Source organism: SAR202 cluster bacterium, assembly GCA_016872355.1.
In the GTDB taxonomy this organism is placed as follows: Bacteria; Chloroflexota; Dehalococcoidia; order Lucifugimonadales; family VGZY01; genus VGZY01.
In genome coordinates this window covers 1-83,054 of the sequence record VGZY01000006.1, presented here as the reverse complement: position 1 = coordinate 83,054, position 83,054 = coordinate 1, and the positions used below count along the sequence as shown (strand labels likewise).

The following is an 83,054-nucleotide window of genomic DNA, read 5'->3' as shown; positions in this document are numbered from 1 at the left end:
CAGCACAGGGGACTGAGCACGAACAATCGCTATCAGTATTTCACTTGGTACTTTTACCTTGTACCACGCTGATCACACATTTTCTGCAAATATGCCCGAAATGACAGTGGGCCTGGCCGTTAGATGCTCGCCTTCGCCAGATCCTTCGCGTTCATGGCCACCTTGTCGAAGGCCTTCTCGTACTGGGCTATAAGCGGATCGGCAGGCTTGGTCATGATAGGGAGGTGGACCGTGTTGTACGGCAGCTCCATGTCCTCGGTCACTGGCAGCGTGCCCTTGCCGTACTTGGGCCTGTCCTTCTCCGGCGTACCAAGGACCTCCCACAGGATGTCGCCGGTGCCGTGCTCATTTCCGGCGAACACGGGGTGCATGTGCAGCGCGCGGACCAGGTTGGTGTGCGGGATGCGCGTGTCCTTGCGGGCGGGTGAGGATACCTTGGCACCCTCGGCTTGAAGCGCCTTGATGAGCTTTTCACGCGTGATTCCGCCGAGCTTCTTCGGGTCGAAAACGATGTTCCCGCGGTCATAGGGAGACTCCACATAGTCAGGGACAGGCGGGGCAGAGAAGCCGTTTATCTCGGAGATGGCGCGGCCCAGCTTGCGCCCGTTCTCGCGCCGGACTTCGAACCTTTCGCTCCAGTACTTCATCTGGACGACGCCAATCGCGGCGGTGATCGTCGCGATCCTGTACTTCTCGCCGAAGCTGAACCCCGACACGCCCTGCCACTTGGGGTAGTCGAACTCGCGCAGGCGCTCGTAGTGCCCCAGGCTCGCGGCCCTCATATAGACCTCGTCGTCGTTCGTCATGAAAACGCCGCCCTCGCCGGCGGAGGTGAGCTTGCCGTCCTGCAGGCTGATTGCGCCCGCGTCGCCGATGGTGCCGCACATGCGGCCGCGATGCGTGGTGCCCTGCGATACGCAGTTGTCCTCGACAACCTTGAGATTGTGCTTCCTGGCGATGGCCATTATGGCGTCCATGTCCGCCGGCATGCCGTGCCAGTGCACGACCATGATCGCTTTCGTGCGCGGCGTTATCTTGCGCTCAACGTCCTTCGGGTCGAGCGTCAGGCCATTGGGCTCGATGTCGGCAAATACAGGCACGGCATCGCAGCCGATGATAGGCAGGCAGTTGAAAGGATGCACGGCGGATTGCACGATGACCTCGTCGCCCGGGAGGACGCCGACGCCGAAGAGGGCCGCCCTGAGAGCGGCTGTGCCGCTGGAGTGGGCGAGCGCGTGCTTGACGCCCCACCGCTTCATGATCGCCTGCTCAAGCTTTACTATCGGCCCTTCGGGGTCGGGGTGCGAACTGGAGAGCTTGTCCTCGCGAATCAGCTTCGAGACGACCTCAACCTCCTCTTCGCCATAGATGGGCCACTGGGAGAAGTCCTTGTGGTCGAGTGTGATCGCCAGCTTGCCGCCCAGAATTGCTAGCTGTTCTGCCATGTGTATACCTTCGATTGCTCAAGCGCGTACATGATACACCGAAATTGCCCCGCCGCCGCATCTGTTAATCGGGGACTGCCCGTCAGACCGGACGGCCCCGCCCCTGTCGGCGCGTTGCCTTAAATGGAATCCCCCGCGCTGGAAGGTCCTCGGACCATCCCCTGACCCCTTCCTGCTTTTGGCGGAAGGGGAAGAAGAAAGAATGTGGGACTGCGTCCCACGCCCTCCCAAAGGGCTTCGCCCTCTGGACTCCCGAAGACCCTGGGGCTCCGCCTCAGACCCCGGCAAGGGTCTTCGCCCTCTGGACTCCCGCAGACTTTGGGGCTCCGCCCCGGATCCCTGTTCGGAGCTGCGCCTTCTGACCCGAAATCGTTAGGACTCTGAACGCGGTCGGAGAAGTCCGACGTTTCTGCGTTTTCAGGCCCGAAGGGCCGAAATGGTTAAGCCCAGGGTGCAGCACCGAAGGCTTTGCTGAGGTGCGGAGCCCTGGGAACTGAATCGATAAGCTCTCAAGCCCTGAAAGGGCGTGATGCGCCTCAAGGTACGTAACCGCCGTCCTAAGCCTATGGAATTTGACGCGGGTTCATTGCAACTTCCGCGAACGTGAACGAATGCAGCTTGGCGTTGCCGTAAATGCCGAACTTAAGGGCTATCCTGCCCGCCTTGACTCCTGCGAGCGTCGCCTCTGACTCCCACTGGACCGGCATGCGTATGCCATCCCTGGCCAGGGGCCTGCATTCGTTTCTCGTATAGCCGGGGATGGGCTCCATCGTCGCCGTGTCGAGCACCTCAACGTCGACCCAGCTACGGTTTGGAATGGCCTCGCTCACATTCAGGATGAGCCGGGTGTTGGCCGGGCTCACCACTTCTATGGGCTGCGTGACCGCCCAGCCAGGCATCTCCCCGTCGAATGACCGCAGGCAGGTGATGCGGTCAAGAGTCAGCGTCGCAAGGCCGGTCTGGTTAAGGCGCCTGTCTCCGGGAAGGGTCTGTGCATAGAAGTGCGTCTGGTCGCCGGCAAAGCCGGGGTAGCTATCATCGCTGCGGCCGTAGTAGATGTATATCGTGTCGTCCTTCATGACGGGCTGGTCGGCCGGTACCATGAACCCGCTGTCCCATTCCCCATGCTTTCCGCGCGCGACGACCTTCTGGTCCGCCAGGATGCGGGTGTAGTTCTCGCCGTCTCGGGAGACGGCCAGGCGTAGGTCGGAACAGTACGTGCCGTACTTTCCGCCGAAGCGATTGTTCGAGTACCAACCGTGCTCGTAGAACATGACGTAGTAGCCTCGATACGGGAACGCCATGAGGAAGTGGTTTTCCATCTCAGCACCGTCCTCCGGGTTCATGGCGGGGTTGGTGCGGGCGGAGGTCCAGTTGAGTGCGTCCGGGCTGAACGCAAGCGACTTCGTCCTCACCCACTCCTTGCCGGGCAGCTCAGGCTTCTGGGTCTTGCCGACGGACATCCACCACGCCTGGTAGCGGCGGTTGGGGTCGGTGGCCTGGTCGTCGCGGACGAGCGCGCAGGGGCTGGCGTACTTCTGCTTCAGGCCGAGGCTCTGAGGAGAGAGCATCCTGTTCATATCCAGAAACGTGTTGAAGTCCCAGTGAATGCCGTCCGCCGAGTACCCCATCCGGGAGGGGCCTTCGGCCTCGCCCTCGATGGAGGTCTTCACGAGGGCCTTGTACCTCTTGGCTGGATCGGGCTCGCCGTAGTCCTTCATGATCGAGCCCAGGCCGCCGAAGAGGATGTTGTTGTTCTTGTTGCCGCCCCACTCGTGGAGGCCCATGTTGGGCTTCTCCCTGTGGACCCCGTCCTCGCTGAGCGCGTATCCGGCGCGGTGCGGGCCGCCGGCGGACTTGCCGCCGTACCAGAACTTGAATATCTTCTCATCCTTGTCGTAGATCGCCGACCGCATCGCCCACGGAGAGGCGCGCATGGAGTCCCACTCGTGGAGGTCGCCGAGGGGGATGACGGGGTTGAGCGGATGCTTCTTGGCCTCGCACATCGCCTGAACGACGCCTTTCGTCGCTGCGATCTCCTGCATATCCAGGAACAGTACGTGCGTCCCTGGCGTTGTGTTCAGCGACAATTTCGTCTTGACTACCATCACTCCCTCCGATTCCTATGCTATGACGCCGGCCGGAAAAACATTGACCGTGTCCCCATTCCTGGCCTGCCACTCGCCGACCCGCGCGGCCATGGCGCGGATTCGGGGCTTCTGGGCCGGGTCGTCGAACTTGTTGTCCAGCTCGTGTGGGTCGGTGTTCAGGTCGTAAAGCTCCGGCTGGTCGTCCGCCGACAGATTGAGCTTCCAGTTATCGCCCGTAACTATGCTGCGCCATGGGGCCGCCGAGACGCGGCTGACGACGTCCGGCGGGAACTCCGCAGACGACTGTCCTGAGCGGTCTTTGAAATTGTCGCTCCACTGCACCACCACGTCGTTGTCCGCCAGGGTCTTCTTGCCTTTCATAACGGGTACGAGGCTCTTGCCATGCAAGTTCGCGGGCGCATCCTCACCCATCAATTCAAGCAGCGTTGGCACAAGGTCGATGTTCGACACGCGCCCGGGCACCTTGCCATTGCCTATCCACGGCGCGCGAATAATGTACGGCACCTTCACCGCCTCCTCGTACAGCACCGTCTTCGTGAGGAGGCAATGGTCTCCCTGCATGTCGCCGTGGTCGCTCGTGTAGACGACGATCGTGTTGTCCGCCTGGCCCGTCTCGTCAAGCGCGCGCATAATGCGCCCGACCTGGCGGTCGACCAGCGTCACAAGGCCAAAATAGCGCGCCCGAATCTCCCTCCAGCCGGCCTCGGTCGTAAGATCCTGCCCGCTGTGACCCTTCTCCCTCCAGTGCGCCGCCATCATGCGGTTTCTGATTGAGGCGTCGGCGGGCGGCGGCCTGAGGAACGCAGGGCCGGTGTTAAGGTTATCGCGAGGGTACATGTCGTTGAGCGGCCCGTTGAAAGGCGCGTGAGGCTCGAGAAAGCTTGTGTAAAGGATGAACGGGCGGTCACCGGTTTCCTTGAGGAAACGCACCGCCTCGTTGCCCAGGAAAGCGGCCTTGGTGTACTGCTCCGGCATCGTGGAAGATGTCTTCCTTGAGAATATCTTCTTCTCGCTGCCGCTCTTCTTTTCCTTCGGGGTGAAGCCGTGCGCGACCAGGAACTTGTGGTAGTCGCTGACCTCATTGGCATCGTGCTCGTGAGTGTCGAACTCGCCGTAGCCGTCCTCCATCGAGCGCCAGTCGGTAAACCCGCGCTTGGGCGTTCGTTCGTCGCCAAGCTGCCATTTGCCGTGGTAGCCCTTCGTGTACCCGGCCCACGCAAGCTCGCCCATGGTCTTGATGCCGGCATCCAGGACGGTCTCGTTGGAGGTGCATCCATTGGTGTGCGGATAGAGTCCAGTCATGATGGATGATCGTGATGGCGTGCAGACCGGCTGCGTGACGTAGCCGTGCTCGAAGACTAAACTGCCGGAAGCTAGGGCATCGAGGTTGGGCGTCCGGATGACTTTGTTGCCGTAGCAGGCCATCGTGTCAGGGCGCTGCTGGTCGGTCATAATGAACAGGAGGTTCGGTCTGCGCTTCGCCATCGTCGATCAGAGCCCTTCGGGGTGGACCTTGGCGTCGTCCCCTGTGCGCTCCTGCCACCTGTGCAGGCGCTGGGCCATGTCCTTGACCCTGCCGTCGTATTTCGGGTCGTTGAACTTGTTGTCCATTTCGTGCGGGTCAGTGTTCAGGTCGTAGAGCTCGCACTGGTCGCCGTCCGCGAGGTTGAGCTTCCAGTTATCTGCGGTGACGTACGACCGCCATGGGAGGGCGGACAGCGCCTTCGCTCGCTCCAGAGAGACCTTGTCCGCCGGTAGCCCCTTGAGCTTTTCGCTTCCGCGGTTCCATTGCACGACGACGTCGTTTTCCGCCAGAGTCTTTCTGCCCTGCATCACGGGCACAAGCGAATTGCCCTGGATGTTGTCAGGTATCTCCTCGGCCATCAAGTCCAGCAGCGTGGGAACGAAATCGACGTTCGAGACCCTGCCCGGGACCATGCGGCCATTCCCGAGCCACGGCACGCGGATGATGTACGGCACCTTGACAGACGCCTCATAGAGCACTGTCTTCACGAGAATGGAGTGATCGCCCAGCATGTCCCCGTGGTCGCTGGTGTGGACAATGATTGTGTTATCTGCCTGCCCGGACTCCTCGAGAGCGCGCACGATTCTCCCGATTTGTAGGTCAACGAGCGTAACGAGGCCCCAATACCGGGCGCGCAGGTCAAGCCAGTCTGCTTCCGACCTGAGAGGCTTCCCGCGATACCCATTCTCCTGGTAATACCACGCCAGCATTCTGTTCCGCATCGAAGCATTTGCTGGGGGCGGCTTCAGGAATGTGGGTCCGGTCTGAAGGTTGTTCCGAGGATACATGTCGTTTAGTGGGCCGTTGTATGGCGGACGCGGCTCAAGGAAGCTGGTGTAGAGGATAAACGGCTGGTTGCCGCTCTCCCTGATGAATCGCACGGCCTCATTTCCGAGAAAAGCGGCCTTCGTGAACTCTTCCGGCACCGATGACGCGATTTCTCGTCCCGGTCCCATACCCTCATCGTCGGACTCCAGGCGGCCCTCGATTCGGCCGTTGTCCATAAGGAACTGGGCGTAGTGGCTGATCTCGTTGGGGTCGTGCTCAAAGGTCTTGTGCTTGTGGTAGCCGTCCTCAATCGCGCGGTAGTCCGTGAAGCCGCGCTTGGGTGTCCGCTCGTCCCCGAGCTGCCGCTTGCCGTGGTACCCCTTGCGATAGCTATCGGACGTAAGCTCTCCCATCGTTTTGACCCGGGGAGAGAGGACGGTGTTGTTCGACGTACAGCCGTTGGTGTGCGGGTACAGGCCGGTCATGATGGTGGAGCGCGACGGGACGCAGACCGGTTGGCTCACGTAACCGTGCTGGAAGACGAAGCTGTCCCGGGCCAGCGCGTTGACGTTCGGCGTCTGGATGATGTCGTTGCCATAGCAGGCCATCGTATCCGGCCGCTGCTGGTCGGTGATGATGAAGAGAAGATTTGGCCTGCGCTTGGGCACTCTCGTCTCCTGGTCTCCCTCGTGATCAAAACCATGTAGTGGAACAGCATGCTGTGCCACTACATGGTCTTGGCTCTAGCTCTTTATCTCCACGCGCCTGCTGCCGGTGTGGGCGGACAGGTACGCCGAGTAGACGGCGGCCACCACGTCGCGGCCGAGCATGCTTCCGGACTCCGGCTCGCGGCCGGTCGCAACCGATTCAACGAAGTCCTGCATCTCGTGCGGGAATCCATTCATCCAGTCCTCGTCCGGGTTGGTGAACTGCCATCCTGCGGTCGTTTCCACCTTCTCGCGGATGTACTCGCGGGAGAACGCCTCGGCGTCCGGCGAGTAGGCTACGACGGCGTTGTTGGGGTTAATGTTGACATTGATTGTCGTGCGGCCGGCGTATATAGCCAGGACGTTCTGCACACCGCCGACAACGGTGTCCGCAGCGGTGATCTGCGCCACCGTGCCGTCGTCGAAACCCAGCACCATCGTGCCCCAGTCCTCGCAGTCAGTCCAGCCTGTGCGGATGACGTGCGCGGTCTCAGCGGCGAAGGCGTCGCTATGCGTCAGATTGGCGACCGTGCCGACGACCCACGACGGCCTGACCGGCTTGCCGGTGCGGCGCATGCCCTCTTTGTGTTTAAGATAGATCGCGCCGCCGAGCGGGTGCACGCCCTTCATATAAAGACTGCCGCCGCCGGAGGTCTTCCACTGCATGCCGTATGCGGAGTGGGTGCCGTGGTGCGACTCTTCGCCGACCATGCGGAGGATGGGCGTCTCGGCGGAAGCTAGCAGCCGGTTGGCCTTCTGTATACCGGGCGCGTAGACCCAGTTCTCGCCATAAAGGATGCGCTTGCCGGACTTCCTCTCGGCGGCAACCAGCTTGTCCGCGCTGGAGAGCGCCTCGTCCAGGCAGCGCTGCCAGCCCTTCTCGTCCTTGCCGGGGGTGAATGAGCCGCTGAAGGGCTTTTCGATTACGACGTGCTTGCCGGCGCCCAGGGCCTTAAGGCCCATCTCCTCGTGGAGATGGTTAGGTATGCAGGCGTCCACCAGGTCTACGGCCGGGTCCTTCAGCAGCTCCTCAAGACTGCCGTAAGTCTTCTTAAAGCCGTGCTTCTTGGCAAACTCTGCCGATGCCTCGGCACGGCGGCTGTACACCCCTACGAGTCGCACATCCACGCCGTGCACGCGCTTGTAGTTCTCAACGTGAAACCGAGCGGCAAAACCGCTGCCGATGATCGCCGCGCCAACGGTGGCAACCGAGTTCCTTGCGGCCATCGACTCCTCCACGGTCCGGTCATGAAATTTACAACGGAAGGATACCACTTGTTTCGGAGCTTTAGAAGTGAGGTTACATTCTGTTAAGATAACCCAGAAAGGCTATCCTGAATGGGCGGTGATTCTGCGATGCTTGACCGAATTACGGTTGACCCCAAGGTCTCTAATGGGCGGCCGACGATTCGCGGAATGCGGATCACGGTCGATTTCGTGCTCAAGCTCATCGGCAACGGATATTCCGCTGAGGACATTGTCCGGGAGTACCCCGAACTAGAGAAAGAGGATGTCCTCCAGGCGGCGCGGTATGGCGCGTGGCTGGCCAGGGAAATGAGCCGCGGAGTCGCATGAGGCTCCTTGCGGACATGCATATCTCGCCCAGAACGGTGGAATTCGTCCGTTCTCTCGGCCATGACATAGTGCGGGTGGATTCAATTATGCCCAACAATTCCTCTCCCTCAGACTCACCTCGTCCGTCGTCGAAGAAGTAAACATCCTGCTCGGCGGCGTCTTGCCGTCAATCGAGGACGCAATAGACGCAGGAGCGATCATTTCGATCGAAGACAACCGTATCCGTACCCGGATGTTGCCGGTTTCCTGACATCCACTCCCTATTCTACCCAGACCCTTTTCGAATATAGCGTAGGGCGGCTTGCCTGGCCGATCGAATTTCACCGAGGTACCGAATGCCCGCAAAGACACGCGTCTCCATGCCACAGATGGCCACTCTAAAGGCCACGAAGATCGCTCCCCCGCCCGGCTGGGCGCTACTGGAGCGCGAGCTTATCCGCACGATGGAAGAGGCCGCGCCGATGATGGTGGACAAGTACACCGAGCGGCCCGGTAACTGGCTCTATGCCGACGACGTGGATGACCACTACGAGATGTGCTACAACTGGGGGCTCTTCTACGCGCTTGGCGGCAGCTCGCGCATTCTGGACCTCGCCCTGCAGGAATGGAACGCCACGACGCGGTTCTGCGACGACAGCCACCTCAACCGCAAGAAGCACTACAACTACTACCACGGCAAGTCCTACGGCGAGATGCGGCCGCAGATACACAACGAGTACTACAACTACGCCAAACCGCTGGGCTGCGAATGGCACCACATGGGCGAAGGCAATATGGCCTTCTATGACTTCGGCGTAGCGGACCCAACTATCTCAGAGAACGTTCGGAGGGCGAAGCGCTTCGCCGCGATGTTCACGGGGGATGACCCTCAGGCGCCTAACTACGACAAAAAGCACGGGGTGCTCCGCTCAATCTTCTGCAGCAGCCAGGGGCCGTATCTAAAGGCATCCGAGCAATGGGTGGAGGAATGGCTAATCGAGCGCGCCGTCGGTGGAGGCCAATACAAGCAGGGCATATACAAATACGCCAGCCTCGATCCCATCATGCCGAACCTGGAGCTTGAATGGTTTGAAACTCCCGAGCGTCGGGCAGAAGTGATGAAGCTGATAGACCACATACTCCTGAACGGAGACAGCTCCAACAACCTTGCCGCGACTGCGCTGGTCACTAACGCGTACCTGTACACAGGCGACGACAAGTACAAGCAGTGGGTACTGGACTACACGCAGATGTGGATCGACCGCACACGCCAGAACAACGGCATCCTCCCCGACAACCTCGGCCTCACCGGCAAAATCGGCGAGCACCGGAACGGCCAGTTCTGGGGCGGCATCTATGGCTGGAGCCACTACCAGGGCGCCAGCAACATGCTCCACTCCGCCACTATCGCCGCTGAGTGCGCCTTGCTCCTGTCAGGCTACTACGGCTACACGGAGATACTGCGCTCCCTCGTGAAGACGCTCTTCAACAACGGCCACAAGGACAAGGATGGCCAGCACGTCATTTATACCGTCTACGGCTCGAAGGGCTGGCAGAACTACTACTTCTCAAACGAGCTGTACCCCATGCGATTCCAGGAGGTCGCGCACCTGTATCACGCGACAATGTCCAAAGAAGACTACGACTTCTGCAAGGCCGTCCGCGCAGGCGACGTCCGAATAGATTGGAACAGCCAGCCGCCAGAGCACGAGAAGGGCGGCGGTCAGTGCGAGAGAGCGCGGTTCCAGTACTACGATGGACTGAACCCCACGTGGCCGGAGAAGATGCTTGCTTCCGATCTGGAGATGGCTTTGAAGGCGACGAACTACATCCGCAACGACAATTCCGATGTGGATACGCAGATCGCGAAGAACGACAGTTCTCAGAACCCGGTCTTCACCAAGGGCCTCACCATGGTCACGACCGGAACCCCACAGGCCATATATAACGGCGGACTGCTGCGGGCCACGGTGCGCTACCACGACCAGGACCGCCAGCGCCCGGGACTGCCGGAGGACGTGGCCGCGCTGGTTGACAAGCTGGGCCCGGACGTTGTGGGCCTTCAGCTTGTCAACACGAGCCCGACCGCGTCGCGCAGCGTTATCGTGCAGGCCGGAGCTTTCTGTGAGCACCGTTTTACAAACCTTCGGCATGGCGAGGGCGTTTCAGATAGTGTAAGCGTCGTGCCGGTGGACTCGAAGTACTTCTCCGTCCAGCTTCCGCCCTCCACAGCAATACGGGTGGAGGCCGGCCTGAAGCGACACAGCGCAAAGCCATCGTACGCGTTCCCGTGGCATGGTGATGCGATTCCGTCGCCATTCCAGTAGCTGTCTTATTTGACGCGTGCGCTACGGAATAATACACTCGAAGAGAACCGACGGCGGGCCGTAAACGTAGTGTTCATTAGATGGCGGCGGGATGCCGCCAGCTAACATCCAGGTGATTCTCGTATGCAAAGAACTTTAGCCATATTGATTGTCGTCTTGTTGGCCGCCTTATCGCTTTCGGCGACGGCCTGCGAGAAGAACGGTGCAACGCCGGCCGGCGCGGTTGACCTCGAGGCCGCCCAGAAGGCGTACGAGCAAGGGCTCCTCCTGCGCCAGCAGGGACGCCTCGAGCAGGCGCTCGACAAATTGTCAGGCGCGATCAAATTCAACCCCGAATTTGCCGACGCTTATAAGGAGCGCGGCAACGTCTTTATGGATGTCGGCGCGGGCGCGATGGCGATGCCGGACTACGAAAAAGCGATCAGCCTCGACCCCAACAACGCAGAGTACTATTCCCAGCGCGCAAAGGCCTTTATGATGGCCGGGGTGCCAGCTATGGCCCTCCTGGACTTTGATCAGGCTATCCGACTGGCGCCGACCAACCCGGCCGGTTACCTGAATCGCGGTACTGCCTATGACAGCATTGGCGACTACGCCGCGGCGGTCGAGGACTTCGGCGAGGCCCTCCGCCTCAACCCGAAGTCGGCGGAGACCTACTACAACCGGGGCAGCATGTACCTGAAGCTCGACCAGTTCCCACAGGCGCTTGGCCACTTCAACGAAGCGATCAAGCTTGCGCCGGATATGGCTAACGCGTACGTTAGCCGCGCCATGGCATACGCGGCCACAGGCCGCAACACCCAGGCGGACAGGGACGCCCAGACAGCAATCCAGCTTGGCCTTCAGCCGGATTTTGTTAACGCCCGCATAGAAGCCGTGAAGGCAAGGGTCAAGGAGATTTCCGAGCAACTCGCCGGCAGCGGCGGTTAGTAATCGGCGTTATGTGGTGATATATTAAGGGCCTCTGGTGTTCCCAGAGGCCCTTCACTTTGCCCGGCCGCTTTCGAGAGTCCCCATGCAGCCATCTCTCTATACGCCAAGTCTAGTCTACGGATACGTGCACGGCGCAGGGCTCATAGCTGATGTCGCAGCACCCGACCGGCCCGGCCCTCATCCCGTAGAGTCATCTCCGTTCACGGCGGAAAATGGGTCTCCGGCAGCCGCCTGGACGGCAGCGCCATTGACGTGGAGCAATGGGCTTCCCTCGGCTTCTTCGCCATGCGCATCGATTACCGCCTCGCGACCGGCTCCCCTGCCCCGGCATGCTATCAGGACCTCATGTGCGCCTTGCGATGGGCGCACGCCCACGCAGCAGTCTACGCGCTCGATACCTCCCGCATATTCCTTATCGGGCACGAGGCCGGCGGCCACCTCGTTTCCCTGGTGGCAACACTCGGTAACGGCGATTTCGAGAAGACCGGGGGATGGGAGTCGCTTCCCGACTCGTTCGCCGGCGCGGCCAGTATCTCCGGGGCCTACGAGCTCAGGTCCCTGCCGTGGGCCGCGGGCTGGATGCCGGCGGGTCGGCGCTGGGAGATTTCGCTCGACTACGCCTCCCCTGTGCGGCACGTCTCAGCGGCTACCAGGCCGCTGTTCATGATACACTCTGACGACGATCCCGTAGTCCCCATCCAGCAGGCGATGGAGATGGAAGACGCCTTGAACCGCGTCAAGGCGCCGTTCGCTTACGCCCTGCACCAGGGACGCAACCACATGACCCTTTCCGACGATGTGATCGACCTCGCTCGCCAGTTCGTCACGCAAATGGGCGAGCGGGTCGGCTCCCCTACCAGACCTGCCAAGAAGCCAGGACCGAAGAAGAAGGCCAGAGCAACAGCCTGAGAGGTGCTTACGATCAAGAACAAATCGGCGAAGTACAGGGTCGCCATCATCGGCGGCGGCCGCATGGGCACGCACCACGCGCGGGCGTACGACCTGCATCCGCTGTGCGAGGTAGTGGCCGTGGCCGACACCGACCAGGAGAACCTTGACATCTTCACTCGGCGATTCGAATGCGCCGGCTACAGCACGTATGACGAAATGTTCCGGAAGGAAAAGCTGGATATCGTCGGCCCCGTGTTGCCTGTGAAGGCCAACGCCGACGCAGTGGTCGCTTCGGCCAGGGCCGGCGTCAAGGCAGTCTTCTGCGATAAGCCGATGACCGCCCGCCTCTCCGACGCGGACCGCATGGTGGCCGAGTGTGAGAAGAACGGCGTTATCTTCGGTGCGGGCGTTATTCCCAGAAACTACCCCGAATACCAGAAGGCCAAGGACCTTGTGAACGCCGGCGAGATCGGCAATGTCCAGAGCATCAACATCTACGACCCCAACGGCCAGGGTGGGTGCCACAACCTCAACCTCGCGCTCATGTTCAACAACGACATCGATCCCGAGTGGTGCACCGGCTGGGTGGGCGGCGACCCGATGAGCGACGGAGACGGAGACGGCGACCTGAAGGGCATCGGCGGCTTCGTCAAATTCAAGAACGGCGTGGAGCTCTTCAGCCATCGCCGCGAGAGCGTAAAGTCCAAGGCCGGCGAGCAGGGCCAGGGCATCGAGGTAATCGGCACGAAGGGCGTGATCTGGAGCGATTCCAAGGGTCTGCACATTGCCAAAGCTCAGGCCGACTACAAACCGGGCACTCTGGCGGACCTGAAGTACCAGCCCGGTGTCTTTGAGGACCATAGAAACCTGAAGGGCCGGTCGTACGACGAAGAGGGCTGGGCGAACTGCACCCCCGGTATGCTGGCGAGCGTGGCCGCGCTCGTTGAGGCTGTCGATACCGGCAAGCCAGTCCGGATGAGCACTGGCCAGAGCCTGCGCAAGGCCCTGGAGATCTGCATCGGCATGCGCGAGTCGCATCGGAGGGGCCACGCGCCGGTAAAATTCCCGCTGGAGGACCGCAGCCTGGTCATGTTCCCTGTGACGGCCCGTTGGGAGTTCAAGAAGTATGTTTACGGGCGCGAAGAGTACATGAAGGACATCATGTCCCGGAAGATAGACGCCCCGGCAAAATAGCACACGGACAGGAGTCAAATGGCGACGAAATCGAGCCCCAAATACCGAGTGGCCCTGATTGGCGCCGGCCACATGGGCATCCAGCACGCCCGCGCCTACGCCATGCACCCCAGGTGCGAGGTTGTTGCAATTGCGGACACGGACCCCGAGAACCTCGCTGTGGCGACAAGATGGTTCAAGTGCGCCGGGTACTCGTCGTACGACGAGCTATTCAAGAAGGATAAAATAGACATCGCCCTCCCCATTCTGCCCGTGCGGGCGAATGCGGGCGCAGTCGTCGCAGCCGCGAAGGCGGGCGTGAAGGCCGTCTTCTGCGAGAAGCCTTTCGCAGGCACTCTAGAGGACGCCGACCGCATGGTCGCCGAGTGCAAGTCCCGCGGTATCCCATTGGCCGGTGGCATAGTCCCGCGCAACTACCCCGAATACTGGAAGGCCAAGCAGTTGATCGAGGCTGGAGAGATAGGAGAGGTCCAGAGCATTACCATCCCCGAGCCGAACGGACAGGGCGGCTGCCACGGCCTGGCAATGGCCCGCCATTTCGCCCTCGATTCGGATGTCGAATGGGTGACGGGCTGGGCGTCCGGCGACCCGATGAGCGACCACGAGGATACATGGAACGGCAAGCCCGGCTTTGGCGGCCTGGGCGGCTATATCCGGTTCAAGAACGGCCTTGAAGCATTCTCACTAGGGAAGCACAGCCCGCGCCACGCCGGCGTGACCGGCGCCATCGAGGTAATCGGCAGCAAGGGCGTCTTCTACAACGATATCAAGGGGCTCCACCTCCAGAAGCTGGAAGGCGGCGTGCTGAAGGAAGTGCCGGACCTGTTTACCGACTTCCGGCAGAAGGACAACAATAACTTTGACCAGGACGGTTGGCGCGTGCCTTCCCCGGGCACGCAGCACAGCGTGAATACACTGATCGACCATCTCGACACGGGCTCGCCGCTAAACCTGAGCACCGGTGAAAGCCTGCGCAATGCGTACGAGCTTGCGATAGCGCTACGCGAGTCCGCGCGCCGCGGCAATGCACCCGTGAGGCTGTCTCTGCAGGACCGCAGCCTCAAGATGTACCCGGAGTTCGGCCGCTGGAACTACAAGAAGGAAGTCTATGGCCATGACAAGTACATGGAAGGCATCGCGGCGATGAAGAAGGGTGGTTAGGCCCTTCGCTACGACGCACTAGCCTTGGATGGACCGTGTCTCTTACCGGCAACACCTTCGCGGCCGCGCGCCCCTGGTGTCATTTCTATTGGCAACGGTATTAGCCAATCGCGACCTGCCCTGTAGGCGCCCTTGATCCTCCTCGCGGCACAAAGCTGGCGGACACGGCCTTCCGTTACATTCAGTATCTCGGCTGCGTGGGCGACCGTCGTGTTCTCAAGGCGGGGGCTGGTGTTCGCGCCAACCTGGAACGACACCGTCTCGTACTGGCCGATGTCTCCAACGCCTTCAATCATGAATCCCAACGATTCACCTGAGTCGGTGACGTACTCCATAACGCGCTCGTCCGCAGTACTGGCGTAAGCGCCATCTTTGTCACTCCATCGCACTTCCAGGGTGTCCAGCTCAGGGTGATACCAGACACGAACGTCCTTCTTTTCCATCCACCACCTCGTTATTATCTTGCCCGATACGTAGAGAAGACGGTAACGATGTAAGCTACCTCCGGCAGTCGCTTCACAACCACTCGGAGAAGTTTTCCGCTGGAATCGACCCTGCCGTAGTATCGGACCACATTCGGCCTCGGATCTGGCAAAACCAGGTCTGGCTTGCCCAGGACGTCCCCAACAAGATCTATATACGTAACGTCCTGAGGATGACTGTTCCTTAGATGTGCCTCGGCCTCGTCGGTCATCAGTATTTTCAAACCCGCAAAGTCGACATACTGTCGCATGGTCAACCGACGCTCCACCAGCACTTATTATAACGCACACAATAGAATAAGGCGACCCCTACCAGTCCCACGTGCCCCAGGTGCCGGGCAACGGCAGGAAGCCGCCGTCCACTACGATCGTTTGACCGTTCACGTACTCCCCCAGGCGAGAGGTAAGGAAGACCGCCGCGCCCGCGATGTCCTCAGGCACGCCGCCGCGCCGCGACGGGAGGCGCTGCACGGAGTAGTCGGCATAACCCGGCCCGCCGCGCATGTGCTCAAGCTCCGGCGGAAGGACGCGGGAGTCGATATACCCCGGCGCAATGCAGTTGACCGAGATGTTGTACCCTGACATGTCCACGGCCATGGACTGCACCATGTGGGTCAGGGCGGACTTGCAAACGCCGTAGACAAGGCTGTGGGGCCACGCGCGCAGCCCCATGACGCTGCCGATGCAGATAATTCTCCCGCCCTTGCCGCTCTTGACCATCTCCCTCGCCGCGCGCTGCGACGCAATGAAGTAGCCCTTTAACTGCACGTCCAGCTCCGTGTCCCAGTCCTCTTCCGTGATGGCAAGGAAGTGCTGCTTCTTACTCTTCGCCGCATTGTTGATCATGATGTCGATCCGGCCATGTTTCTCCAGGAATTCGTCGATCATCCGGTTGATCTCCGCGCCTTTGCCCACGTTCGCCAGGTGCCAGCTGGCCATCCTGCCCATTCCCTCAATAGTCCTTATGGTCTCGGCGGCATTGTCATCGAATTCAACGTCGTTGATGCCGATATCCGCGCCTTCCGCCGCAAGCGCGTAGGCCATTGCCCGGCCGATGCCGCGGCGGGAGCCAGTAATGAGTGCTTTCTTACCTTCGAGTAGCATTGCTGACAACTCCTGTAAAATTGGTCGGCCTACAGCATACATCGGAAGCTCGGGCTGTTACCATCGGTGCAAAAGTGGTATAACATCGCCATTCAGCCAAGGGAGCTCAACATGGCCCGCACGCCGCCGCCGGACTACGGGATTATCTACAACTGGGACGGGACGCCTCACGGTTACTCCGAGTACCCTCAAACGGCGCAGCAGCTTGTAGATCTAATCTATGCACCCATAAAGGACACGCAGGTGGGCGCCATGACCTGGTGCGTTGGCGCGGAGGAGGCGCGGTGGCCATCGAAGCAACTGCCCCTGTATGGGAGCGGCGAAGGACGGCGTTACGATGACGTGGAGCACACTCGCCGGGTAGAGGGTCTCTGGGGAATGTACGATCGCGGCGAAAACCCGTACGGCGCAATCGTGAGGGGCGGCCGCGAGCTTGGCATGCACGTCTACGCAGCCGTGCGCATGAACGACAACCACTTCTGGTCGGATAAGACCCGCACGGCGCCACCGCTTACGCCGGAGACCATCACCAGCGTCTCGCGCCACGCCCTGACCAGCGTCCGAAAGGGCCATCCCGAATGGCTGCTGGGGGCCGACCAGGCGCCGCGGTGGGCATCGACTTCCTGGAACCTCGCCATCCCGGAAGTCCGGCAAATGCGCCTCACCTACATAGAGGAGACCTGCCGACTCGCCGATTGGGATGGCATCGAGATCGACTGGCAGCGCCACGCGTTTCACCTGCCAGAGCACGACGCGTACCGCCTTATGTATACGCTCACGGACCTTCAGCGCGGAGTACGGTCGCTAACGGACAGGATCGCACAGGAACGCGGCAGGCCCTTCTATGTGCTTGTCCGCGTGGGAGCGACCCTGGAGACCTGCCACAAGATTGGCTACGACCTGGAAACGTGAATACGAGACGGGCTATGCGACATTATTGCCACGAACGCCAACTCCGGAACGGACCCCGGGGTGGACGTCGAAGGCTATCGACGCCTGATCGGCGACGCCCCAATCAAGCTCTACCCCGGTTTTGACAGCCACGGGGAGGGTGGGACAGGCCGGCTCGTCCCGGCGAAGAAGTGGAGAGAGGCATGGTTCAGGGGACTCGCCTACGGGTACTATCGTCGCGGTGCTGACGGCATCCACATCTTCAACTGGCACGGGACCGTTTCGTCCCACAGGCCGCTGCTCACGACGATTGGCTCACCGAAAACGCTGGAGGGCGTGGACAAGGTCTACTCCTCGCTCAAGCGCCTAGAGCGCCCGAAGTCGGAGCCGCGCTACGGGGCGGAGAGGGACGACCGCCTGGCCGGAGAGGTGCCGGTGAAGCTATACCGCACACTGACGGGCACTGGCCCCACGTTCCATCTTGCCGTGCACGACGACCGACCGCCAGGCTCGGTTGCCTTTGAGCTCCACGTTGAGCTGGACCACTTCAGCCCGGCCGACCGCGTCCGCGTGGTGCTGGATGGGCGCGATCTACCGGAGCCACAAATCACAAACACGGCCGCTGTAGACGCCGGCAACCCTTCGGACGTGACCGAGAGCAGCTGGCTTGTCTGGAAGCTGGAGCCTGCAATGGCCGCGAAGGGCGTGCACGCGCTCGAGATTGTACTGATCGAAAGAGATGAGCGTATCAAATCCCAAATTGCCGTCCTGAATGTGGAGATTTGGGCCAAACATGCTTAGATGGTAATAATGAAAATCTCGGTCTCAATTTGAATAACTTGCCGGAGACGCTCGTCCATCCCAACCCTCCCACACAACTAAGAGGCCTGTCGCAACGCTTTGAAGACCTTTCCGAGCGACATCTTCTGACCGTACATCAAAAGGCCCGCCCTGAAGACCCGCGCGGATAACCACAGCAGCACCATTCCGCCGGCGATGGTCACGGCCAGGCTGACCAGCACCTCCCACACAGGTATGTCAGCGGCGCCCATTCGAAGCATCATAGTCATGGGGGCCGTCACAGGGAAGAAGGAGAGCGCCCGGGCGAGCGGGCCAAAAGGGTCACCAGAGATCGCAGGGAAGAACCATAGTGGAGAAACGGCAGGAATAGTGATGAGCACAGACATCTGGGAGCTCTCCTTGTAGGAGGTTGTCGCCGCCCCAATCCCTGCCATCACTACCGCCATCACAAAGTAGCCGGCGATAAAGAACGCCACGAGCCAAATGAGAATTGCGGGGTCGATCTGAACCTGCGTAAGGTCCGGCAGATTGCTCAGGACACGCGGACCAAGGAAGGCCATCGATGCCCCCCACGCTACAACCTGCACCAGGCCAAGGATGCCATTGCCCGCCACCTTGCCTGCCATCATCCACAGTGGGGAAACGGACGTCACCAGAATCTCCATCATCCGGTTCTGTTTCTCGTCCGACACACTCTCCATCGAGAAGTTCCCGCCGGTGAACATCGCGAACATGAGCAGTATCGTGAAGATGTAAGAGACAGAGATAAAACCTGTCTCTCTTCCAGACTCGTTGACGTTCCCGTCGTCGCCGATCTGTCGGGCGTCGTAGAGCGCGGGCTGGAGGAAGCGCGTCTCCAGCGGCGGCGGCAGCGCGCCTTCAATGAGGCTGCTCCGAAGTAGCCGCTCTATGCGCGGGCCGAGTGACTCGCTGGCAAAGCCGGCGGAGATTCCGGCGCTCATGTGGACCCACTCTATTCCTCCTGAAAGAAGATAGTCGTCCGCCACGACGAAGAGGTAAGTTATCTCCTTTTGCACCATGGCGGCTACTCCGGAGTCTCTGGACTCGAAAAGACGTACCTTCTCGGCGGCGGCCTGGGCCGGGCGCACGACGCCCGCCAGGTCAACCAGCCCTACGTCCGCGGCGACCTGCCCCCCCTGCGGACTGCCATCGTCCTGGAGCAACTCTTTCACTATTGGGGTCAGCATGACTGCCAGGAGGAGCGCGACCGGAACGAACAGAGTCGAAATGCGATACCACACCCTCCGGGAGTTTCGGCGGACCTCTTCAATACAGATTGTTGTGAACTCATGCAACCTGTTTGCCATGGCTGCCCTACCCTGCCTCTTTGAGTGCTCTGGTGAAACGCCTCAGGGTCATTCGCTGCCCGTACATCAGGATGCCGGCACGGAAAATCCGCGCCGCCAGCCAGAGCAGACCGATGCTTGAGACGACCATTATCGCTAGACTTGCGCCCAATTCGAGCACGGAAGGCGGCTCAGCGGCCAGCCTCAGCATTGCAGTCATGGGCGCAGTCATAGGGAAGAAGGACAGCGCTCTGGCCAGCACCCCGTTCGGCTCGCTTACGATGGGCGCCAGGAACCACATGGGGGCAACCATCGGAAGAATGACAATCGTGGACATCTGGTTGGCTTCCTTGACGCCGGTCGTCGCCGCGCCCATGGCCGCGAGGAGTATGCCGCTGATGAAGTACCCGGCGACATAAAATGCCAGCACCCATGCGGCGGTCCCGGCGTCTATCGGCACGGTCGGCGAACCGGGGATGAGCTCGAATACCCGGGGTAGAATGGCGAGGATGGAGCCTACCCAGACGGCCATCATGAAGAGGCCGGAGAGTCCGATTGCCAGGACTTTGCCTGCCATGATGGTGAACGGCCGTGCCGATGTCAGGAGGACCTCGACCATGCGGTTCTCTTTCTCCTCAGCAACGCTCTGGAGCAGGCTGCTCCCGCCCGCGATGATCGAGAATATCAGCAGCATCCCGCCGATGAAGGACGTAAAGAACTTCGCCAGGTCGTCCGCACCATCCGCCGGAATGGGACTGCCGTTCTCGTCTACTCGTACCATACTGAACGCCGCGGGAGAGAGAGCCCTTCCCAGCACCTCCCGGGACAGGGACTGTGCCGCCAGCGACGACCGCAGTACCGCTTCCACTGTCGCGCCTGTTGCAGCGTCCGGGCCTGGGTCGAAACCGGCAAGCAAGCTGCCGCCTTTCCTGACCCACTCTACGCGGCCGGACGAGACGTAGTCTTCCGGAACAACGAACAAGTCGCGAATCTCCCCTTTGACGAGACGATCGATCCCTTCCGCCCGCGATGAAAGGTACACATATCCCGCAGGGCCTTCGCCCGCGAGCGGCACTTCCGGGGCAAGGCTAACGATGGCCGCCGGCCTTGGCTGTTCCGCAGCGCCTTCGCGTTCGGTGAACGCCTTCACTGCCGGAACGATTGCCAGTAGCGCCAGTAGCAGAACCGGGACGGACAGGAGGATCAGGACGTACGAGGTCCTCCGGACGGTCCTCCTGATTTCCTCTATGAAGATCACTGTCATCTCACCTCGAGGCGCGGGCACGGCTCACCTCCTCGATGAAGATCTCATTCAGTGTGGGCAGCGCAACCTCGTAACGGTCCACGGGCAGGCCTGCGTCCAGGTAGGCCCTTAACACGTGCTCAGGTTTCAGTGATTCGCCCAGGACGTACTCCATAAAGCCGTTCCGACGCTCGGCTCGAGAAACCCCGGGTATGGACTCGAGGACGCTGGGCGCGGAGACGCGGACATTCCTCTTCCCACGAGCCCTCTTTATCTCCATCAGGTCCCCGTAGAGAAGCCGTTTGCCGTCGGAAATGAGGAACACACGTTGGCAAAGCTCTTCAACGTCCGCCATCTGGTGGGTGCTGAAAATGACGGCCGCCCCACGGGCCTTCTGTTCGCCGATTATCTCTTTCATAAGCTTCACATTCAGTGGGTCCAGGCCTGAGAACGGCTCGTCGAGGACTATGAGATCCGGCTCGTGAATGAGAGCGCCGGCGAACTGTACAAGCTGGTTCATGCCTCGTGAAAGGGCGTTCACCTTTTTGTCGCGGTGCTCATACAGTCCCACTCGTTGGAGCATCTCCGCAGCACGGGCGGCCGCCTTTGACGGCTCCATTCGCTTGAGTCTACCCAGGAACGAGAGGATCTCAGTGACCTTTGATCGCTGGTAAAGACCGCGCTCCTCCGGCAAATAACCCACCCGTGAGAGCGCGTCACGCAGTGGCATATCGCCAAGGAGGCTCACGGTGCCTGAGTCGGGCTTGATGATGTCCAGCGCCATTCTGATAGATGTGGTCTTGCCGGAGCCGTTCGGCCCCAGCAGTCCGAATACCTCTCCCCGCGAGACTTCCATTGACACGCCGTCCACCACGCGTCTCTTGCCGTAGGTCTTGCTGACGTTCTCCAACTGCAATGCTGAGGTCACATCCCGCTCCTGAGCGAACGTTTGTCTTTTTCAACCCCTCGACGATTACCCCGTCTTCTATTTTCCTCCTGTCCACATACGAAATGATAGCCATACGTAAAACGGATTCGTGGATTGCGGGCGAACGCCCACAGGAATATGATTCTGGAGCCGGACGCTCCCAACACCTGCCGGCGAAAGGTCAGCCATGTTTAACAAGGTCCTTGTACCCCTGGACGGCTCCGAACTGGCGGAGGCCATTTTGCCATATGTGGAGCGGTTCGCGGCGTCCCTTGGAAGCAGGGTTATGTTGCTCACTGTGATAGACCCGGATGACGCCGCGCCGGCGGCGGGAAGGCAGGGAGAAACAGGCAACGGGGGAATCGGCGCGGCCCTTTCAACCGCGGCGAAGGAGCGGCTGACGGCGTTGACGAAGCGCCTGGTTGATCACGGGGTGAGCGCTGCCTTTTCCATATCGACCGGCATCGCGGCCGAGGAGATCGTGCGCGTGGCTGAGGCGGAGAGGTGCGACATAATCGCGATGGCTACTCACGGGCGAAATATGCTCGGCCGGGGTGTGCTGGGCTCCGTGACGGACAAAGTGCTCCACTCCGCCAGTGTCCCCGTTCTCACCATTAACCCGAGGGAGAGCGACTCGGCTCAGAACCTCAGGCGGGCCGAGATTTCAAAAGTCATTGTGCCGCTGGACGGTTCGGAGCTTGCAGAGCGCGCACTCCCATTTGGTGAGGAGATTGCGGGGCGTATGTCCCTGGAGCTAGAGCTCGTCAGGATCGTTCGGATCGGGGCCTCCCCATATATGGGCACGGTCTATTCGCCGCCGGTGTATTTTGACGAAGTGCTGCAGGGGGAGGCAAAGGCGTACCTGGCTGAGGTCGCAAAACGGGTGGCGGAAAGAGGGCTCAAGGTGAACTGGAAGGTGTTCCTGGGACATCCCTCAGGCACACTGGTCGATTATGCGCGGGAGACCCGGGACGAGATTATCGTCATGACCACGGACGGACGTTCCGGACTGACCAAGTGGATACTGGGCAGCGTTGCGGAGAGCGTCGTCAGGCACACAGGTGATGCCGTACTGATCGTCCCGTCGTAGGCCCGCTGGTTACCACCAGTACGTTTCGTCCAGTTGTTCGTCTCCGCGCGCCGCCGCGTCCCACGGGCGCGCGGGGAGGTACTTCCACGCTCCGTCGGAAAACATGACGACGATGTTTCCCTCATCCATTTTTTCTGCCAGGCGCATAGCCACGTGAACTGTCGCGCCCGCTGAGACGCCTGCGAGGATTCCTTCGGACTGGATGATTCTATGGGTGGCCCGGATGGCGCTCGCGCTGTCCAGGAGGAACCTGCCGGAGAGCATGTCCATGTCCAGCAGCGAGGGCATATACCCCTCAGAGATGTTCCTAAGACCTTGTAGCCGCTCGCCCATTTGCGGCTCAACGCCAATGATCCTGACTTGTGGAAACTTCTCGCGCAGCCGCCGGCCCACTCCCATAATTGTCCCGCTGGTGCCGATCCCCGCGACGAATACGTCTATGCGGTCCAGCGCCTCGGCTATCTCTTTGCCCGTGCACTCGTAGTGAGTCTGGATGTTCACCTGGTCCACAAACTGGCCAAGGTAGTAGCATCCGGCCCTGGCGCCCATTTCCCTCGCCTGCTCAATTGCGCCCTTCATGCCGCCCCGCGACTCGCACCAGACGACCTCCGCGCCGTACGCGTTCAGTATGTCGCCGATGTTCGGGGCGGCGTCCTTCGGGACCACGACGCTTGCCGAATAGCCCATCTGCTTGCCGATCATCGCCAGCGCGATTGCGGTGTTCCCGCTGCTCGCCTCTACGATGGTCATACCGGGCCGGAGGTCGCCACGGTGCTCGGCCGCCCGGATCATCCCCAGGACGACCCTGTCCTTGATGCTCCCGGACGGGTTCTGTCCTTCAAGCTTGGCGTAAACGCTGACTCCCCGCCTGGGAGAAAGGCGCTTGAGCCTGACGAGCGGCGTGTTGCCGATCATTTGGAGTAGTTCAACCGGGGGCATTGGACTCCGCATTTCTTTCACATGGATTCGCTTTCAGCCCGCGATAATGGTCTCATGGAGAGCATTTTCAGGCTGACGATGGAGCAGGAAATTACACTGGCCGCCAGAATGGCGCTGGCGCTGTCGTTGGGCATTGCGATCGGATGGGAGCGCGAGGGCGCCCGGAAGCCGGCGGGGCTGCGGACCCAGACGCTTGTGTGCATGGGAGCAGCTCTTTTTACGATCGTCTCCATATTCGGCTTCGCCGCCGGGTGGGACAACGCCCGCGTCGCCGCCCAGATCGTTACCGGCATCGGCTTTCTTGGGGCCGGGACCATTCTTCGCGAAGGGGCCAATGTCAAAGGCCTGACAACGGCTGCAACCATTTGGACCGCCGCGGCCATCGGCATGGCATCCGGGGCCGGGCTGTATCTCATCGCGATTGTGTCTACCGCCCTTACCTTATTTGTCCTGCGTTTCATGCCCACCGGCGGCAAATGAGACCAGTAGAACGCGGGGCGCCGCTGCGACGACGCCACGCCTCGTTTACCTTACCGGTGCATCAGGTGACCGCGGACGTTCGCATCGGTGTCTGACGTTCCGCTGGTGCTGCCGCTCACTTTTTTGCCGTCCGGCTTGGGACGCAGGATTATCTTGCAGGCCTCGCCTCCGTCCAGCAGGCCGGCGGCCTTGTTGACATCCTCAAGGCCCATCTGGTGCGTAATAAGCGGCCGCAGGTCTACCACACCGCTCTCCAGCAGCCACCGCGTCCGGTACCAGGTGTCAAAGATGCGCCGGCCATTCAGGGCCAGCACTGTAAGGTTTTTGAAGATCATGCTCTCCGCAACGTCGATCTTCACGGGCGCTGAGGGTATGCCGAACAGCGTCACGCGACCTCCGTTGCGGACCGCCTTGAAGGCGTCGTCGATGGCCAGGGGCGCGCCGCTCATCTCCAGAACGATGTCGACCCCGAACCCTTCGTTGGCCTGGACGAGCCACTTCCAGGTCTCCATCTTCGTGGGGTTGTTTCGTGGATTGAAGGTCTTGGCGCCCAGGGTCTTTGCCAGGCCGAGCCTGTAGTCGTTAATGTCCGTAGCCAGAACGTTGGAAGCGCCAGAGGCCTTTGCGATGCTGATCGAGAAGAGTCCGACGGGGCCGCAGCCGAGCACTGCAACGCTCTGACCGGCCAGATCGTGCGCAAGCGTGGAGAAGACGGCGTTCCCGAACGGCTCCTGGAGCGTGGCGATCTCCGGCGGAAGCTTGCTCCGGTCGTTCTGCCAGACCACCTTCTCCGGGATGGAGATGTACTCGGCGAACGCGCCGTCCCGGTCGATGCCGAGGATCTTCGTCTGCGGGCACATGTGGGCCTGGCCGGTCCGGCACTGGAAGCACATGCCGCATGTTACGTGGCTCTCGGCGGAGACGTAATCGCCAACCTTGGCGTGCTCCACCGACTCACCTACTTCAACGACAGTGCCCGCGAACTCGTGTCCCACCGTCAGCGGCGGCTTGATTCGCTGCGCCGCCCATTCGTCCCACTTCCAGAGGTGGAGGTCCGTGCCGCAAACGCTGGCCGCCTCTACTTGAACAAGGACATCGTGCGAGCCGACCTTCGGAATCGGCACCCTCTCGACAACGAACCCCTTTTCGCGTCCAATCTTGCGGACAGCCGTCATCATCTCAGTCATTTCAGTCTCCCGTTAGGCGCGTGGCAGCGGCCCATCTTACAGGTACAACATTGTAGCAGGCACAACGCGAAAAGAGGTACGTAATTACACGCCCTCAAGGTCGCCCAGAAACGCCTCCGACCACGCCTGCGCAGTGAAAGCATTGATGTTCTGCATGAGCGCGTCCCGCCGGCGCACGCGGGCCGACTTCGGCATGCGCAGGGCGCGGTAGATTGCTGCGGCGGTGCCCTCAATGTCATACGGGTTGACGATGAGGGCGTCCTGCATCATCTCCGCCGCGCCGCAGAATTTGGAGAGGACGAGCACGCCGGGGTCGTCAAGCTGCGCCGCCACGAACTCCTTGGCCACCAGGTTCATACCGTACCTCAGCGGCGTTATCAGGCACACGTCCGCCTCCCGGTAAAAGCCCACCAGCTCGTCTTGCGGAAACGACCTGTAAAGGTACCGGATGGGGATCCATTCGCCTTCAGAATAGCGGCCGTTGATGCGCCCAACGAGCTCGTCCACCCGCTGTCGCTCTTCCACATACTCCGGCACCCGGCTGCGCGAAGGGGCCGATATCTGCACGAGGCTTATCTCTCCCCTGAGCGCCGGATAGTGCTCCAGCAAGTGCTCGAACGTCTGCAGTCGCTGAACAATCCCCTTTGTATAGTCCAGCCTGTCGACACCGAGCACGATGTGGTGCCTTCTGCCTTCTCGCTTAAGGAATGAGCCCAGCTCGGTCGCCGTCGAACCGAACGCGGGGTCCGCGAATGGCGCCGGATCGATACCGATGGGATAAACGCGGATGTTGAGCGAGCGCTCGCCGTAGATGAACGAGTCGCCTATCACGGCGCCGGGGAGCTCGGCCGAGAGGGCGTCGTACAAATTGCGGGCGTACTGCCGGGTGTGGAGCCCGAAGAGATCGAAGTCCATGATCATTTCAAGGATGCGCGGCGCCCAGGGCAGAACGGCGAATAGCTCCGCCGGCGGGAATGGCGTATGCAGGAAGAAGCCAGTCTTCCCTGTCCAGCCCAGCTTGCGCAATTCGGAACCCAGCGCCAGGAGATGATAGTCATGGACCCAGACCACATCGTCCTTGTCCAGCATGCCCGCCACAGCCTCGGCGTAGTGCCGGTTCGCCCTGAGGTAGGCCCGGTAGGCTTCGTGGCTGACGGCCATTTTGCCCGGGAAGCTGTGCAGCAGGGGCCAGAGCGTGCGGTTGCAGAAGTTGTTGTAGAACTGGTTAATCTCTCCGCGAGACAGATCGAGGGCGGCGAGGGTGACCCCTCCCGCATCGGAAATCGCTGGGCGTATGGAGGCGACTTTCTCGGACACCTCGCCGCTCCAGCCGACCCACAGCGCCTTCCTGTGCGCCAGCGCGGAGCTGAGGGCGCTCACCAGGCCGCCCACCGGCAGACTCTGGGCGTCGCCGCTATCCGAAGGCTGCTGCAAGGACGGCAGCCGATTGGAGACTATCACAAGGCGTCCAGCAGCGGTCATCTTAACACTCCATCGACGGGCAGGCCGCTTCAGACCCGCCTTGTGCTTCCCCTCCCACCCCTTATTGAAGCTTATACTACACGCCGAGCAACGTCACCCCCTTGTCGGCACTTCACGGCTTCTTCACAGGAATCGCGTACCTGCTTATGCGACGTTCACAGCCGTTTGAGTTAATGGTATTGTTCGCCCGGCCCCAAGCAAGTTGGACAGGGGTACACCTATGGACAAGCTGGACCTGATGAAGCTCCACGAGTACGAATACGTGCAGTCTCGAACGCCGGTGATCGTGGAACCGGAGCAGGCCGTGTACCTGGCAATCGACGGCTCCGGCGCGCCCGGAGGCCCCGGTTTCCAGGAAAGGATCGGTGCGTTATATGGCATGGCATATACCATCAAATTCTCCCGAAAAAAGGCCGGCGGACAGGACTACAAAATCAGCGCCCTCGAAGCCCTGTACTGGACCCACGACGAGGCCAGCGGGGAGCTCCCCGCAGACGACTGGAAGTGGAAGCTCATGATCCGCACGCCGGACTTCATCAAGGCTGGCGACCTGGCGGGGGCCGCCGTGGCGCTCAAGGAGAAGGGCAAGTCGCCGGCAGTTGACGATGTCAAACTGGAGGCGCTGTCAGAGGGCCGCGCGGTCCAGATGCTCCATGTCGGCCCTTATGACATGGAGGCAAGGACCGTGGCAGAGATAATGAATTTCGCTGAACGGCAGGGCCTTGAGATTGCGGGGACCCACCACGAGATTTACTTCTCCGACCCGGGCCGCGTGGCGCCGGAGAAGCTGCGCACCATCGTGCGTTACGCGGTGCGCTCTTCCTGATCCGCCAGGTTCAGCGCTGTCCAACCCGTGTGATAAGATAGGGTACGTTTCGCGCCTTTCGCATCATGCTCCAGGAGTGTGTCGTGAAAATAGCTGTTCCTCGAGAGATCGCACCCGGTGAGAGAAGGGTCGCCCTCGTACCACAGTCCATTGGAAAACTAAAGACAGCCGGTAACGACGTGCTGGTTGAGGCCGGCGCTGGCGCGGAATCGCTAATCCCGGACAAGGCGTTTGCCGATGCCGGCGCGGTCATCGTGCCCAACGCCGCGGAGATATACAAGAGCGCAGACCTAGTTGTGAAAGTCCAGCGCCCGATGGTCAACAAGCACCTGAACGCGCATGAGCTTGACATGATGCGCGAAGGGACGGCGCTCATTGCATTTATTTACCCCGCGACGAACCTGGACCTTGTCCAAAAGCTCGCTGCCCGCAAGGTCACCAGCTTCAGCATGGACACTATCCCAAGGACGGCGCGCGCGCAGAGCATGGACGCACTGTCTTCCATGGCGTCTATCGCAGGTTACCGCGCGGCGCTCATCGCTGCAGAGTCGCTTGCCAAATTCTTCCCGATGATGGTCACCGCCGCCGGCACCATCGCCCCGGCCAAGGGCCTTGTTCTGGGCGCGGGGGTAGCCGGGCTACAGGCGATCGCCACCGCACGCAGGCTCGGAGCGGTCGTTTCGGCCTGCGATGTCCGCCCCGCCGTGAAGGAGCAGGTGGAGAGCCTTGGCGCCACCTTCCTTCAAGTACAGCTCACGGAGCAGACCGAGACCGCCGGAGGCTACGCCAAGGAGCTTTCGAAGGAGTCACAGGACAAGGCCCGCCAGCTCATCGCCAACGCGGTGAAGGAGATGGACTTCGTTATAACTACGGCAGCGATACCGGGCCGCAAGGCGCCCATCCTGATCGATGCCGACATGGTGCGGGATATGAAGCCGGGAGCGGTCATCGTAGATATCGCCGTTGAGACGGGCGGCAACTGCGCGCTGACGAAGGCGGGCGAGACCGTTGTCGTGGACAACGTGTCCGTCGTTGGACCGCTGAACCTTGCCAGCTCCCTCTCGACCCATGCAAGCCAGATGTACGCCCGCAATATCTCCAACCTGCTCGCACTGTTCGTCAAGAAGGGGCTGATGGAGCTCAACCTCGCGGACGATATCATCAAGGGCTGCTGCATTACGCACGCCGGGGCCATCGCCCACGAGCCGACGGCCGCGCTTTTGAAGCCATCGGCGAAGTCCTGATCCAACGGCAAACTAGGTCACTCTGGAGGCGCCAAAGCCGATGATAGACTCCGGGCTACTCGATCAAATCTACATCTTCGTTCTCGCGATTTTCGTTGGGTACGTCCTCATTACCAAGGTGCCGCCTACCCTGCACACCCCTCTGATGTCCGGCGCAAACGCTGTCTCGGGCATCGTTATCCTCGGCGCGCTCATTGTTGCCGGCCGTGAGGGCGGCGTAACGGCGACGGTATTGGGATTCCTCGCAGTGGTCCTGGCAATGATCAACGTGGTCGGCGGCTTCGTGGTTACCGACCGCATGTTGCAGATGTTTAGAAAGGAACCTCGTAACAAGCGGTCATGAACACCTCCTCATTCGACATAGCATTCGCAATAAAAGTCGCCTATCTCGTATCGGCCGTCCTGTTCATCATCGGCCTGAAGCTGCTGGGCTCGGCGGCCACCGCGCGCAACGGCAACCGCGTCTCCGCCGCGGGCATGCTCCTGGCAATCGTCGTCACACTGCTGGACCGCCAGATTGTCACCTTCCCGGTGATTATCGCCGGACTGGTGGTAGGCACGGCGCTCGGAGCGGTAATGGCCCGGATGGTCAAGATGACTGCGATGCCGCAGTTCGTTGCCGCATTTAACGGCTTCGGCGGCGCGGCCTCCGCGCTCGTGGCCATCGACGAGTTTATGAAGCTGGCGGAGTCGCCCGCAGACATACCCATCGACATCGAGATCTCGATAGTCCTCGGCGTCATCATCGGCTGGATCACGCTCTCCGGAAGCCTCATCGCCTTCGGCAAGCTTCAGGAGGTTATCTCCACAAAGCCGGTCCAATTCCCGTTCCAGAAGGTCGTGAGCGGCGTAGTGGCTATCGCCATTCTGGCCATGGCCGTCGTGGCGCTCATTATGGACAATGTGCCGCTGTTCATAGGGCTGTCGATCGCGTGCCTGCTCCTCGGCGTGCTCCTTGTGATCCCGATCGGCGGCGCGGACATGCCCGTTGTGATCTCCCTGTTGAACTCTTACTCCGGACTGGCGGCGGCGGCGGCCGGCTTTGCCCTGAATAACGTCCTCCTTATCGTGGCGGGCTCCCTGGTAGGCGCGTCCGGCATCATCCTCACCCAGGTGATGACGAAGGCGATGAACCGTTCGCTGCTCAATGTGCTCTTCGGAGCGTTTGGCGCGGCGGCGACGGGCGGAAAGGGCGCGCAGGCGGCGGGAGGCCCCAAGGCCTACCGGGAGGCGACTCCGGAGGACGCGGCTATCGCTCTGGCTTATGCCCAGAGGGCGGTCTTCGTGCCCGGTTACGGCCTCGCAGTTGCGCGCGCTCAGCACCAGATCAAAGAGCTGGCGACGATGATGGAGAACCGCGGTGTGGACGTGAAGTACGCCATACACCCGGTTGCCGGCCGCATGCCTGGACATATGAACGTTCTCCTGGCCGAAGCGGACGTGCCGTACGACAAGCTGTACGACCTGGACCAGATCAACGACAAGTTCGAGGATACTGACATAGTGCTGGTGGTCGGCGCGAACGACGTTGTGAACCCGGCCGCACGCGATAACCCTGGCAGCCCGATCTACGGCATGCCGGTGCTGAACGTTGACAAGGCCAAGCAGGTAATCGTGATGAAGCGCAGCATGAATCCGGGCTTTGCAGGCCTCGATAACGATCTATTCTACAAGCCCAACTCCGTCATGCTCTTCGGCGACGCCCAGGCATCGCTGGTGAAGCTGATCACCGAGATGAAGGCCCTCTCCTGATCCTCGATGTGCAAAGGCGCCCCGGGCTGTCCGGGGCGCCACCTCTGCCTCATTCGTCACTAGCTCCTTGTCACGTATGAGACAGCTACGAAACTAGACTTCCCGAAGGCATCTGTCGGACAATAGTATGACTAGTCGAACATTGCATTACGCGCGCGGGCGCTGCATAAGATATCCATTTCCAGGTGCCGACTTATGACATCAAGATTTTCGCCCATAATTGCGTTGGCCCTTACAATACTCGCGTTTGCTGCCGTGGCGTGCGGTCCCCGGTCGTCCCCCCTGCTCTCTCAAAACGAGATACCTCCGACGAGGACGCCTGTCACGACGGAGGGCTCCCCGACGCCGATCCTGCCCCACAACCCGCGGGACAACTTTGACCAGGGCAAGCAGTACATAAAGCTCGCGGAGTGGAAAGAGAACTCCGTCAAGTTCAGCAACGCCCTTGCCGGTTACGTCCTTCGGCACGGGTTCACCTACCCGGTGGACGTGGTTGTGTCTACCCCGGAGGAGTACGAGGCCGGGCTACTGAACGGCACGGTGGACATTGTGACGGAGTTCCCGAGGGATACCGAGAAGGAGTGGTACGACGCGCAGCTTGCAGCCGGAACGATCAAGGATATCGGCACACTGTTCGAGGACCGGCCTGAAAAGCGCATCGTCATCCAGACTGCCCTCGCGACCCGCGCGCCGGAGGTTGTGGCGTTCCTGCAGAAGTTCGTCCCCGGCGACGAGTCCCACACGCGGCTCTCCGATCTGATCCGCGCGGGCCGCGCCGGCTTCAGCCCCGAGGCCGCCGCGCAGGTCTACTTCAAGGAGAACCCTGGGAAAGTAGCCACATGGGCGTCCCAGGCGGAGGCTGACCTCGTCTCGGCGGCGATCACCGCAGGCCGCATCGCCTACAAGCCCACCCGCTGCTACTCCGGCCAGCAGGGGTTCTGCTAGCGCCCCGGCCCTACTGCACTATCGGCTGGGCCAGTATCCAGAGGCTGGCGGCCGTATATAGCACTATCAGCGCCAGCATGGGGTACTGGCTCTTCATTGCGCTCTGGCGCGACGCAAACCGTTTCAGCGATATGACGTGTGCGATGAAGACGGACAGAATGTGGCCCAGAACGATCGCCCCGATTGAGACGAACCAGACGATTTTGGCTGTTAGGAAGCCGCGCTTGATGCGATAGTCAGCCGTCCCAAACAGGTTCCACCCCTGCCCGAACGGGTCGGATGCCAGCGGGATGACGGCCTGCCCCTCGAACAGCAGCAGCGAAAAGAAGTGGGCCATGTTGTACGCCAGGGCGATGGGTATGAGCGAGAAGACGAATATCCTGACGAACTCGGACACCGGCGCGGAGTCGCCTGACGCCGCCTTCATAGCTTGCGAAAAGAGCACGTAGAGCGCGGCGAAGAGCAGAGGGATTGCGATGAGGCCGAAGGTGTTGATCGCCGGTCTGGAGCTTGAGCCGAGCCAGGAGAACGCCGGGTAGACGAGGTTCTGAAAGTCCAGCCAGATGCCGGTCTCCGACAGGCCGTCGTAGGTAACGGTCGCCAGCGCGAGCAGGACAAAAGCCGCCGCGCCGGCCGTCACGCTCTTGTAGTGCACCAGGCCCACCGCGTAGGGGCGCAGATTGAGTTGCCGGTCGGATGCGCGCGCCCGGTCGAAGCACTCGAAGCAGTCCACGCACCCCTCATGGTCGATATTGCACTCCTGCGAGCACTTCCCGCAGTAGCGCGGGTCGGTGTTTCTGACCTCGGTTGGCGCGAACCGCGCGAAGTAGCCGAACAGCACGGTGAACGCCTCGCCATGCGTGAGCCACCGGCGCTTCCCGAACGCTACCATGCCGCCCCAGGTTATTGCGGAGTACGCAAGTATCAGCACGCCCAGCTTGAAGGGCAGCGCGGAGCTCGTGTAGACGTTCTCCAGCCAGGCGAACGCGAAGAAGAGCGCGAACGCCGGCCATACGTCCAACCACTCCGGGTAGTCGAAGAGCCCCTCGTCGCTCTCCCCGTCCGGGTCCAGGAGCACGGATACCCATTCGTACACGATTTTCCATGGGTTTACGAGCCACCAAAGATTACCGACCAGCGCTGAGACGTAGCCCATCCCCACCCACCAAATGATCCACACCCAGGTGGGCGCGAAATTGTCCAGTGGCCTGCCCGATCCGAAGAGCGCCGTCGCCAGCGTGAGCGCAAATAGCCCCACGGCGATTATGCGGACGATATTCAGCGTCACTGTGCTGGATATCAACGCACCGATAACCGGAGCCCGGAGCAGGTTGTACCTGGGGTAGTTGAACTTCCCCGGCGTGGCGTTAACGAAGAGGCCGATTACGACGAACGACGCCGCAACCGCGGCCGCTGCGCCAACCATGAAGTAGTTGAGCGGAATGGGCAGGTCGTACCTGTCGCCAAAGCCGTGGGCGCTCGCGGCGGATACCATTAGCGCCAGCGCCGCGCCTGAGAGTGCGGCTGCGAATATCAGACTGGTGCGAACACTTTGGCGGGCCATAGCGTGCCTCTTTAGCTAATCGAGTGTCTTGATGTAGTTGACGACATGCCAGATCTCCTCGTCCGTCAACTGGTCGCCGAATCCGACCATCGCAGTGCCTGGCATCCCGTCGTGTATGAATCGGAAGACGTCCCTTTCCGGGTGAAGCGGCACGTGCACGGTAAGGTCCAGGGGCGGAGGATTCAGCAGCGCGGCCTGTGGGCCGTCTCCCCGTCCGGACTCGCCGTGGCAAATCAGGCAATTGCGCGTGTATATTGCGCGCCCGGCCGCGATGGACTCCGCCGAAGGCGCAATGGGGTTCTTCTCCGGCAACGCCTCAGGAGATGCTGCAAACTGCGTGTTGAAGAGCATCACCGCGCCCACCATGAACGAGGCGATGCCCGGCCCCATGACGGCGACTCCGGTCTTTGAGTACCAGCCGCCGAGGGGTAGGCCAACGACAAGGAACAGGACGCCCAGCCCGATCAGCTCCAGTCCGAACAGGGCCACGCCGGTCTCCGGGTCCGGCGTTATCTCGGCGCTGCCTCCGGCGGTTGACCCCGCCGAAATCTCGAATCCGTATGCCGTGCGGGCGTCGAATGCGCCTGGCCGGACTACCTCGACCTCGACCTGCCACGCGCCGGCGATGCTGATAATTCGCCCGTCCAGCACGTATTCTCCGCCGCCGGCGTTGCGGGCCTGCGCGAACTCTTCACCCAGGTCCGCGCCCGGATATGCCACCCGCACGTTGACAAGAGACGCGTTGTCCACCGGGTTGCCCAGCGTGTCGGCAAGCCGCACAGCAACGGTGTTCCTGCCCACCCTGCCCGGCCCGACCTCAATGTCTATCGCCGTGCCTTCCACGGTCTCCCGGTATTTTAGGCTGCCGGGGCCGCCGAGCCCCTCCCGGGACGCGACCTGCCGGGCTGGCTCCAGGCTCGTCAGAAAACCCACGGAGATGAGGACGACGACGCCTATGGCCGCCTCTGCCATTACGGCCCGGCGTAGAAGGCCCGGTGCGCCGTCGTCCCGTTTGAGCCGGGGCCGCACCCAGAGCAGGTTCAGCGCCCCAAGCGCCAGCATTCCTGCCACGAGGGCCACTTTGGCTACGAGGGTGAGACCGTATGGGGCCTGGAGCGCCGGGATGACCGTCACCTGAGCCCACGCGCTGTAAAGACCGGTGATGATCAGCGTCCCGGTCGCCAGGACAGCAATCGCGGAGAAGCGCGGCATCATCGCCGACACAGCCGCCCGGCGGTTCTGGCCCTGCATGTCCCGCAATATGGCGTGTGCGGCAAGCGCGAAGTGAAAGAGACCGCCGACCCACAGCGCCGAAGCGACAAGGTGTATGTAGTCCGTTGCGATCGCGGGGCCGGAGATGCCGGCGGTCGCGGCCGCGTGGCTCGTGCGGCTTATCGTCATGAGCACGCCGGCGCCCAGGAGCAGCACAGCCAGCCGGCCAAGTCCTTCACGGTCCGCAGAGGCAGCCTTCGAGGTGGTCGGCGACCGCATCACAAAAGGCAGCCGGCCGGTTGCGGCCAGCGCAACCGCTATTCCGCAAACGAAGACGACGCGGAGAAGCCAGTTGTTACCCCACTCGGTTCCTGCCGCGAACGAGAAAGCAGGGCCGAACAGGGCGGCGAGGGGCGATACGTCCCGTGCGTTGCCGGCCTGTACGAGGAGCTGCGCAACGGAGGACACCAGCAACAAGAAGACACCGGCCCAGACCAGCGCAGTTGTGCGGTCCAGCAATAACCGCCCTAGCCGCCGCATCCGCTGCGGCGACTTAGTGCCCAGCAGTGCCGGCGCTGTGACGAGCGCGGAGAATCCGGCGCCTCCGACTATCGCCATAATGCCCAGGAGCACGCCCCAGCGTAAGAAAGGCTCTGCGGGCGATTGAATCAGGGGCTCATCCGGCGCCGCGACCGGCTGCTCCGCGACTAGCTCCCCGACGGAAAAGACGTATGACCCGCGAACGCTGTGGCCGTCCACGGTCGAGAGGTTGCGCCACGCGACCGTATATGTACCGTTGGCCAGCGGCCTGAGCGTCACTGACATGGCAGTCGCGTCCGAGGGGTCCACCGTCGTGTCGCCGTTGTCTACTCGGCCTCCCAGCGCGTTCAGCACCTCGATGCGGCTGTAGTCGCGGTCCAGAGGCTCGGTGAACCATATCGTGACACGCGCCGGGGGCTGGTCCAGGGCTGACTCCGCCACCGGGGCAGATCGCACGAAGCCCGCATGGGCGGCGGCGCCGCCAGCCGCAATCGGCGCGAAGGCCCACGCCGCCGCCATGAGGGCGAGAATGAAAACTACTATTCTTTGTCTTCCGATTGCCAACAGATAACCTCGGAAGTGGGATGGCCTACCGTTTCAGACCGAACGCCACAGCGCCGACGATGATGCCGATGGCGCCCATAACGATCCCGATGATCGCCATAGTGTTCGCGGAGTTTGCCGCGTCCTTCGCCTCGATCGCCGCGTCCTGGGCCGAGGCTACGTCGCCCTGGACGCCGCGCACAACGCTCTCCACCTCGCGCACCTCGGTTAGGTTCACAGGGAACTGCAGATCGGCGGACGACTGCATGTCATTGAACCCGCCGCCCTCACCCCTCGAGGCGAAGGTCTCGTTGATCTCGACGCGGTCCGCGCCCTCGCCAATGTGGCCGAAGAAGCGCATTCGGTACACCCCGGACGCCGTGGGCATGAGGTCCGCGGTGTAGTGGCCGGGGTCTTTGTAGATGGTCCGCAGGTCGAAGACCCTGTGCGTGCCGCTCGGGACATGGATGAGCTCAACCTTGATGGTCTGCTCAACGCCGGTGACGTTCGTGGGCGGGTCAACCGAGATGTCCCGGACGCGCAGGTCGATTCCGTTCTTGATACCTTCGTAGGCTGGCTCCACAATGAATCCAACGGTCAGGCGGTACTTGCCGATGTCCTTGCTGGCATGGGCGGACGCTATCCCCGCCCCCAGGACGGTCAAGCCCGCCGATGCGATAAGGACACCGAGAGCTACCACCAACATGGGAAGCTTCTTCATAGTCTTGTTCTCCTTGTTTCAGCTTTTGGGTTTTGGATTGCTTTTCCGCGACTTTGACGAGAGGGACGCGCGGATAGCGAGAGCGAAAATGGCTACGAACCCTACGAGCATTCCCAGGGTGACCAGTCCCGCTAGTGGGCTCGCATTCTTGACCTTCACGGAGTACTCAGCTGATCCCTGCCCGGCCGGCCCGGCAACTGCGACGGTAAATCGCCACTCGCCCTCGCGGTCTACCGCCGTTGCCACGTCGTAGTAAGACGGGTCGCGGATGTCGTGCTCCGCCCTGAGCGGCCCGATCTCGACCGCTGTCGCGTCCGGCCCGGCGCCGGTAATGGTGATATCGGCGTCTGTGACTATGGACCGTGTCGCACTGTCTGTAACGGTCATCGTCAGGTGCAGGTTGCCCACAGACGGGTCGGCCGGGATGGTGCCAAGGGCCACCTCGTAGGGACCTGCGGCCTTGCGCTCGAAATCGACGACTCGGCCGTTCGCAAGCACCACCGCCGGGACGGCGACGGCGGCGACCAGGGCGACTGCAAGTGTCGCAGCTACGCCCAATCGGGTTCGCATTGGTTTGACTCTCTCGGGACTCAAATAGATGGGACGGGGCGCCGGATGATGAGGACTCAGGCGCGCGGCGGATCGTCCGGAGGACTCAGATAGACTGGGACGAGGTTGAGACTGCCGTTGCCCGGCAGCGTGAATATGGAGGCGGGGTCGAACAGAAGGAACGACGCCAGGCCCAGGTCCTCAGTTATGGAAACGATGCTTCCAAGGGCGCCCGACTCGTAACTGTACAGGGTAGTGGCCGACTGAGGTTGCTGCTCATGACCGCCGTCGCCGTGAGAATGGTCATGGGAGTGGGCAAGATCGGCGTAGTGAACGTGGTAGGTCGTGTGGCCCAAGTGGATGTGGCCGAGCTGGCGCTCGGCGAAATGGTGGTCCACCAGCGGCCCGATCGATGGGAACATGACCGAGACCACGAGTGCCCAGACAAGTAGGGGCAGTGCGAATCGATTCATCTGGTATATTATATCCACATCCGGACGATAGTTCAAAGGAAGCGGGCTTGCAAACCCTTCGTCACACCTACCTCAACCGCGCCATCCGCGCACTCGCGGCGGCGGCAGCCCTGGTCCTGGCGGCATTTGCAGTGGGCCGCCCTGCCGCAGCAAACGGCGGCCCCGTCATTGCGCAGGACCGCGTGGGCGCGTACGCCGTCACCGTCTCCGTCAACCCGCCGGACCCGCGGCCGGGGGTTGTGCGCGTCACCATTCTGGTTGAAGCGTACGTCTCCGAAAACGGCCCGGAGACGGCCCGGCTGGTGGCCGTACCGACGACCATGAGACTCACCGCCGTCAGCCCTTCACGGTCATCACCAGACATCGGTCCCATGGTGGTTACGTCCCTCGCGGCCGATGCCAGCCACTACAACGTTAGCCTTACCCTCCCCCGGCACGGCGACTGGCGAATTCGCGCCGCGTTCGAGGGCCCGCTTGGGCCTGGCACTGTTGAGGCGCTCCTTCCAATCGTCCGTGAAGACCGAGACGTTTTCCCCTGGGTTATCGGAGCGGCCGCGATTGCAGCGCTGGTGCTGACAACAGCCAGTCTGGTGGTGCTGAGACGGAGACGGAAATGGGGGAATACCGGCGCTGCGAAGCAAACAGCGCGTTAACCCCTGGCCGCCGGCCCCATCGCCAGGCCAAGGTTCACGAAGTAGTCGTGGAGGGGGAAACCCGGAGGCGTGTTCACCGGCGGAACGGGCGCGGAAACACCGCGCCCGAGGAGCTTCGCGACGGCGTCTACCATACCCGGCGCTTTCTGGACAGGCGAACCGGTGAGGTACACGGGCAGGTCCCAGGCGGGCTGGCCTTCGTGCAGGCGACCGTCATCAGACTCTATCACGCTCTCAATCACTTCCAGGACATGATTGACTATGCTCTGGCCGTCCATCTCGGCCTCGGCGCCCCAGAAGTGGGAAACGCAGGTTACCGGGGTCCAGTCCCTCACAACGATCACTTCCATGCCGTCCGCCGCCGTCCACGCGCAAACAGCGCTCGACTGCCCCGTCGCCCTGGCCATTGCGAACGCCCGAAGCTCTACTGCGCTCAACCGAAAACCGGCGCCCCGTACGGTCGCCGTCAGAGATGCTAGCGAGCGCGAGGTTGTGGAGACAACAGCCCAATGGTTTTCCTCAAGGGAAGATGCCTGCTTCTTCCATGCAATGCGTGAGGTCTCGGGCGAAATGCCTAGCGTTCGCCGCGCGATCTGCGGTATGACCACGGCAGGATTCATGCCGTTCGCCTTCGGTAGAGTGATATGGTTCACTTTCGACTGGTATCCCGGCGCGGCAGCGACGAGCGTGGTGCCCTTGCCTTTTGCCATCGGCGCGAGCTTCGCCAGGGCGGAGGCAACGCCATTTGTGTCGCTTGCGAGCGATCCCTTGAACATGCTGCCGGGGCAATCAGCCTGCCCGAAGTCGACTACCGCGCCGTTGCGGTAGACCAGCATCTTGACGGCCCCGCGCTCTATGGTTAGCGCCGCCACCGCCTTGCCGGTCGCGCCGGGAGCTGCCGTCGGCGGGCGTGGCGCCCTCGCCGGCGCCTCGGCCTTGGTCGCAGCCGGGACCTCGAGCTGCGGCGGGGAGGCAGGCGGGACAGGAGCTTCGATCACGGGCGCAATAGCCGTCGCCGGTCTCTCAACCGGGACCGCTGTAGCCGGGGCGCCCGCCTCCGCCACTGGATGGGCAGCGACGGTCCGGGTCTCAACTGCAGGCTCCACAACCGGCCGCCGTGGCGGCGTCGCCGACTCTACGTAGAGCGCTGCGGTCGTTGGCAGCGGCAAGTCTTGTTGGGGCTGTTGACGGGCCTGCGTGGGCTGGGCCGGATCTACAGCTGCAATCGCTGGGGCAGTATGCGACTGGTGTGCCGGCAGCGGGACCGCGGCGTCAATTGCCCTTGGCGCCTCCACCGACGCGGGGGCCTGCGCATCCCGCATCGCCGCAAGCCGCTCAAAAGCCGCCGCCCACGAATGGTCCGAGTCCGGACCGTCGTTCCTGGGGCGGCCCGAGACCCCGGGTGCGCGCTTGACGGTCGCCTCGGTCTGCGCGATATCCTCGTCGGCGCGCCGGCTGGTCTGGAACACCTCCATGAAGTGGGCCGGGACGTGACTCCTCACCTCTTCCTCACTGGTCAGCATCGAGCCGCACACGAGGCATCGGAAGGCCGGCCCCGTAGTCAGAAGCAGCGCCTCGCAGATGCCCAGATCAAGCAGCGTTTCCGGAGTCCTGGTCACACGCGCCCTGATCTGCCTCACAACGAGGTCGCTGACCCCTATGCTCCTCCCTATCTTGGTGACGGTCCACCCTTTCAAGAGCCCGTAAAGGACGTAGCGCTGCTCCTTCGCGGACATGAACTGCTGCGGGCTGCGGTAGCCGCGGGATGGAATACCGTCGCTGAATTGCTCGTCGAGGGTGGGCTGGGGCATAGCTCTCCATTGGGCAAACGCGGCTTCATTGGGCCGCACGGCTGTGATTATATTTGCGAACCGTGCATGTCGCAAGGAACGGCGGCGGTGTTCAGACCGTCGGTTTGAAAAACGACCTGCGGCAGCTTTATAATACTGCGTCTACCCGATATAGCTTCGCGGACGCGGCCCCGGCCACTGCCTTCGGCACGGCGTGCGCACGTCCCATCAGTCTCATGCCCAGGTGGCGGAACGGCAGACGCGGCGGACTTAAAATCCGCTTCCCGTAAGGGAGTGGGGGTTCGAGTCCCTTCCTGGGCACCATCTTTCTTGTCTAGCCTCTATGGCCAATTGACCGCGCTCACCCCATCCTCAACAGTGGAATCAGGCCGCATTGCCACTTTTGACAAGATGGAGGGTGTCATGGAATACGTTGAGAAGAGCATCGAGGTCGATGTCCCCGTTCGCACGGCGTATAACCAGTGGACTCAGTTCGAATCATTCCCCCAGTTCATGGACGGCGTAGAGGAAGTTCGGCAGATCGACGACAAGAACCTCTTTTGGCGGGCCAAGGTTATGGGTGTCGAGAAGGGCTGGAACGCGGAGATCGTGGAGCAGGTGCCGGACAAGCGCATAGCCTGGCACAGCACCAGCGGTACCGATAACGCCGGCATCGTCACCTTCGACACACTCTCGCCCACATCCACAAAGCTGACGCTCCGGTTGGGGTATGAGCCCGAAGGCGCGATGGAGAACCTTGGGAAGGCGCTCGGCTCGCTCGAGAGGGCGATTGAAGGCGATTTGAAGCGCTTCAAGAAGTTCATCGAGGGCCGCCGGGTGGAGACAGGCGCGTGGCGCGAGGAGATCCATTGATCATTGCCGCCAAACGGCAGTAATACGAATGATCTGAGGCCCCGGCGCGCCGGGGCCTCCTCTTTCCGTGGCGGCCACCATGCAGGTCGATGGCCCTTGGTGTAAACTATTCTGGGCGAGCGTCCACTTGTAGCCCATAATGGACTTCTCCACAGGAGTAGAAAGGTGCCATCCTTCGATATCGTTTCCCGCACAGACCTGGCCGAGGTCGATAACGCCATCAACGGCATGGTCCGGGAGATGCGGCAGCGCTTTGACTTCAAGGGCAGCAAGTGCTCGATTGAGCGCAAAGAAGATACCCTGACCATTCTCGCAGACGACGAGATGAAGCTCCGCCAGATGCACGAGCTCATCAAGACCTACTTCACCCGCCGGAACGTTCCCACGGGCGCGCTGGAGTACAAGACTCCGGAAAAGGCGTCCGGCGATAGCCTGCGCCAGACCGTCGAGATCCGGCAGGGAATCGACGCCGAGCTCGGCAAGAAGATCACGAAGGCTGTCAAGGAAAGCAAGCTCAAAGTTACCGCGAAGATCGAGGGCAACGAGGTCCGGGTGGCCGGCGCGAAGAAGGACGACCTCCAGGCCGCGATTGCCCTGGTGAAGGGTTTAAAGCTGGAGAAGCCGCTCCAGTACATTAACTTCCGTGACTAGCTCTGCCGCCCTACCCTGCGCTTCATCCGACCGGACCCCAAACATATGCCCGCCAGGATAAATATCGCCGGACGGCTCCGCCCTCAATCGGAGCTGTCCGACGCCCAGCGCGCCAGAGGACTGAAAATACTTCTCTGGGAGGGCGTGACTTCCTCTGCGTCCGGGGGCTTCACAAGCGGAGCGTTTCTCACTTCGTTTGCCCTCCTCCTTGGCGCCGCCAAATTCCACATCGGCCTTATTGCGGCAATACCCGCCGCAATGCAGCTCGTGCAGATAGGCGCCATCATCGTGGTAGAGCGGCTGCAGATGAGAAAGATCATCGTGTGGCCGGCGTACCTTCTCTCCTACTCCACCTGGGCTGTCATAGCCTTCCTGCCCCTGCTCTTCGCCATTCCCAGCAACTACGCCGTGTACACACTGCTTGCGGTGCTGGTCGCCCGGGGTGTCCTCGACGCAGTAGTCACCTGCGGTTGGAACAGCTGGTTCCGCGCCATCGTCCCATTGGACATAGCCGGGCGTTTTCTTTCGAAGCGCTTCGTGTGGAACACCATCGGCGTGGTGCTGGCGGGTTTCGCGGCGGCGGCGTACGTGAACCGGCTGGAGCACTGGTTTAGCGGCAAGGCCATAGTATGGGGCTACAGCGCGGCAATCGTCTTCGCGGCGGTGATGCTCGGCTGGCTGGCCGTCTATTTCATGTACCACATCCCGGAGCCCAGGATGCCGGACCCCGGGCCAAAGCGGCTCAGCCCGGGGTCGATCCTTACCGCTCCGTTCAGGATAGCCAACGCCCGCTGGCTCATGGGATTCCTGTTCCTCTGGGCCATCACGTCAACTATGGCGGTGCCGTTCTTTGCAGTGTACATGCTAACCAGGCTGGAGATGCCGGCCTCAACGGTGCTGGCGCTCACGGTGGCGACACAAATTGCGCTGGTGCTTTCGCTCGGCATCTGGGGTCAGATTTGCGACCAGTTCGGCCCCAAGGTCGCCCTATCGATGGCCTTCTCCATGCTGATGGTCGCCATTGTGGGCTGGGTGTTTACGACGAGGCCAGGGTCCTATTTCCTCACGGCGCCGGTGCTTGTGGGGCTGCACATTCTGCTGGGGATGGCGTCTGCCGGCATGAACGTCTCCTCCACCACCATCCGCATGAAGACGGCGCCCGAGCTCCAGACGACCTCATACATGATGGGGACCTCGCTTTCCTATCACGTTGGCGCGGCGATAGGTCCGGTGATAGGAGGCGCGCTCGCAACTCTATTCACCGGAAAGCAGATACTGCTGGAATTCCGGTGGCACGAGCCCGACAGTGTATTTAACATGCCCGTGCTCTATGTTCAGGACTTCGACTTCCTGTTCATCATCGCCTTCGTCACCGGCCTTGCGGCGTTGAGGGTGTTGCGGCAGGTCACCGACGGCAAAGAGAGCGCCCGGTCTGCCGTCCTCGAGTCACTCGCATCAAAGACCGCCGCAAGCTACAGGCCGCTCGCCGGCAAACCGGTTATCGGGGTCGCTTCGCGGCTGCATCCCGGCGCAGTGAGGCGCATGGTGCCGATCCCGGGGCTCGACACGGCCGCTGGAATTCTGGCGTACCTGTCCGGCCAGGCGATTTCGCTGATTGTGGGAATCCGGGACCGGCTGCGCCGCAAGCGATAGGCGGGAATAAGGTTACGCCACCCCGGCGGCCCGCAGCGCCGTGCCGATCTCCTTCAGCTGGTCGATGCGCAGCAGGCCGTAGTTGTAGAACATGCAGCCCGACGCGCCCGCATCGACGGCTGCCTGCACGCCTGCCCTGGTGGTCACTGAGTCTTTGCCGTCGCTCGTCTTGAGCCAGGAGTACACCTTCGCCCCCGGCGCCATCTTCCGGGCGCTGTCCCGTACCTTCGCCTTGCCCTCTTCGCCCGCGGGAATCGCTCCCGGGAATATGATATCCAGGTGCTTGTTGACAGAGGGGTCAAGGTCGTCCCTGAGAGACGCTGCCGGGTCCGCCAGGCTGCCGGTCTGGACCTTGACGCCGTGGCTGTGGATGATGTCCGCCACCTGAACAAAGAGGTCGGACGTGGTCTTCTTGCAGACATCCATGTATCGGCGCAGCTGGCCGTCGAAAGCGGCGCTAACCCATTCCGGCGTTACGGGCAGCTCGTCCTCCGCCGTTGCAACCCTCGCCAGCCGGACCCGCAGCCACTCGGCAACATCGCGCTTGAGGCCATCCCCGTCCATTCCGGCCTCGTTCGCCTTCGCGACGGCAGCGGGGTTGAAATCCAGGCTCAGTACGAACTGGCACTGCGCAGTGAACTCCGCGCGTCGCTTGCTGGGCGCCTGGAAGCCGCGTCGGTCAAGCGACTCGATGTTCAGCGCCTTCGGCTTGAACCGTTCGAGTATCTCCTTGGTCACGGTAAACCAGTACTCCTGCACGTCTTGAGATGAGACGCTCATTGAGCCGATGTATGTCGTGCCGAGAGCGTCGTGCCGGGCAAACTGGGGATACTTTTCCGAGAGGTAGTCGTTGAAGTTGTAGACGGTCCACGAAGCGAACTGGAGGCCGCGCCTGTCCATCGCCTCAAGAATGCTCTCGAAGTACAAGGGCCTGTCCACGATGTGGCTGACGCGGGGCCGGATCCTGGTTTTTGAGTACTTCGATAGGTCCGGCGTGAAGTATATCGCGCCGTTCTCGCCGTTGTATATGGGACGCTTCGGATTGTGTGGAAGGAAGTACGCGGACCTGTGGTACGCAGGGGTGAGCATCACCTCGTTGCACCCCGTCAGGTCCGCGATGCGCCCAAGGGAGACGTCCAGCCCCTCGTCAACAAGGTCCCAGGGATAGGTAAACAACGACTTGGTGAACTGGCTGCTGGTCAAGGTCCCCTCCATGGCGGGCGGCGCGCCCCCTGATTTCGCTCGGAAGAGTATCCGAAGGTGGGGCGGGAGTCAAGAAAGCGAATGGTCACGACTGGGAGCGTACATGGTACTATAGTGGCAGCTTTCACGGGTGCGCTTTGCCAGCCATGGAGATACGGTTCCTGTACTTCGAAGATTGCTCTTCGCATGAGGAAGGGCTGGCGCGCCTGAAGCAGGCGATGTCGCAGGAAAGCATTGAGGCGCGCATTGCCGTTGTGAAGGTGGAGACCGACGAGCAGGCGCGGCAGCTTGGCTTTACGGGCTCGCCGACGATATTGATCGACGGCAAGGACATCGATCCCCCCGGTCCGGACTCCTATCCAGCGCTGACGTGCAGGGCGTACACAATGGAGGACGGCCGCATCTCTCCCTTGCCCTCAATGGCTATGCTGAAGAGGGCCTTGCGCGCCGCCCGAGGCGATCAGTCCACGTAACTAAACACGGAGGTAGCCCGAGATGACGCTGACCACCGGCAAGACCGCAATCCCGTTCACGTTGCCGGGCGTGGACGGCAAGAAGCACTCCCTGGCGGACTACGGCAAGCAAGAGGCCGTGGTCCTGGCATTCACGTGCAACCACTGTCCGTACGCGCAGGCGTGGGAGGGGCGGCTCATCCAGGCGCAGGCCGACTACGCGAAGAAAGGCGTCCAGGTGCTGGCGATCAGCTCCAACGACCCGGTGGCGTTCCCAGCGGACGACTTCGACCACATGAAGCAGCGCGCGAAGGAGAAGGGGTACAACTATCCGTACCTCTTCGATGAGTCCCAGGCAGTGGCAAAGGCCTACGGCGCCGCGCGCACGCCGGAGATATTCGTGTTCGATAAAATGGGCGTGCTGCGCTACCACGGCGTGGTGGACGACAACCATGAAAACCCGGGCGCAGTGCAGCACCTCTACCTGCGCGATGCCCTGGACGCAGTCCTGGCCGGCCGCGCGCCCGCGGTCGCGGATACGCCGCCCAAGGGCTGCACCATCAAGTGGAAGAAGTAAGGGGACTGCAGTTAGCAGTTAGCAGTTAGCAGTTGGCGGTGAGCAGTGCGCTAAGGCAAGTAGCCGAACAGCCAACAGCCACCTAACCCCTGCCCCTTCCCTGAGAGGGAATGGGTTCCGAGGCCGAGCCTAAGGCTCGGCAGGTTCTATTCGGGCTATGGGCCCGATGGGAGTCTAAGGGCGTAGCCCTCAGCGGGGTACGGGGCGAAGCCCCGCTGCATATCCCCCTTCCCTCTTAGGGAAGGGGGCCAGGGGGTTAGGTGGATTGAGAGGGCGAAGCCCCTGGGGCGGAGCCCCATAGTCTTCGGGAGTCCAGAAAGCGAAGGCCATCGCCGGGGCCTGAGGCGAAGCCTCAGTGTCCAGGGAGTCCAGAGGGCGAAGCCCTTTGGGAGGGCGTGGGACGCAGTCCCACATTCTTTTTTCTTTCCCCTTCCGCCGAAGGCAGGAAGGGGCCATGGGATGGTCCGAAGCCTTCCCAACGCTCTGCGCCGGAAATGACCACGCACAGCACTTACCCAGAACGTCCAACTTAATCCAAGGAGTATCACCATGGCAGGAAGACGCACCGCGACAGCCGTATGGGAGGGGGACCTCCTCTCCGGCAAGGGCACAACCAGCACAGTCACCAGCAAGGCCATTTCTGACGTCGGCATCACCTGGAAGGCCAGGACGACCGAAGAGGCTGGCGCTCAGACCAGCCCGGAGGAGCTTATGGCAGCGGCCCACGCGAGCTGCTTCTCCATGGCGCTCTCCGCTGGCCTGGCAAAGGACGGCACCCCGGCGAAGAAGCTCGATGTCGAGTCCACTGTCACCTTCGACAAGGTCGGCGAAAAGTGGACAGTCGTCTCCAGCGCACTCAAGGTGCGAGGGACGGTGCCGGGCATCGACGCCGCGAAGTTCAAGGCGGCGGCCGAGGGCGCGAAGGACAACTGCCCCGTCTCCCGCGCCCTCCAGGGCAACGTCAAAATGTCGGTCGAAGCAACACTCGTCAAGTAGCGTACAGTGCGCCGGCGCGCGGGCGGCCGGAGATTCAGCCGCCCGCGTGCCGGTCGCTCGCACCGTAGCCTATCTCAGCCAATGACCACACCTTCCGCCACGGGGCCGAATCCCGTACTCTGGTCGCCTTCCGCGCAATCCGTGGTGCGCGCCGCCATCACCCGCTACATGCGATGGCTGGCCGCCGGGGGCCGCTACACGCCATCCTCATACGACGATCTCTGGCGCTGGTCCGTGACCGATGTCGAAGCCTTCTGGGCGTCCGTCTGGGACTACTTCGGCGTCGTCACGCACTCGCCATACACAAGCGTGCTGCGGTCACGCCAGATGCCCGGCGCAAAGTGGTTCCCGGGCGCGACGCTCAACTACGCCGAGCACGCTCTGCGGCGTCAGGATGACACGACCGCCGTCGTGTTCCGGTCGGAGGGCGGCGCTCAGTCGGAGCTTACCTACCGCGAGCTGCGCGCCCAGGTCGCAGCGGCCGCGGCCGGCCTGCGACGGTTGGGCGTCGGCAAGGGCGACCGCGTTGTCGCCTACATGCCCAACATCCCGGAGACCCTCATCGCCTTCCTCGCCACGGCCAGCATCGGCGCGATATGGTCGGCGTGCTCGCCGGAGTTCGGCATCCGGAGCGTCGTCGACCGCTTCCGCCAGATCGAGCCGAAGGTGCTCATCGCCGTGGACGGCTACCGGTACCGCGGCAAGGCTCACGACCGGTCGGCGGAGCTCGCCGAGATACGGCGGGAGCTGCCGTCACTCCGCGCCATGGTGATCGTCCCTTACCTTTCCGGCTCAGCGGACCTCGCACACGCCGACGGGACGATGCGCTTGGAGCAGCTTCTCGAAGCCACGGGTGAGCTGGCCTTCGAGCCGATCGAATTCGACCATCCCCTGTGGGTTCTCTACTCCTCCGGCACCACAGGCCTTCCAAAGCCTATTGTCCACGGCCACGGCGGCATCCTGCTTGAGCACCTGAAGGCGATATCGCTCCACATGGACATCGGCGAGGGCGACCGCTTCTTCTGGTTCACGACGACGGGATGGATGATGTGGAACTACCTCATCGGCGGCCTGCTCGTGGGCGCGACGGTGGTGATGTATGACGGCGACCCGGCCTACCCGGACATGAGCGCGCTCTGGAAGATGGCGGCGGAGACCGGCGTCACGTACTTCGGGACCAGCGCGCCGTTCATCCACGCCTGCATGAAGGCGGGCATCGAGCCAGGGCGCGACTTCGACCTCTCCCGCATCCGAGGCGTCGGCTCCACGGGCGCGCCGCTGTCGCCGGAGGGGTTCCGGTGGGTCTACGAGAAGGTGAACCGCAACCTGCTCCTCGGCTCGTTCAGCGGCGGCACGGACCTGTGCACGGGCTTTGTGGGGCCGTGCCCGCTGCTGCCGGTGCGCGCCGGGGAGATACAGTGCCGCTGCCTGGGCGCGAAGGTGGAGGCGTACTCGCCGGACGGAATGCCGCTGGTAAGCGAGGTGGGCGAGCTGGTGATCACAGCGCCGATGCCATCCATGCCGGTGCGCTTCTGGAACGACCCCGGAGACCGGCGCTACCGCGAGAGCTACTTCGATGCGTTCCCCGGCGTATGGCGGCACGGCGACTGGATTCGCATCACGGAGCGCGGCGCGTGCGTCATCTCCGGCCGGTCGGACTCCACGCTCAAACGAGGGGGCGTGCGCATGGGCACGAGCGACTTCTACCGCGCGGTGGAGGACGTGCCGGAGGTGGTGGACAGCCTGGTGATCGACACTGGCCGCGACGGCGAGGAGGGTAAGCTGCTGCTCTTCCTGGTGCTGCGCCCGGGCGCGGAGCTGGAAGAGCCCCTCCGCAAGCGAGTGCGCGAAAAGCTCCGCCGCGAGCTTTCCCCAAGACACGTCCCCGACGAGATTTACGCCATCCCCGAAGTGCCCCGCACGATCAACGGCAAGAAACTGGAAGTCCCAGTCAAGCGCATCCTCTGCGGCATGCCGCCGGACCAGGCCGCCAGCAAAGACGCCATGGCGAACCCTGCGGCGATGGCGTTCTTTGAGGGGATGGCGGCCACTGTAGGGAAGCCTTGAGACTGGACGTTGTCTGAGCCGGGCGGCCAAAGAGTTGGTGGAATTTGAGTGGGAGCCGGCGCGTGATTATGGGGCCGCATCCTCCGGTGGTCAGATCTATCACGAAACGCTCGAACTGGATGCAGTCTCGACGGTAGGAGACTCGGTGGAGGTCTGTTTAACTATGACCTCTGACAGGCTTTGTTTGGTCAATTCAAAAGGGGCCGCTGAATCCCGTGGTCGCTCAAGGCCACGCGCATCTACTGACTTCTTGTATCGGTCCGAGGCCAAAAACAGCAGGCGATTGCCCTCAAGTCTCGCGACATACAAGTTGGATGCGCTAGACCACATGATATCACCGAATTCTTCAGGGTAACCCGTTCTGACCGGCCCGCCCTTCAGGAAGAGCACATACTCTTGACCCGTCTCGAGCGGCACGAATTCAGAAGGCGGGTCGCCACCCATGAATGCAACATCGTCTCTTCGCACCCCGGTCGTTGCCGCCTCGTAGAAGAACTCACCTGCCGTAGCATCGCCCTTGAATGACTCCAGCACTTCCATTCTGCGATACAACATCTGCACCCAACTATGCGCTACGTTGTCCACTTGAGAGATATTCGGCTTGATGAACTCCGTAGAATCGATGAATCTCGCAAGTACTATGCTGTCTGACTCGGCAACAAGGTGTTCCGCAGAGTACACATCTTCATAAGTCCCCATCGACTGGTTCCCACCGAAGCCAATGGCAACCAGGATTACTGACCCTACCAGGACGCCCAACAGTGCCGCGATGGCAGTCCATTTTAATGTGGCAATCATGTTCCTGCTCCTTGCAGATACTTAGTCGCATGTAACAGGGTAACTGGAATTCACATATCGGTCATTCACACCGCATTCATCATCTTCCTGGGGTGAATAATACGTTTCCCCGTCGTTGGATTCGTTCATCACAGCCGGCTCTTCATTGCTGTGGCCCAGCCCTATGAAGTGACCTAATTCGTGCGAAGCGACACCCTCCCGTTTCTGGTAGCTGGCGTAGGGAGGATCGGGGTAAGGCGCAAGGTAATAAGTGTCTAGTCTTGAATACGTTGTTGAACGCTTGAAGAAGAACGAAGTACATGTCACGCTGTTGTATCCAGACCATCCTGAGTTTCCCGCATCCTCCTGGCCAAGATAGTGACTGGACTGAGAAGTGTCATTACTGAACAGAACCGAAGTAGGAGTACCATTCCAATCATGAATCGCGTCGTTTCACGCAGTAGCATAAGCGCCCGAAGGCGGATACGCGTAATGACTTCGCCATGGCAACGTCAAAGTTGTGTTCTGGGTATACTGCCAAACGCATGGCAGATCGTGGTCGTTGTACGCACTAACTGAAGTAGTTGACAACACCGCCGCCACGAATACAACGGTTACCACGATGTGGTTCATTGCTTTTTTGCCGTGTCGCTTCCCAAAGACATCTGAATGCCGTATTTTCATTTGCTGATCTCCTTGAACAACCGTCGGCGGTTCCGCGGTCATAATTATCAGTCGGCTTCGCCGATAACGAATCACGGTATCTCTACACCAACAATCAATTCCTCAGGAAATTGTCGGCTCGTTTTGTAACTTACATTCTCAGTTGCGGTGCGTCAATTAGGACAAAGCCCCAATCCCGTCCCATTCGGCGTGATGATCGGTTGAGGTCGCCTTGCAGTGTAAATAAAACGCCGGTTAGTGGCGTAAACATACTAGGGGCCATGCTGGCGCAACGCACCGGTTCACCCGCACCACCACATCAACCAGAATGGCAATTTACTCTTAGTCCTGCCGAAGGTATAGCTAATGGAGACATGTTCGTACTGCAAAGGACGGTTGGTGAAGTTTGGTCGCTCCCGCAAGGGAGCGCAGATTTACAGATGCAAGTCATGTAGGCGCAGGTCCCTCGCAGACTTCGGTGTAGGTGCCCTGAGGCACCCGGCGCAGGTGTACGAAGCGGCCCTGTCCATGAGCTTGGCGGGACTATCCTCAGTCCAAATCGCCAGGAGGCTTCGCGCGGGAACGGCAATTGCCCCTGCCAGGTCCACAATCGGCCGCTGGATCGAATCGCATCGCGACTCCACTCAGGAAGGAAGGAAGGAAGGAAGGAAAAAGGTGACTGACACCTGGCGACATTCAGCGGCCTCTCCCACTGCGTAGCGATCCTCTCCCCTTGCCTTATCCCCTCGGCAGCGCGTACCCTTTAGCACGGTTACCCCACCCCGCTCCACAGAGGCCTTCATGAACACGCCACGCCTGGTCTACTACAACGACGCTCACCACTTCCACTGCAAGCGGCTGGAGCCGCCCGCGAGCGTCCACCTGCTCCACTGGCCGGTGGACGAAGTGGCCGGCACCGGCGTTGGCGCACTCTCCTTCGGACTGGGCTACGGCGACGTCTATTTCCACCAGAGCAAGATAGGGCGCGTCGTGGGACAGGACAAGGCGGAGTGGGAGGACTTCATCGACTGGCGCATCCTGCGCATGGTGCAATAGGCCAAGAAGCGCGGCACAGACCAGCTCCGCGAGGTGGTGAACAGGGGAAAGCAGGTGGGAATGCCGGTCCTCCCCAGTTTCAAGATGCAGGATGTGGCGCTGCTGAAGGCCGAGCGCTGCGGCAGGCTGAAGTGGGACCACGGGATGGAGGTGCTCATCGGCGGCAAGGGCAAGGCGTCGATGGGCTACGACTACGCGCTCCCGGAGGTCCGCGCCTACAAGCTGGCGCTCATACGCGAGGTGCTGGAAGAGTACAGGCCGGACGGCATCGAGCTCGACTTCGTCTTCACCAACACCGGCTTTTTCAAGGAAGGGATGGAGGACAAGAACATCCGGATTATGAACGCGTTCGTCGCAGAGATAAGGAAGACCGCGGAAGAGGTCGGGAAGGCCCAGGGCCGGCAGTTCAAGATCATGGCCCGCACCCACCACGCCCGCGAGGCGAACTTCGAGCACTCTATCGACATCGAGACGTGGCTCAGGGAGAAGAGCATCGACTACATCGTCGGCGAAATCGAGGGCGTGTGCATGGAGCCGTACACCCCCGGACTCGAGTGGATCTCCAGGGCGGCGAACGACGCCGGCGGCGCGGCCTACATCCGCCCGCCACGCCGCGTGTACGACGAGCGCACCAACTACCCTGCCATCGAGATGGTGCACGCCCTCAGCCAGACGCTGCGCTACCAGGGCTTCGCGGGGATGTACCTCGGCTACCTGCCGTGGCCGCTTGCGGACGAGGAGTACAGGGTGCTGCGAGAGGCGGCTTACCCGGAGATCTTCGCGAGGCGCGACAATATCTACTTCCTTGCCCCGCGCGAGGGCGAGATGGGCAAGCCGTCCACAACGCCTTACCGCAAGCTGCCGCAAACGCTGGATGAGGGCGAGACCTTCTCCGCCGAGATCTTCATTGCGGACGACGTGGGCAAGGCGAAAGAGGACGAGGAGATGCGCGAGCCCGTGCTCACCCTCCGCTTCGAGAGCTTCTGCATCGAGGACGACTTCACGGTGCGCGTGAACGGCATGGACCTGCCGCGAAAGCAGGCGGAGATTACCCACTACCGCGGCCTTAAGTTCAAGTCGTACTTCCCCGGCCCCATACAGGCGCCGCTGGGCTTCGAGGCCCACTGGCTCAAGTACCGCCTGCCGGTCGAGCTGGTCAGGCAGGGCAAGAACTCCGTGGAGGTCACGATCACGAAGAAATCTAAGATCGCGACCTTCCGGCGCGGGATCAACGGCGTTGAAATCCCGATGTTCTACAGGGACTTCGAGCGGCCGCTCGGGCTGGGCGTGGAGCGCATCCAGGCGCAGGGGTGAGCCGCCCTACCCTCCCTTTTTGTCGGTGTCTCGCACGATGATCAGCGGGTGCGTGCGCAGCGTGGTGCGGTACCGCACCGCGGGCGCATAGCCCCGCAGCGCCATGCCGACGACTGCGTGGGCCGCCTGGCCGGCCAGGTCCAGGACCTTGGTCACAACGGTCACTCTCTCCATCCGCATCAGCAGCGGGTCCATCAGCTCGAACGCTATTTTCTTGCGCTTCCCGGCGATACCGCTGCCGACCTCGATGGAGTAAGTGTTGTCCGCCCCCGGCCGCACCGCGCGCTCACCCATGAAAAGGGTGAAGACCTTCGGCTCGGCCTTCACCGTATCCAGTACGTACTTACTCAGCTCCAGGAGTACGGGGTAGAGTGTCCTTTGTACGGGCTCGTCGTTCTGGAACCGTACGTCCAGCACGCCCGTCTTCAAGCGCTCCAGCTTCTTCGCCGGTCCGTCCTTCGCCTTCCAGACTACTACCGCGCGCTCCATCCTGGCGATAATCGCCCTCGCTTCCGCCACGCACTCCCCCGCCCCCACCCCAGCCCCCACCAACCTTTTAGACAATAGGTCAAGATCGTGGGTGGACTGCGTGAGGGAGAAGCGCACGGGGAGGCCGCCGTATTCATTCAAGACGTCGGTGGCGTCTTTAACGTCTTCCGCAAGCCGTTTCGCGACTGTGATTGGGATGAGGTAGTTAGGGTCATACGTAAGCGGAGTGGAGCGGAGCACATTGACCGCCGGGTGACCGGCGGACGCTGGCGGGACCGGCCTCGGAGCGGGCGCTGGAGCAACGGGCTTCCGAGCGGGAGCAGGCTGCGCAGCCGGCAGTCTAACTTGAGTCGTTTCCGAGAACGCCTCAGGCGTGCAAACAGCGCAGATGCCCGGGTCGGCCAGAAAGTGCTCCTCACAAAGGGGGGAAGCCCCGCATCTAAGGCATCTGCCGCCCGCCTGTGCATCCACGGCGGCCCCGCACCTCTTGCAGCCGGGAGCCGGATTGGGCGCTGGCGGCTGGACCGCGCGAATCTCTATGGTAGCTGTGTCGGACTTCTTGTCCGATTTGGATGGAGGAGCTGGAACTACGCTGGTTTTCCCTGTGACAACGGAGGCACCACAGGATGGGCAGAACCTGTCTGTGGGCCGGACTTCGCCGGCGCATTTTCGGCAGATCATAGTGAGGTTTTGGCAACACCGTCCTTCGGACATCGTGAAGCGCGGGATTGATTAAAAGGCACTGCACGACCATAGTTTCAAACGGGACACAGAATACAAGGGCAGGAAGATGCTGCCTATCGTGACAACATAGGAAAATGCTTATTCGCGGTGGTACAATCCGGCGTGGTCCCGAATTACCGCATGCAGGAATCCGATCAATGCTCGACCTCATTATCCGTAACGGGCTCGTCGTAGACGGCACAGGCAGCCCGGGGTTCCACGCCGCCGTTCTTGTCCATGGCGACAGCATAACCGTGCACCGGGGCGACTCCTCCGCCTTTGAGGCAGCCCGCTCAATCGATGCTGCCGGGATGGTCGTCGCGCCGGGGTTCATCGACATGCACTCCCACGGCGGGCTCACGATACTGGGCTCTCCACGGCAGGAGGCGTCCGTCCACCAGGGCATCACCACCGAGGTGTACGGCGTGGACGGCATCTCGCACGCGCCCTTCAAAACGGCACAGGAGCTCTCCCGCTACATGTGGCAGGACTCTGGCATCAACGGATATCCGCCGCTGCCGGCGAAGTGGCTCAGCCAGGCGGAGCTTCTTGACCAGTACGACGGCAAGGTATCGTTGAACGCTGCGTACCTGGCCGGCAACTCACCCCTTCGAATCTGGGGCGTGGGGTGGGCGAATACACCTGCGACGCCGGCGCAGATAGAGAACATGAAGTCCGCCCTGCGAGAGGCGATGGAAGACGGGGCATGGGGCCTCTCCACCGGCCTGGACTACCCGCCCGGGGCGTACGGCGACACGGCCGAACTGGCGGCGCTGGCAGAGGTATCGGCAAAGCTTGGAGGCTTCTACCACACGCACACGCGGAAAAGCCTGGGCGTGAAGGGCGTGATGGGACCATCCGAGGAGGCCATCGAGATCGGCAGGCGGTCGGGGAGCGCCGTGCATCTTACCCATTACCGGCAGGCGCAGCAGGGCAAGGGCAGCCATCACCAGTGGATAGACCTGGTGGAGAACGGCCGGAACGAAGGGCTGGACGTGACATTCGACGTCTACCCCTACGAGTACTCGCAGGGGATGGTCGCCCAGTGGTTCCCCTTCTGGATGCGGGAGCGAGGCCCGGAGGGGATTCTGGAGGCGATCAAGGACGGCAAGGTGCGGGACCGCCTCAAACGAGAGATCGACGAGGCCGACTTCCGGGACAAGTGGGTGACCGGATTCAACAAGCCACACAACAAGCATTACGAGGGTATGCAGCACCTCGAGATTGCCCGGATTCGCGGAGAGCACCCGGTGGACACGCTCTGCAACCTGCTCATCGAAGAGGACCTGTTCCTCACCGCCGTGGGGCGCGGCACGAACCCCCACACTCTGGCGGCGTTCGTCGCGCACCCGTACGGGATGATCGCGAGCGACGCGATACACTTCGGGGAGTTCCCGAGCCCTCGCACGTTCGGCACGTTTGCGATCGTGCTCTCGGAGTACGTCCGGGAGGAGCGGCAACTCACGCTTGAGCAGGCAGTCAGGAAGATGTCGTCGTTCCCGGCGCAGCGCCTGGGCCTTCCGGACAGGGGCATACTGCGGAACGGCTTCAAGGCGGACATTGTCGTATTCAACCCGAAGACTGTGAAGGCCAACACCACCCGTGAGAAGCCGAGGCAGCTCGCGACGGGCGTCGAATACGTGCTCGTCAACGGCAAGGTGGTCGTGGACAGAGGCGTCCACTCGGGTGCCACGCCAGGGCGAGCCCTGAGGCGCGGCAAGCGCGATTGACGTCGGTCCCCCCGATGAGACGCCCCGCTGGGGCGTCTCATCGGTTGCGGAGACCCGTCACATCTGCACGCCGCAGGACGGCCTTTCTCGGGCCGGCAATGCGGCGATGGTTACCCCCGAGACGCCCCAGCGGGGCATCTCTACGGGGGAGAAATCAACCGCCACGCGCACGTAAAGACTATGACACTTGACAGAATGCTCAGATCCAGGAGGCGTGATCGTGGCTTCGATTCCAATGAGCAAACGGCTAACGCGGGACAACCTCCACGGCGTGTGGGCGGCTATCGCCACGCCGTGGGACGAGTCCGGACGGTTCGACAAGGCGGAGTTCCGGGAGAACATTCGCCGCCTGGCCGCGGCGGGCGTGCACGGCATATACACCACGGACTCCGACGGTGAGTTCTATGCGATAGAGCTGGATGAGTTCAAGCAGATTGTGAAGGTCTTCGCGGACGAGGCGGGCCGCCTCGGCGTGCCGACGATGGTCGGCGTGACATGGGTGAACACCCAGGGCATAATCGACCGCATACAATATGCCGCGTCCGTGGGCATTCTCGGGACCCACGTGGGGCGCCCTTTCTTTATGCCGATGACGCCGGAGTCCGACCGCGCGTACTGGCAGGATATCCAGAAGGCAACGCCGGAGCACTTCGGGCTGGTGCACCACAACACGGCGCGCGTGCACAACACGCAGAACGGACACGGCTACGCGGAGCTGATAAAGTTCGTTCCGCAGCTAATCGGCTCCAAGAACACCAGCTCTGACGTACGGGAGTTTATGCACGTCGTCACATACGCGCCTCAGATCGCCCACCTCACGGGTGAGGGCACGGTGACGCCGTTCATGATGCTGGGTGCGAAGGGCGTCAACTCGTGGTTCGTCAACTTCAACCCTGAATTCATGCTCGACTGGTACGACGACGCGATGAACAGGCGCTGGAACGCTGCTATCCAGAAGCAGCAGCGGATGTACGCCTTCATGGAGGCCAAGAAGATGCTGGCCGGGTCAGGCAACCTCCACGGCATCGTGAGCAAGGCAACGGCAGCAGCATCCCCGTTTCTCATCGAGTCGAACGTGACGCGCAAGCCTTACCTGCCCGTCCCGAAGGAGACCGTGGCGCAGTTCCGCCGCGTGGTTGAGGAGAAGTTCCAGGACTTGATGTGGCGAGGGTAAACCCAGTTTCCCGCGCAAAATGTTTGGAGTAAAATACAGTTCGACGCAATGGAAGCGAATTCCTGCAAGACATACGATTTTCAAGGAGGAGCTGCAGCATGACCTGGAAGTGCGAGAAGTGCGGACACGAGAACCCGCCCACGCGAAGCGTCTTCTGCGCCAAGTGCGGCACCCGTCGCAAGGGCTGGTAGCCGCGCGGACCGACCGGATGACAAAGGCCCCGAGCGCTCGGGGCCTTTTCTATTGGCCTATTCTGACGCTACGTTCAGCCCGGAGGGGTGAGGGCCGTACTCCACGTACAGCTCCACCTCCTCCACCACTACCCCGCCCTCCAGCCCCTTTGGCCGTGAATCGAGTGAAATGTCCAGCATGTTCATCCCCTTCTCCGGCCGCACGCCCACAAGGACGAACTCAATCCACTGGTCGCGGGCCGCGTCCAGCCTTCCGAAGTCCCGCAGGCAGATCTCCTTCGCCGGCGACTTTCCGTTCAGCTTGATCGTAAACTGGTCCTGCGTCACAACGTTACTGATGTTGATTCGCAGTCTGATCTGCCTGATGCGGTCCGCCCGCCCACGGATATCGTCCGCCACGTGGAAGGGGATGGGGTAGGCGTGACCAGGGTTGGCCTCAGGGATGGCGAGCGGCAGGAAGGCGCTGTATCCCAGCTCGGCTGCGTCCTTGGACCGCCGGCGGACCACGTACCGCTTGGACCGCTCCTTGATCGTGTCGGGGTCGCCTATCTCCGTAAGGATGCGATGCTCGGCGTCGCCGAAGGGCCACTTCAGGAACCAGGTGTAGAGGCCGTCTACCCCCTTTGCCCAGAAGTTGGCCGCTGCCGCGCGGAACATCTCGGGAGTGGCATGGATGCGCCTCAGGTACGTGCGGTCGTCCGGCACTGTGCTTTCGTCGCGCATGTACGGTTGCAGCATCCCGTACACGGCGACATCGTGCTGCGCCCCAAGCTCCGTCAGCCACTCGATAGGCATATCCGGGTCCAGGTTGTTGTACCCGTACATAACCGGAATAACGAAGTCCAGAAGGCCTTCCTTCAACCACGTGCGGACGTCCAGCCCCTGGGCGAGGTTCATCTCCTCCGTGGGGAAGACACGCGCGCCGATGGTGGCCGACAGGCTGGGCCGGGTGCGCACAATTTTCGCTGCCTCCGCGACCCACCCCGTTATGACCGGTGTGTACGACCGGATGTCCTCCGGGCGCAGAAAGTATGGGCTCTGGCCGAACGCCGCCGAAAAGTCCAGCTCAACGCCGTCCACGACGTAGTCGGCGGCAAGCTCCCGGATAACGTCCAGGTGGTGCGAGCGGACCTCCGGGTGCGCCATGCCCCTGCCGCCGTTGGAGAGCTTGAAGGCGGGCTTCATGCCGCCGAAGCTCTGAAGGCGAAGGTCCGCCCAGAAGTCCATCCCCTTCTCGTGGGCGCGCTCAATCAGCACGGTCAGAGGGTCCAGCCCCCTGTCCATCAGGCTCTGCATGCTCTGCCAAGCGTGCCATGTGATTGCGGACTTGAACGGCCGCTTATCATCGCCGAAGCGCATGCCGACCTTCGATGGGTAGAAGATGCCGTCGCCGCGCTCCACGCAATAGCTGAATGTATCGACGGCAGTGTTGGCAACCTCATCGACCCGCCGCCAGGCGTCCTCCATCTTCATGGGCGAGTCGAAGACTCACATGTAGTAGTGGCGCGCGTCGTTATGGTAGATAGTCCGTCGTCGTTTCATTCTCACTCCATGCTTCTTAAAGACCCGTTTACCTGGTCAGCAGGAACACCGCGCCGACGGCCATCGCGAAGCCGGCGATCTTCGTGAGCTTTATCTCCTCGCCAAGCAGCAGCACTCCGAGGACGCTTGCCACCGCGAAATTCAGCGCGAAGATGGGGACCACGGTGGAGGCCGGGCCGCGATGTAGCGCCGTGTAGAAGCTGATGATGCTGATGCTCAGAGTAATGCCGGCGACGACCAGCGCAACGGTTGCCCAGCTCCACCCGAAGTACGACGCAATGCCTTGGCCCCGGTAAATAACGGCGATTACTGCCGCCACAACCAGCATGGTGTTGGCTATCACCACGGAGACTTCCGGAGGGTACTGCCGGAAGGCAATTTTGAGGAGAACGGCCGTGATACCGTAGCTGACCATCGCGATCACGGCCCAGGCAAGGTAATTCATTCGTTAAGGCCTCGTTAAGTTGCGTAAGAGCTTCCGCACCAACTCTATGATGCGCTATCGGCTACGTCAACGTGGGAGTGTGCCCTTGAGAGAGCTCGCCCGCTGCGGGAAGAGCTTGCCCTTGTGGAAGGTCCTCGGACATCCCCCTGGCCCCCTTCAATCGCTTCGATCTGAAGGGGGAACAAGAAAGAAATCCACGGGACTTCATCCCGTACCATACCAAAGGGCTTCGCCCTCTGGACTCCCAGGACATTGGGGCTTCGTCCCGTACCCTGCCAAAGGGCTTCGCCCTCTGGACTCCCAGGACCCTGGGGCATTGCACCAAAATCCAGCGAGGTGCTATCTGTCCCGAACCCTTTATGAATACGCGTGAAACATTTTGGGCATGAAAGGCGTCTATACTTTAGCCTAGTACAACTGACTTGCCTTTTCGGAGGTCTACACATGTTATCCCGGACCAGGATGCTTGGCCTCGTAACGCTGCTTGTGATGCTCGTCGCGAGTATGGCCGCATGCAGCAGGGACAAGAATCCCACGCCGACTCCCCAGTCGCCCACTTCCACCCCTGCGGCGGGGACCGTTCGGACCCCGACGCCTGCCGTTCCAACGGCGACGCGCGTGCCGATCCCGGTCTCCAACAGGCCGCCGGACAGCTACATGGCCGTTGTTCCGGCAGCGCTGAGGGCCGGCCACACTGAGAACATTTCGATGTCGCTCTTCGCGGGGAACACACCTGCGGCGGGCGACGTCCGCGTGGCGCTGATCAAGGATAACATCACCCTCGTCGAATCGAAGGCAACCATCACCGGCGCAGCCAGCGTGCCCCTTAGCGTGCCGAAGCTGGCGCCGGGCAATTACGACCTCCAGGTCTCCGGACCGGGATTCAGCAACAAGGCGACCCTCCAGATCCAGGACGGGACGCTGATGTTTGTCGAGACGGACAAGCCGATCTACAAACCGGGGCAGACTATACACATCCGCGTGCTGACGCTCGACACCGAGCTAAAGCCGTGGCCCATCGACCTGACGGTTGAGGTCCAGGACGCCAAGGGCACCAAGGTCTTCAAGAAGGACATCGCCACCGACGAGTATGGCATGGCGACGCTCGACCTGCCGCTCTCCACGGAGCCCAACCTGGGCGTGTGGAAGATAACGGCCAGGGCCGGCGACAAGACGAGCCAGCTTGACGTTAAGGTTGAAGAGTACGTCCTGCCCAAGTACGAAGTTGTAGCCGAGACCCAGAAGGAATGGGTCCTGGCCAGCGAGCAGATCAAGGGTAAGGTCTCCTCAACGTACACGTTCGGGAAGCCGGTCAAGGGCGAGGTGGAGATCCTCGCCTCCCGCTACGTCGGACAGTGGGAGCAGTACGCCACTCTCTCGCTGCCGATCGACGGAGAGGTGGACTTCACCCTGCCCGCCGTGCAGTTCGTCGCCGGCGTGCCGGAGGCGGAGGGCATGGGCAACGTCAGCCTGGAGTGCATCGTCCGCGAGATGAGCACGGGTTATGAGGAGAAGACGACGAAGCTGCTGACCGTCGCCTCCACTCCGCTTAACGTCAAGATCATTCCTGAGAGCGGCGTTTTCAAGCCCGGGCTGCCCCTGGGGTTCCTGGCGATCACCGAGACGCCGGACGGCCAGCCGCTGGACAAGACCGTGAAGGTGACCTACTACTTCATGGGCAAGAACTACGACCAGATAAATAACAAGACGGTCAATGTGAGCACGAAGGGCGGCAAGGCGATATTCGAAGTGACGCCGCCGTCCGGCGCGGTATCGATGACCGTGCAGGCCGAGGCCGACCAGGCTTCTACATCCCTTAGCGTCAATTCCGGGTTCTCTCCCTCGGGCAACTTCATTCACCTTGAGCAGGTCACCGAGGGCGACATCAAGGTGGGCGACGCCGTCCATTTCCGCGTCCACTCCACCAGCCAGGCGAGGAACTTCTACTACGAGATCGTCTCGCGCGGCTCGGTGATCTACTCGGACGTATCGTTCACGGCGGACATACGCTTCACGGCCGGCCCTCTCATGGCCCCGGCGTCGCGGATACTCGTCTACCAGATTCTGGCGAATAACGAGGTCGCCGCCGATTACCTCCCGTTCAGCGTCCAGGCGGACTACACGCACGATCTGAGCGTGGCATTCTCAAAGGACCAGGTCACCCCCGGCGAGAAGCTGGATATCAACGTGCAGGCGCAGGGCCAGGCAAAGGTCGGCCTCGCCATAGTGGACAAATCCGTGTTCATCCTTGCAGAGAACCGGCTGAACCTGCAGCAGGTCTTCGCGGAGCTCGAGCGGCTGTACATGAAGCCGCAGGCAGAGCTGCACGACGTGCGCTGGGGCGGCTACGTCACGCGCGGCGCGAAGGAGACCTTCAAGGACGCGGGCGTGGTGGTACTGACGAACAAGACCGTCCCGAAGGGCGAGCAGAGCCAGGGCGGTATATTCGCGGCTGTGGCGATGGCCGACGGCGCGGTCCGCAGGGACGGCATGGCCCAGCCCATGGCCGCCGCAGCTCCTCAGGCCCCGACATCGAACTCCAGCGCCGGCGTGGGCCTGGCCGAAGTGCAGCGGGTCCGCCAGTTCTTCCCCGAGACCTGGATCTGGATGGACACCCTGACCAGCGTCAACGGCCTGTCGACCGTGCCGGTGGAAGCCCCCGATAGCATCACGACGTGGAAGCTGCGGGCCGTAGGTATTTCGAAGGAGCACGGCTTTGGCGTGGCGGAGAGCGAGCTCAGGGTCTTCCAGCCGTTCTTCCTGCAGGTGGATCTCCCCTACTCCGCCATTCGCGGCGAGGAGTTCCCCGTCAAGATTGCCCTCTACAACTACCTGGAAACGCAGCAGGAGATCTTCGTCGACGTCGAGAGCGCCGACTGGTTCGAGCTGCTGGACAGCCCGCAGAAGTCGGCAAAGGTGGGCCCGAACGACATCGGCGGCGTTGAGTTCAAGATCAGGCCCACAAAGCTTGGCAACAACGGGATCAAGGTGGTAGCGCGCAGCTCGCAGGCGGCGGACGCAGTGATCAAGGAGCTGCTTATCGAGCCCGAGGGCGTGCAGCGCGAGGCGGTTGAAAACCACATCGTCTCGGACGGGCACAGCCACGAGATTGACCTTGCGGTGCCCACGATCGCCGTGGACGGCTCCGGCCGCGCCTACGTCGCGATCACCGGCAGCTACCTGACTCAGACGATCGAGGGCCTTGAGAGCCTGCTGCAGATGCCGTACGGCTGCGGCGAGCAGAATATGATCCTCTTTGCTCCGAACGTGTTTATTGCCAACTACCTGAAGCAGACCGGCCAGCTCAAGCCCGAGGTGATGGCGAAGGCCGAGCACCTGATGACGACCGGCTACCAGCGCGAGCTGACATACAGGCATAGCGACGGCGCGTTCTCCGCCTTCGGCGAGAGCGACGAAGAGGGCAGCCTGTGGCTCACGGCGTTCGTCCTGAAGACGTTCGCACAGGCGAAGAACATCATGTACATAGACCAGGACGTGCTGAGCTCAGCCGCGGCCTGGATCGTCAGCCACCAGCGGTCGGACGGCTCTTTCGAGCCCGTTGGCTTCCTGCACCACCAGGAGCTCCTCGGCGGCCTGCAGGGCAACGACGCCCTTACGGCGTACGTCGCCATAGCTCTCATGGAGGCGGGCGAGACGAGCGCGGCGAACAGGGCGGTCAGGTTCCTGGAGGGCAAGGTCGCTTCCATCGACGACGCGTACACGATGGCGATCGTCAGCTACGCGCTGGATCTCGGCAACAGCGCGAGGGCGGACGAAGCGCACAAGAAGCTGATGGGCATGGCGAAGGAGGACGAGAACGGCGGCCTGTTCTGGGGCGAGCAGATAATGCCCCTGGAGCCGCAGCCCCTGCCCGGCGGCCCGGCCCGCCCGATCGACGGCGGTTATCTGAGGCCGGACCGCGCGGCGTCCATCGAGACGACAGGCTACGCAATGCTGGCGCTCGTCGAGCGCGGCGACCGGCTCACCTCCGGCCGCGTCGCGAAGTGGCTCACGTCGCAGCGCAACGCGTTCGGCGGCTTCGGCTCCACTCAGGACACGGTAGTGAGCCTGCAGGCGCTGATCAACTATGCAACCGACGCGAAGAGTGATGTAGACATGACCGTCACGCTGACGAGCGGATCGTGGAGCAAGGTAGTGCGCGTAACGGCGGAGAACGCTGACGTGCTCCAGATGGTGCAAGTGCCCATCGGCGGCAAGCTGTCTGTGAAGTCCAGCGGCAAGGGCGACGTGGTCGTCCAGTCCGTCCTGCGCTACAACATGCCGCAGGCGGCCAACCCCGAGAACAAGATATTCGATATCAAGGTCACCTACAGCTCGGCCGGCGTGCAGGTGGACGACCTGATCACGGTCTCCGCCAGCATCAGGTTCACGCCGCCCCAGCCTGTCCAGGCGGGCATGGTAGTGCTTGATGTATCCGTCCCCACGGGCTTCGCCCCTGAGCGGGACACAATCGAGGCGCTGGTGGCCTCAAGGGCCAACATAAAGCGGTACGACATCGCGGGCCGCAAGGTGATCTTCTATATTGAGGACATGAAGCCGGGCGAGACCGTGGCTCTGCAGTTCAAATCGCGCGCTCTGTACCCGGTGCGGGCCAAGGAGGTCGCCTCTCAGGCTTACTCCTACTACAAGCCCGAATGGAAGGGCGAGTCCCTGGGCGGCGCGATAACAGTGGGCCAGTAGGCCCCGCGTCCCTGAAGCAGTAAGACAACGGCGGCCTCTTCTTCTTGGCCGCCGTTGTCTTACTGTCGCCAGTGGAGTACCGGCAGTGACGGGGCCGGTGTTATCATTCAAAGCAGTCGATTTCCAGACCAAGCTGCGCGAGAGACCATGCTGCCAATTCGGGACCAGTCGAAAAACGGCCACCACCACACACCGGAAAACAAGGCGGAGCGTCGAAACAACCAGGTCAATTGCGCGGTGCAGGGCGGGTGCGCGGGATGCGTCGGCCTCTTCGTTGGCGTGCCGCTGGCCATACTGGCGGGCGTGATAATCTGGCTCATGCTTCAGAACTTGCTATAAAGCAGGAAGGCGCCCCGATGTACCGGGACGCCCTCCTGTCTAATCCCACGTCAGTGGCCTTCAGGCCTACTGGCTATCGTCGGTCACCTCAAACTCTGCGATCATGCCCTTGAGAGCGTGAGGCGTGCCGTTCGGATCGTTCTGGTCCGAAATGAAGCAGACCATGCCGTACCGTGCCGCCTCCAGCGAGTTCAGGAACACCATGCTTCCTTCCTCGCCAGGCATTGCGAAGGTGAAGCCAAGGAACTGCACCTGTTCCGCCGGCGGCTCTTCGTCCGACTGTACAAGCTCCAGCAGCGCTGGCGCATCGTCCGACAGCTTCACGAGCACCAGCTCGTGCGGCTGGAGCCCCGGGTTCCGCGCCCGGAAGGCCACCGGCCCGCGCTGGGCCCCGGCGTCGGAGAAGGAGAAGTAGAATTCTCCAATTTCCACGTTCAGTGGCGTAACGCCTGCCGGAACAGGGGCCGGCATATCCTCACTACCGTTAAACTTCCATACACCGTCCTCGAGCAACAGCGACTCGCGGGTAAGCTGGACGCTGTTGCCGAATGCGAGCGTAAGATCGATGCCTGCCGTTGTGCTCGTCACCGTGAGGTCCTCAGCCATGACGAACACGATCGGCGGGTCGCCGATAAACATCTGCAGGTCTTCCGCAGTGCCGAACTCTTCCTCGAATGCCTGCTCCGTGAACCTCTCCGTGAAGGCCTCGGCGTTGCGCATGTTCCACAGGTCAACGGTGTAGAGCAGATCGGTGACTACTTTGACCCGGACCGGCTCCGTTGCCGCAATCGCCGCCGCGAGCCGCGCCGCTACGGCCGGGACCTGCATGGCGGCATGCATTGTTGCCTCAGTCGCAGCGTCCTTGTCCATGCGCAGGTGGGCGCCGACCATCCTGAGGATAATCTCGCCGTGCACATTGAGCGCCGCTTCGATGTGGTCCGCGTCGATATTGGGGTCCGCGCCGCCAAGGCGCTCCGCCATACCGGCGTGGAAGTCCGACATCATGTCTTCAATTTCCTGTAGGTCCTCAGTCCGGGTCGTCGTTGTGCTGTTCTCAGTGATATCCAGAATCCTGTCGAACAGGTCACCGAGCGTCATTGCCGCCGGCGTTCCCGTCGGGGTCGGCGTGACCGTCCCCGCGCCCACAGGCGTCCCGGTGGGGACTACTGTTCCGGCGCCCGTCGGCGTGCCGTTCATGACTACGGTGGCCGTTCCGGTAGGAGCGGCAGTGCTGACGGCAGTAGCCGTGCCGGTCGGCGTAGCAGTGCTGACAGCAGTCGCGGTTCCGGTGGCCGTGGCAGTGCTGACTGCTGTGGCCGTGCCTGTAGGCGTAGCTGTGGCGGCCGCTGTGGCCGTGCCGGTAGGAGTTGCGGTGGCCTGCGCGCCGGAAGGCGTGCCGGTTGCCGCGGCGGTTGGAGTCGCCGTCGCCTGGGCGCCCGTCGGGGTGCCTGTGGGCGTCCCGGTCTGAGCGCCGCCGGGTGTGCCGGTGGGCGTCACAGTCGGTGTTCCGCCCGCGCCGTCCTCGTGGCCGAGCATCAGGGCAAGGAGAGCTTCTATCTTCTCAGTGTTCCTGTGAAGTGCGTTTCGGGTTGCGTCCTCGTCCACGGAATCGCCGTCGTCCTCAACGGCCGCTTCCACTGCGGCGCTGAGCAGGTAGACCTGCTCCTGGAGAAGGAGCGCGAGCTTACCCTGAAGAACATGCACTGAGAATGGGTCCGGGGTTGCTACCGGCGTTACTGTGCCGACCGGCGCCGGCATGCCGGTTCCCGTGGCTATTGCCGTCGGTGAAGCGGTAATTGTTCCGGTCGCCTCCGGGGTGCCTGTACCGCCCGTAACGGGGGTTCCCGGTGGTTACCGGTGTGGTCGTGCCCGCCGGCGAGGCTGTGGGCGTTACCGTAACCTGGTAGTTCAGCGAGGCGGGCATGGTAAATGACCCGTCTCTGCGGAATGCCGCCCCTCGCACTGCGGGAGTCGATGTCGAGATACCATTATCGCCGTCGTCGTCATCGCCGCATGCCACAAAGGCAAGCATTGAGACGACTATGAGAAAAGACAGAAACAAGGTCCGCGCTTTCATCATCTTCCTCCTCCTCGTCGTCCAAGACTATGCGCGCCCAATTCGTCGGACCGCCAACGCCTCACACAGATGCAGACTTCAAGTGAATGGTCGTTCTTGGAGAATTGTGCACTCCTCCATTGTTGCCCGATCGACTGGTACCCACAATTACTCGTTCGTACAACCGGTAAACCGCACTCTGTAGCCGTCCGCGATTAGGAAAGAGTGGCCCGAGGTTAGTCGTTTTGCCGGATTCGCCATTGAACGGTCTGCCATTTCAGGTTGAACGGCCGCCCTGACTCGGTCGGAACGCATCCTCCACGCGCTTTCGGTCCTCCACTTTGGTCTTCCCTGTAACGGGAGGAGGCTACTAGTCGGCTGAGTCGAAACGTTGGCTGAAGGTCGCCAGAATATACACTGTTGACATGCCATCGTGTGACAGGACCTCTTGCAGTGTGGACTAGTCAATCCTCCGCGTCGGTTCGCCCGGCGGGTTTGACACCGCAGGTTTGCCGTTGGTAGGCTCTACGGCGAGCAACCCTGCGGAGAACGTCTTTGAGATTAATGTCAAGAATTGCAGTTGGGGCGGTCGCGGCGGCCGCCCTTGTGGCCTCGGCGGCCTGCGACGGCATGAGCGCGGCGGAGAAGCAGTACGACGACGGAGTGCAGCTTCAGGCTGAGAATAAGACGGACGAGGCGATAGTGGCGTATTCAGAAGCGATCAGCCTCGACCCCACGATGGCCCAGGCGTACAACAATCGCGGTTTTGCCTACCACCAGCTCGGCGACTACGAGAGCGCCATAGCCGACTACGATGTGGCAATCCGTATCCAGCCCGAGGTTGCGCTTTTCTACAACAACCGGGCCGGGGTGCACCAGACGATGGGTGAACACGAGGCCGCGTTGCTTGACTACGACGAGGCAGTCCGCCTTTCTCCCAATGACGCGGACCTTTACGTAAACCGCGCGGGCGTGCATGCCCGCATGGGCAACCGGGCCGCGGCGCAGCAGGATGTGGAGCGCGCTGTAGAGCTGGGGGTGGACCGGGCGTCCCTGCAGCAGACAATAGACGCCATCTTTGGCCGCTAATCCCGGTAGAGCAATGCAACAAGAAAGCAAGTGGAGGCGAAATATGCTGAGGCTAAGCCCGCCCATCGCACAGCACCTGCAGATAGGCAAAGAGGGCGAAGCGGAGCGACAGGAGTTGCTCCGCAAGGCACGGACTATGGACGTCAAAACTATCACGGTGACCCGGGTCCCGGACTCGTGGACGGACGACAACGCCCAGGAGGCGCGCCGGTTCCTGGACGACAACGGCATGAGGGTTGGGGAGTTCACCGGGTTCTACAAGGGCACGCGCCCCTGGGGCGGCCTGGGTGGGTTTGACCGGGCGGACCACGAGTTCACCATCAACCTATACCGCCGACAGCTGAGGATTGCGAAGATACTCGGAGCGCACTTCGTCGGGTTTGGCATCCTCAACGGCAGGACCACCGGCAGGCTGTGGGACGAGGACGTGTGGGAGAGCTGCATGAACGGGGTGCGCGAGCTGTGCAAGATGGCGGAGGACGCCGGGATGGACGTGGCAGGCCACCCTCACACAATGAGCCCTCTTAGCTCGGTGGCCCGCATGGAGCGGATGCTGGACGAGGGGCAGTCGCCCCGCCTCAAGATTCTGCTGGACCCCGTCAACATCGTCACGCCGTTCATTGCGTACCGCACGGGTGAGATGATCAACGAGTGCTTCGACGTTCTCGGAAAGGCGATAGTAGGCATCCACGCGAAGGACGTGACTCTCAGCGGAGGCGGAAAGATCGTCGCGCACATCGACGAGGCGGTGCCGGGCACGGGGACGCTGGACTACCCCACCCTGCTGCGCCGCATGGCAGCGCTCGGGACGGATATCACAATACACGCAGAGCACTACCCGTTCGCCGAGACCGTCCAGGGGCAGATGTACATCAGGAGCGTGGGCAGGCAGACCGGCGTGGCGGTGAGCTAGGTCACCTGAAGTCCGCAAGCGACCGTTCTGGACATATCTGGCTCGGCTTGGCTATAATAGTCTTCTGCAATGAGCATTGCCGCGGCTGTCGTGGCATGTCCAGGTGAGCCGGGGTGGTGGAATTGGCAGACACGCAGCGTTGAGGGCGCTGTGGCCGCAAGGCTGTGGGAGTTCAAATCTCCCCTCCGGCACCATTAGTTCTGTACAGGGCGACGTAGCCAAGTGGTTAAGGCGGAGGTCTGCAAAACCTCTATGCGGCGGTTCGAATCCGCCCGTCGCCTCCAATAAAGTCGAACAAGAAAGCCCCAGCGCATGCCGGGGCTTTTGATTCCGTCCTTGAAGGTCTATTTCGCCCGCCGCGCCCGCCATTCCTCCGCCAGGATGCTGTAGACGGCGTGGTCCACGTAGTGGTCTGTGAGCCACTCGGCCTGGCGTATCACGTCCTCCTGCTTGAAGCCCAGACGCTCCGGTATGGCCCTGCTCTTGACGTTGTCCGTGGCGCAGAAGACCTCCACTCGGTTGAGCCTGAGCTCGCCGAAGGCGTGGTCCAGCATTGCCGTGAACGCCTTCGTGACCAGCCCCTTCCCCTCAAAGCCCGCACCGAGCCAGTAGCCGACGACCGTGCGGCGGTGGGTCGGGCTGATGCGGCGGCAGCCGATGATGCCCGCGAACCTGCCTCTGTACTAGATGCCGCACTCCACGCCCGTGCCGTCCACGAACGCCTGCATGAAGTCGCGGATGAGCTGGCGCGTCTCAGGCAGCGTGCGCTCGGTGTCGCGCGCGGGGAGCCACTGCTTGAGGTGCGCATTGTTCGTGGAGGTCAGCGCGTGCATCGCCTCCGCGTTCTTCACCTCCAGCAGTTTCAGCTCAACGTCCTCATCGATCCTTTGCGAAAACATTCTTCGTCTTCTCCCGTTATGCCGTGCTCTGCCCTAGTTCATCATCGACCCGCCGTCAACGTTCAGTGCCTGGCCGGTAATGTTGGAGGCGAAGTCGGAGGCAAGGAATGCGACGGCGTTGCCGATGTCCTCGGGGCTCTGCTCCCTGCCCAGCGGCGTGCGAAGGCGAACGAAGTCATCGAAGACCTGCCGGGCGGTCATTCCATGGTACTGCGGGTTGGCGGCAGCCCACCTGGCGCCGATCCGCTCCCACAGCGGGCTCCAGATCAGGCCGGGACATACGGCGTTCACGTTGATACTGAACGGCGCGAGCTCCTGCGCCTGGGACTGAGTCATGTTAATGACCGCTGCCTTGGACGTGCTATAGGCATAGCTGGTTACCGTGCCTTTGCGCCCGGCGACAGACGCGATATTGACCACCTTGCCGTACCTGCGAGGGCGCATATGATCAGTCACGGCCTGCGTCACCCTTGCCATGCCCTTCACGTTCACGGCGTAGACCAGGTCCCAGTCCATCTCGCTAAGCTTCCCTCCCCGTTCTTCCCACCCCGGCGCGCCCACAACGCCCGCGTTGTTGACGAGCACGTCCACCCTGCCGTGGCGCTCCACAACCGCCTTCACCATCGCGTCCACCGAGGGCTGGTCGGTAACGTCCAGCGCCACGGACATGGACTGCCGGCCCAGCGGGTCCACCTCCGCGGCGGTGCGCTCCGCATCGACAGCGTTGATGTCCGTCACGACGACGCTGGCGCCCTGCCGGGCGAGCACCAGTACGATCCCACGACCGATTCCTCGTCCCCCGCCGGTCACTATAGCAACTTTATCTGAGAGGTCCATGCGGCCTCCTGAAGCCAGTCCACGAATTACGCAGATTTTGATGGACGCGAATTATAACACGGGGGAATTTGACGGTTGCCGGAGTGGGCCGGATAATAGGCGGCACTTCAGGAATGAACTTTAACCGGGGGCTGCCAAATGCCGCAGGAAAGAACAGACGTATACAAGATTCGCGGGAACCCGATGACGCTCATCGGGCCGGAGATAAAGATCGGCCAGCGCGCGCCGGAGTTTGTAGCCGTGGGCCAGGGCCTCAGGGCGGTGAGCTCGAAGGAGTTCGCCGGCAAGGTGCGGATGATTGCGTCCGTGCCGTCCCTGGATACAGGGGTCTGTGAGAAGGAGACCATCAAGTTCAACGAGCTCGTCGGCGAGTTCGGCGACAAGGTGGCGATGGTGACGATCAGCATGGACCTGCCGTTTGCGCAGGCGCGGTGCTGCACGGCGAACAACCTCAAGAACGTGACGACAATCTCCGACTACCGCGAGCGCGACTTCCAGGACAAGTACGGCGTGCACGTGAAGGAGACGGGCCTCACGGGCCGCGCGGTGTTCGTGATCGACCGCAACGACCTGGTCCGCCACGTCGAGTACGTGCCCGACCAGTCGCAGTTCCCCGACTTTGACGCGGCGATGGTGGCGGTCAAGGAAGCGCTGGGGTAAGGGCTATTGAGGTTACGACCTGCACGACCTGTACGAATTCGTAGAGGTCGTGCAGCTCGTTAGAATCGCAGGAACAAACCGGGTATGGCTGCCCCAATCTCTCTACACACCAATCGACTGGTCCTGCGCCCACACCGGCTGACGGACATCGACGATGCGTTCGCCTATGCCTCCGATCCCGAGTTCTCCCGCTACCTGGCGCTGCCCCGGCCCTATACCCGCCGCCACGCCGAGCAGTTCCTCGCGATCTGCGTCCTCACCGACTGGAGCGTCCACCCTCAATGGGCCATTGAATACGAAGGGCATGCCATCGGCGGGATCAACATCCGGCTGGAGAGGGGCAACAACATCGCCGGGCTTGGGTACGGCATCGGCAGTTCACACTGGGGAAAAGGCATCGCCACTGAGGCGGCGCGCGCTGTGGTAGACTGGGGCTTCACAGAGCTTGGCGTCGAAAAGATACACGCGCGGTGCGGTGTGGAGAACGCGGGCTCCTGGCGCGTCATGGAGAAGATAGGCATGAAGCGCGAGGGACTGCTGCGGAAGCACTACGTGTACCACGGCGAGCGACGCGACGACTACCTGTACGGCATACTCCGCGAGGAGTGGCAGCCCGCGCAGGCCCCGAGCTCCGTCCGATAGCACTCTCTCGAGGACTCTTAATATGCCTGAGCGGACCACCCTCCAGACTTCACGCCTGCTGCTTCGCCCCTTTGAGATCAAGGATGTAGACGATGTCTACTCCTATGCAAGCGAGCCTGACTGGGCGCGGTACCTGCCCGTTCCGCAGCCATACCTGCGGGAGCACGTCGTGGAATTTGTAGCCCGGAAGCTAATCGAGGATAAGTCAAAGTGCTCGACATTCGCAGTTGTCTACGACGGCAAATGCGTCGGCGCCGTGGAGCTTGGATTCGACCCGGCGCGCAACATCGGAGAGGTCGGGTACTCACTAGCTAAGGACCTCTGGGGCAAGGGACTGGTGACTGAGGCGGTGAAGGCCGTTACGGACTGGGGATTCGGCACGCTGGGTCTGGCGAAGGTGCACGCGCGGGCCGATGTGCGGAACCTTGGCTCCCTGCGCGTGATGATCAAGTCCGGCATGTCGCTGGAAGGGTGCCTCCGCAGCCACGATGTGGTGCGAGGCGAGCGCATCGACGTGTATTGCTACGCCATCCTGCGCGAGGACTGGAAGAAGGCGCGTGGCGGACGATAGCGGCTGAGCGAACAAAGCAAGAAAGAAGACGGCCCCGAGCGAGTTCGGGGCCGTCTTCTTTCTTTCGATTCGCCTATATCGCTTACTTCAGCGCGGCGCCGATGGCCTGGTTGATTTGCGCGTCCACTGCCGTCTGGATGCTCGAGGCCGCCTTGACGATCGCGCCGACGATCATTTCGGCCGCAGCCTTTGGGGTCATGCGGTCCATGTTGATTGTCAGATCGAACTTCGCGGAGTCCTCGAGCTCGTGGCCGAAGAGGTTCTTGAAGATGGACTTCGTTTCCTTGTCCGTGGTATTGATCCAGCGGCCGGCCTGGCCCGCCGTCACGTCCTGCTCTCCGGCGATACGCTGGGTGCGCGTCTCATGGGAAGCCGTGATATAGACGTTGAGCGCCGGGACCGTGGACGGGATGAGCAGGTGGCTGCCGTGCGAGTGGAGGACGACATTGCCCTCCGCCGCATAGCGCCTGATAACGCGGGACAGGCGCTCTAGGTAGGACTTCTTGGTGATGTGCTCCTGGAGGACTGTGGTGTAGTCCATCATATGCTCTGTCGCGAAGCCCTGGTAGCCGGCGTCGTAGGTCGCCGACCACTCCATAGGAACTAAGATCGAGTTCATGATGCGGCTCCAGAAGGAGCGGTAGCTGCCTTCAAAGGCCTCAAGTTCGGCGGCCGTGCACATCAGCCTCTGGCAAAGGGCTTCGGATATCTCGCCGTCCATGAACCGGACGGAGAGCATCTTCGCGATCTCCTTGCCGACTTCCTCCGAGCCAGTGCCCGGTAGGCCGGTCACCGTGATAACAGGAACCGACTGCCTTGAATGGTCGCCTCTGCGGGACCTGCGATACTGCTCCACCTTCATCGCCAGGATGCGGGCGCTGAAGGTGCTGCCATCCGCTCGCCTGCAAAGCTCCCGGGTGTTCTCCTTCGAGAAGCCGAACTTTTCAAACAGGCCCATCGCGGGGATATTGTCTTCAGGCAGGTTGACCCATGCCTTGTCCATGCCGAGCTCGCCGAAGACTTTGTCGAGCATGATAAGAACGGTGGAGGTGCCAAATCCGTGGTGCCAGAGGTCCTTGCGGCCGATCATCAGAGAGAGCTCAGCGTCACCGTGACCATTGAGGATGAGCTGGCATTCGCCGATGTGCTCACTCTTGTCGTTGTAAATCGAGTAGATACGTCGATTGGGGTCGCCGAATACGCTGTCCCATTCCCACTGGGCGGCCTCAAGCATTCGTACGGGGTCGTAGCCACGGTGCACAGGGTCCCCGCAGCCGTAGTGACCCAACCACCTGGAAGAGAGCTCCCGGTCCTCAAGCCACCACGCAATGCGATCGACGTCATCTCGCGAGACATCTGTCAGCGTCACGATTGGTAGCATATTCCCCTCCTGACTACAACATATAGAAGCTGGTTATATAGGCAATCGCATCATATCCCGGGTTACATAGATAAGAATCGAGAAAGGGTACACTCACCCTATTTTCCACGATACACAGTATGATTTGGCTTGTCAACGGGGCCTCAAAAAGGCGGAGCATTTCGTAACTATTTTGCCTAACACTACGGAATTAGTCTAGCCGTGTGCCTACTCATGAAATTCCTTTCGTATTTCGTTATCGTTCGTTGACATAGGCGCAGCGCATTGGATAACATCCCTAGACCGCACCAATAACGCTATTATAGGTAAACATGCCCACTATCGACGCGCACAGCCACCTCGGCCCCTGCCGGGTGTTCGACCTGAACACCGAAGAGCAGGAGCTGCTCACCCAGATGAACAATAACGGAATCGATACAAACCTCGTGCAGCCCTACCCCGGCGCCGACCCGACTTCGAAGGTGCACGACATGATCTCCGCAATGGCCAAGCGCAACCCTGGCCGGTTCTACGGCATCGCCAGCATAAATCCGCACCAGGACAAGGCGGCGTACTTCAGCGAGCTGAGCCGTTGCGTGAAGCAGCTTGGCTTTGTTGGCGTGAAGATGCACACCATCGGGCACGCAGTAAACCCGGGAGGCGTGGACGGCACCACGATCTTCGAATCTGCCTCCCATCTGGATATCCCGGTTATGATCCACACCGGCCCCGGCATCCCGTTCGCAGCCCCTTCGGCCGTTTCGGGCCAGCTCAAGAAGTTCCCGAAGGTGCGCGTGGTCCTGGCCCATGCCGGGTACGCTATCTTCACCGGCGAGGCGATTGCGGTAGCCGACAGGTTCCCGCAGGTAACGCTGGAGTTCTCCGGCTGCGGCTTCCCCCAGGTGAACGGCATGATCAAGACGCTGGGGGCGAACAGGGTTATGTTCGGCTCCGACCTGCCGCCGAACGTGCCGGTCGCGAAGGCGCTAGTCAAGACGCTGGGGCTGAAGAAAGAGGACGAGGCCATGGTCATGGGCGGCACGGCGCTGGAAGTCTTCAGGATCAAGGGGTAACGGAATGATTACGCTTCACCTCCAGTTCGTTCCGAAACACGGTAAGGAAAAGGAGCTCAAGGCCGCGATCATCGATAAGTGGATGGACGCGATGGCCAAGCAGCCCGGGTTCATCACGGCGATTATGCTCACCCCGTACAAGGAAGAGGAGCTCAAGAAGCTCAACGTGCCGGTACCGAAGCACTCGTTCGAGGTGATCTCGGTGTGGAAGTCGGAGGAAGAGCGGGCGGCGTGGGCCGCCAGGCCCATCCACAAAGAGGTGTTCACGCAGGTGCTGGATGTGACCGAGACCCGCATCGGCAGCCTGCAAAACGTCCTTCACTCCTGGAACCTGTAGCAAGAGCCAGCTCCAGCAGGCAAATTGAAGGCCCCGCCGGACCGACGGGGCCTTCAATTTGCCTGCTGGAGGGTGCTTCCACGATGGCGTGAGGCGAACGATCTCATGTAATCTGAGGCTCGGAGCGCTCTGCAGGGCCGCCTACACCGCCCTGCCGAGAAGTAGGCCGGCAAAGGCGGCCGCCAGACCGGCTGCGATGCTCCCGCCCACGTTCAGCGCCGCCCTGGGAATGTCGCCGTCGAGGGCAAGCTGCGCCGAGGCGGCCGTCAGCGTTGAGAAAGTGGTGAAGCCGCCGAGGAACCCGACAGCGAGAAGCCACCTGACTTCCGGGCCCACAGTCGTCCTTTGGGAGAGGACCCCCATCAGTATTCCGAGCACAAACGAGCCGGCGACGTTTATGACGAACGTCCCCAGCGTTGGTGAGCCCCATGAGCTGGCCGCGTATCTTGTGAGCCCGTGCCTTGCCATCGTTCCCAAAGCGCCGCCGGCGGCGACTAGAAACCACTCTGACATTCGATCAGACCTGCCTTAAAAGGTGCGAGTGCGAGTTGAGAGGATATACGCGTCCGGCGCTTTGGGCAAGTGCAGCGCTGTAACGGAGTTGTAACGGGAAGTGCGGCGTCAGGCATGGCAATGAAATCTCGCCGCTGATAAAGTACCCCGTTGTATGAGGCCAAATGCGCTCAGATTCTGTAGCTGAACAGGTACGGCGCCGGACCGAGCGTCTTTGTTGATATTCGGACAGCATCTGTAGTACGATGCGGCGCAGCGTACGGAAGGCCTAGTCTATTTGATTTTGACCTGGTCCGTTTATATTAGGAATCGCCTCGCCAACCGCCACACGGTAAACAAACGAGCGGCTGTCATTTGAAATGTGATGGGATGTACTTGACGTGATGCCAACCAGCAGCTTTGTCCCAACGATGACACGAATTATCCGGGCGGCGAGGTCGGCTCCTACCTTCCTCCTCGGCGGACTGGCCGTGATGACTATCCTGGCGACGAGGACCTCCTGGCGAAAGCAAGGCAGCTTGGAGACGTGCTCGTCAGCAGGCAGAGCGACGATGGTCTCTGGGACCCGCGTCCCGCGCAGGCGGGCCCTGTACATCCGGCCGCGAGACTGTCATACTCGTCGGACTGCGCGATGACGATTGCCGCGCTGGCCAACCTCGACTGACGTAACACCGGAGCATTCCCACGCACCATCAGACCCAGGCGCCCCTCGGCCGGCGAGTCGTGCGGCTTGCCGTCCCGATGATACTGTCAAACGTCACAACGCCGCTCCTGGGCATCGTGGACACGGCGGTGGTCGGCCACCTGCCGGACCCAGCCTACCTGGGGGCCGTGGCTGTGGGCGCAACCCTGTTTACACTCCTGTTCTGGGGATTCGGGTTCCTCCGCATGGGGACAGGCGGGCTGACCGCCCAGGCTTTCGGCGCTCGTGACCCCGGCGAAATCCGAGCGATACTTGGGAGGACACTCCTGCTGGGCGCCGCAATCGGCACGGCGCTCATCGTGCTGCATCCCCTCATCGGCCGTATTGCCCTGCCGCTGATCGGCCCGGCCGACGACGTTGCGGAGTCCGCGCGGGCGTACTTCAACATCCGCATCTGGAGCGCGCCGGCGGTGCTCATGGGGTACGCCTTCCTGGGCTGGACCCTGGGAGTGCAGCGGGCGCATGTCACCCTCGTCATCTCCCTGTTCACCAACGGCCTCAACATACTGCTGGACCTCCTCTTCGTGCTCGGCTTCGGATGGGGCATACATGGGGTGGCGGCGGGAACGGTAATTGCCGAGTGGGCGGCCGCGGCATTCGGCATTTTCATTGTGCTCAGGCTCGCCAGGTCCGAGTTCCCCGGGCGATGGGAAAGGGCGCGCATCCTCGATCGGTCCGCGCTCCGGAGGCTTTTCTCGGTCAACCGCGATATCTTCATCCGGACGCTTTGCCTCATCGGCGCGTGGCTCTGGGTGACCAACAGGGGCGCGCAGATCGGCACAGTGGCGCTAGCGTCGAATGCCCTGCTCTTCCAGTTCCAGGCATTCATGGCGTTCGGACTCGACGGATTCGCGCACGCGTCGGAGACGCTGGTAGGCGAAGCGAAAGGCGCGGGCGACCGCGCGGCGCTCCGGACGGCCGTGACGATCACCACGGCGGCCGCCGCGGCGTGCGCCGCGCTCTATTCGGTAGTCTACTTCTCAGCCGGCGACGTCATGGTCAGGCTGTTGACAAACATACCGGAGTTGCGGGCAGAGGCCGGTCGTTACCTGGCATGGGTGGCCATCTCCCCACTCATTTCCGTCTGGAGCTTCCAACTGGACGGGATCTTCATTGGGGCAACTCGAACCGCGGCAATGCGCAACGGAATGGCGGTATCACTCGCGATTTTCGTTGCGCTCACGCTCGCGCTGGTGCCAGCGTTCGGCAACCATGGCCTCTGGCTTTCATACGTTGTCTTCATGGCTGCGCGAGGGGTCACACTTGGAGTGAGATACCCTGCCCTGGAGAAGGCTGTTGAACGGCATGTCCCGTCCGCCTGATCATCTTTGTCTTTCCCTCTGCCTTTCTCGTCCTTCCCCTTCCCTTTAGCCCTCTTTTCATCATCGTCGTCATCATCGTCTGCCGCATCCGCCTGCGACCGGCTGAAGAGCAATCGAACTAACGACTCAAAGAGAGAAGCAAGCACCTGCACCATCGGCTCCGTAGACGTCGGCGCGGGCGTAAACGTCGGATCGGGCGTCGCGAAAAACGGATGCGCAGATGTCGGGAACGGGGTCGCCGTCCACGACGGAGGGGCCTGAGTGCCTTCGAAGTGACTCCACGCGGCACCGACCGGGACGGTCGTGTCACGAGTTTCGGCATGAACGGTCCTGGGCCCGTCGGCCAGGAGCATTGCGATCACAGCCAGCACTATGATGCCGACGAGGCCGGCCCGGACTCGAGTCTTCCCTGTGGTAATCATCTCCGCTGCCTTCCTTCCCTCACGTAGGTTTTGAGCAGCACAGCGCACAACGCGCATGGGCTAGCTCTCCCGCTTACAGGGAACTCTAGGCGCGGAATCCTGCCGTGGTGATACCGTTTTGGCGGTAGGCGGACTGTATATGTATGTTACGCCTGGGGTTAGGTCCGGGACTAACCATTCGAGGACACAACGTGTAGAAAAGACTAGTCTGAAGATGGGTGGTACGACGTTCAACCCCATTCGAAGGGCGGCTTGAAGCAGCTAAGGGACTACTTCTCTAGCCATTCGAACCTAGTCATACCTGAGGCGCTCGTCCTTTGGCTTAAGCGTGAAATGGGTGAACTAGAATCGGGAGCGCTGTGCGCATGTGGGCTGTCAAGGCTTTGGGCGCCCGGCCCCGATAAAGACAGGCCGGTCGTCTGGCATCGTCCGAGCTCGCAAGGAGGGCAAAAGGGCCACGATCATGAGGATCAGAGCAAGGCCGGTAACCGCGTTCACCGTTATCGCCATCGCAGGGCCGAAGGCGTCCGCGAGCGCCCCAATGTAGAGCGCCCCGATAGGCCCGGTCCCTATTCCCAGGCTCACAACACCCAGCGCCTTGCCGCGCATATCCTCTCTGGACACGAGCATCGCCAGTGTGGGCTGCATGGTGCTGAAACCGGACGTGCCCAGGCCGAGCAGGAGCAGCATTGGAAATGAGAGTGCATACCACCTTGACAGTGAAAAGATGATAAGACAGGCCAGCGCAAGGACCGAGCCTCCTACGTAGACTCTCCCGTGGTGGAGAATGTTCGCACGGGAGGCAAGCGAAATGGCCCCCACGAAAGAGCCCATGCCCGCTGCAGCCTGCAGGAACCCGGTCGGCGCAGGGCCGATCTCCAGAACGCTGTTGGCAATGACGGGCAGAATGTGCTGGTAAGGGAACAGCAGGGTGTTCATTAGCACGGTGATCAGAACGACCCCGAAAAGTGTCTGATTGCTGAAGGTGTACCTGAAGCCGACTCCCAGGTCCTTCAGCATGTGACCCGACTTGCGGTCCGGGTTCCGCTTGCCCATGTGCGAAAGATGCAGGCGATTTAGCAGAAGGAACGAGACAAGGTAGCAGCCGGTGACAAACGTATAGGCGCCTTCGAATCCCACCGTCGCTATCAGGACACCCGCAACGGCAGGACCCAGGATCACCGCCCCACTCTGGCCCATTGAGTCCAGCGCCATCGCGTTGGTCACCCCGCCGCGGCCGAGGAGATCGTGGAACATGGACCGCCTCACAGGCAGGTCGAGCGCCCAGCCCACCCCCACGGTCATTATCGCCAGGTAGCAGTGCCACGGCCTCTCCCAGCCACCCACCAGCACAACCAGCATCGCCACGGCGACCACAAGTGCGCCGAAAGATGTGGTGACGAGCACACGGCGACGGTCCACGGAATCTGCCAGGTAGCCGCCGACAAGCCCGAGAAAGAACATCGGCACGTTGCCGAAGAAGCCTACCAGCGCCACCGCCCACGGCGAGTCAGTTAGCTCCAGTACCAGCCACCCGAGGATCGTCATCTGCCCCCAGCGCGCCATGAGAGAGAGGACGTTCGCGGGCCACATGATACGGTAGTTGGAGTCGTGGAAGGCGCGGAATGTCGCAGGGACTCCGGAGGACAGGCGAGGCTTGGGGAGGTTTATGGCGGCATCACCTTGAGTAATTCGACCGGGTTGTATTGTATAGCCGCATCGCCTTTCCCGTGAAGTGACCAAAGGTATATCTACTTAGCTTGACACTGTACTAACCCAGCCTTAACATTGGCTTGTGGTTTCTGAGTATCCGCAGATACCATAAAGTCCAATCTTGAAAGGGGGCTGAGTAACGTGGACTCACCAGTTGTTGCGATACTCGCCGCCCTCATCGGTCTGGTTGCAGGAGTAGCAGTCGGCGTAGCTGTTGCTTATCTCGGCAACAAGTCGCTCTTTGGCAAACGGTTTGAAGAGGCCCAGTCGGAAGCATCGAAGCTCATATCAGAGGCAAAGGAAAAGGAAAGAAAGTTACTTCTCGAGGCAAAAGAAGAGGCCCTCAGGATCAAGTCTGAAGGTGAGGCCAAGCTCCGCGAGGGCGAAGCCGAGTTGAAAGAGCGGCGCGCGGAAATCCAGCGCACAGAGCGCCGCCTCGTGAACCGCGAGGAGAATGTGGAGCGCCGCTCCACAAACCTCGACCGGCGCGAGAAAGACATGTCCGACCTCGAGAAGAATGTCGCCTCTGTTAAGGAAGAGGTGGAGGGGCTTAAGAACAAGCAACTCCAGAAGCTGGAGGAAGTGTCCTTCCTCTCCATGAACGATGCCAAGAATGAGCTGATGCGCCGTGCCGAAGAAGAGATAAAGCATGAGCTGGCGATCCGTTACCGCGATATGGAGGAGCAGGCAAAAGCCGATGCCTCCGACAAGGCGCGCAACATCATTGCGCAGGCAACGCAGCGCCTTGCCTCAGACGTGGTCTCGGACGTCACGCTCACCAGCGTGCCGCTACCCTCAGAGGAGATGAAAGGTCGCCTCATAGGCCGTGAAGGGCGCAATATCCGCGCTATAGAAAAGGCTACCGGCGTCGATCTCATAATCGACGACACCCCGGAAGCCGTCACCCTGTCCTGTTTTGACCCGATCCGCCGCGAGGTAGCCAGGCTGTCGCTCCTGAAGCTGATAGCCGACGGCAGGATACACCCCGCGAGGATTGAAGAGACCGTGTCGAAGACCGAGAAAGAGCTCCAGGAGACGATTCGCAAGATCGGTGAGCAGACGGTTCTGGATGTCGGCATCCGCGGGCTGAACCCGGAAATGATCAAGCTCCTGGGCCGGCTGAAGTACCGCTTCAGCTATGGCGAAAACGTGCTTTTGCATTCGATCGAAGTCGCCCACCTGGCCGGAATCATGGCCGCGGAAATCGGCGCTAACGTGAAGGTGGCCAAGATGGGCGGCCTGCTCCACGATATCGGCAAGGCGCTCACTCACGAAGTTGACGGCCCTCACGCCGAGATCGGCGCGGATGTAGCGGTGAAGGCAAACGTCCAGCCGCACGTCGTCTCGTGCATCAAGGAGCACCACGACGACGACCACTCCTCGCCTGAGTCTTTCCTGGTGGCCGCCGCGGACGCGATCAGCGCCGCACGGCCGGGCTCGCGCAGAGACACGGTGGAGCACTACATCAAGCGGCTGGAGGCCCTGGAAGAGGTCGGGCGCGCTTTCGACGGCGTCGAAAAGTGCTACGCCATCCAGGCCGGCCGCGAGATGCGCGTGATGGTCATGCCGGAGCGCATCGACGACGTGGCCGCGAGCCAGATGGCGCGCGACATAGTCAAGAAGATCGAGGAGACTCTGGCGTACCCTGGCCAGATAAAGGTCACGGTAATCCGAGAGAGCCGCATCGTAGAAGTAGCAAAGTAGACAAGTCGGACGCGGTATCCTGTATCGGTTGAATTCTCGTGGGGGGTGGGCATGCCCACCCCCCACGACTGTTTCCGGCTTACAACGATTTGCTACAATTGCTGGTGGCCGTTTGTATCCAATTCGACCGCCGGCTGGCCGGCAAAGGGACACCCGTTGCGAATTCTGATGATTGGAGACGTGGTTGGCCGGCCCGGCCGCAGGGCCGTGAAGTCCGTGCTTCCATCGCTCAAGGAAGAGCTTGCCATCGATTTCGTAACGGCCAACGGAGAGAATTCCGCAGGCGGGTTCGGGGTGACGCTGGAAACGGCGAAGGAGCTGTTCTCCGCCGGCGTGGACGTGATCACCTCCGGGAACCACATCTGGGACCAGCGGGATATATACCCCCATCTGAAGACCAACCTTCCCGTCCTGCGGCCCCTCAACTACCCGCCTTCCGCCATTGGCCGGGGGCACGCACTGGTTAAGGATGTCATGGTCATAAACCTCCTGGGCCGCGTCTTCGTCGGCACCGTTGAATGCCCGTTCCGCGCGGTGGACGCCCTGCTGACCGGCCTGAAGGACCGCCCAAGAGCAATAGTCGTCGATTTTCACGCTGAAGCGTCTTCCGAAAAGATGGCGCTGGGCTGGTACCTCGACGGCCGCGTGAGCGCCGTCGCGGGGACGCACACGCACGTGCCCACAGCGGACGCCCGCATTCTGCCGAAAGGCACAGGCTTCGTTCACGACCTGGGCATGGCCGGGACCCTGAATTCCGTCATAGGCTTCCGGACCGAGGATGCCCTGGTGCGGTTCCTGGACCAGACTCCCCACAAGCTGAATGTGGAAGACCGCGGCCCGCTGCGGTTCAACAGCGTCCTGTTTGAAGTTGATGAGACTACCGGCAAGGCCACGAGTGTCCGCCGGACAGACCGAGACGTTCTTTAGACAAACATAGAGGCAGCTAAATTGGCCCAAGTTGACCTTCATCTTCACACGACTTCTTCCGACGGGACTCTGTCGCCGACGGAGCTCGTCCGCCTTTGCGTGAGCAGGGGCCTTCGGGTCATCGCAATCACAGACCACGACTCTACGGAGGGCATCGCCGAGGCGCGCGAGGCCGTCTCCAAATTCCGCGACCTTGTGCTCATCCCCGGAATTGAGCTGAGCACCGATGTTCCGGGCGGCGAGATCCATATGCTCGGTTACTTCATCGACCTGGATGACGAGGACTTCCAGAAGACCATCGCCGGTTTCCGGGACGACCGCGTGGGGCGAGCCCGTAAGACAGTGGAGGTGTTGAACAGGCTGGGCCTGAGGATTACGTGGGAGCGCGTGCTGGAAATAGCCGACGGCGCCGCCATCGGCCGACCGCACATAGCGCAGGCGCTAGTGGAGAAGGGCTACGTCCGCTACAAGTCCGAGGCCTTCGACAAGTGGCTCGGCAAGGACGGTCCCGCCTACGTTGAGCGCCTTCGCCTTTCGCCGACGGAGTCCGTGCGCCTCCTGGTCAAGAACGGCGCCCTGCCTGTCATGGCACACCCCATATACGCCATGAAAGGCACGGGACCGGAGGAGGTGGAGGCGCTGAAGAAAACGCTGCGCGAGCTCAAAGCCGAAGGGCTGGCCGGCATAGAAGTCCACTACGGCAATTTCAGCAACGTGCAGACCAGGCTCTTCGCTTCCATCGCCGACGAGATCGGCCTCCTGCAGTGCGGCGGAAGCGACTACCACGCCTCCGGCAACCCGGGAGAGCCCCCGCCGGGCTCCGCCGGGCCGCCGATGGAGGTCTACCACAAGATGCTCGACCTGAAGAAGCAGAGGGCTGCCGGGCGTTAGTATGCTCATCATCATCCTTGCCATAGCCTTCGCGTACCTGTGGGGCGCATTCCCAACGGCGTACCTCGCCGGCAAATACCTGCGCGGCATCGACATCCGCAAGTACGGGTCCGGCAATGTAGGCGCGTCGAACCTGACCGAGCACGTGGGCAAGAAGATCGGCCTCTCCCTCGGTGTCTTCGACTGCGTCGTCAAGGGCGCCGTACCCGTTTGGGCGGCGAAGGCCGCCGGGCTGGACATCGAGTACCAGGTCCTCGTTGGCCTCGCGGCGATCATAGGCCACAACTGGTCCGTCTACATCGGCTTCACCGGCGGCCGCGGCGTCGCAACAGGCATCGGCGTCCTTCTCGGATTCGGCCTGTACCAGGAGATGGTGCTTGAGACGATCGTCATGCTCCTGCTGGGCAGGCTCCTTCTCAAGGACACCGCGTTCTGGACCATTCTGGCGCTCATTACGTTGCCGCCGCTGGCCTGGTACTTCGACCGGCCGCCGGCGGTGGTCTACATGACCGCAGCGATAGGGCTTGTGCTCGTGGCCAAGCGGCTGACGGCTAACTGGGAGTTGCCGAAGGACGGCTACAGCCTCCCTTCCCTGCTCTTCTACCGCCTGCTCTGGGACCGCGACGTCCCAAAGCGACAAACGTGGACCCGCCGCGCGCCGGCGACCCAGGAAGGAGCCACCCATGTCAACGGCGACTAGCTTCTGCGCCCGCCATCCCAATGTGCCCACTGCGCTCCGGTGCGGAAAGTGCGAGACCCTGATCTGCCCTCGTTGCATGGTGCAGACTCCAGTCGGTGCTCGCTGCCGGGACTGCGCCCGCGTAATCAAGTCGCCCGTCTATTCCGCCGCGCCCGTTCATCTGCTCAAGGCTATCGGCGCCGCCGTCGTCCTGGCCGCCGCCGGGGCGATTGCATCGCTCATTATCCTTTCCGTGATCCCCATTATCTTCGTGTACATCCTTGCCCTTGCCGGATTCGGGTATGTTATGGGCGAGGGCGTCAGCATAGCCGCCAACCGAAAACGGGGAAGAACGCTGCAAATCGTCGCAATCGGCGGTATCCTAATTGCATTCGGCATCGTTATATATCTGGGCGGTCCCCGTGCGGCCAACTCAATATACGATCTGGCAGGTTGGGGCCTCGCCGCCTACATGGCATTCATGAGGCTTCGCTAGCCGCCTCTCGCACTTTAACTTCACTATCTCTCCTTCGCAGCACTCTGCGATGGAGAGATAATTCGAATATCCGAAATATAAATAGAACACTTTGCGTATGTCGTATCTTTCGATTTATACTTATTAGAATGGCCCAATTGGTACTTATCGCCGCATCCAAGTATGCGCGAATGTCAATGCTCAGTGACTTTGTCAGTCTTACTGCTCAGTGATTTTGTCAGTACGACTGGTTTTGGTTGAATCAGTCTCGATCTCCAAGGGTGATCTGG

Annotated in this window: 74 protein-coding genes, 3 tRNA genes and 1 pseudogene; 46 read left to right on the top strand and 32 right to left on the bottom strand. The window is 61.7% G+C overall.

The window, feature by feature from the left end; translation table 11 throughout:
- Positions 1-119: 119 nt before the first annotated feature.
- From FJ319_02820 to FJ319_02800, 5 genes are all read right to left on the bottom strand, one after another.
- Positions 120-1,445: a DegT/DnrJ/EryC1/StrS family aminotransferase gene (locus FJ319_02820; protein MBM3933226.1), complete on the bottom strand. Its 1,326-nt coding sequence runs from the start codon at positions 1,443-1,445 to the stop codon at positions 120-122.
- 563 nt (positions 1,446-2,008) lie between these two features.
- Complete coding sequence (locus FJ319_02815) at positions 2,009-3,553, bottom strand: hypothetical protein (protein MBM3933225.1); 1,545 nt, start codon at positions 3,551-3,553, stop codon at positions 2,009-2,011.
- 15 nt (positions 3,554-3,568) lie between these two features.
- Positions 3,569-5,041: a hypothetical protein gene (locus FJ319_02810; GenBank protein MBM3933224.1), complete on the bottom strand. Its 1,473-nt coding sequence runs from the start codon at positions 5,039-5,041 to the stop codon at positions 3,569-3,571.
- 6 nt (positions 5,042-5,047) lie between these two features.
- Positions 5,048-6,517 carry a DUF4976 domain-containing protein gene (locus tag FJ319_02805; GenBank protein MBM3933223.1) on the bottom strand — a complete coding sequence of 490 codons (1,470 nt, stop codon included), beginning with the start codon at positions 6,515-6,517 and terminating at the stop codon, positions 5,048-5,050.
- 75 nt (positions 6,518-6,592) lie between these two features.
- Positions 6,593-7,783, bottom strand: a complete 1,191-nt coding sequence (locus FJ319_02800; protein MBM3933222.1) for a Gfo/Idh/MocA family oxidoreductase — start codon at positions 7,781-7,783, stop codon at positions 6,593-6,595.
- 111 nt (positions 7,784-7,894) lie between these two features.
- On the opposite strand from FJ319_02800, the gene FJ319_02795 reads away from it, so the two are divergent.
- From FJ319_02795 to FJ319_02770, 6 genes are all read left to right on the top strand, one after another.
- Positions 7,895-8,131 carry a DUF433 domain-containing protein gene (locus FJ319_02795; protein ID MBM3933221.1) on the top strand — a complete coding sequence of 79 codons (237 nt, stop codon included), beginning with the start codon at positions 7,895-7,897 and terminating at the stop codon, positions 8,129-8,131.
- 359 nt (positions 8,132-8,490) lie between these two features.
- On the top strand, positions 8,491-10,437 hold the full coding sequence (locus tag FJ319_02790; GenBank protein ID MBM3933220.1) for a hypothetical protein: 1,947 nt from the start codon (positions 8,491-8,493) through the stop codon (positions 10,435-10,437).
- Positions 10,438-10,560: 123 nt separating this feature from the next.
- On the top strand, positions 10,561-11,367 hold the full coding sequence (locus FJ319_02785) for a tetratricopeptide repeat protein (GenBank protein ID MBM3933219.1): 807 nt from the start codon (positions 10,561-10,563) through the stop codon (positions 11,365-11,367).
- A 195-nt stretch (positions 11,368-11,562) separates the two neighbouring features.
- On the top strand, positions 11,563-12,279 hold the full coding sequence (locus FJ319_02780; protein ID MBM3933218.1) for an alpha/beta hydrolase: 717 nt from the start codon (positions 11,563-11,565) through the stop codon (positions 12,277-12,279).
- 3 nt (positions 12,280-12,282) lie between these two features.
- Complete coding sequence (locus FJ319_02775) at positions 12,283-13,455, top strand: Gfo/Idh/MocA family oxidoreductase (protein MBM3933217.1); 1,173 nt, start codon at positions 12,283-12,285, stop codon at positions 13,453-13,455.
- A gap of 18 nt (positions 13,456-13,473) precedes the next feature.
- A complete protein-coding gene (locus FJ319_02770; GenBank protein ID MBM3933216.1) occupies positions 13,474-14,616 on the top strand; it encodes a Gfo/Idh/MocA family oxidoreductase in 1,143 nt (380 codons plus the stop codon).
- A gap of 8 nt (positions 14,617-14,624) precedes the next feature.
- On the opposite strand, the gene FJ319_02765 is transcribed toward FJ319_02770, so the two are convergent.
- From FJ319_02765 to FJ319_02755, 3 genes are read right to left on the bottom strand one after another with little or no spacing between them, the layout of a single operon-like run.
- Complete coding sequence (locus tag FJ319_02765; GenBank protein MBM3933215.1) at positions 14,625-15,059, bottom strand: helix-turn-helix domain-containing protein; 435 nt, start codon at positions 15,057-15,059, stop codon at positions 14,625-14,627.
- A 14-nt stretch (positions 15,060-15,073) separates the two neighbouring features.
- The gene (locus tag FJ319_02760; protein MBM3933214.1) at positions 15,074-15,349 is read right to left on the bottom strand and encodes a hypothetical protein; all 276 of its coding nucleotides are present in this window, start codon (positions 15,347-15,349) and stop codon (positions 15,074-15,076) included.
- A 58-nt stretch (positions 15,350-15,407) separates the two neighbouring features.
- Complete coding sequence (locus FJ319_02755; GenBank protein MBM3933213.1) at positions 15,408-16,244, bottom strand: SDR family oxidoreductase; 837 nt, start codon at positions 16,242-16,244, stop codon at positions 15,408-15,410.
- A gap of 24 nt (positions 16,245-16,268) precedes the next feature.
- On the opposite strand from FJ319_02755, the gene FJ319_02750 reads away from it, so the two are divergent.
- Positions 16,269-17,114 (top strand): hypothetical protein, encoded by an 846-nt coding sequence (locus FJ319_02750; protein MBM3933212.1) that lies wholly within the window; start codon positions 16,269-16,271, stop codon positions 17,112-17,114.
- Positions 17,115-17,174: 60 nt separating this feature from the next.
- Entirely contained in the window at positions 17,175-17,894 is a 720-nt protein-coding gene (locus tag FJ319_02745; GenBank protein ID MBM3933211.1) for a hypothetical protein, read from the top strand.
- A gap of 77 nt (positions 17,895-17,971) precedes the next feature.
- On the opposite strand, the gene FJ319_02740 is transcribed toward FJ319_02745, so the two are convergent.
- Genes FJ319_02740 through FJ319_02730 form a run of 3 tightly spaced genes read right to left on the bottom strand, consistent with a single transcriptional unit; the run spans position 17,972 to position 21,372 of the window.
- Entirely contained in the window at positions 17,972-19,222 is a 1,251-nt protein-coding gene (locus FJ319_02740; GenBank protein MBM3933210.1) for an ABC transporter permease, read from the bottom strand.
- 7 nt (positions 19,223-19,229) lie between these two features.
- On the bottom strand, positions 19,230-20,486 hold the full coding sequence (locus tag FJ319_02735) for an ABC transporter permease (protein ID MBM3933209.1): 1,257 nt from the start codon (positions 20,484-20,486) through the stop codon (positions 19,230-19,232).
- Positions 20,467-21,372: an ATP-binding cassette domain-containing protein gene (locus FJ319_02730; protein MBM3933208.1), complete on the bottom strand. Its 906-nt coding sequence runs from the start codon at positions 21,370-21,372 to the stop codon at positions 20,467-20,469. The genes FJ319_02735 and FJ319_02730 overlap by 20 nt, the downstream gene beginning before the upstream one ends.
- A 187-nt stretch (positions 21,373-21,559) precedes the next feature.
- Between FJ319_02730 and FJ319_02725 the strand changes: the two genes are divergently transcribed.
- Positions 21,560-22,462 carry a universal stress protein gene (locus tag FJ319_02725; protein ID MBM3933207.1) on the top strand — a complete coding sequence of 301 codons (903 nt, stop codon included), beginning with the start codon at positions 21,560-21,562 and terminating at the stop codon, positions 22,460-22,462.
- A gap of 9 nt (positions 22,463-22,471) precedes the next feature.
- On the opposite strand, the gene FJ319_02720 is transcribed toward FJ319_02725, so the two are convergent.
- Positions 22,472-23,413 carry a cysteine synthase family protein gene (locus FJ319_02720; protein ID MBM3933206.1) on the bottom strand — a complete coding sequence of 314 codons (942 nt, stop codon included), beginning with the start codon at positions 23,411-23,413 and terminating at the stop codon, positions 22,472-22,474.
- Between the two features lie 66 nt (positions 23,414-23,479).
- Between FJ319_02720 and FJ319_02715 the strand changes: the two genes are divergently transcribed.
- The gene (locus FJ319_02715) at positions 23,480-23,881 is read left to right on the top strand and encodes an MgtC/SapB family protein (GenBank protein MBM3933205.1); all 402 of its coding nucleotides are present in this window, start codon (positions 23,480-23,482) and stop codon (positions 23,879-23,881) included.
- Positions 23,882-23,931: 50 nt separating this feature from the next.
- Here the strand turns inward: FJ319_02715 and FJ319_02710 are convergent, their stop codons facing one another.
- Positions 23,932-25,056, bottom strand: a complete 1,125-nt coding sequence (locus FJ319_02710) for an L-threonine 3-dehydrogenase (GenBank protein ID MBM3933204.1) — start codon at positions 25,054-25,056, stop codon at positions 23,932-23,934.
- Between the two features lie 96 nt (positions 25,057-25,152).
- Positions 25,153-26,550, bottom strand: coding sequence for a trehalose-6-phosphate synthase (locus tag FJ319_02705; GenBank protein MBM3933203.1), 1,398 nt, complete (start codon positions 26,548-26,550; stop codon positions 25,153-25,155).
- A gap of 220 nt (positions 26,551-26,770) precedes the next feature.
- On the opposite strand from FJ319_02705, the gene FJ319_02700 reads away from it, so the two are divergent.
- From FJ319_02700 to FJ319_02680, 5 genes are all read left to right on the top strand, one after another.
- Entirely contained in the window at positions 26,771-27,376 is a 606-nt protein-coding gene (locus tag FJ319_02700; protein ID MBM3933202.1) for a hypothetical protein, read from the top strand.
- Positions 27,377-27,459: 83 nt separating this feature from the next.
- Complete coding sequence (locus FJ319_02695; GenBank protein MBM3933201.1) at positions 27,460-28,620, top strand: Re/Si-specific NAD(P)(+) transhydrogenase subunit alpha; 1,161 nt, start codon at positions 27,460-27,462, stop codon at positions 28,618-28,620.
- 43 nt (positions 28,621-28,663) lie between these two features.
- Positions 28,664-28,963, top strand: a complete 300-nt coding sequence (locus FJ319_02690) for an NAD(P) transhydrogenase subunit alpha (GenBank protein ID MBM3933200.1) — start codon at positions 28,664-28,666, stop codon at positions 28,961-28,963.
- Positions 28,960-30,372 carry an NAD(P)(+) transhydrogenase (Re/Si-specific) subunit beta gene (locus FJ319_02685; GenBank protein MBM3933199.1) on the top strand — a complete coding sequence of 471 codons (1,413 nt, stop codon included), beginning with the start codon at positions 28,960-28,962 and terminating at the stop codon, positions 30,370-30,372. Before FJ319_02690 ends, FJ319_02685 begins: the two co-directional genes overlap by 4 nt.
- A gap of 225 nt (positions 30,373-30,597) precedes the next feature.
- Positions 30,598-31,317 (top strand): hypothetical protein, encoded by a 720-nt coding sequence (locus FJ319_02680; GenBank protein ID MBM3933198.1) that lies wholly within the window; start codon positions 30,598-30,600, stop codon positions 31,315-31,317.
- A gap of 10 nt (positions 31,318-31,327) precedes the next feature.
- Here the strand turns inward: FJ319_02680 and FJ319_02675 are convergent, their stop codons facing one another.
- Genes FJ319_02675 through FJ319_02655 form a run of 5 tightly spaced genes read right to left on the bottom strand, consistent with a single transcriptional unit; the run spans position 31,328 to position 36,919 of the window.
- Positions 31,328-32,881, bottom strand: coding sequence for a hypothetical protein (locus FJ319_02675; protein ID MBM3933197.1), 1,554 nt, complete (start codon positions 32,879-32,881; stop codon positions 31,328-31,330).
- Between the two features lie 15 nt (positions 32,882-32,896).
- Positions 32,897-35,197, bottom strand: a complete 2,301-nt coding sequence (locus FJ319_02670) for a c-type cytochrome (protein MBM3933196.1) — start codon at positions 35,195-35,197, stop codon at positions 32,897-32,899.
- Between the two features lie 25 nt (positions 35,198-35,222).
- On the bottom strand, positions 35,223-35,897 hold the full coding sequence (locus tag FJ319_02665) for a hypothetical protein (GenBank protein MBM3933195.1): 675 nt from the start codon (positions 35,895-35,897) through the stop codon (positions 35,223-35,225).
- An 18-nt stretch (positions 35,898-35,915) separates the two neighbouring features.
- Positions 35,916-36,467, bottom strand: a complete 552-nt coding sequence (locus tag FJ319_02660; protein ID MBM3933194.1) for a hypothetical protein — start codon at positions 36,465-36,467, stop codon at positions 35,916-35,918.
- Between the two features lie 56 nt (positions 36,468-36,523).
- A complete protein-coding gene (locus FJ319_02655; GenBank protein ID MBM3933193.1) occupies positions 36,524-36,919 on the bottom strand; it encodes a hypothetical protein in 396 nt (131 codons plus the stop codon).
- Positions 36,920-36,966: 47 nt separating this feature from the next.
- Between FJ319_02655 and FJ319_02650 the strand changes: the two genes are divergently transcribed.
- Positions 36,967-37,572 carry a hypothetical protein gene (locus FJ319_02650; protein ID MBM3933192.1) on the top strand — a complete coding sequence of 202 codons (606 nt, stop codon included), beginning with the start codon at positions 36,967-36,969 and terminating at the stop codon, positions 37,570-37,572.
- On the opposite strand, the gene FJ319_02645 is transcribed toward FJ319_02650, so the two are convergent.
- A complete protein-coding gene (locus FJ319_02645) occupies positions 37,569-39,383 on the bottom strand; it encodes a hypothetical protein (GenBank protein MBM3933191.1) in 1,815 nt (604 codons plus the stop codon). The genes FJ319_02650 and FJ319_02645 overlap by 4 nt on opposite strands.
- A gap of 217 nt (positions 39,384-39,600) precedes the next feature.
- On the opposite strand from FJ319_02645, the gene FJ319_02640 reads away from it, so the two are divergent.
- From FJ319_02640 to FJ319_02625, 4 genes are all read left to right on the top strand, one after another.
- Positions 39,601-39,686: transfer RNA gene (locus tag FJ319_02640), tRNA-Leu, on the top strand.
- Between the two features lie 27 nt (positions 39,687-39,713).
- A complete protein-coding gene (locus tag FJ319_02635; protein MBM3933190.1) occupies positions 39,714-40,235 on the top strand; it encodes an SRPBCC family protein in 522 nt (173 codons plus the stop codon).
- A 165-nt stretch (positions 40,236-40,400) separates the two neighbouring features.
- Positions 40,401-40,886, top strand: a complete 486-nt coding sequence (locus FJ319_02630; GenBank protein ID MBM3933189.1) for a YajQ family cyclic di-GMP-binding protein — start codon at positions 40,401-40,403, stop codon at positions 40,884-40,886.
- 45 nt (positions 40,887-40,931) lie between these two features.
- Entirely contained in the window at positions 40,932-42,539 is a 1,608-nt protein-coding gene (locus FJ319_02625; protein MBM3933188.1) for an MFS transporter, read from the top strand.
- Between the two features lie 12 nt (positions 42,540-42,551).
- Here FJ319_02625 and FJ319_02620 read toward each other — a convergent pair whose 3' ends face one another.
- Entirely contained in the window at positions 42,552-43,742 is a 1,191-nt protein-coding gene (locus FJ319_02620; GenBank protein MBM3933187.1) for a hypothetical protein, read from the bottom strand.
- Positions 43,743-43,888: 146 nt separating this feature from the next.
- On the opposite strand from FJ319_02620, the gene FJ319_02615 reads away from it, so the two are divergent.
- The 4 genes from FJ319_02615 (at position 43,889) to FJ319_02600 (ending at position 47,834) form a co-directional block, all read left to right on the top strand.
- Entirely contained in the window at positions 43,889-44,215 is a 327-nt protein-coding gene (locus FJ319_02615; protein MBM3933186.1) for a hypothetical protein, read from the top strand.
- A gap of 22 nt (positions 44,216-44,237) precedes the next feature.
- Positions 44,238-44,771 (top strand): thioredoxin family protein, encoded by a 534-nt coding sequence (locus FJ319_02610; GenBank protein MBM3933185.1) that lies wholly within the window; start codon positions 44,238-44,240, stop codon positions 44,769-44,771.
- A 549-nt stretch (positions 44,772-45,320) separates the two neighbouring features.
- Positions 45,321-45,767, top strand: coding sequence for an OsmC family peroxiredoxin (locus FJ319_02605; GenBank protein MBM3933184.1), 447 nt, complete (start codon positions 45,321-45,323; stop codon positions 45,765-45,767).
- Positions 45,768-45,848: 81 nt separating this feature from the next.
- The gene (locus FJ319_02600; GenBank protein ID MBM3933183.1) at positions 45,849-47,834 is read left to right on the top strand and encodes an acetoacetate--CoA ligase; all 1,986 of its coding nucleotides are present in this window, start codon (positions 45,849-45,851) and stop codon (positions 47,832-47,834) included.
- A gap of 99 nt (positions 47,835-47,933) precedes the next feature.
- Here the strand turns inward: FJ319_02600 and FJ319_02595 are convergent, their stop codons facing one another.
- Complete coding sequence (locus FJ319_02595; protein ID MBM3933182.1) at positions 47,934-48,632, bottom strand: hypothetical protein; 699 nt, start codon at positions 48,630-48,632, stop codon at positions 47,934-47,936.
- 21 nt (positions 48,633-48,653) lie between these two features.
- Positions 48,654-49,055 (bottom strand): matrixin family metalloprotease, encoded by a 402-nt coding sequence (locus FJ319_02590; GenBank protein ID MBM3933181.1) that lies wholly within the window; start codon positions 49,053-49,055, stop codon positions 48,654-48,656.
- A gap of 1,020 nt (positions 49,056-50,075) precedes the next feature.
- On the opposite strand from FJ319_02590, the gene FJ319_02585 reads away from it, so the two are divergent.
- Entirely contained in the window at positions 50,076-50,330 is a 255-nt protein-coding gene (locus FJ319_02585; protein ID MBM3933180.1) for a hypothetical protein, read from the top strand.
- A gap of 33 nt (positions 50,331-50,363) precedes the next feature.
- Positions 50,364-51,644 carry a hypothetical protein gene (locus FJ319_02580; protein ID MBM3933179.1) on the top strand — a complete coding sequence of 427 codons (1,281 nt, stop codon included), beginning with the start codon at positions 50,364-50,366 and terminating at the stop codon, positions 51,642-51,644.
- A 6-nt stretch (positions 51,645-51,650) separates the two neighbouring features.
- On the opposite strand, the gene FJ319_02575 is transcribed toward FJ319_02580, so the two are convergent.
- Positions 51,651-52,373, bottom strand: coding sequence for a hypothetical protein (locus tag FJ319_02575; GenBank protein MBM3933178.1), 723 nt, complete (start codon positions 52,371-52,373; stop codon positions 51,651-51,653).
- Positions 52,374-52,951: 578 nt separating this feature from the next.
- Between FJ319_02575 and FJ319_02570 the strand changes: the two genes are divergently transcribed.
- The 3 genes from FJ319_02570 to FJ319_02560 all read left to right on the top strand — a co-directional run bounded on the left by FJ319_02570 (position 52,952) and on the right by FJ319_02560 (position 55,951).
- Positions 52,952-54,586, top strand: coding sequence for an amidohydrolase family protein (locus FJ319_02570; GenBank protein MBM3933177.1), 1,635 nt, complete (start codon positions 52,952-52,954; stop codon positions 54,584-54,586).
- A gap of 220 nt (positions 54,587-54,806) precedes the next feature.
- Positions 54,807-55,760 (top strand): dihydrodipicolinate synthase family protein, encoded by a 954-nt coding sequence (locus FJ319_02565; protein MBM3933176.1) that lies wholly within the window; start codon positions 54,807-54,809, stop codon positions 55,758-55,760.
- A gap of 98 nt (positions 55,761-55,858) precedes the next feature.
- Positions 55,859-55,951 (top strand): zinc-ribbon domain-containing protein, encoded by a 93-nt coding sequence (locus tag FJ319_02560; GenBank protein ID MBM3933175.1) that lies wholly within the window; start codon positions 55,859-55,861, stop codon positions 55,949-55,951.
- 57 nt (positions 55,952-56,008) lie between these two features.
- Here FJ319_02560 and FJ319_02555 read toward each other — a convergent pair whose 3' ends face one another.
- Together FJ319_02555 and FJ319_02550 are read right to left on the bottom strand one after the other, a co-directional pair.
- Positions 56,009-57,424, bottom strand: coding sequence for a hypothetical protein (locus tag FJ319_02555; protein ID MBM3933174.1), 1,416 nt, complete (start codon positions 57,422-57,424; stop codon positions 56,009-56,011).
- A 97-nt stretch (positions 57,425-57,521) separates the two neighbouring features.
- The gene (locus tag FJ319_02550; GenBank protein ID MBM3933173.1) at positions 57,522-57,938 is read right to left on the bottom strand and encodes a multidrug transporter; all 417 of its coding nucleotides are present in this window, start codon (positions 57,936-57,938) and stop codon (positions 57,522-57,524) included.
- 444 nt (positions 57,939-58,382) lie between these two features.
- Between FJ319_02550 and FJ319_02545 the strand changes: the two genes are divergently transcribed.
- Entirely contained in the window at positions 58,383-62,639 is a 4,257-nt protein-coding gene (locus FJ319_02545) for an alpha-2-macroglobulin (protein ID MBM3933172.1), read from the top strand.
- 147 nt (positions 62,640-62,786) lie between these two features.
- Positions 62,787-62,978: a hypothetical protein gene (locus FJ319_02540; GenBank protein ID MBM3933171.1), complete on the top strand. Its 192-nt coding sequence runs from the start codon at positions 62,787-62,789 to the stop codon at positions 62,976-62,978.
- Between the two features lie 66 nt (positions 62,979-63,044).
- Here the strand turns inward: FJ319_02540 and FJ319_02535 are convergent, their stop codons facing one another.
- Entirely contained in the window at positions 63,045-64,736 is a 1,692-nt protein-coding gene (locus tag FJ319_02535) for a hypothetical protein (protein MBM3933170.1), read from the bottom strand.
- An 862-nt stretch (positions 64,737-65,598) separates the two neighbouring features.
- Here FJ319_02535 and FJ319_02530 point away from each other — a divergent pair.
- The 4 genes from FJ319_02530 (at position 65,599) to FJ319_02515 (ending at position 67,320) form a co-directional block, all read left to right on the top strand.
- Positions 65,599-66,123 carry a tetratricopeptide repeat protein gene (locus FJ319_02530; protein MBM3933169.1) on the top strand — a complete coding sequence of 175 codons (525 nt, stop codon included), beginning with the start codon at positions 65,599-65,601 and terminating at the stop codon, positions 66,121-66,123.
- A 13-nt stretch (positions 66,124-66,136) separates the two neighbouring features.
- Positions 66,137-67,036, top strand: a complete 900-nt coding sequence (locus FJ319_02525; GenBank protein MBM3933168.1) for a sugar phosphate isomerase/epimerase — start codon at positions 66,137-66,139, stop codon at positions 67,034-67,036.
- A 107-nt stretch (positions 67,037-67,143) separates the two neighbouring features.
- Positions 67,144-67,230: transfer RNA gene (locus FJ319_02520), tRNA-Leu, on the top strand.
- Positions 67,231-67,244: 14 nt separating this feature from the next.
- Positions 67,245-67,320, top strand: a tRNA-Cys gene (locus FJ319_02515).
- A gap of 60 nt (positions 67,321-67,380) precedes the next feature.
- Here FJ319_02515 and FJ319_02510 read toward each other — a convergent pair.
- A pseudogene (locus FJ319_02510) lies at positions 67,381-67,764 on the bottom strand (GNAT family N-acetyltransferase).
- Between the two features lie 204 nt (positions 67,765-67,968).
- Complete coding sequence (locus FJ319_02505) at positions 67,969-68,772, bottom strand: SDR family oxidoreductase (protein ID MBM3933167.1); 804 nt, start codon at positions 68,770-68,772, stop codon at positions 67,969-67,971.
- Between the two features lie 138 nt (positions 68,773-68,910).
- Between FJ319_02505 and FJ319_02500 the strand changes: the two genes are divergently transcribed.
- The 3 genes from FJ319_02500 to FJ319_02490 all read left to right on the top strand — a co-directional run bounded on the left by FJ319_02500 (position 68,911) and on the right by FJ319_02490 (position 70,645).
- Positions 68,911-69,432, top strand: a complete 522-nt coding sequence (locus FJ319_02500; GenBank protein ID MBM3933166.1) for a thiol peroxidase — start codon at positions 68,911-68,913, stop codon at positions 69,430-69,432.
- Positions 69,433-69,516: 84 nt separating this feature from the next.
- Complete coding sequence (locus FJ319_02495) at positions 69,517-70,074, top strand: GNAT family N-acetyltransferase (GenBank protein ID MBM3933165.1); 558 nt, start codon at positions 69,517-69,519, stop codon at positions 70,072-70,074.
- Between the two features lie 22 nt (positions 70,075-70,096).
- A complete protein-coding gene (locus FJ319_02490; protein MBM3933164.1) occupies positions 70,097-70,645 on the top strand; it encodes a GNAT family N-acetyltransferase in 549 nt (182 codons plus the stop codon).
- 82 nt (positions 70,646-70,727) lie between these two features.
- Here FJ319_02490 and FJ319_02485 read toward each other — a convergent pair whose 3' ends face one another.
- Positions 70,728-72,026 (bottom strand): GNAT family N-acetyltransferase, encoded by a 1,299-nt coding sequence (locus FJ319_02485; GenBank protein MBM3933163.1) that lies wholly within the window; start codon positions 72,024-72,026, stop codon positions 70,728-70,730.
- A gap of 311 nt (positions 72,027-72,337) precedes the next feature.
- Between FJ319_02485 and FJ319_02480 the strand changes: the two genes are divergently transcribed.
- A complete protein-coding gene (locus tag FJ319_02480; GenBank protein MBM3933162.1) occupies positions 72,338-73,078 on the top strand; it encodes an amidohydrolase in 741 nt (246 codons plus the stop codon).
- A 4-nt stretch (positions 73,079-73,082) separates the two neighbouring features.
- Positions 73,083-73,415 (top strand): hypothetical protein, encoded by a 333-nt coding sequence (locus FJ319_02475; protein ID MBM3933161.1) that lies wholly within the window; start codon positions 73,083-73,085, stop codon positions 73,413-73,415.
- Positions 73,416-73,556: 141 nt separating this feature from the next.
- On the opposite strand, the gene FJ319_02470 is transcribed toward FJ319_02475, so the two are convergent.
- On the bottom strand, positions 73,557-73,928 hold the full coding sequence (locus tag FJ319_02470; protein MBM3933160.1) for a CrcB family protein: 372 nt from the start codon (positions 73,926-73,928) through the stop codon (positions 73,557-73,559).
- A gap of 741 nt (positions 73,929-74,669) precedes the next feature.
- On the opposite strand from FJ319_02470, the gene FJ319_02465 reads away from it, so the two are divergent.
- Entirely contained in the window at positions 74,670-75,953 is a 1,284-nt protein-coding gene (locus FJ319_02465; protein MBM3933159.1) for an MATE family efflux transporter, read from the top strand.
- 797 nt (positions 75,954-76,750) lie between these two features.
- On the opposite strand, the gene FJ319_02460 is transcribed toward FJ319_02465, so the two are convergent.
- The gene (locus tag FJ319_02460; protein ID MBM3933158.1) at positions 76,751-77,968 is read right to left on the bottom strand and encodes an MFS transporter; all 1,218 of its coding nucleotides are present in this window, start codon (positions 77,966-77,968) and stop codon (positions 76,751-76,753) included.
- Between the two features lie 261 nt (positions 77,969-78,229).
- On the opposite strand from FJ319_02460, the gene rny reads away from it, so the two are divergent.
- The 5 genes from rny to FJ319_02435 all read left to right on the top strand — a co-directional run bounded on the left by rny (position 78,230) and on the right by FJ319_02435 (position 82,785).
- Complete coding sequence (gene rny / locus FJ319_02455; GenBank protein MBM3933157.1) at positions 78,230-79,792, top strand: ribonuclease Y; 1,563 nt, start codon at positions 78,230-78,232, stop codon at positions 79,790-79,792.
- Between the two features lie 156 nt (positions 79,793-79,948).
- The gene (locus tag FJ319_02450; GenBank protein MBM3933156.1) at positions 79,949-80,719 is read left to right on the top strand and encodes a TIGR00282 family metallophosphoesterase; all 771 of its coding nucleotides are present in this window, start codon (positions 79,949-79,951) and stop codon (positions 80,717-80,719) included.
- A gap of 21 nt (positions 80,720-80,740) precedes the next feature.
- Positions 80,741-81,610, top strand: a complete 870-nt coding sequence (locus tag FJ319_02445) for a PHP domain-containing protein (protein MBM3933155.1) — start codon at positions 80,741-80,743, stop codon at positions 81,608-81,610.
- A gap of 1 nt (position 81,611) precedes the next feature.
- A complete protein-coding gene (locus FJ319_02440; GenBank protein ID MBM3933154.1) occupies positions 81,612-82,310 on the top strand; it encodes a hypothetical protein in 699 nt (232 codons plus the stop codon).
- Positions 82,294-82,785: a hypothetical protein gene (locus tag FJ319_02435; GenBank protein MBM3933153.1), complete on the top strand. Its 492-nt coding sequence runs from the start codon at positions 82,294-82,296 to the stop codon at positions 82,783-82,785. Before FJ319_02440 ends, FJ319_02435 begins: the two co-directional genes overlap by 17 nt.
- The last annotated feature ends 269 nt before the right edge of the window (positions 82,786-83,054 follow it).

What these genes read in the sequence shown, in the direction of transcription:
- FJ319_02820 (MBM3933226.1), bottom strand. Translation starts at nt 1,445, where the DNA reads ATGGCAGAACAGCTAGCAATTCTGGGCGGCAAGCTGGCGATCACACTC.
- FJ319_02815 (MBM3933225.1), bottom strand. Translation starts at nt 3,553, where the DNA reads ATGGTAGTCAAGACGAAATTGTCGCTGAACACAACGCCAGGGACGCAC.
- FJ319_02810 (MBM3933224.1), bottom strand. Translation starts at nt 5,041, where the DNA reads ATGGCGAAGCGCAGACCGAACCTCCTGTTCATTATGACCGACCAGCAG.
- FJ319_02800 (MBM3933222.1), bottom strand. Translation starts at nt 7,783, where the DNA reads ATGGCCGCAAGGAACTCGGTTGCCACCGTTGGCGCGGCGATCATCGGC.
- FJ319_02795 (MBM3933221.1), top strand. Translation starts at nt 7,895, where the DNA reads ATGGGCGGTGATTCTGCGATGCTTGACCGAATTACGGTTGACCCCAAG.
- FJ319_02790 (MBM3933220.1), top strand. Translation starts at nt 8,491, where the DNA reads ATGCCACAGATGGCCACTCTAAAGGCCACGAAGATCGCTCCCCCGCCC.
- FJ319_02785 (MBM3933219.1), top strand. Translation starts at nt 10,561, where the DNA reads ATGCAAAGAACTTTAGCCATATTGATTGTCGTCTTGTTGGCCGCCTTA.
- FJ319_02770 (MBM3933216.1), top strand. Translation starts at nt 13,474, where the DNA reads ATGGCGACGAAATCGAGCCCCAAATACCGAGTGGCCCTGATTGGCGCC.
- FJ319_02765 (MBM3933215.1), bottom strand. Translation starts at nt 15,059, where the DNA reads ATGGAAAAGAAGGACGTTCGTGTCTGGTATCACCCTGAGCTGGACACC.
- FJ319_02760 (MBM3933214.1), bottom strand. Translation starts at nt 15,349, where the DNA reads ATGCGACAGTATGTCGACTTTGCGGGTTTGAAAATACTGATGACCGAC.
- FJ319_02755 (MBM3933213.1), bottom strand. Translation starts at nt 16,244, where the DNA reads ATGTATGCTGTAGGCCGACCAATTTTACAGGAGTTGTCAGCAATGCTA.
- FJ319_02740 (MBM3933210.1), bottom strand. Translation starts at nt 19,222, where the DNA reads ATGGCAAACAGGTTGCATGAGTTCACAACAATCTGTATTGAAGAGGTC.
- FJ319_02725 (MBM3933207.1), top strand. Translation starts at nt 21,560, where the DNA reads ATGTTTAACAAGGTCCTTGTACCCCTGGACGGCTCCGAACTGGCGGAG.
- FJ319_02720 (MBM3933206.1), bottom strand. Translation starts at nt 23,413, where the DNA reads ATGCGGAGTCCAATGCCCCCGGTTGAACTACTCCAAATGATCGGCAAC.
- FJ319_02715 (MBM3933205.1), top strand. Translation starts at nt 23,480, where the DNA reads ATGGAGCAGGAAATTACACTGGCCGCCAGAATGGCGCTGGCGCTGTCG.
- FJ319_02710 (MBM3933204.1), bottom strand. Translation starts at nt 25,056, where the DNA reads ATGACGGCTGTCCGCAAGATTGGACGCGAAAAGGGGTTCGTTGTCGAG.
- FJ319_02705 (MBM3933203.1), bottom strand. Translation starts at nt 26,550, where the DNA reads ATGACCGCTGCTGGACGCCTTGTGATAGTCTCCAATCGGCTGCCGTCC.
- FJ319_02700 (MBM3933202.1), top strand. Translation starts at nt 26,771, where the DNA reads ATGGACAAGCTGGACCTGATGAAGCTCCACGAGTACGAATACGTGCAG.
- FJ319_02685 (MBM3933199.1), top strand. Translation starts at nt 28,960, where the DNA reads ATGAACACCTCCTCATTCGACATAGCATTCGCAATAAAAGTCGCCTAT.
- FJ319_02675 (MBM3933197.1), bottom strand. Translation starts at nt 32,881, where the DNA reads ATGGCCCGCCAAAGTGTTCGCACCAGTCTGATATTCGCAGCCGCACTC.
- FJ319_02665 (MBM3933195.1), bottom strand. Translation starts at nt 35,897, where the DNA reads ATGAAGAAGCTTCCCATGTTGGTGGTAGCTCTCGGTGTCCTTATCGCA.
- FJ319_02660 (MBM3933194.1), bottom strand. Translation starts at nt 36,467, where the DNA reads ATGCGAACCCGATTGGGCGTAGCTGCGACACTTGCAGTCGCCCTGGTC.
- FJ319_02655 (MBM3933193.1), bottom strand. Translation starts at nt 36,919, where the DNA reads ATGAATCGATTCGCACTGCCCCTACTTGTCTGGGCACTCGTGGTCTCG.
- FJ319_02645 (MBM3933191.1), bottom strand. Translation starts at nt 39,383, where the DNA reads ATGCCCCAGCCCACCCTCGACGAGCAATTCAGCGACGGTATTCCATCC.
- FJ319_02625 (MBM3933188.1), top strand. Translation starts at nt 40,932, where the DNA reads ATGCCCGCCAGGATAAATATCGCCGGACGGCTCCGCCCTCAATCGGAG.
- FJ319_02615 (MBM3933186.1), top strand. Translation starts at nt 43,889, where the DNA reads ATGGAGATACGGTTCCTGTACTTCGAAGATTGCTCTTCGCATGAGGAA.
- FJ319_02610 (MBM3933185.1), top strand. Translation starts at nt 44,238, where the DNA reads ATGACGCTGACCACCGGCAAGACCGCAATCCCGTTCACGTTGCCGGGC.
- FJ319_02605 (MBM3933184.1), top strand. Translation starts at nt 45,321, where the DNA reads ATGGCAGGAAGACGCACCGCGACAGCCGTATGGGAGGGGGACCTCCTC.
- FJ319_02600 (MBM3933183.1), top strand. Translation starts at nt 45,849, where the DNA reads ATGACCACACCTTCCGCCACGGGGCCGAATCCCGTACTCTGGTCGCCT.
- FJ319_02595 (MBM3933182.1), bottom strand. Translation starts at nt 48,632, where the DNA reads ATGATTGCCACATTAAAATGGACTGCCATCGCGGCACTGTTGGGCGTC.
- FJ319_02585 (MBM3933180.1), top strand. Translation starts at nt 50,076, where the DNA reads ATGAACACGCCACGCCTGGTCTACTACAACGACGCTCACCACTTCCAC.
- FJ319_02570 (MBM3933177.1), top strand. Translation starts at nt 52,952, where the DNA reads ATGCTTATTCGCGGTGGTACAATCCGGCGTGGTCCCGAATTACCGCAT.
- FJ319_02560 (MBM3933175.1), top strand. Translation starts at nt 55,859, where the DNA reads ATGACCTGGAAGTGCGAGAAGTGCGGACACGAGAACCCGCCCACGCGA.
- FJ319_02555 (MBM3933174.1), bottom strand. Translation starts at nt 57,424, where the DNA reads ATGAAGATGGAGGACGCCTGGCGGCGGGTCGATGAGGTTGCCAACACT.
- FJ319_02550 (MBM3933173.1), bottom strand. Translation starts at nt 57,938, where the DNA reads ATGAATTACCTTGCCTGGGCCGTGATCGCGATGGTCAGCTACGGTATC.
- FJ319_02545 (MBM3933172.1), top strand. Translation starts at nt 58,383, where the DNA reads ATGTTATCCCGGACCAGGATGCTTGGCCTCGTAACGCTGCTTGTGATG.
- FJ319_02540 (MBM3933171.1), top strand. Translation starts at nt 62,787, where the DNA reads ATGCTGCCAATTCGGGACCAGTCGAAAAACGGCCACCACCACACACCG.
- FJ319_02535 (MBM3933170.1), bottom strand. Translation starts at nt 64,736, where the DNA reads ATGCCGGCGCCGGTCGGCACAGTAACGCCGGTAGCAACCCCGGACCCA.
- FJ319_02530 (MBM3933169.1), top strand. Translation starts at nt 65,599, where the DNA reads ATGTCAAGAATTGCAGTTGGGGCGGTCGCGGCGGCCGCCCTTGTGGCC.
- FJ319_02525 (MBM3933168.1), top strand. Translation starts at nt 66,137, where the DNA reads ATGCAACAAGAAAGCAAGTGGAGGCGAAATATGCTGAGGCTAAGCCCG.
- FJ319_02505 (MBM3933167.1), bottom strand. Translation starts at nt 68,772, where the DNA reads ATGGACCTCTCAGATAAAGTTGCTATAGTGACCGGCGGGGGACGAGGA.
- FJ319_02500 (MBM3933166.1), top strand. Translation starts at nt 68,911, where the DNA reads ATGCCGCAGGAAAGAACAGACGTATACAAGATTCGCGGGAACCCGATG.
- FJ319_02495 (MBM3933165.1), top strand. Translation starts at nt 69,517, where the DNA reads ATGGCTGCCCCAATCTCTCTACACACCAATCGACTGGTCCTGCGCCCA.
- FJ319_02490 (MBM3933164.1), top strand. Translation starts at nt 70,097, where the DNA reads ATGCCTGAGCGGACCACCCTCCAGACTTCACGCCTGCTGCTTCGCCCC.
- FJ319_02485 (MBM3933163.1), bottom strand. Translation starts at nt 72,026, where the DNA reads ATGCTACCAATCGTGACGCTGACAGATGTCTCGCGAGATGACGTCGAT.
- FJ319_02480 (MBM3933162.1), top strand. Translation starts at nt 72,338, where the DNA reads ATGCCCACTATCGACGCGCACAGCCACCTCGGCCCCTGCCGGGTGTTC.
- FJ319_02475 (MBM3933161.1), top strand. Translation starts at nt 73,083, where the DNA reads ATGATTACGCTTCACCTCCAGTTCGTTCCGAAACACGGTAAGGAAAAG.
- FJ319_02470 (MBM3933160.1), bottom strand. Translation starts at nt 73,928, where the DNA reads ATGTCAGAGTGGTTTCTAGTCGCCGCCGGCGGCGCTTTGGGAACGATG.
- FJ319_02465 (MBM3933159.1), top strand. Translation starts at nt 74,670, where the DNA reads ATGATACTGTCAAACGTCACAACGCCGCTCCTGGGCATCGTGGACACG.
- FJ319_02460 (MBM3933158.1), bottom strand. Translation starts at nt 77,968, where the DNA reads ATGTGGCCCGCGAACGTCCTCTCTCTCATGGCGCGCTGGGGGCAGATG.
- FJ319_02440 (MBM3933154.1), top strand. Translation starts at nt 81,612, where the DNA reads ATGCTCATCATCATCCTTGCCATAGCCTTCGCGTACCTGTGGGGCGCA.
- FJ319_02435 (MBM3933153.1), top strand. Translation starts at nt 82,294, where the DNA reads ATGTCAACGGCGACTAGCTTCTGCGCCCGCCATCCCAATGTGCCCACT.